This is a genomic window from Brevundimonas sp., from assembly GCF_046295775.1.
Lineage (GTDB): Bacteria > Pseudomonadota > Alphaproteobacteria > Caulobacterales > Caulobacteraceae > Brevundimonas.
Genome location: NZ_JBKBML010000003.1, coordinates 109,647 through 199,725, shown reverse-complemented (window position 1 = coordinate 199,725; position 90,079 = coordinate 109,647). Strand labels below are relative to the sequence as shown.

The following is a 90,079-nucleotide window of genomic DNA, read 5'->3' as shown; positions in this document are numbered from 1 at the left end:
CCGGCCGGCCCCGCGAGCGCCGCGCGGACGCGGACGGTGAGGCGCTGTCGACGGCCCGCGCCCTGACCGCCGCGCTGCCCGGCGCCCTGCTGACCGTCGCCCCGTCCGGCCGCATCCTGGCGCGGGCGGGTGTTGAAGCGGACCTGGCCGGCGACGACCTGATCGCCGCCGCCGCGCCCGACGAGCGCGAGGCCCTGCGCGAGTGGCTGGCCAGTTCGCAGGCGCGGGGCGAGGCCGGCGAGCGCCTGACCCGCCTGGCTGACGGCCGGACCCTGCGCCTGCGCGCCGCGCCGCTGAACGGGCCGAACCTGGCGGTACTGGCGCTCCAGGCTGACGTGGCCGTCGCCGAGCTCGCCGATCTGGCCGCCCAGCGCGACCGGGCCGAGGCCCGCGACGCCGGCAAGAGCCGCTTCCTGGCGCACATGAGCCACGAACTGCGCACGCCGCTGAACGCCGTCGTCGGCTTCTCCGACATCATGCGCCAGCGCCTGTTCGGCCCCCTGCCCGAGCGCTACGCCGAATACGCCGGCTCGATCCACGAGGCCGGCGGACACCTGCTGGACCTGATCAACGACGTTCTGGACGTCTCCAAGATCGAGGCCGACCGCTATGAACTGGCGCTCGAGCCCTTCGACGCCCGCGAGGCGATCGAGGCGGTCGCCGTGCTGATGCGCGGCCAGGCGCGCGACAAGGGCGTCGAGCTGGCGGTGGTCCTGCCGGCCGAACCGCTGAAGGTCATGGCCGACCGCCGCGCGCTCAAGCAGATGGCGCTGAACCTGGTGTCCAACGCGATCAAGTTCACGCCCGCCGGCGGCTCGGTCAGTCTGGCCGCCGAACGGCTGGGCCCGATGCTGGAGGTGACGGTGTCCGACACCGGCGTCGGCATCGCCGCCGAGGACCTGGCCCGCCTGGGCCGCCCCTACGAACAGGCCGGCGGCGCGGACCAGAAGGCGCAAGGCTCGGGCCTGGGCCTGTCGCTGGTGCGCTCGCTCGCCGAACTGCACGGCGGCCGGCTGATGCTGGACAGCACCCTGGGCGAAGGGTCGGCCGCTACGGTCCGCCTGCCGGTGATCGACGAGACGCCGGCTGCGGGAGAACCACCCGGCGGCGCCCAGATCATCCCCTTCGCCCAGAAGGCCTAGCTCAGGCCAGGGCCCGGTCCAGCGCCTTTCTGAACACCGTGGGCAGCGCCGCGCGCGCATCCTCGACCGGCGTCCACAGAAAATCGCCCTCGCCCTCGGCCACATGCACCGTCAGATCCAGCGAGAAGTGCGTGAAGACGTGCTCGATCGATCCCGTCTGACGCCAGTCCGCAGGCGCGGGCGGCTCGGAGGCGGGCGCAGCGCTCCAGTCCGAGGTCGGCAGGCCCAGCATGCCGCCGAGCAAGCCCTTGGCCGGACGGCGCACCAGGGCGACGCGGCCCCTTCCGTCCAGCAGCACATAGGCGTGGCCGAGCCGGCGCGGCCGCTCGGACTTCGGCGTCCTGACCGGGAATTTCTCAGGCGCGCCGGTCGCCAGGCCCTGACAGGCGAAGGCGACGGGGCAGCGTCTGCACAGGGGGGACTTCGGTCGACAGACGGTCGCACCCAGGTCCATCAGAGCCTGAGCCCAGTCGCCCGGTCGCTCGTCCGTCACGAAGCGCCCGGCCAGGCGGCGCAGTTCGGGCCGGGCGGCGGGGATGGGCGTGTCGACCGCGAACAGACGCGCCATGACCCGCTCGACATTGCCGTCCACCACATTGGCGGCCTGCCCGAAGGCGATCGCCGCCACGGCGGCGGCGGTGTAGGCGCCCAGCCCTGGCAGGGCCAGCAGGCTGGCCTCATCGTCGGGAAAGACGCCGTCGTAATCGGCCGCCACCGCTCGGGCGCAGGCCAGCAGATTGCGGGCGCGGGCGTAGTAGCCGAGCCCCGCCCAGGCGGCCATGACCTCGCCGTCCTCGGCCGCCGCCAGATCGCCGACGGTCGGCCAGCGCGTCGTGAAGGCGGCGTAGTAGGGTGCGGCGTGGGCCGTCGTGGTCTGCTGCAGCATCACTTCCGACAGCCAGACGCGATACGGGTCGGGCCGCGCGTCCGAACCCGGCGGGGCGCGCCACGGCAGGCTGCGGGCCTCGCGGTCGTACCAGTCGATCAGGGCGCGGCGAACGGCGACAACATCCATCGCCCGACCATGTAGTGCGCCGCGCGTCCAAGGGATATGGTCCTTCCCATGCGCCGCCCTTTGCCCACGGAAGCTGAAGCCCGCGAGATCCTGGCGCGCCGTCGCACGCGCCCGCCGATGCGGCCGGTGCCGCGCGCGGGCAAGGCCCTGACCGGCCTGATCCGCGAGCTGGATGAAAAGTTCGGGCGCGGCGCCGAGGCGCTGGAGCCGCGCTGGCGCGAGATCGTCGGAGACAGGCTGGCGCGGGTCACGCGGCCCCAGAAGCTGACGCGCGGGCGCGGCGGAGCGGGCGGGACGCTGGAGCTGCGCGTGGCGGGCGCGGCGGCGCTTTTGGTGCAGCATCAGTCCGAGGAGATCCTTTCGCGCGTGAACCTATTTCTGGGGTCGGGCGCGGTGGCGAAACTCAGGATCGCTCAGGGACCGGTGAAGCCGCTGGCCGAACGCGAACGCCCCCGCCCCGCGCGAGCCGCCTCTCCTCCGCCGCTGGACGCCGCCGAGGCGGCGCGGCTTGAGGCGGACCTGGCCGCCGCGCCCGAAGATTTGCGCGGCCCCCTGGCCAAGCTGGCGCGCGCCGTGATGAGCAACCGTCGCGATGACTGAGGCTAAGGCGGGGACGCCGAGCGGCGGCGTGGTCCACGACCTGCCCGATGATCTTCGCCTTGCCCTCATCAGCGAGCCAGCCGCTCTGGAGCGTTGGGAGGACATCACCCCGCTGGCCCGCAACGAATGGATTTGCTGGGTCCAGTCGGTCAAACGGCCCGAGACCCGACGCAAGCACGTCGAGCGAGTGGCGGCCGACCTCAACACCGGCAAGCGCCGCCCCTGCTGCTGGCCCGGCTGCCCGCATCGCGAACGCACGGGACGTTGAGGCCAGGCCGCATTGGATCGGCGCGCTCGCTAGGTCGTCTTTTTCGCCGACACTCGAAGACCGCATTCCACCCATTGCGGGTATTGGCGAATGGGCGATAGTTCGCTTCATGAGAGCACTGGCGGTCATAAGCACCTACCTTAGCGGAACCGTTCTTGCGGCCTGCTCACCGCCTATGATGAACTCTGTTGAAGTCGATACGTCAGGTCCTCCGCATGTGTCCGGTGTTGTTTCGCTGTGCGGACGGGAAACGAAGCTGACCCGACGCGGCGACAGCCTGCGAGCGTCTTTGTCGGTGACGTGTGAGGGGAGCGGGGAGGTTCGGCTGAGCTCGGAAACCGGCTCTGAGGTAACGTGTCCCATTGGCTACGTGACGCCTGGAGCCGAGCAAAAATTCTCGTTTGCTCTGAAGGACAACGAGTGCGTTTGACCAACCCGATATGACATCTGGCAGGTCGCGGTTCATTGTCGCTCGGCTGAAGATCCGCTTTCCGGCAAAGTTCTCACGACAATTCCCGACCCGAGGGGAGATCATCATTAAGGTGGAATCTTCGCGAGAAACCGACCAATCACGAAGCCGCCGATACTGACGGCATAGATGCCTAGAAACACCAGCACGGTCTCTCTAGGCGTCACGCCGATGTAAGCATCAGGGTCAATAGTGATGACCAAAAACAGCAATGTGAAAACAACCGGCAGCATGATCGATAAGGTCATCATCGTTCTTCCGATCCAAAGATAATAGCTGCGCTCGCTCATGTGATGCTGATGATACAGGGCTTTCAAGCTTTTGGAATGGGCGGACCTCTAATGCCGCCCCCCATGCAGAAACAGCCAGCGGCCATTTTTCGGTTCGAAGGCCAATGTCCGCTTAAGGCCTTTAAGCGGAGGACCGCATTCGACCCATAGCGGACGTTGACAGCGACGTGGCTCGATGCTTTCAACAAGCAATGGTCTCATGCAGACTACCCACCCATCGAAGTGCAGCCTGCTGACTTGGAGCAGGCAGAAAAGGATTTGAGCTTTACCTTTCCCGCGAGCTATCGCGGTGCCGTCTTGGCGGTTGGCCTTCCGAGACCCTCAGCCGATTTGTGGGATGCCCTCGATGAACAATCGGACCTGCCGCACTTGGGAGACTTCCTGACGCCGACCGAGATCGTTGAGAGCGTTCAAGGCTGGACGCCCTCTGCCTATCCTGCCGACCTCGTGCCGTTCGCATCCGACAGCGGCGGCAACTTGCTTTCGTTCCGGAGGCGTGATGTCAGCGATGCCGTGTATCTCTGGGATCACGACTTCGGCACGGCCCAGCAGATCGCCCCGTCTTTTGCGGACCTTCTCGAGGCGTATTGCAGTCCTCCGAGTGAGGCTGCCTAGGTCCGCTACCCACCCTTGTCCGACATTCAGAGTGGCCGCTTTCGGCGGCGGCGGCCCAATCCGGGCTTGACCGCTCGGCCGTGGCGCCTTGATTGGGGGATCGGCGACCGGGACGGCCAAAATCCGCCTCACCTGTCGTCAAGAACCGGCGGTGCGATGACTTTCGGGGAATCGCTCGATGATCCGCCTTTAGCGATGGAAGACGACGCATGCGCGCCAAGCTGACCCGATACGCCCAGATGAGCCGCCGCGCGGCGTTGACCGCCGCGGCCCTGGCCGGCATGGCCGTGATGGCCGGATGCAGCGGAAACGCGGGCGGCTCGGCCGAGGGCGACATGGCCCTGGGCGCGGCCGAGGGCGCCAAGGTCACGGTTGTGGAGTACGCCTCGGTGACCTGCGTCCATTGCGCCGCCTGGCACCGCGACACCTGGCCCGAGTTCAAGGCCAAGTATGTCGACACCAATCAGGTCCGGTTCGTCCTGCGCGAGCTGCCGACCCCGCCCGCCGACATCGCCACGGCCGGTTTCATGGTCGCGCGCTGCGCGGGTGACGACCGCTATTTCGACGTTGTCCACCACCTGTTCGACACCCAGGGCGAGCTGTTCGGCGGCGCGCTGCAGCCGCGCGACTGGCTGCTGCGGACCGCCAACGCCGTAGGCATGACCGAAGAGCAGTTCCAGACCTGCCTCGCCGACCCCGAAGGCGTGGCCGCCATGGAGCGCCGCATCCAGGTGGCCCGCGACCAGGGCGTCAGCGGGACGCCCGCCTTCTACGTCAATGGGCAGGTGGTCCAGTCGTCGGGCGGCGAGGGCGCCAGCCTGGCCGATCTGTCGGCCGCCATCGATCCGCTGCTGGCGGACTGACGGCCATGTGGGGGGCGACGATGAATCGACGGGTTTGGAGCGGCTTCGCCGTTGCGGCGGCCCTGATGCTGGCCGCTTGCGGCGGCGGATCGGGCAAGGCGCCGGTCGAGGACGACATGGCCCTGGGGGCGGCCGAGGGCGCCAAGGTGACGGTGATCGAATACGCCTCGGTCACCTGCGGCGCCTGCGCCCAGTGGCATTCCGAAGTCTGGCCCGCCTTCAAGGCCAAATACGTAGACACCAATCAGGTGCGCTTCGTATTCCGCGAATTCCCCACCCCGCCGGCCGAGATTTCCGTCGCTGGCTTCCTGGTCGCCCGTTGCGCCGGCGCGGACCAGTATTTCGACGTGGTGGGCAAGATCATGGACGCCCAGCCAGAGCTGTTCGGCGGCTCCACCCCGCCGCGCGACGTGCTGGCGAGGATCGCGGGCGAGGCCGGGCTGAACGAGCAGCAGTTCACCCAATGCGTGACCAACCCCGAGGCGGTCGCCGCCGCCGAGGCCCGCACCCAGGCCGCGCGCGCCGCGGGCGTCACCGGCACGCCGACCTTCCTGGTCAACGGCCGGCTGGTGCAGGATCGCTCGCTGTCGGGCCTGTCCGAGGCGATCGATCCCTTGCTGGCGGCCAACTAGGTCATGGCGCGGGCCCTTATCCTCGCGTTGGCCCTGATGCTGGCCGCACCGGCGGCGGCCCAGCAGACGCCCTCGGCGCCGCCGGCCGCCCACGCCAACGACAGGGTGCTGGGCCGCGCCGACGCGCCTGTCACCGTGATCGAATACGCCAGCTTCACCTGCCACCTGTGCGCCGACTGGCACCAACTGGTCCTGCCCGAATTCAAGCGGCGCTTCATCGACACGGGGCGGGTCAAGCTGGTGTTCCGCAACCTGCCGACGGCGCCGCCTGAGCTGGCCCTGCCCGCCGCGGCCCTGGCGCGCTGCGCTGCGCCGGAGCGCTTCTTCGACACGGCGGCCGCCCTGTTCCGAGGGCAGGCCGCCTTGTTCAACGGCGGCAGCCAGGACGACTGGTACGCCGCCGCCGTCCAGGCCAGCGGCCGCACCCGCGCCCAGATCGACGCTTGCGTGGCCAGGCCCGAAATCCGCAATCTGATCGAGACCGAGATCGCCCAGGCGACGGCTGCGGGCGTTCACGGCACGCCGGCCTTTTTCGTCAACGGCCGCCAGACCACCGACCGGTCTCTGGGCGGGCTGGAGTTCGCCATCCGCGACGCCGAAGCCGCGGCGGGGCGCTGACGGACGGGCGATGCAGTTCCAGCGCCTCAGGCTCGTCGGATTCAAGTCGTTCGTCGAACCGGCCGAGGTGCAGATCGAGCCGGGACTGACCGGCATTGTCGGCCCGAACGGCTGCGGCAAGTCCAATGTGCTGGAGAGCCTGCGCTGGGTCATGGGCGCCAACTCGGCCAAGGCCATGCGCGGCCAGGGCATGGACGACGTCATCTTCGCCGGCGCCTCGGGCCGCCCGCCGCGCAACCACGCCGAAGTCCAGCTGACCATCGACAATGCGCAGCGCCGCGCGCCCCAGCCCTTCACCGACAGTGCGGTGCTGGAGGTCTCGCGCCGCATCGACCGAGGCCAGGGCTCGACCTATCGGATCAACGGCAAGGAGGTGCGGGCGCGCGATGTGCAACTGCTGTTCGCCGACGCCTCGACCGGCGCGAACTCGCCCGCCCTGGTGCGCCAGGGTCAGATCAGCGAACTGATCGCCGCCAAGCCCCAAAACCGGCGTCGCATCCTTGAGGAAGCCGGCGGCGTCGCCGGCCTGCACACGCGTCGGCACGAGGCCGAGCTGCGCCTCAAGGCGGCCGAGACCAATCTGGAGCGGCTGGACGACATTGGGCGCGAGCTGGAAACGGCGTTGAACCGGCTGAAGCGCGAGGCGCGCCAGGCCGAGAAGTACAAGAAGATCTCGGCCGAGATCCGCGCCTTGCAGGCCGCGCTGCTCTACGTCCGCTGGAACGACGCGCGGGTCGCTGCCGAGGCCGCCGCCGGCGAGCTGCGCGAGGCCGACCGCGCGGTCGCCGAGACGACCACCGCCGCCGCCGCCGCACAGACGGCCGCCCTGACGGCGCAGGAAGGGCTGAAGCCGGCGCGCGAAGAGGATGCGGTCGCCACCGCTCTGCTGAACCGCGCGACCCTAGAACGCGACCGCCTCGACATGGCCGAACAGGCGGCCCGCGCCGAGGTCGAGCGCCTGAAGACCGAGGCCGCCCGCATCGCCGCCGATCAGGAGCGCGAGGGCCGCATGGCCGGCGACGCCCAGCGCGAGCTGGAGCGGTTGGACGGAGAACTGGCGCGCCTCAAGGCTGAAATCGCTGCGGCGCCTCAGCGCGGGCCTGAGCTCGAGACGGCGCTGTCCGCCGCAGAGGCGGCCCGCAAGGCGGCGGACGGAGAAGTTGAGCGAGTCGCCGGAACCCTGGCGGCGGCCGAGGCGCGCGCCAACGCCGAGACCGCGCGCCGCCGCGACGCCGAAGCCCGCCTGTCGCGTGTCCAGGCCCAGCACGATCAGGCGCGGCGTGAGCGCGAGGCCCTGGCTCCGCTCGAGACGCCCGAACTGGAGCCGGCCCGCCAGGCCCTGGAGGCCGCCCAAGCCGAGCTTGCGGCCGCTCGCGAGGCGGTGGAGGCGGCCGAGGCCGCGCGTGGCGACCTGGCCCGCGCCGAACAGGAAGCCCGAACAGAGGCCCGCGCCGCCGAAGACCGCCTGGGTCGGCTTCAGACCGAGGCGCGCGGCCTGGCCCAGCTGCTGGTCTCGGCCAAGCGCGACTATCCGCCGGCTCTGGACAAGGTTGCCGCGTCCAAGGGCTATGAAGCCGCCCTGGCCGCCGCTCTGGGCGACGACCTGGACGCCGCGCTGGACGCCCGCGCCCCGGTCCACTGGGCGGGCGCCCAGGCCGCGCCGCCGACCTGGCCGGCGGACGTCGAGCCGCTGTCGGACCACGTCCACGCCCCCGAGGCCCTGAGGGCGCGCCTGGCCCTGTGCGGCGTCGCCGACCGGGCGCGCGCGGCCGAACTGGCCGCCGACCTGCCCCCCGGCGCCCGCCTGGCGACGCGCGAGGGCGACCTGTACCGCTGGGACGGCTTCGTCAGCCGAGCGGAGGCCCCGCGCCCCGCCGCCGTCCGCCTGGCCCAGCGCACCCGGCTGACCGAACTGGAGGACGAAATCGACCGCGGCAAACCGGCGCTGGAGCAGGCGCAGGGTCGTCAGAAGGCCGCCGCAGAAGCCTTCCGCGCCGCCGAGGAGGCGGTGAAGACCGCCCGCCTCAAACCCTTCGCCGCCGACAAGGCCCTGACCGGCGCGCGCGATCGCGTCGAGGCCCTGAGCCGCGAACAGACCCGCCGGGAAGCCCGCGCCCAGGCCCTGGACGAAACCGTCGCCCGCCTCGGGGTCGAGGTCGACGAGGCCCGCACCGCGCTCGAGGCGGCCCAGAGCGTCGACACGCCGTCCGAAACCCTGATCGAGCTGAAGGGCGAGCTGTCCGCCGCCCGCGCCGGGGCCGACGCCGCGCGCCAGGCCGCCCAGACGGCGCGGTCCCAGCGTGACGAGGAGGCCCGCGATCGCGCCGGCCGTGAGCAGCGCCTGGGCGCCCTGACCCGCGCGCAGGAGGGCTGGACATCGCGCGCCAAGGACAGCGCCCAGCGCGTCGCCGCGCTTGAGAAGGACGCCGACAAGACCGCCGCCCTGCTGGCCCAGGCCCAGGTCGCGCCGCAGGGCTTCGCCGAACAGCGTGGGCGGCTGATGGACTCTCTGCTGGCCGCCGAGGCGCGCAAGCAGGCGGCGTCGGACGCCGTCGCTTTGGCCGAAGCGGCCGCGACCGAGGCCGACCGCGCCGCGCGCGCCTCCGACGCCGCCGCATCCCAGGCGCGCGAGGCCCGCGCCGGCCTGGCCGCCCGCGCCGAGGCGGCGGCCGAGAAGCTGTCGGACGCCGAGACCACGGTGCGCGAAACGGCGCAGATGTCGCCGCAGGAACTGGGTCAGAAGCTGACCGACGACGCCATTGCCCGACCGCCGGACGCGGCGGGCGCCGAAAGCCTGCTGTACGGGCTGGAGCGCGAACGCGAGGCCCTGGGCGCGGTCAATCTGCGCGCCGAGGACGAGGCGGCCGAGTACGGCGAGCGGCTGAACAGCATGAAGTCCGAGCGCATCGACCTGACCCAGGCGATCGCCAAGCTGCGGGACGGCATCGACGAGCTGAACGCCGAGGGCCGAGAGCGGCTGGTCGCCGCCTTCGACATCATCAACGCCAACTTCAAGGCTCTGTTCGAGGCCCTCTTCGGTGGCGGACAGGCCGAGTTGAAGCTGGTCGAGAGCGACGATCCGCTGGAGGCGGGCCTGGAGATCTACGCCTGCCCGCCGGGCAAGCGGCTGTCGGTCATGAGCCTGATGAGCGGCGGCGAGCAGGCGCTGACGGCGGCGGCCCTGATCTTCGGCGTCTTCCTGGCCAATCCTGCGCCCGTCTGCGTGCTGGACGAGGTTGATGCGCCGCTGGACGACGCCAACGTCGACCGCTTCTGCCGCATGCTGGACGAGATGAGAAAGCGCACCGACACCCGCTTCATCGTCATCACCCACAACCCGGTGACCATGAGCCGGATGGACCGCCTGTACGGCGTCACCATGCCCGAACGGGGCATGAGCCAGCTGGTCAGCGTCGATCTCAACCAGGCCGAGACCTTGGTCGCATGATTGCTCTGGCCCTGATTCTGCTGGCCGGCGAGCCGCGCCTCGTGGAGAGCGGCGTCGGCCGTTTCGCTCACTACGCCGATGTGGCCTCCATCGAACGCAAGGGCGATCAGGCCCGCATGCGCGCGCTGCAGGTCGCCGAGACCGGCTTCAGCGTGGGCGAGGTCGTCTACGTCGGCGGCTGGTCGTGGTGGGCATTCGACTGCGCGGCCGAGACCGCCGACCGCCTGGACTTCGCCTCACTGCGCGCCGACGGCGTCGAAGGCCCAGCCACGCCGGACACCGCGCCGCCTTACCCCGCCGCGCCGGGCGGCGACGCGGCCGAGCTGATGGCGCTGGCCTGCGCCACACCCCAGCCAGTCGAGACACTGACGCTGGACCAGGCGATCCGGCGCGGACAGACGGCGCTTTCGGACTAGGGCGTCAACGGCTGGGCGTTTCGCTCCAGATCGAACCGGTCGCGCGGCAGGGCTTCGCGGCATTGGTCGCGCATGAAGGCCAGCATCTGTTCGCGTATCTCGCAGCGCAGATCGAAGGCCGTCGGCGCGTTGCGGGCGCTGGCCAGGCACCGGACCTGGGCGGTGCGTTCGGTGATGTCGGTCACCTGCAGACTCAGCACGTCGCCATCCCACAGCGGATTGGCCTGAACGATGCGTTCAAGCTCGGTGCGCAGCCGGTCCATGGGCGCCTCATAGTCAACGTACAGGAAGACCACGCCGATCAGGCTGGAGTTCTCGCGCGTCCAATTCTGAAACGGCTTCTGGATGAAGTAGGTCAGCGGCAGGATCATGCGCCGCCAGTCCCATAGCTTGACCACCACATAGGTCGAGGTGATCTCCTCGACGCGGCCCCACTCTCCTTCCACGATCACGGCGTCGTCGATGCGGATCGGCTGGGCCGTGGCGATCTGGATGCCGGCGATCATGTTGGTGAAGAAGGGCTGCAGCGCGATGCCGGCGATGATCCCGACGACCCCCGCCGAGGCCAGCAGCGACAGGCCCCACTGACGAACGGCCCCGATGGTCATCAGCGCCAGGCCCAGCGTGATCAGGCCGATGACGATGGCGGCGACACGCTGAAGGATCCGGGCTTGGGTGACGTGCTTGCGCGCCACCAGATTGTCCTCGGTCTCCATGTTGAAGCGGCGCAGATAGACCACCGCCCACATGTCCACGGCGCCGATCAGCATCCAGCCGACGGTCAGGATGAAGGCGAACAGCAGGGTCTGGCGGATGAACAGCGACGGCTCGGGGTGCAGCGGCGACACCGTGACGGCGAGCGCCAGGGCCACGATCATCACCGCGATCCGCACCTTCAGCCGCGCCCGACCCACGACGCCGCGCCAGAACAGGTCTCGCTTGCGCACGATCCAGGTCAGCAGGGCGAAGACGATCTGGTTGGCGGCCCAGCCGATGAAGACGAAGACCGCCACGATGACCGAGATCACCGCCCATTCCGGCAGCCAGTGGAACTGTCGCCACAAGGCGAAGACCTGACGGGTCATGTCTGTCACGAACTCGGGCATGGCCCGTATCTAGAATCGGATGAGCCCGGTGGCCAGTCGAGGCTTTGCGCACCGGTCGGGACGCGGCATGATCGGTCGTTGACGGAGAGCGGACGATCATGCGCCTGGCCACCCTGACGATCCTCGCCGCCCTGACGGCGACAGGCGCATCAGCGCAGGACCGCACCACGCCTGAAGCTCTGTCGGCGCTGCGCGCCTGCCGCGCCGTCGATGGAGACGCCGCGCGCCTGGCCTGTTTCGATCAGGCCGCCCGAGCGCTCGACGAAGGCGAGGCCCGAGGCGACCTCGTGGTGGTGGACCGCAGCGAGATTCAGGACACGCGCCGGGGATTGTTCGGCCTGGACGTGCCGAACGTGCGCCTGCTGGAACGCTTCGGCGGCCAGACGCAAGTCGATGCGATCGAGACGACCCTGGCCCGCGCCTATCAGGCGTCGCGCGGGGAATGGGTGTTCGAACTGGACGACGGCTCGGTCTGGCGGCAGGTCGATACGGAGCGCCTGACCGCGCGCGCCGCCCCCGGCGCGGCGGTGCGGATTCGACGCGCCGCCATGGGCAGCTATTTCATCAACGTAGCCGACGCCCGCGCCCTGCGCGCGCGGCGGGACCGGTGAGGCGGGTTTGAGCCAGGCGGGCGGTGAGGCCGAGGCGCGCCACGCGCTGAGACAGGGCCGCGCGGACGTGGCGCTGGAGTTGATAGGTCAGGCCCTGACGCCGGCCGCGTTGAAGCTGAAGGCGGCGGCCCTGCGGGCGCTGGGACGGGACGACGAGGCTTTGGCGCCTTTGATCAGGGCGCTCGAGATCGAACCGGGCAACGCCGTCACCGGCCACAATCTGGCGGCGGTTCTTGGCGACCTTGGGCGTCATGCGGACGCCGTCACGGCCGCGCGTCAGGCCATCGCCGACGGCGGACAGGCCCCCGAGACGCGTCTGGTGCTCGCCCGAGCCTTGATCGCGACCGGTGATTTCGACGGCGCGCTGTCAGCCCTCGACGCCGCCCTCGCGGCGCGGCCAGACTATGCAGACGCACACCGCGATCGGGCTCAACTGATCTGGATGACAACCGGCGACGCGGACCGCGCCCTGGCGGCTCTGACCGAGATGCGTCCCCTGCCCGCTCATCTGGCCGTAATCGCCGCGCGGATCACGGGCGACATGCAGGGGCCCCAGGCGGGACATCGACGGCTTCTGACCGAAACCAGCGCGCAAGAGCCCATAACGGCGCTGGTGGCGTCGGACTTGGCGGCCGCATTTGATCCCGAGCAAGCCCTGGCCCACGCCCTGACAGCCAGGCGTGCAGCGCCGGACCACCCCATCGTCCTGATGGCCGAGGCGACCGCCCGGCTAGGCCTGGGCCATGCCGCAGAGGCGCTTGCCCTGCTTGAAGCCGCCCTGGCCCACACCCCGCATGACCAGCACGCCTTGGCGCTGCGCCAGACCGCCTTGCGCCTGCAGGCCGGCGAAGACGCCACCCAAGGCTTGGCTCTCGCGCAGGACATCGATACGCCGCAAGGCTGGGCGTCCCGGGAGGCCTTTCTCGCCGATCTGGCTGTGGCGCTGAAGCGGCTGCACGGGTTCCGGGCCGAGCCCTTCGGCCAGTCGATACGCGGCGGCGCGCAGAGCGCCATCGATCCGCGCCACGCCGGCGACCCCGCAATCGACGCCGCGTTCCGCGCCTTCACGCCGCTGATCGACGCCTATGTCGCCCGGATGCGGCCCGACGAACCAATGGGCGCGCGGCGCGCCGGGGGATGGCGGATCATCGGGGCCTGGTCGGTGCTGCTGGCGGCGGGCGGGCGACACATAGATCATGTGCATTCCCAGGGCTGGGTGTCTTCGGCCTTCTATGTCGAGACGCCGGCGCCGGAAGGCGCGCCGCGCGCGGGCTGGCTGCGTCTGGGCAAGCCCGGCGTGCTGACGCGGCCCACGCTGGAGCCCAGCGACTGGATCGAGCCTAAGCCGGGCCGGCTGGCGCTTTTCCCCTCCTATCTTTGGCACGGGACCGAGCCGTTTTCGGGCAAGGGCCGACGGTTGAGCATCGCCTTCGACCTCCAGCCGACGCCGTGAAGGCGCCGACTTCGGAACTAGGCGGCTTCCGGGGGATTTGCATGGCCAGTGCGAGAATTTGCGGCCGCCGCGCGTCTCGGGGGAGACTGACCCAGCGATGAACACCTGGACGCCATACTGCGGCAGTGCGCCAGACCCGGCTGGGATCTGGAGCCGGTGGAACGGCGATCCCGTTCTGCTGATCGGCCTGGCCCTGCTTGGGGCGGCCCTGGCGTTCGGGCTGCGCGGCGTAGGCTGGAAGCGTCAGGCCGCCGCCGCCCTGGCCGTCGTCGCCCTGTTCGTCAGCTTCGTCTCGCCCTTATGCGCGCTCAGCTCGGCGCTGTTCACCGCCCGCACCCTGCATCACCTGTTGCTGATGCTGGTCGCCGCGCCGCTGCTGGCGCTAGCCCTTCCGCGCGTGGCCAAGCCGAGGCTGTGGACGACGGTCCTGTTGCAGACAGCGGTGCTGTGGGCCTGGCATGCGCCGGCGGCCTATGGCTGGGCGCTGTCGAACGACGGGGCCTACTGGCTGATGCAGGCCAGCATTCTGGGCGCGGCCCTGGCCTTCTGGGCCAGCGTGCGCGCGAGCCGCGCGCCGGCGGGCGTCGCCGCGCTCCTGGTGGCCATGGTGCAGATGGGGTTGCTGGGCGCGATCATCACCTTCGCAGTCGATCCGCTCTACGCCCCGCACTTCGCCTCGACACTGGCCTGGAGCCTGACCCCGCTCGAGGATCAGCAAGCAGCCGGCCTGATCATGTGGGCCCCGGCAGCGGCGGCCTATCTGGCGGCGGCGCTGGTCGTGCTCGGACGCATGCTGGGGCCGGACGCGCCGCGGACCCGCACGGCATGATCGACCGTCTTATCGGCAATATTCTGGAGTGGGCCGCAGGGCACCACGACAAGGGCCGCTATTCGCCCATCGGCGTCGCCTTCCACTGGACCATGGCGGTGCTGGTGGTGTTCCAGCTGGTCTGGGGCTGGCGCATGGGTCGGCTGCCGGTCGGCGGCGACAAGCTGGCGGCCTATGACGTGCATATCGGCGTGGGCGTGCTGATGCTGCTCCTGGTGATCGGTCGGCTGTCCTGGCGGCTGCTGGCGCCGCCCAGCATCAACGACGCCGACAAGCCGGGCTGGGAAAGCGTGGCGGCCAGCATCACCCACTATGTCTTCTACATCTGCCTGTTCGGCCTGCCGATCACCGGCTGGTTCATGATCTCGGCGACCGCGCCTCAGCAGGGGCTGACGGTGGCGGGCCTGCTGCCCTGGCCCGTCATTCCCATGGCGGATATGTCAAACCCCGCGCGCTGGCGCGTCGAGGCGGTGGCGGAGTGGATGCATGGCGCGCTGATCGTCAGCCTGCTGCTGCTCATCCCCATCCACGTCGGGGCGGCGGTCAAGCATCACTTCATTGATCGGGACGACGTACTGCACTGGATGCTGCCGGTTGTTCCGCAATTGCCGCGGCGACGGACGAAGTGGCAGCGCCGCTACCGGGCGGTCGAGAAGCGGGCGAAGTCTCTAGCCAGGCGGCTATGGCTTGGATTTCTGCGGCTGACAGGTTTGCGACGGCGGCCCGCATGACGCCGCGCGGATCGTTGCGGCGCCCGCCGGTGCGCCAGCGTTCGATCTGCTCCATCGTATAGGCGCGCGGCTGGCCCGAAATCGCCGGTCCGCCCGGGCCGGCGCCCTGGCCTTGGTCGCCATGACACACTGCGCACGGCTGAATGCCCCGCGACGGATCGCCGCTGAGATAGACCACCGGCGTTGGCAGGGTCGAAGCCGTCGAGGCCGGCGCGGGCCGGCTGGCGTACCAGGCGGCGACGGCCCGACGATCGGCCTGGCTGAGGCCGCGCGCGACGGGCCCCATGACGTCGTCGCCGCGCACGCCCGAGGCGTAGTCCTCCATCTGCTTTTGCAGATAGCCGACATCCAGTCCGGCCAGGCGGGGCGCGGCCACGCCGTCGCCCTGGCCCTCCATGCCGTGGCAGGTGAAGCAGGCGTTGGCCGCCCCGCCGTCGCCGCCGCTCAACGCCACCAGACGGCCGGTCGCCGTCAGCGCCTCGCCCGTCTCATTGGTCATGGGATGGCAGGCCGACAGGCCCGCCACGGCTGCGGTCGAAAGCCAGACGGCGATGATGGGAGAAGCGCGCACGCGGCATCGAACGGGGGCTGACGGTCAAGGTTCCGCCGTTTTCCACGGAACCGCGACGCTTCGGCGGGATTGTCCTGCCTTGAAGGGACAGCCGGGGTGGAATGGACCGTCGATCGCCTGCAACCGCAGTCTGGCCTGCATGGCTCATCGTCGTGGCGACGTTGAGCCTGAGCGCCTGCGCCGAAAAGGACCCGCCGCGCGTCATCAGCGGGGCCGACGCCGCGCGCGGCCTGGTCATCGCCGAGCGCATCGGCTGCGCCGCCTGCCATGAGACGCCTGGGGTCAGTTGGCCCTCGGGCCGGGTCGGCGGAACCCTGGCCGGCTTTGGCGAGCGGCCCATGATCGCCGGCCGCTTCCCCAACCAGCCCGACACTCTGGTTCAGTGGCTGCGCGACGCGCCGTCGCTGGATCCCTCGACCGGAATGCCCGCCCTGCCCCTGACCGAAGCCGAAGCCCGCGACGTCGCGGCCTATCTGTACACGCTGAGATGACCGCACAGACTTCAACTGGATCTTCGGCGCCGCCTGGAATCGCCGGCTGGCCGCCCCCCGCCCTGGACCCCGCCGGCCCCTACGCCGGCGCGATCAACCTGGTCAGCTGGGTGCTGTTCGCCATGGGCGCGATCGTGCTCGTGGTCGTCGTCATCGCGCTGGGCCTTGCCCTGTTCGGTCCGCGCAAATGGCGCGCGCGGCTGGGCGGCGAGAAGATCATCTGGGCCGGCGGCCTGGCCTTTCCGATCGTCGTGCTCAGCGGCCTGCTGCTCTACGGCCTGGCGGTGACATCCAAGGTCGCCTCCGAGCCCCTGCCCGGCGAGATGCGCGTGCGCGTCACCGGCGAGATGTGGTGGTTCCGCGTGGCCTATCTGGACGACCAGGGCCGCGAGGTGATCCAGGACGCCAACGAGATTCATATTCCCGTCGGAGAGCCCGTCGCCTTCGAGCTGGAATCTGCCGATGTGATCCACAGCTTCTGGGTTCCGCGTCTGGGCGGCAAGCTGGACATGATCCCGGGCCGTCGCAATGTGCTGCGCCTCCAGGCCGACCAGCCCGGCGTCTATGGCGGGCAGTGCGCGGAATACTGCGGCGGGCCGCACGCCCTGATGGGCCTGGTGGTCGTGGCCCACGAACCGGCCGATTTCGAAGCTTGGCGCGCGCGCCGGCTGCTGCCCGCCCCGACCGCCGCCCTCGCCTCGCGCGGCGCCCAGGTGTTCGACGCCAACGGCTGCGGCGCCTGCCACACGGTGGCCGGCACGACCTTCAACGGCCTGGCCGGGCCCGACCTGAGCCACGTCGGCGCGCGGCGCACCATCGGCGCCGGCATCATGCCCAATAACCAGGGCACGCTGGCGGGCTGGATCGCCGACAGCCAGGCCATCAAGCCGGGCAACCGCATGCCTTCCTATCCGGTGCTGACCGGCCAGGACCTGCGTGAAGTCACCGCCTATCTGGACAGCCTGAAATGAGTTCGGAGAGCGGCTTCGATCCCAAGCTCTACGATCGTTTTCCGACCGAAGGCCCGCGCCCGCGCGGCGAGAAGAAGGCGCTTGAAGACGTCTGGTGCGGGCCCAAAGGCTGGCAGTGGCTGACGGTCATCAACAACAACTACATCGGCGTCTATTACGTTGGCGCGGCCATGCTGTTCTTCGTGCTGGCCGGGGTGCTGGCCCTGGCCATGCGCACCCAGCTGGCCCTGCCGATGGTCGGCTTCCTGCCGCAGGAGACCTACAACCAGTTCTTCACCATGCACGGCACGGTGATGATGTTCCTGTTCGCCGTTCCGGCCGTCGAGGCGCTGGCGGTAACCATCCTGCCCCAGATGCTGGGGGCCCGAGACCTGCCCTTCCCCCGGCTCAGCGCCTACGCCTTCTGGGCCTATCTGGTGGGCGGCCTGTGCTTCTTCGCCTCGCTGTTCTTCGGCCTGGCGCCAGACGGCGGCTGGTTCATGTATCCGCCGCTGACCAGCATGACCTATTCGCCGGGAATCAACGCCGATTTCTGGCTGCTGGGCATCGGCTTCATCGAAATCTCGGCCATCGCCGGCGCCATCGAGATCATCGTCGGCGTGCTCAAGACCCGCGCGCCCGGCATGACCCTGGACAAGCTGCCGATCTTCGCCTGGGCGTGCCTGATCTTCGCGGTGATGATCATCATCGCCTTCCCATCGGTGATCCTGGCGACCCTGCTGCTGGAGCTGGAGCGCGCGTTCGGCTGGCCCTTCTTCGACCCGATCCTGGGCGGCGATCCGATGCTGTGGCAGCACCTGTTTTGGTTCTTCGGCCACCCCGAGGTCTACATCATCTTCCTGCCGGCGGCCGGCGCCATGTCAACCATCATCCCGGCGCTCGCGAAGACGCCGCTGGTCGGCTACCGCATGGTCGTGCTGGCCATGATCGCCACGGGCTTCATCAGCTTCGGCGTCTGGTCGCACCACATGTTCACGACCGGCATGCCGACCATGTCGATCAGCATCTTCTCCGCCGCCTCCATGGCCGTCAGCATACCGGCGGGGGTGCAGGTCTTCGCCTGGATCGCGACTGTTGCGTCCGGCAAGATGCCCAACAACACCCCCAGTCTGTTCGTCATCGGCGCCCTGATCATCTTCGTCATGGGCGGCCTGACCGGCGTCATGGTCGCCATGGTGCCGTTCGACTGGCAGGCGCACGACAGCTACTTCATCGTCGCCCACCTGCACTACGTTCTGATCGGCGGCATGGTCTTCCCGCTGTTCGCGGCGATCTACTATTGGCTGCCGGCGCTCAGCAGCCGACCGCTCAGCGAACGGATGGGCAAGTGGATCTTCTGGCTGATGTTCATCGGCCACAACGTGACCTTCCTGCCCATGCACCTGACCGGGCTGATGGGGATGCCCAGGCGGGTCTACACCTATCTGCCCGAGCGGGGCTGGGACCTGCCCAACTTCATCTCGTCGGTGGGCTCCTTCATCTTCGGCTTGGCGGTGCTGCTGTGGGTCATCGACATGATCCGCAACTTCCGGCCCTTCGCCGGCAAGGAGGCGGGCAACATCTACGGCGGGCCGGGGCTGGAATGGCTGCGCGGCGGCCTGTTCTCGATCCGCTCGGTGCCGGTCGTGAAGAGCCTGTATCCCCTGTGGGACCAGAAGAACCTGCAGAAGGACGTCGACGCCGGGCGCTACTTCATTCCCGGCACGGTCACGGGCGAGCGCGAGACCCTGGTCACCACCGCCATCAACGCCGAGCCGATCCAGCTGATGCGCCTGCCGCGCCCCAGCGGCTGGCACGTCTGGGCCGCCCTGTTCACCGCCGCCTTCTTCCTGATCCTGGTGATCCAGGCCTACGCCGTCGCGGCCGTCTGCGGCGTGGCGGCCGTCTACTGCATCGTCATGTGGTGCTGGAAACTGGACCGCCCCCACGAGTTCGACATGGCCGACATCGGCGCCGGCGTCATGGTTCCGACCTACGCCAGCGGCACGGCCAGCCACGGCTGGTGGGCCATGTCGATCACCCTGATCGTCGCCGGCATGGTCACGGTGATGACCGCCTTCTCCTACGTCTTCCTGTGGAGCGGCCGGCCTGAGACCTGGGCCCCGCCGCCCGAGATGTTGACGTTGCTGGGCGTGTTGGCGCTGGACGCGCTGGCGGTCTTGCTGCTCTGGACCTCGGTCGGGATGCTGAAGGCCGACTGGCCGCGCAGCCCCATGATCTGGGCCGTCCTGGCCTCGCTGGGTGCGATCGCCGTGGTCGCCGCCTGGGGCCTGGACCTGACGACGTGGCGCGGCACGGGCCTGATGCCGCAGCACTCGGGCCAGGGCGCGACGGTCTACGCCTTCCTGGCCTGGCAGGGGATGTTCGTGCTGACCGCCGCCATCATGGCCCTGTATGCGCCCGCCCGCTGGCTGGCCGGCCACGCCAGCGCCAAGCGCCCGGCCACGGCCGAGCTGATGGCCCTGTTCCTGACCTACGCCGCCGGCCAGAGCGCCTTCGCCGCCCTGCTGACGCGCCTTTTCCCGGGGGGCTGAGGTGCGGCGCTGGATCTGGATGATGAGCGGCTGGATCGTCTGGACGGTCCACTTCGTCGGCATCTACGCCATCGCCAGCATCGGCGAGGTGGTCAGCCGCGCGGCCGACCCGCTGTGGCGCATGATCGGCCTGGGGTTCAGCATCCTGTGCCTGCTGGCGGCCCTGGTCCTGCTGGCGGCGGGCTGGCGCGTGCTGAACCGGCAGCGCGAGGGCGAGACCCGGCGCTTCGGCGATCAGCTGGCCATGCTGGGCGCCGGTCTGGCGGCCGTGGCCATCGTCTGGCAGGCCGCCCCGACCCTGATCGGCTATTGAGCGTTACAGCAGATCACAGCTTGTTACAGGCGCGGGGTTGAAACCTCGGCCTCAGGGTTCCATTGAAGCGCCAACGAAAACGCCCTTCCAGGAGACCGCCCCATGACCGTTCGCGTCGCCATCAATGGTTTCGGCCGCATCGGCCGCCTCGTCCTGCGCTCCATCGTCGAGCACGGCCGTCGCGACATCGAGGTGGTGGCGATCAACGACCTGGGGCCGGTGTCCACCAACGCCCACCTGCTGAAGTACGACTCGGTCCACGGCCGTTTCCCCGGCACGGTCGAGCACGGCGAGGACTGGATCGACGTCGGCCTGGGCAAGATCAAGGTCACCGCCGAGCGCGATCCGGCCAACCTGCCGCACAAGGATCTGAACGTCGACATCGCGTTCGAGTGCACCGGCATCTTCACCTCCAAGGACAAGGCCAGCGCCCACCTGAAGGCCGGCGCCAAGCGCGTCCTGGTCTCGGCGCCCGCCGACGGCGCGGACAAGACCATCGTCTTCAAGGTCAACCACGAAACCCTGACCGCCGACGACATCGTCGTCTCGAACGGCAGCTGCACCACCAACGCCCTGGCGCCCGTCGCAAAGGTGCTGAACGACCTGTTCGGCATCGAGCGCGGCTACATGACCACCATCCACGCCTACACCGGCGACCAGCCGACGCTGGATACGATGCACAAGGATCTGTACCGCGGCCGCGCCGCCGCCTTGTCGATGATCCCGACCTCGACCGGCGCCGCCAAGGCCTTGGGCCTGGTCTTGCCGGAACTGAAGGGCAAGCTGGACGGCTCCTCGATCCGCGTGCCCACGCCCAACGTCTCGTGCGTCGACCTCAAGGTCGTGGCCGGCCGCGAGGTGACGGTCGAAGAGATCAACGCCGCGCTTCAGGCCGCCGCCGACGGCCCGATGAAGGGCGTGCTGGCGGTCACCACCGACCCGGTCGTCTCCATCGACCTGAACCACATCGCCGCCTCCTCCACCGCCGCCCTGCCCCAGACCCAGGTCGTCGACGGCAAGCTGGCTCGCGTCCTCAGCTGGTACGACAACGAGTGGGGCTTCGCGACGCGCATGAGCGACACCGCGCTGGTGATGGCGAAGTTCTTGTAGAATGCTTCTGGCGGGCCGCATATTTGGTCTGCTTGTTCTCGCGGCGGCCGGCCTGGTGGTCGGTCGCCTATACGACGCAGAAGCTGCCCAATGGCTCGCGACTATCTGGCTGCCTCTAAGCTCCGCCGCTGCGCTTTCGCTGGTCTTCATCAATGCTCGGCCCGTGGACCATGCGCGTTCGCGATACGAGTCCCCTCAAATCGCCCTGTCCGGCGGAAGAATTTTCATCGGCGTCGTTGCGGCTACATCGGCCGTCACGGCGTCCTTCTTCCTGCTGAGCGTCGGCATCATGACTCGGTAGACTCCATGACCTTCCGCACCCTCGACGACGCCGGCGACATCTCGGGCCAGACCGCCCTGGTGCGCGTGGACTTCAACGTGCCGATGGAGAGTGGAAAGGTCACCGACGACACCCGCCTGCGCGCGGCCCTGCCGACCATCCAGCGGCTGCGTGACGCTGGCGCCAAGGTGGCGCTTCTGGCGCACTTCGACCGGCCCAAGGGCGAGCGCGTGCCCGCCATGAGCCTGAAGCCTGTCGTGGCCGATCTGGAGACCCTGCTGGGCGCGCCGGTGCGCTTCGCCGACGACTGCGTGGGCGAAGCCGCGAAAACGGCCATCGCCGATCTGGACGCCGGCGGCGTTGTGCTTCTGGAGAACGTGCGTTTCCATAAGGGCGAGGAGAAAAACGACCCCGCCTTCGCGCAGCAGCTGGCCGACCTGGGGGACCTCTACGTCAACGACGCCTTCTCGGCCGCCCACCGCGCCCACGCCTCGACCGAGGGCCTGGCGCGTCTGCTTCCCGCCTATGCCGGCGAGGCCATGCGGCGCGAGCTTGAAGCGCTGGACGTGGCGCTGGGCAATCCGGTCAAGCCGGTGCTGGGCATCGTCGGCGGGGCGAAGGTCTCGACCAAGCTGGACCTGCTGAAGAACTTGGTCGGCCGGCTGGACCGCCTGGCCATCGGCGGCGGCATGGCCAACACCTTCCTGTTCGCGCAAGGCGTCGACATCGGCGGCTCGCTGGCCGAACGCGACATGGCCGACACGGCGCGCGAAATCCTGGCCGAGGCCGAGGCCAAGGGCTGCGAAATCCTGCTGCCGATCGACGTGGTGATCGCCACCGACGTCAAGCCGGGCGTCGGGACCCGCACCGTCCTGACCCGCGAAGAGATCGGCGACGACGAGAAGATCCTCGACGCCGGCCCGCTGACGGTCGAGAAGCTGATCAAGGCCATGGCCCTGTCCAAGACCCTGATCTGGAACGGCCCGCTGGGCGTGTTCGAGGTGCCGCCTTTCGACGCCGCCACCGTCAAGGCCGCCAAGGCCGCCGCGCTTCTGGCCAAGTCTGGCGCCCTGGTCGCCGTGGCGGGCGGCGGAGACACCGTCTCGGCTCTGAACCACGCCGACGTAGTGGACGACATGACCTTCGTCTCCACCGCCGGGGGCGCCTTCCTGGAGTGGATGGAGGGCAAGCCCCTCCCCGGCGTCGAGGCGCTCCAAGGCTGAGCCCAGCCTGTTACATTGCGTGACTTTTCGAGGCGCGCGCGTTAGACAACGGGCAAAATCAAAGGGCTCAGGAGACTACTCATGGCGCGCATCACGCTGCGGCAACTGCTCGATCACGCGGCCGAGGAAGGCTACGGCCTGCCCGCGTACAACATCAACAACATGGAGCAGGGCCTGGCGATCATGGAGGCGGCCGAGGCCGTCAATGCGCCGGTCATCATCCAGGCCTCGCGCGGCGCCCGCAGCTACGCCAACGACATCGTCCTGGCCAAGCTGATCGACGCCCTGGCCGAGCTGTATCCGCACATCCCGGTCTGCATGCACCAGGACCATGGCAACGGCCCGGCGACCTGCGCCACCGCCATCCAGTACGGCTTCACCTCGGTGATGATGGACGGCTCGCTGGAAGAGGACGCCAAGACCCCCGCCAGCTACGAGTACAACGTCGACGTCACCCGCCGCGTCACCCAGATGGCCCACGCCTGCGGCGTCTCGGTCGAGGGCGAACTGGGCGTGCTGGGCTCGCTGGAAACCGGCATGGGCGAGGCCGAGGACGGCCACGGCTTCGAGGGCAAGCTGGATCACTCGGCCCTGCTGACCGACCCCGACCAAGCGGTCGATTTCGTGCGCGCCACCAAGGTCGACGCCCTAGCGATCGCCATGGGCACCAGCCACGGCGCCTACAAGTTCAGCCGCCAGCCCGACGGCGAAGTGCTGGCCATGAACGTGATCGAGGAGATCCACCGCCGCCTGCCCGACACCCACCTGGTGATGCACGGCTCTTCATCCGTGCCGCAGGACCTTCAGGACATCATCAACCAGTACGGCGGCCAGATGCCCCAGACCTGGGGCGTGCCGGTCGAGGAAATCCAGCGCGGCATCAAGCACGGCGTGCGCAAGATCAACATCGACACCGACAACCGCATGGCCATGACCGGCGCGGTGCGCAAACTGCTGGCCGAAAAGCCCGGCGAGTTCGACCCCCGCGCCTGGCTCAAGCCCGCCAAGGAAGCCATGCGCAAGCTTTGCATCGAGCGCTATCAGCAGTTCGGCTGCGAAGGGCAGGCGTCCAAGATCCGGCCACTGTCCACCGCTCAGATGGCCAAGCGCTACGCCTCGGGCGAACTGGATCCCCACTTCGGCAAGGCCACCGCCCAGGCGGCCTAAGATCTGGCCGCCTGATCCCGCTCAGGCGGGGTATCGCCCGGAAAGCTCGAAGCGGACCCGGTCCGCTTCGTCTTCGGCCCAGTGCAGCGCGCGCTCGGCGTCTCGAGCGCGTCGCCGGGCGTCGCGCAGTTCCGCGCGCACATTTTCGATGCGGGAGCGGATCTGATCTTTTTCGGTGTCGGTCTTGCCGTCCTCGCCCAACTCGCGCTGCTTGGCCGCCAGCTTGTCGGCGCGGTCGTTGATCCAGGCGATGGCGCTGTCCAGGTCCGACCGCGCGGACTCCAGCGCGGACTCCGCAGCGTGCAGCCGAAGCCCATCCCGATAGGCGGGCAGGAAGGCGGACTCTTCTTCGGGGCGACACACCCCGTGGTAGCTCTCGCCTCGGCGGCCGGCGTCAAAGCCGCTCTCAAGCCGGCAGTAGCCGCGCAGGCCGTCCTCTCGGGCGGACTGATAAGGAAGCGCTTCGGGCGTGACGCCGTACTTCCCACAAGCCTTGGCGTGGGCGTCGAGCCGCGTCATGGGAAAGCCGCGCAGGCCGTCACGATAGCCCTGACCGCCCCAGTCGCCGGCCAGGCACTGATCCTCGTTCATGCTCGCGCATCCGCCCATCAGCAGCATCGCGCCGGCGCCCAGAAGCAGCGATTTCACCACGTCCCTCCCACAATCCCGCGCGGAGATTGCGCGCCGGGGGTCCCTGGATGCTAGATCATCCTGTGGATGATGAACCTTTGCTGACCGACGATATCTCGGCCCCGAACATCCTTGAAGCCCGCCTCGAAGCCCCGGCCGGGCGGCTGGACAAGGCGCTGGCCGAAATCTTTCCCGACCTGTCGCGGGCTCGTCTTCAGAACCTTCTGGCCTCGGGCGCCGTGACGCGGGACGGGGCTGCCGTTTCCGGCGGCTCCGCCAAGGCCCAGCCCGGCCTGTACACCATCGCCCTGCCCCCGATCGCGCCGGCCCTGCCCGCGCCCCAGGCCATCCCTTTGGTCGTGCTGTACGAAGATGACGACCTGATCGTCGTCGACAAGCCGGCCGGCATGGCCGCGCACCCGGCGCCCGGCACGCCTGACGGCACCTTGGTCAATGCGCTGCTGGCCCACTGCGGCGCCGGGTTGTCGGGCATCGGCGGCGTGGCGCGGCCCGGCATCGTGCATCGGCTGGACAAGGACACCTCCGGCGTCATGGTCGCCGCAAAGTCTGACCGCGCCCACGCCGGCCTCTCCGCCCTGTTCGCGACCCACGACATCGAGCGCACCTACATCGCCTTGACCCGCGGCGCGCCCAGCCCCGAGGCGGGCCGCATCCACACCCGCATCGGCCGCTCGTCGTCGGACCGCAAGAAGATGGCGGTGCTCAAGGCCGGGGGCCGCGAGGCGATCACCGACTACAATGTCCAGCAGGTCTTCGGCCGCCCCGCCAAGCCCGGCGGCGCGCCCATGGCGAGCCGGGTCGCCTGCACCCTGCACACCGGGCGCACACATCAGATCCGCGTGCATCTGGCCTCGGTCGGCGCGCCGATCCTGGGCGACCCGGTCTATGGCTCGGGCAGTCCCGCCCTTCCTGTCCGCGCCGCCATCGGTGAAGCTGGCCTGACGCGCCAGGCGCTGCACGCCGCCGTTCTGGGCTTCGTCCATCCGGTGACGGGCGAGACGCTGCGGTTCGAGACGAACCTGCCCCCCAACATGGCCGATCTGGAGCGCCGCCTGGCTGAGCTCTAGTCCGTTCTCAAAAAGGATGGACCTTGATAAGCAACAGCGACTGTGCTAGTAAATTGCTTAGCTGGACAGAAGGTGACGCGAGACGGCCACAATCTGTGCATCCTGTGACCATTCGCCTCTCGAAATCGGCGAAACCGATCACCAGATGTCCAGTTGAGGGGCGAGGGTCAGGCGCACATTCGGTGGCCGACCGAAACGTCCGCTCATTTCACGGGTCGGAGGGACCAGGGTCTAATGGCTGCCAACACCACGCTCACCATCATGTCGCCTGAACAGGGACTGTCGCGCTATCTGACGGAAATCCGTAAGTTTCCCATGCTGACCAAGGACGAAGAGTTCATGCTGGCCAAGCGCTGGTCTGAACATCAGGACGCCGAGAGCGCCCACCGTCTGGTCACGTCCCACCTGCGCCTCGTGGCCAAGATCGCCATGGGCTATCGCGGCTACGGCCTGCCGATCGGCGAAGTCATTTCCGAGGGCAACGTCGGCCTGATGCAGGCCGTCAAGAAATTCGATCCCGACAAGGGCTTCCGTCTGGCGACCTACGCCATGTGGTGGATCCGCGCCTCGATCCAGGAATACATCCTGCGCAGCTGGTCGCTCGTGAAGATGGGCACCACCGCCGCGCAGAAGAAGCTGTTCTTCAACCTGCGCAAGGCCAAGAGCCAGATCTCGGCCTTCGAGGAAGGCGACCTGCGTCCCGAGCACCTCGCCGCCATCGCCACCAAGCTGGGCGTGTCCGAGGAAGAGGTCACCAACATGAACCGCCGTCTCGGCGGCGACGCCTCGCTGAATGCGCCGCTGCGCGCCGACGGCGAAAGCGAGTGGCAGGACTGGCTGGCCGACGACACCGCCGTCAGCCAGGAGACCGCGCTGGCCGACAGCGAGGAGAAGTCGCTGCGCATGGGCCTGCTTCAGGAAGCGATGGAAGAGCTGACCGATCGCGAGAAGCACATCCTGACCGAACGTCGTCTCAAGGACGATCCGGTCACGCTGGAAGAGCTGGCCGGCCAGTACGGCGTCAGCCGCGAGCGCGTGCGTCAGATCGAGGTCCGCGCCTTCGAAAAGCTTCAGAAGGCCATGCGGGCGGCGGCGGAAGAGCGCAACCTGGTCGACGCCTGACTCGGGCTCGGCCTAGCCGGCCGCCCTCAGATCGGCGGCCGGATCGGCCAAGGCCAGCAGGGCGTTGATGGGCGCGACCAGACCGGCCTTGGTCGGCTGGCCCGCGCTCAGATACCCATCCAGTCCCGCCGCAGCCACCGCCAGACCGGCGTCGCCTGTCTTCTGCGCCAGGCCTTTCAGGGTCTCGGCCTGCTGCTTCACGGCTCGAACCGCCTGGGCCGGATCAGAGTCGAACTGGTTCAGGGCGGCGGCCAGAATCCGCAGCGCCTGGTCCTTGACCGCGCCGGGGCCGGCCTGCATCGCCGAGTTGTCGGCTCGCCGCTTGCGGGGGCCTGCGTATTCGCCGGAATTGAAGCGTCTGCGGTCGGGACCGACATAGCCCACCGCCTCCACCCACGGGCGCGGCTTCAGGGCGACATTCTCCACGCGCCGGAACAGGTCGGCGGCGGCGAACGGCTTTCTCAGAAACTCGTGCACCCCGGAATCGCGCGCGCCACGGATGGTGGAGACGGTCGCCTCGGCCGTCACCATAATGATGGGCATGCGCCGACAGCCCAGGCTGGATCGCCGGATCCGCCGCGCCAGATTCTCGCCGTCCAGACTGGGGCCGGTCCGCTCCATCAGCATCAGGCCCGGCTCGAAGTCGCGCGCCAGGTCGAACGCCCGCGCCTCGTCACCTTCCAGAAGCACTTCGCGCGCGCCGATGTTCTTCATCAGGTCCAGCATCAAGCGCGCCGATGCGGGCGTCGGGTCCACGACGATCACCCGCCGAACGGCGGGCTCGATACGCTGCAGGGTACGGGCGTCAACGGCGAACAAGGACAGCTCCCTAGAGGGCCGCTCACCATGACCGCTCCGGGTTAAGAGCCCGTTGCCCGTCTTCCGGATCCGCCGATCAACCCGCGAACGGATCGCGCATCAATATGGTGTCGTCCCGCTCAGGGCTGGTCGAGAGCAGGGCCACCGGCGCGCCAATCAGCTCCTCGATGCGGCGCACGTATTTGATGGCGTTGGCTGGCAGGTCCTTCCACGACCGCGCGCCTTGGGTGCTCTCGCTCCAGCCCTCGATCGTCTCCCAGATCGGCTCGATGCCTTCCTGTGCCTTCAGCCCCGCCGGCAGGTAATCCAGCGTCTCGTCGCCCAGGCGATAGCCGGTGCAGATCTTCAGTTCGGCGAAACCGTCCAGCACGTCCAGCTTGGTCAGGGCCACGCCCTCGATGCCATTGATGGCAATGGACTGGCGCGCCAGCACCGCGTCGAACCAGCCGCAGCGCCGCGCCCGGCCGGTGACCGTGCCGAACTCGCGGCCCCGCTCGGCGATGCGCTTGCCGTCGTCGTCGAACAGCTCGGTCGGAAACGGCCCCTCGCCGACGCGGGTGGTATAGGCCTTCACGATGCCCAGCACATAGCCGACCGAGCGCGGGCCCAGGCCCGAGCCCGCCGCCGCCTGCCCCGCCACCGTGTTGGACGATGTCACATAGGGATAAGTGCCGTGGTCGACGTCCAGCAGCGTGCCCTGGGCGCCCTCGAACAGGATGCGCTGACCGTCGCGGCGCGCCTTTTCCAGCATCCGCCAGACCGGCTGGGTGGCGAAGCGCAGGATCTTCGGCGCCATGGTCAGCAGTTCGGCCTTCAGCGCCGCCGCATCGACGCCCGCCAGGCCCAGGCCCTTGCGCAGCGCATCGTGGTGGGCCAGCAGCCGCTCGATCTTGGCGTCCAGCGATTCAGGGTCCGCCAGGTCGCCGACGCGGATGGCGCGACGTCCCGCTTTGTCCTCATAAGCCGGACCGATGCCGCGGCCAGTCGTGCCGATCTTGGTCTTTCCGGCCTGGGCCTCGCGCGCCTGGTCCAGATCGCGGTGCAGCGGCAGGATCAGACAGGCGTTGTCCGCCAGGATCAGCACCTCGGGGGTGATCGACACGCCCTGCGCTTCGATCCGCGCGATCTCGTCCAGCAGCGCCCAGGGATCGACCACCACGCCGTTGCCGATGACGGACGGCTTGCCCTGAACCACGCCGCTGGGCAGCAGGCTCAGCTTGTAGACGGTCTCGCCGACCACCAGCGTATGGCCGGCGTTGTGACCGCCCTGGAACCGCACGACCACGTCTGCGCGGTTGGACAGCCAGTCCACGATCTTGCCCTTGCCCTCGTCGCCCCACTGGGCGCCGACCACTGCGACGTTCGCCAAGACCGTTCTCCGCTTAACAAGACTGGAGCGAACATCTGAGCCCGTTCGGACTTCGTCCGCCGGACCGTTTTCGCTCTCGATGCGGGGCCGAGCCTATAGCCGCGGAATCATCCCCTGTCGCGCCCGGCGGCGTAAAACTACGACAGTTCCTCGACGGCGACCGCAAAAACCCAGTCCAGCCACGGCGTGGCGGCCCGCACATCTTCGACCTCGACGGTGCAGCCGCACCACAGCCTCAGGCCCGCCGGTGCATTGCGATGGCTCTCCACGTCGAAGGCCGCGCCCTCGTCCTCCAGCAGCGCCTTCATCCGTCGGACAAAGGCGTGACGCCCCGCCTCGTCCAGCGCGGTCACGCGAGGATCGACGATCTTCAGACAGACCGAGGTCGTGGACCGCGTTTCCGGCCACTCAGCCAGAGGCTCCACCCAGCCCGTCCGCTCGACCCACTCGCCCAGCGCAGCCGCATTGGCGTCGGTGCGCCGGATCAGTTCGTCCAGCCCCCCGACCGATTGCGCCCACTCCAGCCCGTCGATCCAGTCTTCCAGGGTCCAGACCGAGAAGGTGTTGATCATCGAACCGGTCGCCAGCTTGCGGTCGAAGCCCTTGTCGTCCTGCAGCCTCAGAACCTTGGGAATCGGCCACGGCGCGCGGTGCGCGTCCAGCCGCTCGACTGCGCGCGGCGAAAGGGCCACGACGCCGATGCCCGCCTCGCCCCCCAGCGCCTTCTGGAAGCTGAAGGTCACCACATCCAGCCGGTCCCAGGGCAAGGCCATGGCGAAGGCCGCCGAAGTGGCGTCGCAGATGGCGAGCCCCTCGCGGTCCTCGGCGATCCAGTCGGCGTTCGGCACGCGCACGCCCGAGGTCGTCCCGTTCCAAGGAAACACGACATCCTTGGCCGGATCGACCCGGCTCAGATCCGGCAGCGCGCCCCACGGCGCCTCCAGCACCTCGGGCTCGAGGTTCAGATGCTCGCGGATATCGCTGACCCACTGCCAGCCGAAGTTCTCGAAGGCCAGGACCTGCACCGGCCGCGCGCCTAACAGCGACCACAGCGCGGCCTCGACCGCTCCGGTGTCGGAACCCGGCACATAGGCGAGGACGTGGCTGTCCGGCACGCCCAGCACCTGGCGCGTCAGCCTCAGGCCGTGTGCAAACCGCTCCACCACCTCCGGCGCGCGTATGCCTCGGCCCAGCAGCGCGTGCGGCAGGGCCTGCGCCGACCATCCAGGCCGTTTGGCGGTCGGGCCGGACGAAAACCACGGCCGCGACGGCCGTGCGCGGGGCTTGTCCATCCGTCAGCTTCCCGGCGTGTAGGGCCGCTTGGACCGCCACTCCTCGGCGAACCGGATCAGCGCCTCGTCAGGTGTCTCGGGCAGAGTCACCAGCAATCGCGCCTTCAGATCGCCGCGTCGCCCATTCGCAAAGGCGCCACGCCCCTTCAGACGCATCACCTGGCCCGAATTCGCGCCCTTGGGCACCGTCAGCTTGACCCGGCCCTCGGGCGTCTGCACCTCGACCTTGCCGCCCAGCACGGCGTCGGGCACCGACACCGGCACCTCCACGACCAGGTCCGCGCCCTCGCGTCGATACAGCGGATGGGCAGCGATCTTGAGCTCGATCAGAGCGTCGCCCGCCTCGGCGTTGCGGCCCGGCGCGCCCTGCCCCCGCAGGCGGATGACCTGGCCATCTCCCGCGCCCTTGGGAATGATCACGTCCAGCATCCGCCCGTCGGAAAACTGGATGCGGCGCGTGACTCCCAGGATGGAGTCCTCAAGACTGATCTCCAGCGTGGCGCGCACATCCTGACCCCGCGCGGTAAAATCCCGCGCGCCGCGCTGGCGCCCCTGTCCGCCGAACATCCCGAAAAGGTCGTCCAGGTCGATGTTGTCGAAGCTGGCCCGGCCGCCTGGCCCGCCATCTGCGCCCGGGCGCGCCCGACCGCCGCCGAAACCGCCCGTGCCGCCGCCTCCCGCGAAACCGCGGTATTGCTCGCGTCCATCGGCGTCGATCTCGCCGCGGTCGTATTTGGCTCGCTTCTCGGCGTCACCCAGCAGATCGAAGGCGGCGGTAATGCGCTTGAACCGCTCCTCGGCCGCCTTGTCTCCGGGGTTCTTGTCCGGATGCAGGTCCTTGGCCAGCTTGCGAAAGGCCTTCTTGACGTCCTCGGCGCTCGCGCCCTTTGACACGCCGAGTTCCTTGTAGGGGTCTCCCGCCACGTTCGCCTTGCTCCGCTGGAAGTCAGGCCTGTCAGTTAGGCCATGGCGGGCCCGATCGAAAGGGCGCCTAGGCGATCGCGTGCGCCGGCGCGCCCCAGCCGACGCCCTCGACCCACTCCGACACCTCGACGGTGAGCGTCCTATCCGGCCAGGGGTCGGCTGTCTCCAGGCCGCTGTCGCCCACTTCCAGAACAAGCTGCCCGGCGTCGCTCGACAGCATCGCCCGCCAAGGCCCGACATTGCGCGGATCGATTTCGTCCCAGCCGTCATGCCCACCACGCCCCAATCCAGCTTTCGACCAACCGCTCGCCCCGAATAGACTTGGATCATCCTCGGCTCCGGCTCGAACCGCACCGGCGTGTCGAACTCGAACCCCGCCGTCACCGCCGCGCCGATGCCCGGCGCGCTCGCCAGAGTGACCTGCCCCGTGGTCGGCTCAATCTCGACCTGATCCGCAGACAACTCCACGCCGTCGACCGCGACCCGCACGGCGCCCGCCACCGGCTTGGCGATGACGCGAACCACGTCGCCGTAGGCTTTCGTCAACTGGAAGGTCCGGCTTGCGCCGTCGCCGGTCCCGATCCGTTGGTCGGTTGCGCCAGGCGCCGCGCCCGGCGCGCTCGATCGATAGTCCGCGAAATCTCGGAAGCGGAATCCGTGCAGCCGCCCCCGCCGCGCCTCGAAAAAGGCCGTCAGCGCCGCCAGGTCGTCCAGCGACCTCAGACCGGCCCCGATCAGATATCGCCGGCGACCCAGCGCCCACGGCGTGGACCGGCGCTCGAAGCCCGAGGCCAGCGTCACCACCTCGGTGCGCCGCTCCACCCCGCCCGTCGATCCAAACGCCAGCCGCGCCAGCAGCCGCACCTCATGAAACGCCTCGCCCAGGGTCATGTCGTCTCCTCTTGTCTTGTGACGTACCGCCGCCTCGTCCATGCTCGCCCCACGGCCGGGGGTGGCCGGGACAATCGGAGGGCATCCGCGTGCGCGGTGAAATTCTCAGCTACGACGACGTGACCGGCACCGGTCTGATCAGCGGCGACGACGGCGTCCGCTACGGATTCGAGCGCTCGGCCATCCACCCGCCGGGCGTCGCCCGCGTCGGCGTCCGCGCCGATTTCGCGCCGGACGGTTCGCGCGCCACCCAAATCATGATCCTGGCCGGCGCGGTGGGCGGCGAAGAGGCCCCGGTCTCCGACAAGATCGACTGGAAGGGCCTGTTCCTGTCCTTCAAGGGCCGGATCCGCCGCAAGCATTTCTGGATCGGCTGGGCCGTGCTGTTCGTCATCGGCATCGTCCTCAGCTTCATGCCGGCCATCAGCTTCTACGCGGGCCTGATCCTGCTGATCCCGCACTTCGCCATCGGCTTCAAACGCTTCCACGACATGGGCAAGCCCGGCTGGCTGGTCGTCATCCCTTGGGTGCTCATGTACGGCGGCTACGGCCTGATGGCGTCGGCCTTCGGCATGCAGATTCTGACCAACCCGAACGCCGTCTCGACCATGGACCCGGAAACGCTGCTGACTACCGGCGGCTCGGCCTTCGGCCTCATGGCCATCGCCGGCCTCGTCAGCCTGGTCTTCTGGCTCTGGATGGGCATCGGAAACAGCCAGCCCGGCGCCAACAAATACGGCCCCAACCCCAAGGGCGAGTAACCGCTCTCCTAAAGCCGGCGCGCGCCCAAGGCCGTGGCGCGCGCCAGCATCTGGGCGATCTGCGCCTCGGACCTCAGCAGGCTCGGCGCGCCGCCGTCCATTCGGATGTTGACCGTCACGCCCGGCCCCGCCGCCATCGGCTCGACGCTGCCGCCGCTCGCCGGAACCGCCAGAACATGTTCAACACACCCGCTCATCCCCGCGAAGGCGGGATCCAGCCGGCGCCGGACACGCATTGGATCATCTGGACCCCGCCTTCGCGGGGGTGAGCTTAACGAAGGAGCCTATCCCCGCTCGACCGCCCATTCCGGCGCTTCGAACTCCAGCGCGTCCTCGGGCTCGGCCAGGCTCAGCTCGCTGATCGTCTGCCCGCGCACCGACACGCCGGCCGAATGCACCGTCTCGGGATCGCCCGACACCAGATGGTGCCACGCCGCTAGCGTCCGCCCTTCATGCAGCCGGCGATAGGCGCAGGACTTGGGCATCCACTCCAGCGCCTCGATGTTGCCGGGCGTCAGCTTGATGCAGTCCGGCACCTGCGCCTTGCGGTTGGCGTAGTCGGAACAGGCGCAGACCTGCGGATCGAACAGCTTGCAGTGCACCCGCGTCGGGATCACCTCGCCGGTGTCCTCGTCCTCGAACCGCACCACGCAGCACAGGCCGCACCCGTCGCACAGGCTCTCCCATTCGGCGGGGCTCATCTCCGCCAGGGTCTTGGTTTCCCAGAAAGGACGCATGGCGCGGCCCTTAAGCCCAAATGCCCTCGGTGGCGAGCGTCACGCCGCCGAGGCGGGCCGGGCCAGGGCGTGCCTGACGCGCTCCAGCAGGGTTTCAGGCGTGAACGGCTTGACCACATAACCGACGCAGCCCCGGTCGCGCGCCGCCGTCACCGTCGAAATCTCCCGGTCCGCCGTCAGCATCAGGACAGGCGGCATGGTGCGGCCCATCCTCTGCATCCGCTCCAACACGTCCAGCCCGCTCATGCGCGGCATGTGCACGTCCAACAGCACCAGGTCGAACCGGTTGCGGGCCAGCATGTCCAGGGCGTCGCGCCCTGTCCCGGCCGGCGCTACGACATAGCCCGCGCCCGACAGCACCAACCCGATCATTTCGCGGATGATCGGCTCGTCCTCGACGGTCAGAATGGTCCGGCTCACAACGCATACTCCGGGGCCGCGCGGCCCGCTTGAACAACGCGGGACATTTCCCGCAACAGGGTTTCGACATTGATGGGCTTGGCCACATGGCCGTCCATGCCGATCGCATGACATACGGCCATCTGCTCAGGCTGGACGTCGGCGCTCAGCGCAATGATGGGCGCCTGGCCGATCGCGCCCTCCAGCTGTCGTATGGCCCGCGTGGCGTCCATGCCGTCCATCACCGGCATGTGCAGGTCCATCAGGATCAGATCCAGGCCGCCGTCTTTGGCGCGCTGCAGTGCCTCCAGCCCGTCGCTGGCCGTCTCCAGCTCGATCCCCCACGCCGCGCTCATGACGCGGAAGAGCTCGCGGTTGCCGGCGTTGTCGTCTGCCATCAGCACCCTCAGGCCCTCGACATCCAGCGCGCCCGGCACGGCCGGATCGCTCAGGGTCATCGCGGCGTCCGCTTCTTGAGCCGGAACTTCAAACCAGAACACCGACCCTTCGCCCAGCGTGCTGCGCGCGCCGATCGTCCCGCCCATCAGCTCGATCAGCCGCTTGCAGATCGCCAGGCCCAGACCCGTCCCGCCGTGCAGCCGCGTGGTCGAGCTGTCGGCCTGGGTGAAGCGCTCGAACAGCCGTTCGATCTTGGCCGGATCGATCCCTTCGCCGCTGTCGATAACCTCCAGCCGCAACCGTCCACTGGCCCAGCCGCCTTCGATTCGGACCCCGCCCGCCTCGGTGAACTTCACCGCATTGGACAGGAAGTTCAGCAGCACCTGCCCCAGCCGCGCCTCGTCGCCGCACAGAGCCTGCGGCGTTCCGTCTCCCAGCCGCCAGTCCAGCGCCAGGCCCTTGGCCGCCGCCTGGGGCTCGACGATGCTCAGGGCTCTTGCGGCAAGTTCGCGCGGATCGAACGGCGCCGTCTCCAGCTCGATCGCCCCGGCCTCCAGCTTGGAATAATCCAGGATGTCGTTGATCACCGACAGCAGCGCCTGGCTGGACGTGGCGATGCGGTCCGCGAACAGCCGCTCGGTCGGCCCCAGCCCCTCGCGGTCCTTCAGCAGGCCGGAGTAGCCGATCACGCTGGTCAGCGGCGTTCGCAGCTCATGGCTCATATTGGCCAGGAAGTCGCCCTTCGCCCGCGCCGCCGCCTCGGCCGCGTCCCGCGCCTCGGTCAGCGCCTCCTCCAGCGCCTTGGCCGCCGAGATGTCGCGCACGCTGTCCTGAATCTCGATCGGCGCGCCGTTGCGGTCGCGCAAGACGGTCGGCTGCGCCTCCAGCCAGGCCCAGCTTCCGTCCTTGCGCCGCCCGCGATAGCGGATACGCGGCGACAGCGCGCCCGGTTCCGCGGCCAGATGAGCGCGGTAGGCCGCACGCATGACCTCGTGATCATCGGTGTGCACCAGGTCCCAGCTGCGCATCCCGATCAGGTCCTCGGGCGCCCAACCCATGACGCGCGTGATCGCCGGTGACAGATAGCGGAACACTCCGTCCAGATTGAATATGGCTATGACGTCGCTGGCGTGGTCCGCCAGCGTTCTGAACCGCGCCTCGCTGGCCGCCACGATCTCGTGGGCCCGCTCGCGCTCGGTCACGTCCTGGAACACGCCGACCAGCGCAATCAGGACGCCCTGAGCATCGAGCTCCCGCCGACAGCGGGACAGCACGACCCGCTCCTCGCCGTCGGCGCGGATGATCCGCAGTCGGAACTCGCCAGGCTCCTCCCCCTGGATCGCCTGCTCGATCCAGGCCTTCACGCGGGGCTGGTCCTCGGCATGATAGAATCCGACCGCATCGTCATATGACGGATCGAAACTCGCGCGATCCACGCCGTGGATGCGATAGACCTCGTCGGACCAGGCCACCGCTCCGGTCGCGATATCCAGCCGCCAGACGCCCAGCCCGGCCACGCCCTGCGCCAGGTTCAACGTCGCCACCTGGCGCGACAGGGCGGCCTCGCTGTCCTTCAGTCTCTGCTCTGCCTCGGTGGCGTCGGTGATGTCCTGGAAAACGCCGAAGATGACTCTCGGCCGGCCGTTTTCATCGCGCTGCACCCGCGCCCGCGCCCGCGTCAATCTGCGGCCCCCATCATCCAGCCGTCTCAACCGAATGGTGGTCTCATAGCCCTCGCCGGTCTCGGCCGCCCGCGCCAACAGGCCCTGCAGCCGCTCCAGATCCTCTGGCTCGTACTGGGCGTACATGTCCACGTCGGAGGCCTGCGCCGAACCAGGCTCGACCCCGTGGATGCGGACCACCTCGTCCGAAGCCGTCGTCTCGCCCGTCGTCAGATCGACCCGCCAGTGGCCGACGCCCGCGACCTCCTCGGCCAGTTTCAGCAGGGCGATCTGCTCGCGTTGCGCCCGGGTCGAGTCCGCTTGCTGAAACAGGTCCGCCGCCATCTGGCCCAGCATCTTCAGCGTCTCGACCTGCCGCGTTGTCAGCGGCTTGCGCGGCCTGACGTCCATCACACCGATCGCCCCGATCGGACGGTTGTCGCGCCCCACCACCGCCACCCCGGCGAAGAAGCGCAGATAGGGCGGGCCCTTGACCATCACATGATCGCACGTGCGCGGATCGGCCTGGCCGTCCTCCACCATGACCAGCGCGTCCGGCCCCAGGCTGACGATATGGTTCGTCAGCGTCATGTCGCGCGGCAGCTCATCCTGGCCCAGGCCGACGTTGGATCGGAACACCGTCCGCTCGCCGTCGATGATGGAGATCATGGCGTGCGGCAGGCCGAAGATGCTGCACGCCAGATTGGTCAGCCGATCAAAGGGACTGTCCAGCTCCAGCAACTGGGACGCCTTTGTGATCGGAAGCGACGCGCGCGTACTGGCCATGCCCGCAGATCAGCAGACAACCGCCAAATCTTTGTTAAAGCCGCCACTTGCCCAAAGTCGGATGACGCCCGAGGCCGCACCGCCTATATGCCCGCCATGGCCGCCCGTCCCCCCCTCGTCGCTCTCAAGGATGTTCGTCTTCAGGACGGGCCGCGCCCGCTGTTCGACGGTGTCGACATGGCGCTGGAGCCGCGCAGCCGCGCCGCCCTGGTGGGCCGCAACGGAGCCGGCAAGTCGACCCTGATCAAGGTCGTCATGGGCCTGATCGAACCCGACAGCGGCGACCGCTCGGTCCAGGCCGGCGTACGCTTCGCCTATGTGCCCCAGGAGCCGCCGATCACCGGCGACACCCTGCTGGACTACGCCGCCTCCGGCGAGGCCGAGCCCTGGACGGCCGAGGCCTGGCTGACCACCTTCGGCCTGGACCCGGCCAAGTCGACCCAGGGCCTGTCGGGCGGCGAGACCCGCCGCGCGGCGCTCGCCAAGGCCTTCGCCGAAGAGCCCGACCTGCTGCTGCTGGACGAGCCGACCAACCACCTCGACATCTTGGCCATCGAGCTTCTGGAGAAGGAACTGCTGGCCGCCCGTTGCGCCGTGCTGGTCGTCAGCCACGACCGCGCCTTCCTGAACCGCGTCACCGACACGGTGCACTGGCTGGAAGGCCGACGTGTCCGCACCCTGAACAAGGGCTTCGACGCCTTCGACGACTGGTCCGCCAAGGTCATGGACGAAGAGGCCGAGTCGCTGCGTCGCCTGACCAAGAAGATTGAGGCCGAAACCTACACCTTCTACCGCTCCATCACCGCCCAGCGCACCCGCAACGAGGGTCGCGCCCGCGCCCTCATGGCCATGCGCGCCGACCGGGCCGAGCGGGTCCGCGACCTGCCGCGCGAGCTGAACCTGGGCGTCGATTCCGGCGCCCTGTCCGGCAAGCTGGTGGCCGAGGTGAAGGGGGTCGCCAAGCGCTTTGGCGAGCGCACGATCTTCAAGGGCCTGACCACCCGCGTCATGCGTGGCGACCGGCTGGGCATCGTCGGCCCCAACGGCGCGGGCAAGACCACCCTGGTCAAGGTGCTGCTGGGCGAATTGGCGCCGGACGAAGGCTCGGTGCGCCTGGGAGCCAATCTGGAGCCCGTCTATCTGGACCAGTCGCGCGAGGGCCTGCGCTCGGACATGAGTCTGTGGGACGCCCTGACGCCGGGCGGCGGCGACAGCATCCTCGTGCGCGGCCGGTCCATGCACGTGGCCGCCTACGCCAAGGACTTCCTGTTCCAGGAGGCCCAGCTGAAGCAGCCCATCTCGACCCTGTCGGGCGGCGAGCGCAACCGCCTGCTGCTGGCCCGCGCCCTGGCCCAGCCGGCCAATTTGCTGGTGCTCGACGAACCGACCAACGACCTGGACATGGACACGCTCGACAAGCTGGAAGAGCTGCTCGAGAGCTATGACGGCACCCTGATCCTGGTCTCGCACGACCGCGACTTCATCGACCGCCTCGCCACCTCGACCCTGGCCCTCAACGGCCGCGGCGACATCGTGGAGACCCCCGGCGGCTGGACCGACTTCGTGCGGCAGAACCCCGGCTTTCTCAGCAGCGAGTCGCGTGCAGCGAGTGACGAGAAAACCGGGGCGCGTCGGATCGAGAAGGCGGAGCCTTCTGACCGCGCCCCCAGCAAAAAAGCGAAGCTGTCCTACAAGGACGCCCGGCGGCTGGAGGAGGTCGAGGGCCTGATGGAGAGCCTGCCCGACGTCATCGCCCGGCACGATGCGACCCTGGCCGACCCCGACCTCTACGCCCGCGATCCCGCCGCTTTCGACCGCGCCATGAAGGCCGCCGAAAAGGCCCGCGCCGACCTCGAGGCGGCCGAGCTGGAATGGCTCGAGCTGGAAGAGAAGAAGGCCGCTCTGGCGGTGTGATCAGTTGGGGCCGCTTTCCTGTGGACAGCGCAAGCCTCTGATCCGCCCCGGCGAATCGAAACCATCCACCGATGTCCACAGGCTTGCCCACCGCATCGGCTGCGTTTCCGCACAGCGCCGGAGGTTCGGGCGCTTGCGTCATAGCGGCATCTGCGTGAACGTCAACAGGCCGAGGGACACGGCGGCGCGGAAAACCAGGGAGACTTGGAGTTCAAGCGGGTCGGTCCGGCTCTCTGATCAGGACGCTTCCTGAGGTCTTCGGACCGGATGAAGCGACCAGACAGGGCCCAGGCTCCCGAACCGAAGCGCCTCGGCGCCACGTTCACGGAGAACCAGGTCGGGATCGACGGACGGCGCAGGGCTCACGCCCTGCGGAACGCCAGAGACCAGGAGCCGCCAGGATACAGCCGACCGCCATTCGGGTTCGCCCGACCGGCGCCAGGCCAAGGTTCTGACCCTCAACGGCCAAGTCCAACCCGGACTTGGCGAGGGCGCGAGATCAACGGTTCGACCGGGGTCCCGCGCCCTCGCTCAATTCCGGCGCCGCTACATCCGCCTTTAAAGCCGGTTGACCCCAGAGCGAACGCCGGTGTCATCTGCAGGGCAGCCATAGCGAGACACCCATGGGCCGACCGCTCCAGATCGACCTCGCCTTAGTCGCCGCCCTCGCGTTGGCCGGCTCGCCGTCGATGGCCCAGACGGCAGGGAACACTGACGCAGACGCTCCCGGCGACGTCGTTCTGATGGCGCCGTCGGCGCAAGCGGTTTGCAACGGACGCGTGGTCACGCCGCTGTACGCCGAGGTGCTGCCCGCCCGGTTGCAAGGTTCGGGCGCGCGCGGACAACGCATCGAAACCGTCGAGACGACCTTCTCCATCGACCCCGAGGGGCGGCCCTACAACATCGGCGCCCCGTCGTCGGCGCCCGACCCGTCCGGCGGAGTGGTGATCATCGGGCGCCGTGTTTCGCCGGACGACGCCATCCAGGCCAGCCTGGCGGCATGGCGGTTCGACGGTCCCGCGCGCGATTGCCGTCTGGAGGTGCGCTTCACTCCGCAGTCGGCCAGCGCGGCGCCGACCGAAACGCTCCTGGCCTATTACGCGGTGACACGCACGACCGGAACGCCGCGCGACATCGTCGAACGACGCCTGGCCGGCCCCGGATCGAACTGCGTAGGGGAGGCGCGCCGCGCCCGGCCGCAGCGTCTGGTCGCCGTGCCGGATTTCCGCATAGGCTCCACCTTGCCCGGCGGCTATGGCTGGACCGTCCTGCGCTGGGACGTTGACGAAGACGGCCGAAGCCGCAACGTCGAAATCCTGGGCTCGTCGGGGGACGACGCCTTCGACGCCGAGGCTCGCCGCGCCGTTGGCGAAACCCTCCTGCACCCCGGCCCCGCTCTGAAGGGCTGCGTTTACAACTTCTACCGCTACGGGGGGCTGCTGGAGGCGCCCGAGCGGCCGCCCTCGCCCGATGACCCGCTACAGGCCTGCCCCGCAGAGATCGGCGATCGCTACAGGCCCCGGGCCAACCTGACCTTTCCGGAAGTATTCAGGCGCCGCTCCATCGAGGGCTGGGCGGTGATCCGCTTCGACCTCGCCACCTGGGGGCAGGTCGGCAATGCTGCGATCGTGGACGCCCAGCCGGCCTATATCTTCGGACGCGAAGCGCTGGCCATCGTCTCCAGCGGCAGCGCGGATCCAAGCTTTACGCCGGGCGTCCGGTGCACGATTCCCGTGCGTTTCCTCTTGCCTGACGAGACACCCGACGCGCCGTGAACCCTGGTGGCGGCTCGAACGATTCCGACCGAGCCGAAAATGGTCTAAGCCTCGGTCATGTCGTTTGTTTCCCGGCCGATTCCTCGCCGCGGCCTGCTCGCCGGCGCCGCCGCCTTCGGCCTTCTGGCCGGGTGCGGGCGCGGCCAGGCGCCGGTGGACGCCCAAGGGCGGGTGAGGCTCAGGCTGGCGCTCGACGCCGAACCCGGCCTGGCCCAGGCCGGCGTATTCCAGGCCCTGGCCACAGACCTCTATGCACGCCGCAGGCTCAGCATCGAACGGCTGCCTGACGCCACGCCACTGGGCGAGCGCCTGGGCGCATCGAACGCGGAACTGGCCCTGGCGGCCGACGCCGTCGCCATCCTGGATCTCGCCGCCCAGCGCGCCCCGGTCCGCGCCGTCGCGGCCTTCCTCCAGAAGAGCCCGCTGGCCCTGATCGCGCGTGGCCAGCCGGGCCCCGATCTGATTTCGACCTTGCGTGATCGGCCCATCCTGGTCTCGCCCTCGGATGCTCCCCTGGCCTGGCCCTGGCTGCGCGCGCGCTTCGGCCTCGTCGAGACGCAGCGCCAGGCCGCCACGACCGACGCCTTTTTCGACGAGCCCGGCGCGGTGCTTCTGGCCGATGTCCTGACGGCGCCCCAGGCCGTGCTCCAGACGCGTCCGCAGATCCAGTTGCTGGCCGACCAGGGCTACCCGGCCTACGGCGGCGTCCTGGCCGTGCCCGACGCCTTCGCGCGGGACAATGTCCGAGCCCTGCGCGACTTCGTCGCCGAGACCGTCGAGGGCTGGCGCGACTATCTGCAGGATGACCCTGACGCCGCCCACGCCCTGATGCGCCAGGCCGATCCCAGCCTGACCGAACCGGTGCAGATGGCGGCGCGGTCGCGCATGCGCGACCTTGCGCTCGTCGAGGGCGGAGACGCGGCCTTGGTCGGCCTCGGCGCCATGACGGCGGAGCGGTGGCAGGCCGTATCGGAAGCCGCCGTTCAGGCCGGTCTCTTCAGCGCCGCGCCGCCGCCCCGCGCGCTGTTCACCGACGACTACCTGCCCGGCCGGGGCTGATCCGGCGTTAGCGGCGGATTAAGCCGCCTGCGCTAGTATTGAATATCAGCGTTATCTTCTTCGGAGCCGCCGTGCGCCGCATGATCCTCTTCTCCGTGGCCGTCGTGGCGCTCACGACGGCCGCATCGCCCGCCTTGGCGCAGTCCGCCGCGACCGGCGCGAATGGTCTGCGCTACCTGTCGTGGCCCGGCAAGGCGGCGACGGCTGCACCCGCTCCGTCGCCTGCGCCGTCGGCCGCCGCTGAACCCGCTCCACAGCCCGCCGCCGGCCGAACCGTGCGCCCGCCTTCGGCGCGACTGATCGCCCGTCCGCCCATGGCAGAGGTCGCGCGTCCTGGCCTGACGCCCGCCAGCGCCTGGCTTCCGCCGCGCGAGGAGCCGGCGACGGTCTATCCGGCCCCGACCGAAACCGCCTATGCGCCGCCGCCGATGCCCGCGCCCGTCCGCGAGGCGCCGCCGGCCTACGTTCCGCCTCCCCCGCCGACGCCCCTGCCCGCCCCGGTTCCCGAACCCGTACCGGAGATCGTGCGCGAGGCCGCTCGCGTCGAGGCGCCGCCGCAACCGCCGGCCGACCCCGCCTATGACCCCATGGCGCCGCGCCGCGACGCGCCGATCTTCCGTCTGCAACGACCCGATTACGGCGCCGAGCCCGCCGCTCCGCCGCCCGCCGAGCCCGAGACGGCGCACATCCAGCCCGCGCCGCTCCCGCAAGCGGCGCCGCAATCCGCGCCCCAACCCCGTGTGATCGCCGGCGCCGCCGGTCAGGGTTCGCGCTACTATTCCCTGCACCGTCAGGCCGGGCGGCAACCCGATTCCGTGCCCACCCCGCCGCCGGTATATCTTGACGCCCTGCCGGTCCAACTGGACGAGACGCCCTCGTCCGGCGATCTCGCCGCACCGCCCGAGCCGCCGGCCCTGTATCGCGACGCTCAGGGCCGCGTCCGCGCCACGCCCCAGGTCGAGGCGGATCCCATTCCATGAGCCACGACGTCGCCGAGGCGGCCGCCAACATGGCCACCCGCCTGCCCGAGCTGATCGAACTCGCCCGCGAGCCGTCCAGCGAGAAGCGCCGCGCTCTACTGCGCGAACTGACCGAACATTTCTTCGGCGCGCCCGAACGCAGCGCCGCCGAGACCGCGCTCTACGGTGAAATCCTGGGACAGCTGGCCTCCGAGATGGAGACCGCCGTGCGCGCGGAACTGGCCCGTCGCTTCGCCGACGCCCTGGAGGCCCCGCCCTATCTGATCCGCACGCTGTCCCAGGACGATGCGGCTGTCGCTCAGTCGGTTCTGCGGGCCTCGCCCGTGCTGACCGACGAAGATCTGATCGAGGTCGTGCGCCGACGTTCTCAAATGCACATCCGCGCCGTCTCCCAGCGCGAGGTTGTGTCCGAAGCCGTATCCGACGCCATCGTCCAACATGGTGACGACGAGACGCTGGATGTGCTGCTGCGCAATGACGGCGCCCGCCTGTCGCGCGACGCCTCGGAGCAGGCCGTCGAGCGCGCCCTGGCCAATCCGAAGCTGCATGAGGCGACCGTCGCCCGGAAAGCCCTCCCGGCCGACCTCCTCAACGAGATGTATTTCGTGGTCGAGCAGCGGTTACGCCTGCAGATCCTGGAGCAGAACGCGCGCCTGGATCCCATCCTGCTGGAAAGCGCCCTGGCGGCGGGGCGCAACCGCGTCGCCACCGGCGACGGCGTGCTTCCGGCGGACTACGCCGAATGCTCCGCCTATGTCGAAGAACTCCGCGCCGCCAGTCAGCTAACCCCGCAGATGCTGGCGCGCTTCCTGCGCTCGGGCAGCCGCACCTCTTTCTACATCGCCCTGTCGCAGCTGGCGGACATCGATTTCCACACGGCCCGCCAGATCGTGGAGCGGCGCGAGCTCGACGCCCTGGCCGTCGTCTGCAAGGCCGCGGACCTGGATCGCGCGCTGTTCCTGACCTACGCCGTCGCCCTTCTGAACGACGAGGGCGACGCCATGGCGAAGGCGCACGTCTATGCCCGAATGTATGCAGAGCTGCAGCGCGAGGCGGCGCTCCGCACTCTGCGCTTCTGGCGTCTGCGTCGGGCGGCCTGATCCGGACACGAAAACGCCCGCCCTCCGCAAGGAAGGCGGGCGTTCTCCGATCTGAAGCCAGATCCTACTTCTTGGCGCGGGTCGCGCGGGCGGGTTTGCGGCCGCCCTGGCCCAGCCCCATCTGCTTGGCCAGTTCGGAGCGCGCCTTGGCGTAGTTCGGCGCGACCATCGGATAGTCCTTGGGCAGACCCCACTTGGCCCGATACTCTTCCGGGCTCATGTCGTACTTGGTGCGCAGGTGGCGCTTCAGCGACTTGAACTTGCGGCCGTCCTCCAGGCAGATCAGGAAGTCGGGGCTGATCGACTTGCGGATCGAGACCGCCGGCTCCTGGGGCTCGGGCTCGGGCTCGGGGGCGCCGCCCGCTACCTGCGACAGAGCGGTATGGATGCTGGCGATCAGCGACGGCAGCACCGTGGCGTCCACGGTGTTGTTGCCGACATAGGCGGACACGATGTCGGCCGTCATTTCCAGCAGTTGGGGTTGTTGTTCTTCCATGACCAGCCGCCTTTGACCTTGATTTGCGTTAAGCACGACTGATCGCCCCCGATCAGCCTTCGTCTCGGCTCATAAGAGTGTTTCCCGACGAAAGCAATGCGACGGAAATATCAGTTTAGCGGCGAGCCGGATTTCATCGACCGAAGTTTTCGGCCAGCGCCATCATCGCAGCGCGCTCAGGCGCCGAATATTCGTCGATCGCCTCATCCTCGCCTTCGCGTATCGCGCGAAGCAGCGCGGGCGTTAGCGCAGAGGATAGCGACCAGTTCCAGTAACGCAGGACCGTCTGGGCGCGGTCGACCGCCAACATTTCATAGGTGATCTGCGTCCGCTCCCAAGCGGGATGCACCTCACCGCTCTCCAGCGTCTCGGGTCGGCGCATCGAGCGCCACAGGTTCTCCAGATCGACCCGCGACAGTCCGGTGGCCTTGCACAGGATGGCGACAGGCTCGCCGCCGGGATCGCCCAGGATCTTGGCCCCGGTCAACGGCTTGACCCCGGCCAGATATGCGATCTCGGAGGCCACGGCGCGGCCCAGACCGTCCTTCTCGGCGGCGGCGATCGCGTGTTCCAGCGAGCCATAGGGGCTCTTGGCGATAGCGGCGCGGTTGCGCTGGCGCCGCTCGATGAACTGCAGCGCCTTGCGCGCCACCGGGTCCTGCCACTGTTCCTGGGCGGCCATGGCGAAGACGTCTTCGGCCACCTCCTGCATGACTTCGCGCGATACGGCGAAGCGTTGCAGAATGGTCTTGCGGTCTTCAGGCCCGCACCACCAGAACATGACGTAGGCGCCCGACGGCCTCAGCTCGGGCCGGCGTAGCAGATGCCTGCACAGGTCCGGCGACTGACGGCTCAGGCTGACGACGCCTTCCAGCCCGACCTGCGACAGGCGCGCATTGCCGTTCTTCAGCACAGCCTCGATGACCGCATCCTCGCCGAAGCTCATCAGGGTCTCGGTCACGACCTCCGACAGGCCGCGCCGCTGTGCGATCATGATCCGGTGCTCTTCGCTGGCGTCCCGCGCGCAGGCGGTCAGGTCGGCGTCGGTCAGGGAGGCGCACTGCTCAATCAGGTGACGCGCCACTGCGGGATCGTCTCGCAGCAGCAGACGGGTCAGCGTATTGGGCACTTCGCTGAGCGGCGCCAGGCGCTGGGCCACTCGCTCGCGCTCCTTGGGCGAGGCCGCGCGCAGCATCTCGACCAGCAGGTCGCCCGTGACCGACCGCTCAAAGGCGTTGATCCGACTGGCAGGCAGCGACACCACATCGGCCAGACGCTTGAGCAGCGCCCGGCGAGCGCGAAACGCGATCTGAGGTTCGGCAGGAATTTCAGCGGGCTCGGCCATCACGGACACGCTAGCCGCGAGCGGTTAACCCATGGTGAGGACGCTTAAAGCCCCTCGAACAGAGCCGTCGACAGATAGCGTTCGGCGAAGCTGGGGATGATGGCCACGATGGTCTTGCCGGAGTTTTCGTCGAGCGCCGCCTGGCGGAAGGCGGCGACCAGGGCCGCGCCGGACGAGATGCCGACCGGAATCCCCTCCACCCGCGCGACCTTGCGCGCCATCTCGAAGGCATCCTCGTTGGAGACCTGTTCGACGCCGTCGATCACCTGGCGGTCGACGATGGAGGGCACGAAGCCCGCGCCGATGCCCTGGATCTTATGCGGCCCAGGCTCGCCGCCGGACAGCACAGGCGAGGCGGTCGGCTCGACCGCGATCATCCGCACCGAAGGTTTCTTGGCCTTCAGGGCGTGGCCGACGCCGGTGATAGTGCCGCCGGTCCCGACGCCGGCGATGACGATGTCGACCGCGCCGGCCGTGTCGTTCCAGATCTCCTCGGCCGTCGTGACCTCGTGGATGGCGGGATTGGCCAGATTGTCGAACTGGGCCGGACTGACGGCGCCCGGCGTCTTCTCCAGCAGTTCCGCGGCGCGGGCGATTGCGCCCTTCATCCCCTTCTCGGCCGGCGTCAGCTCAAGCTCGGCGCCCAGCAGGGCCAGCATCTTGCGCCTCTCCATCGACATGCTCTCGGGCATGCACAGGATCAGCCGATAGCCCCTGGCGGCGGCGACGAAGGCCAGGGCGATCCCGGTGTTTCCACTGGTGGGCTCGATCAGCACGCTGCCGGGACCGATCCTGCCCGCCTGCTCCAGCGCCTCGATCATGGCGACCCCGATCCGGTCCTTGACCGAGGCAATCGGATTGAAGAACTCCAGCTTGGCCAGCACGCGGGCCTTGGGCTTCATCTCGGCCGACAGGCGCGGCAGGCCGACGATCGGCGTGTCGCCGATGGTGTCGATGATCGAGTCATAGACCTTGCCGCGACCGGACTTGCGGTGGCGGCTGGCGTCGTAGGAAGCGTCGGACATGGGGAGATCTCCGGGGGCTGGGCCTGCAAGAGATAGGCGTCCGCCAGCGATCGCAAGGGGTGCGGCGCCCCCAGACGCCGAAATCGCGCAAGGGCCGCGGCCAACCATCCCCCGCGCATAGCCGATGTTCGGTTCAGTCCTAACCACCCGTTAACCACGATGGACGACTTCTGGGTCTCAGTATCGGGGCCGTTCATTTGCGCAATCTCGTCGCCGCCGTCGAAGCGATCGATCCGCTGGTCGTGACCGGCAAGGTCGCGGGCGTGTCGGGTCTGCTGATCGAATCCCGCGGCGGGCTCAGCCGGCTGGCGGTCGGGGCGCGGGCCGAGATCGTGCGCGGGCGCGGCCTGACGCCCCTGCCGGCAGAGGTGGTGGGTTTCCGCGCCTCCACCGCCCTGCTGATGCCCTTCGGCCCGGTCGAGGGCGTGGCGCCGGGCGCCGACATCCGCATCATCGACAGCGCCGCCAGCGTGCGCCCGACCACCGCCTGGCTGGGCCGCATCATCGACGCCTTCGGAAACCCCATCGACGGCAAGGGCCCTCTGCCCCAGGGCCCGGTCCCCTATCCGCTGCGCGCACCCCCGCCCCCGGCCCATGCGCGCGGCCGCGTCGGCGAGCGGCTGGATCTGGGCGTGCGCTCGATGGACGTCTTCACCACCACCTGCCGGGGCCAGCGCCTGGGCATCTTCGCCGGCTCGGGCGTCGGCAAGTCGGTCCTGCTGTCCATGCTGGCGCGTCAGGCGACCTGCGACGTGGTGGTGGTCGGCTTGATCGGCGAACGCGGTCGCGAGGTGCGCGAGTTCATCGAGGAGACCCTGGGCGAAGAGGGTCTGGCCCGCGCCATCGTCGTGGTCGCCACCTCCGACGAACCGGCGCTGAAGCGGCGTCAGGCGGCCTATATGACCCTGGCCATATCCGAGTTCCTGCGCGACCAGGACCTGGAGGTCCTGTGCCTTATGGACTCCGTCACCCGATTCGCCATGGCCCAGCGCGAGATCGGCCTGGCGGCGGGCGAACCGCCGACGACCAAGGGCTATACGCCCACCGTCTTCTCCGAACTGCCCAAGCTGCTGGAGCGCGCCGGCCCCGGCCCGGTGCGCGCCGACGGCACCACGGCGGGGCCGATCACCGCCCTGTTCACGGTGCTGGTGGACGGCGGCGACCATGACGAGCCGATCGCCGACGCGGTCCGAGGCATTCTGGACGGCCACATCGTCATGGACCGCAAGATCGCCGAGCGCGGCCGCTTCCCGGCCATCGACGTGCTGAAGTCCGTCAGCCGCACCCTGCCCGCCTGCCAGCTGCCCGAGGAGCGCGAGCTGAACAAGCGCGCCCGTCAGTGCCTGTCGGCCTACGCCAATATGGAAGAGCTGATCCGCATCGGCGCCTATCGGGCCGGCGCAGACCCCATCGTCGACCGCGCCATCGCCCTGAACCCGGCGCTCGAGGCGTTTCTGGGCCAGGACAAGGACGACGTCACCCGGCTTTCAGATTCCTTTAGTCGTCTGCAGGCCATTCTAGACCAGGGCATGATCAGGGAGTGATGAAATGACCGCTTGGGCGCAATCCCTGATCCGCATCTCCAGCTATGAGGTCGAGACGCTGCAGAAGCGCCTGGCCGAGGTGAACCTGCGCAAGGCCGAGGCTGAGATGCGCGTCGCCGTTCTGGACGCCGAGGCCGAGGGCGAGCGCGGCCGCGCCGCCGCCGACCCGACCGCCGCCATGATGCTGAACGCCTATCTGTCGGGCTGGAAGACGCGCCGCTCGGACGCCGAGACCGAGGTCGCCGTCGTCTCCGCCGAAGAAGACGGCGCCCGCGACGCCCTGACCGCCGCCTTCGAGGAACTCAAGAAGTTCGAGCACGTCGCCGAAACGACGCGCCTGAACACGCTGATCGCCCAGCAGAAGCGCGAAACCGCCGTCTTCGACGACATGGCCCTGCGCCGCCGCGCGCTCTAGACGCTCGGCTTCAGACTAGGGCCCGCGCCGCCTCCAGGTCGGCCGGGTTGTCCACCGACAGCGGGGCCTGATCGATGACGGCCGCCCAGATGGACAGGCCCGTCTCCAGCGCCCGCAGCTGCTCCAGCTTCTCGCGCCGCTCCAGCGGCGACGGCGGCGCGGCGCAGAACCGCTCCAGAGCCGCGCGGCGATAGCCGTATATGCCCACGTGCCGCCAGACCGGTCCGTCGCCATACAGGGTCGAGCGGGTGAAATAGAGCGCCCGTCCAGAAACCGCCTTCTCGCCCAGGGCCACGACCGCCTTGACCACATCGGGATTGGCCCGGTCTGAAACGTCCGCCTCGGCCGCCACCAGTGTCGCGATGTCGCACTGGCCCTCGCGCGCCAGCAGATCGGCGCACGCCAGCGAAAGGTCGGGCGCGGCGAAAGGCATGTCTCCCTGCAGATTGATGACCGCGTCATGCTCTCCGTCGGGGTCCACGGCCATCAGAGCGGCCAGCACCCGGTCTGAGCCGCTGGGCAGGGCCGGATCGGTCAGCACCGCCCGCCCGCCCGCGGCCTGGACCACGTCGACGATCTCGGGATCGCCCGCCGCAACGACCGCCGGCAGGCCCGAGGCCGAGGCCTGCTCCCAGGCGCGCACGATCATGGGCTTGCCGCCGATGTCGGCCAGGGGCTTGCCCGGCAGCCGGGTCGCCCCCATGCGAGCAGGTATCATTATCAGAGGATTCATCGGCTTGGCGGCGCCCTGCGACGCCCGGAGCGTTCCGGGCCGGTTGCGAAGGCGGCGCTAGCGTGTCAGAGACGCCCACGCAAGGACACGCCCCCTGGGCGCGGCTCACCGCCGTGCGCGTCAGGGGCTCTAGAGACGGGATGCGACGACGCGAATGAGCGGCGATCTGAAGTGGAACAAGATTTTCGGCGCCGCGCTGGGCACGGCCTTCGCCATCCTGGTGATCAAGGAAGCGTCGGGCGCCATTTATCACACCGAAGCCCCTGAAAAGATGGGCTACTTTGTGGACGCGCCGGAAGAAGCCGCCGCCGGTCCGGCCGAGTTGGCGCCGGACTGGGGCACGGTCATACCGACCGCCGACCTCGCCGCCGGCCAGGCCGCCTTCGCACGCTGCCAGGCCTGCCACACGATCAACCAGGGCGGCGCCGATGGAATCGGTCCGAATCTGTGGGCCGTCATGGGCGGCGCCGTCATGCACCGTCCGGGCTTCGCCTATTCGGACGCCATGGCCGCGCACAAGGCCGAGGCGCCGATCTGGGGATGGGACGAGATGGACCAGTTCCTGACCGCTCCGGCCCGTTATATTCCCGGCACCAAGATGTCGTTCGCCGGCATCCGCGACACCAACACCCGCATCAACCTGCTGGCCTGGCTGCATGAGCAGGGCTCGCAGGGCTACGCCATCCCCGCCCCCGATCCGTCGCGCCAGCCGGGCACCGAGGGCGCGCCGGCCGCCGAGGGTGAAGCCCCCGTCGCCGAAGGCACCGAAGGCCAGACCGTCGCTCCGGACGGAGCCACCCCCGACACGGGCGTCGCCGCCCAGCCGGGCGAGCAGGCCACCCCGGTCGCCCCTCCGGCCGCGACCAGCACCCCGCCGGCCGCCACGGCCAGCGCGCCGACGGCCCGCTGATCCCAAACAGTTGAGTTATGCAAAAGGCGGCCTTCGGGCCGCCTTATCTGGGACCTAGATCGACAGGCGTCGGAATATCGCCGGCTCGAAGCCGTCGGCGACATAGGCCGCCGCGACCTCGGCCAGGGGCTGGATCAGCACTTCGCCCGCGCGGCCGCTGGCGTGGATTACGCGGTCGGCGTCGATCATCACGCCGCTGTGTCCGCCCCAGGGATCGAGGTCAGACTTGAGCCAGACCACCAGATCGCCGCGCGCTGGGGTCTCGACGGCACGTCCAAGCTGCGCCTGCTCACTGGCCCAGCGGGGCGCCGCCAGGCCGCAGGCCATCAGGGCCTGTTGCACCAGACCGCTGCAGTCCGTCCCCGCCGCCGTGCGGCCGCCCAGGCTGTGCGGCGCGCCTACGAAGGCTTCGGCCACCGCCGCCAGGTCCGGCTCGAACACCCCGATCGGCGCCAGGGCCTCGACAGCGACCCAGCCCAGTCCGGCCAGGCGCGCACGGTCGCCCACGGCTTCTTCCACCCGTACCAGAGCGTTCATGAACAGAGGCGCGCCCTGCGCTGTCTCGCCTGCAGACGCCGGGTGAACCGGCGCTGTCAGGGCGCGCACCCGATGGGTCGGCGACGATGCGCCGGGCCTCAGGGCGCCCAGGTCGACCCAGCCGACGACGCCGCTGCGGCGCGCCCGGCCCCAGGCGCGGCCCTTAGCCTCGTCCAGCACGTCGAAGACCTCGCCGGCCAGCAGTTCATCGATTCGCCGGGCGTCCGCGCCTGAGCCATTCCAGATCGAGACCGCCGGACCGGCGCCGTGCCGCGCGCTGGTCTGTGCATAGCGATCGGCGCGCACCAATCCCTCCAGCCGAAGCTCGGCCAGGTCGGGTCGCGCTAGGCGCGCTCCGGGATCAATCAGGGCGAGGACGTCGGTCAATCGGCGGCTCGATCGGTTGAACAATCGTTCTAGGCCGCGAAGCCGAAGCGGACGTTAATGTGCGGAAGCGAACGCGGAAATGTGATGGAAGGCGGCGCGGATCCCTTGCGCCTCGCCGCCCTCGGGCCAGCCCGGGCGAGCGCGCGGGTTCCAGGCGAAGATGTCCAGATGCGCCCATAATCCGGTGGTCGGCGCGAACCTCTGCAGGAATAGCGCCGCCGTCACCGACCCGGCTTGCGCCCAGGCGGCTGGGTCATTCCTGAGGTCGGCGATCTCGGCCTCCAGCGCGGCACGATAGCCGGCGTGCAAAGGCATCCTCCACAGCGGATCGCGCACCGCCCGCCCCGCCGCGAGAAGGCCCTCCGCCAGTGCCTCGTCGTCGGTGTAGAGCGGCGGCAGCTCCGGTCCCAGGGCGATGCGCGCCGCGCCCGTCAGGGTGGCGAAGTCCAGTGTCAGGTCCGGCGCGTGCTCGCCCGCCCGCGTCAGAACATCCGCCAGGATCAACCGCCCCTCGGCATCGGTATTGCCCACCTCGACCGTCAGGCCCTGTCGCGTCGCGAGCACGTCACCGGGCCGGAAGGCGTCGGCCGACACGGCGTTCTCGACGGCCGCGACCAGCACCACCAGCCGCACGGGGAGATCGGCCTGAAGGATCAGGCGAGCCAGGGCCAGGGCGTGGGCCGCCCCGCCCATGTCCTTCTTCATGTTGCGCATGCCGGCGGCGGGCTTCAGGTCCAGACCGCCCGTGTCGAACACCACGCCCTTGCCGACCAGGGCGATCAGCGGACGGTCCGTCTGGTCCAGCTTCCAGCCCAGTTCGATGACGCGCGGCGCCCGATGCGGCGCGGCGGCGCGGCCCACGGCGTGCACGGCCGGGTAGTTGGCTTCGAGCAGGGCCTCCCCCTCGGTGACGGTCAGGTCCGCGTCGTGCGCCTCGGCGATCTCGCGTGCGATCGTCTCGATCTGCAACGGCCCCATGTCGGCGGCCGGGGTGTCGACCATCTCGCGGCACAGGGCGCAGGCGGCGACAATGCGGCGGCAGGCCTCAAGGTCGACGCCCTCGGCCACGGCCAGACGGGCGCGCCCGCGCTGGGGCCGCGCCTTGTAGCGGTCGAACAGATACGTCCCCAGCCCCCAGGCCACGGCCGACATCTCGGCCGCCTCGCCCTCGACGCCTTCAAGCCGCCAGTCGCCGGCGGGCAGACGCGCCGCCAGACCGCGCACGCTTAGCGGGTCGAACGCCTCGCCAGTCCCGAACCAGGCCTCGGCCGGATGCCCTTGAGCGTCCGGCACGATCAGCAGCTGCCCCGTCTTGCCGGTGAAGTCGTGCGCCTCCGCCCAGGGCGACGCGGGCGCCGCGCCGGCCGCCAGCAGCCGAATGGGACGCGCCGAAGCGTCGGCTGCGATCAGGACATCTGGACGTGCGGTCATGCGGGCGGCTCCAGCCGTTAACCAAAGTTTGACGCCGAGGTCTGAGTCTGTGCGCGATCAGCCTTGGACCCACTCCATGTCGCGCACCGCCCTCGCCCTCGCAACCTCCGCCCTTTTGCTGTCGGCTGCGCCGACCCTGGCGCAGACGCAGGGACCGGTTCCGAACTCCGCTCAGCCGCGCGTCGCCGCCGACGCCCAGACCCGCGCCACCTATGACCGCGCCGACCCGCTTTCGCGGTCGATCTTCTGGGCGCAGCAGAACGAGATCGACCCGACCGATCCTGTCGCGGGCGTCAAGCTGTCGCAGGCGCTGCGCGAGATGGGCCGCAACGATCAGGCCGCAGAGACCGCCCAAGCCGTGCTGGTGGTCCAGCCGAACAATGTGGAGGCCATGCTGGAGGCCGGGCGCGCTCATATCGCCCGCGGCCACGCCTTCTACGGCATCGGGGCCTTGGAACGCGCGCGAGATCAGGCGCCGAGCGACTGGCGGCCCCTGTCGCTGCTCGGCACGGCCTACCAGCAGGTGCGCCGCCACGAGGACGCCCAGGGCGCCTGGCGTCACGCCCTGGCCCTGTCGCCCGACAATCCCGACGTGCTCGCCAACATGGCCATGCCGCTGATGGCCGAGGGTCGCGCCGCCGAGGCCGAACCATTGCTGCGCCGCGCAGCCGCCCAGCCGGGGGTCAAGCTTCAGGTGAAGCTGAACCTGGCCATGGCCCTGGGTCTGCAAGGCAAGATGGGCGAGGCCGAGCAGATCCTGCGTCGCGAACTGCCGCCCGAATCGGCGGACCGCAACCTCGACTGGCTGCGCGCCGCCTCGGCCGAGCCGGGCGCGGCGGGCCGCACCTGGTCTTCGCTGCAAGGCGGCTGACCTTTTCGACAGGCTCGCATGAGCCTATCTTCCTTCCATGATCGACGAGCTCTACAGCGCGCGCATCCTGTCGCTGGCGGCGAATCTGCCGCACGCGGGCCGTCTGCCTGCGCCCGAGGGCACGGGCGAGCGCGTGGCCAAGCTGTGCGGCTCGCGCGCGATCGTCGACGTTGTGCTGGACGATCAGGGCCGCATCGCCGCCTTCGCCCAGGACGTGAAGACCTGCGCGCTGGGCCAGGCCGCGGCCGGCGTTCTGGGTCAGTCCGTGATCGGCGCCACCGCGCAGGAGGTCCGCGACGCCCGCGACGCCATGTCCGCCATGCTGAAGTCCGGCAGCGACGGCCCCGAGGGTCGGTTCGAGGGTCTGCGTGCGCTAAGGCAGGTCGCCGACTATCCCGCCCGCCACGCCTCGACCCTGGTGGCGGTGGAGGCGACGCTGGACGCCGTGGAGCAGGCCCTGCTCAAGCATCATAGCGACACGCGAACTGGTCTCGCCGGCGCGGCTTGAAGTCCAATCGGTTGATCGCCCTGGCGTGACGGGGGATAAGCCGGGCGAACCTCAACGAGCCCCCGGCGAAGGGACGAATGTCTCTCTATGAACGCGGCGTGCGCGGGGCCCATCGGGCCTACAAGCTCACGCTGTCCCCCCTGATCGGCCAGCAGTGCCGCTTCCTGCCGACCTGCTCGGACTATGGACGCGAGGCGCTTCTGACCCACGGTCCGGTGCGGGGCGGCTGGCTGACCGTGCGCCGACTGTGCAAATGCCATCCTTTCGGCGGTTCGGGCTACGATCCCGTTCCGGCGGCGCCGCCAAGCGCTGAACTCGGCGACAGACCTGAAGCAGACTGACGATGATCGATCTCAAATTCCCCGACGGCGCCGTTCGACAGTTCCCGCCCTCGGCCACCGGCCGCGACGTGGCCGCCTCCATCTCGCCCTCGCTGGCCAAGCGCGCGGCCCTGGTCGAGATCAACGGCCAGCAGTGGGACATGGACCGTCCGCTGGAGAGCGGCGGCGACTTCAAGCTGATCATGCGCGACGACCCCGACGCGCTGGAGACCATCCGCCACGACGCCGCCCACGTGCTGGCGCAAGCCGTGCAGGAGCTGTTCCCCGGCACCCAGGTCACCATCGGCCCGGCCATCGAGGACGGCTTCTATTACGATTTCCACCGCGCCGAGCCCTTCTCGACCGACGACTTCGCCGCCATCGAGAAGCGCATGGCCGAGATCGTCGATCGCGACGAAAAGCTGGTGCGCCAGGTCTGGGACCGCGACGAGGCCATCGCCCTGTTCGAATCCAAGGGCGAGACCTTCAAGGCCGAGCTGATCCGCGACCTGCCCGCCGACGAGACGATCACCACCTACGCCACGGGCGGCTGGGTCGACCTGTGCCGGGGGCCGCATTTCCCCTCGACCAAGTTCGTGGGCAAGGCCTTCAAACTGACCAAGCTGGCCGGGGCCTACTGGCGCGGGGACGCCAAGCGCGAGCAGCTGCAGCGCATCTACGCCACGGCCTGGGCCAACCAGGCCGACCTCGACGCCTATCTGAAGCGCATCGAGGAGGCCGAAAAGCGCGACCACCGCAAGATCGGCCGCTCGATGGAGCTCTTCCACATGCAGGAAGAGGGCCGCGGCATGGTCTTCTGGCATCCCAAGGGCTGGGTGCTGTGGCAGGTCATCGAGGCCTATATGCGCCGCCGCCTGGACAAGGCCGGCTATGTCGAGGTCAAGACGCCCCAGGTCCTGGACCGCAAGTTCTGGGAGGCCTCGGGCCACTGGGAGAAGTACCGCCCCAACATGTTCGTCTGCGAGACGGTCGAGGGCGAAGAGCTCAGCCTCAAGCCGATGAACTGCCCGGGCCACGTGCAGATCTTCGACCAGGGCCAGCGCTCGTATCGCGAACTACCGCTGCGCATGGCCGAGTTCGGCGCCTGCCACCGCTATGAGCCGTCGGGTTCGCTGCACGGCCTGATGCGCGTGCGCGGCTTCACCCAGGACGACGCCCACATCTTCTGCCGCGAGGACCAGATCGTGGAGGAGACGCGCGCCTTCATCGAACTGGCCCGCTCGGTCCACGCCGACCTGGGCATGGAGACGGCCTACATCAGCCTGGGCACCCGCCCCGAAATCCGCGCCGGTTCGGACGAGTTCTGGGACAAGGCCGAGGCCCAGATGGCCGAGGCCGCCCGCGCGGCCGGCTCGGAGCCCGTGGTCACCGAGGGCGACGGCGCCTTCTACGCGCCCAAGCTGGACTTCATCGTCAAGGACGCCATCGGCCGTGAATGGACCTGCGGCACCATCCAGCTGGACTATGTCCTGCCCGAGCGTCTGAACGCGGAATACATCGGCGAGGACGGCGGCAAGCACCGGCCGGTCATGCTGCACCGGGCCATTCTGGGCAGCTTCGAGCGGTTCATCGGCATCATGATCGAGAACTACGCCGGGGCCTTCCCGCTGTGGCTGGCCCCGACGCAAGCCGTGGTGGCGACCATCACCTCGGACGCCGACGCCTACGCCCAGGACGTGGTCGCGCGGTTCAAGGCGGCGGGGCTGCGGGTCGAGAGCGATCTGCGCAACGAGAAGATCAACTACAAGGTCCGCGAACACTCGGTCGGCAAGACGCCGGTCATCGCCGTCGTCGGCCGCAAGGAGGCCGAAGAGGGCAAGGTCGCCCTGCGCCGCCTGGGTTCGCAGGCTCAAGAAATCCTGACGATCGAAGAGGCCATCCGCGTCCTGACCGAAGAAGCGACCCCGCCCGATCTGAAGCGGGGCTGATCCGTCCGGCCGGACGTCAGGCGCGCGCGGCGCGGCTGGCGTCCAGGCCCATGGCGCGCGCCGCCGCATCGGCGATGTGCTCGGCGTTCAGGCCGGCTGCGGCATACATGAGCTCGGGCTTGTCGTGGTCCTGGAACACGTCCGGCAGATGCAGGGTGCGGACCTTCAGGCCCGCGTCCAGCGCGCCCTTTTCCGCCAGCAGTTGCAGCACGAAGGCGCCGAAGCCGCCCATGGCGCCTTCCTCGACCGTGATCAGGGCCTCGTGCTCGCGCGCCAGGCGCAGGATCATGTCGGAGTCCAGCGGCTTGGCGAAGCGGGCGTCGGCGACGGTGGCGGACACGCCGCGCGCGGCCAGCAGTTCGGCGGCCTTCAGCGATTCCTGCAGTCGCGTGCCCAGGCTCAGGATGGCGACGGACGTGCCCTCGCGCACGATCCGGCCGCGGCCGATCTCGAGCGGGGCGGCCAGTTCGGGAATCTCGACCCCGACGCCATCGCCGCGCGGATAACGGAAGGCGGAGGGCCGGTCGTCGATCTCCAGGCTGGTGGCGATCATGGCGGCCAGGTCCGCCTCGTCGGCGGCGGCCATCAGCACCATGCCCGGCAGGGCGCCCATGTAGCCGATGTCGAAACTGCCCGCGTGGGTGGCCCCGTCGGCGCCGACCAGGCCGGCCCGATCCATGGCGAAGCGCACGGGCAGCGACTGGATGGCCACGTCGTGCACCACCTGGTCGTAGCCGCGTTGAAGGAAGGTCGAATAGATGGCGCACATGGGCTTCATGCCGTCTGCGGCCAGGCCGGCGGCGAAGGTCACGGCGTGCTGTTCGGCGATACCGACGTCAAAGGTGCGCTCGGGGAAGGCCTGGCCGAACAGGTCGATGCCCGTGCCGCCCGGCATGGCCGCGGTGATGGCGATGATCGAGGGATCGCGCTGAGCGTGCTTGATCAGCTCGGTGCCGAACACCTTGGTGTAGCTGGGTGCGTTGGACTTGGCCTTGGCCTGCTGGCCTGAGACCACGTCGAACTTGACCACGCCGTGATACTTGTCGGCCGAGCTTTCGGCTGGGGCGTAGCCCTTGCCCTTCTGGGTCACGACGTGGACCAGCACCGGACGGTCGGTGATGTCGCGCGCATTCTCCAGGATGGGGACCAGGGTCTCCATGTCGTGGCCGTCGATCGGCCCGACGTAGTAGAAGCCCAGTTCCTCGAAGAAGGTGCCGCCGGTGACCATGCCCCGGGCGTATTCCTCGGCCTTCTTGGCGGCGTTGCGGAAGGGGCGCGGCATGTGCTCGGCCACCTTCTTCCCGAAGCGGCGGAAGTTCTGATAGGCGCCGCCCGACACCAGGCCCGCCAGATAGGCGCTCATCCCGCCGACGGGCGGCGCAATGGACATGTCGTTGTCGTTCAGGATGACGGTCAACTGGCCGGTGGTCTCGGCCGCGTTGTTCATCGCCTCATAGGCCATGCCGGCCGACATCGAGCCGTCGCCGATCACCGCCACGACGCGGTTGTCCTGGCCCTTGGCGTCGCGCGCTGCGGCGAAGCCCAGCGCCGCCGAGATCGAGGTCGAGGCGTGGGCCGCGCCGAACGGGTCGTATTCGCTCTCCGAGCGCTTGGTGAAGCCCGACAGGCCCCCGCCCTGGCGCAGGGTGCGGATGCGGTCGCGGCGCCCGGTCAGGATCTTGTGCGGATAGCATTGATGCCCGACGTCCCAAATGAGGATGTCCTTGGGCGTCTCGAACACATGGTGCAGGGCGACGGTCAGCTCGACCACGCCCAGCGCCGAGCCCAGGTGGCCGCCGGTCACCGACACGGCGTCGATCACCTCGGCGCGCACTTCGCTGGCCAGTTGCGCCAGCTGCTCGGTCGAGAAGCCGCGCGTGTCGGCGGGATAGGTGACGGTGTCGAGAAGCGGAGTATCGAGCATCAGAGTGTTCTAGCCATTCACGGCTCGACAGGCGAGCGGGGATGCGAGGGCGGCATTCCTAGCCCCGGCGCTTGCTCAGCACGTAGTCGACGCTGGCCTTCAGGATTTCGCCGTCATGGCCGAACAGGTCCAGGTGGCTGCGGGCCTGGTCGGCCAGGTGCGCGACCCTGTGTCGCGCCTGATCGACGCCGAGCAGGGTGACGAAGTTGGTCTTGCCGCGCTCGGCGTCCTTGCCGCCGCCCTTCTTGCCCATGACCGCCTCGTCGCCTTCGACGTCCAGCAGGTCGTCGACAATCTGATAGGCCAGGCCGACGTCATGGGCGAAGCTGATCAGGGCGTGCCGCTGGGCGTTGGTGGCGTCGGCGACGATCAGCGGAATCTCGAAAGCGTAGGCGAACAGGGCGCCGGTCTTGAGACGCTGCATCCGGGCGACCCCGCCCAGGTCATCGCGCACGCCGATCAGATCGATCATCTGGCCGCCGGCCATGCCGCGCGCGCCCGACGCCAGCGACAGCCGCGCCGCCAGTTCGCAACGCACGGCGGGATCCTCGTGCGTGTCCTCGTGCAGGATGATGTCGAATGCGGCGGTCTGCAGCGCATCACCCGCCAGCACGGCCGTGGCCTCATCATAGGCGCGGTGCAGCGTCGGCCGGCCGCGACGGATGTCGTCGTCGTCCATGCAGGGCAGGTCGTCGTGGACCAGCGAATAGGCGTGGACGCATTCTAGGGCGCAGGCGGCGCGCAGCACGGCGCGCTCGTCCAGTTCGAACAGGCGCGCGGCCTCCAGGGCGAAGAAAGGCCGCAGGCGTTTGCCGGGACCCAGCGCCGCATAGCGCATGGCTTCGGTCAGGCGCGCTTCAGGTCCGTCGGCGCGGGGCAGCAGTTCATCGAGCGCGACCGTGACCAGGTCGGCGGTCTCGGTGACGCGGTCGATCACCGCCTGTTCAGGCGAGTTGGCGGCCAAGACGGTCAAAACAGCCTCCCGCCGACAACGGCGTCGCGATCGACCCCGACCAGAACCACTTCGCCGTCCGCGTCTGGAAAACCCAGCGTCAGCACTTCGCTCATCACCGGCCCGATCTGGCGCGGCGGGAAGTTCACGACCGCGGCCACCAGCCGGCCGTCCAGCTGGTCGGGGGTGTAGTGTCTGGTGATCTGGGCCGAGGATTTCTTGACGCCGATCTCGGGTCCGAAATCGATCTGAAGCTTGAAGGCGGGCTTTCGCGCCTCGGGGAAGGGCTCGGCCTTCACCACGCGGCCGATGCGGATGTCGACCTTCTGAAAATCGTCGAAGCGGATGACCGGCGCCGTCATCAGCCGAAGTCCGCCGGCTCGACGCCGCGCGCGGCGCCGTCGGGGCCGACGACGATCTTCTCGACCCGCAGCTGGGCGGCCTTGAGCCGCGCCTCGCAATGCGCCTTTAGCCGCGCGCCCTCTTCATACAGGGCGATGGATTCCTCCAGCGGCGCCTGGCCGGATTCCAGCCGCGACACGATGGTCTCCAGCCGCGCCAGGGCGGCCTCGAAGCTGAGGGTGTCGTCGATGGTCTGGGGTGCGGCGTCGGTCATGGCCGGCAACCTAGAAGGGCCGGCCTGACGCGGCAACCGGCAAGGCGGATCAGGCCTGCATGGTCCAGCCCTCGACGCCCATGGCGGCCTGTTTGACGGCCTCGGAGCGCGTGGGGTGGGGGTGGCAGGTGCGGGCGATGTCCTCGGACGAGCCGCCGAAGGCCATGGTGATGCAGGCCTCGCCGATCATCTCGCCGGCCTGGGGCCCGAAGATGTGCACGCCCAGCACGCGGTCGGTGGCGGCGTCGGCCAGCACCTTCACGAAGCCGTCGGTCTCGTGGTTGATCTTGGCGCGGCTGTTGGCGGCGAAGGGGAACTTGCCCTTCTTGTACTGGACGCCGGCCTCTTTCAGCTGGTCCTCGGTCTTGCCGACCCAGGCGACTTCCGGGGCGGTGTAGACGACGCTGGGGACCAGGTCGTAGTCGACGTGGCCGGCCTTGCCCGCGATCAGCTCGATCACGGCCACGGCGTCTTCCTCGGCCTTGTGGGCCAGCATGGGGCCGTACGTCACGTCGCCGATGACCCAGACGCCCTCGGCCGAGGTCTTGAAGTGGTCGTTGGCGATGAAGCCGCGCTTGTCGGTCTCGATCCCGACCGTCTCCAGGCCCAGGTCGGCGGTGTAGGGACGCCGGCCGATGGCGACCAGGACCACGTCGCCCTTCAGAGTCTCGGCCGCGCCGCCGGCCGAGGGCTCGACGGTCAGTTCGACGCCGTCCTTGACCGACTTGGCGGCGGTGACTTTCGAGCCGAGCTTGAACGTCATGCCCTGTTTGGTCAGGCCGCGCTGGAAGGCCGTGGCGACCTCGGAATCCATGCCCGGCGTGATCCGGTCCAGGAACTCGACCACCGTCACCTGAGCGCCGAGACGACGCCAGACCGAGCCCAGCTCGAGCCCGATGATGCCGGCGCCGACGACGATCAGATGCTTGGGCACAGACGACAGGGCCAGAGCGCCGGTCGAATCGATCACCTTGCCCGCCTCGAAGGCGACGCCCGGCAGCGGCGTGGGCTCGGAGCCCGTGGCGATGACGATGTGTTTGGCGTCCAGCACGGTCTTGCCGGCGTCGCCGTCCACTTCGACCTTGCCCTTGCCGGCGATGCGGCCGCGGCCCTTGATCCAGTCGACCTTGTTCTTCTTGAACAGGAATTCGATGCCCTTGGTCAGGCCCGCGACGCTGTCATCCTTGGCCTTGTGCATCTGGCCCAGGTTCAGCTTGGGCTTCACCTCGATGCCGATGCCGGCGAACTCCGAGTTGGCCAGGTCATAGAGCTCGGACGCGTGCAGCAGGGCCTTGGACGGCATGCAGCCGACGTTGAGGCAGGTGCCGCCCAGCGTGCCGCGCATCTCGACGCAGGCCGCCTTGAGGCCTAGCTGGCCCGCGCGGATCGCGGCGTTATAGCCGCCCGGCCCGCCGCCGATGATGACCACGTCGTAGGAAGCGGATTGTGCGTCGGCCATGGGGTCCTCTGGATCGGGCGCGGGGAAGGCGGCGGATGCTAGCGATCGACCCCGAGGGGTCAACCGCGCGCAAAGTCGAGTTACAGATTCAGCAGGGCGGGGTCGCCGCCCTGGGCCGCGATGTTGACGGTGATGGCTTTTTCCGCCGCATAGCGGATCAGGCTGTTGGGACCGCCCGCCTTCGGTCCGGTGCCCGACAGGCCCTCGCCGCCGAACGGCTGGACGCCGACCACCGCGCCGGTGATCGAGCGGTTGACGTAGACGTTGCCGGCCGGAACCAGGCGCGTCACCTCTTCGGCGAAGGCCTCGATGCGGCTGTGCACGCCCAGCGTCAGGCCGAAGCCGCGCGCCGCCAGCTTGCCCGCCACCGTCTTCAGGTTGTCGGGGTCGTAGCGATAGATGTGCAGGACGGGGCCGAACACCTCCCGCTCCAGGAAGTCCGGGGTCGGGATCTCGGCGATAACGGGCGCAAAGTAGTCGCCCTGCCCGGCCCCCGCATTGGCGCTGGGGGCCAGTTCGGCGCGGGCGATGACGGTGGCCTCCTGCTCCAGGCGGGCCAGGTGCCGATCGAGCGATTCACGCGACTCCGCGTCGATAACCGGCCCGATGTCGGTGGCCGGGTCGGACGGGTCGCCCACAACCTGGGCCGCCAGCGCGCCTTTCAGTCCGGCGATCAGCTCCTCGGCCGAATCCTTGGGCACATAGAGGATGCGGAGCGCCGAGCAGCGCTGGCCAGCCGACCCGAAGGCCGAGGCGATGACGTCGTCCAGCACCTGTTCGCGCAGGGCCGTGGTGTCCACGAACATGCCGTTCAGGCCGCCGGTCTCGGCGATGAAGGGGATGATGGCGCCGGGGCGAGCCGCGATGGACTTGTTGATGGCCCAGGCCGTGTCGGTGCCGCCGGTGAAGGCGACGCCGTCGATGCCCGGATGGCTGACCAGCTTGGCGCCGACCGTGTCGCCGCGTCCGGGCGTCAGGGCCAGCAGATCGGCCTTCAGACCCGCCTTGTGGAACAGGCGCACCGCCTCGGCGGCGACCAGCGGCGTCTGTTCGGCCGGCTTGGCCAGCACCGCGTTGCCGGCGGCCAGCGCGGCCGCGACCTGGCCGGTGAAGATCGCCAGGGGGAAGTTCCACGGGCTGATGCAGGCGAACACGCCACGGCCGTGCAGCATCAGCTGGTTGGTCTCGCCGACCGGGCCGGTCAGCGTCTCAAGCCCGGCGAACTGCGTCTCGGCCAGCAGGGCGTAGTAGCGGCAGAAGTCGGCGGCCTCGCGCACCTCGGCGACGCCGTCGTTCAGCGTCTTGCCCGCCTCGCGGCTGAGCAGGGCGACGAAGCGGTCCATCTCGCCTTCCAGGGCGTCGGCCATGGCGCGCAGAACGGCCGCGCGCGCCGCGCCGCCTGAGCGGTCCCAGGCGATCTGCGCCTTGGAGGCCAGTTCGACCGCACGGTCGATGTCGGCGGCCGAGGCCTCGGAAACATGGCCCAGCACGCTGCCGCGATCGGCGGGGTTGGTGACGTCCTGCGCGTTCTCGCCGGCCAGCAGCACGCCGCCGACGATGGGGCCGGAGTTAATCTTCTCGCGGTCGATCAGGTCCAGGGCGACGGCGTGCCGATCGCGTTCAGCGGCCTGCGAATAGTCGCGGCCGAGGGAGTTCAGGCGGTTTCCATACATGTGCTGAGGGACCGGGATCTTGGGGTGAGGGCCGGGCGCGGCTTCCACCACGGCGATGGGGTCAAAGGCGACGGCTGAGGCAGGCACACGCTCGTCCAGCAGGGCGTGCACGAAGGAGGAGTTGGCGCCGTTCTCCAGCAGGCGGCGCACCAGATAGGGCAGCAGCTCTTCATGGCCGCCGACGGGGGCGTAGGCGCGCACGACAACGCGCTGGCCCTTCCAGGCCTCTAGGGCAGCGTCGTACAGGGGCTCGCCCATGCCGTGCAGGCGCTGGAACTCGACATCGACTTCCGCCTCCGTCGCCATGCGGTGCACGGCGGCCAGAGACACGGCGTTGTGGGTGGCGAACTGGCCGTAAAGATGCGGCGCGGCGTCCAGCATGATGCGGGCGCACACTAGATAGTTTAGATCCGTCGCGGCCTTGGTGGTGTAGACTGGATAGTCTGGACGTCCGGCCACCTGGGCGCGCTTGATCTCGGTGTCCCAGTAGGCGCCCTTGACCAGGCGGACCATCAGGCGGCGCTTGGACGAACGGGCCAGTTCGGCCAGGCGGCAGATCACATCGGGCGCACGCTTCTGATAGGCCTGGACGGCCAGGCCTAGGCCCTTCCAGTCGCCCAGCTCCGGCTCACGCGCCAGCCGCTCCAGCAGCTTGAGCGAAAGGGCCAGACGGTCGGCCTCTTCGGCGTCCATGCAGAAGTTGATGTCATAGCCGGCGGCGATGATCGCCAGGCGCTTGATGCGGGGATACAGTTCCTCCCACACCCGATCCTCGTGCACCGCCTCATAGCGCGGCGACAGGGCCGACAGCTTGACCGACACGCCGTGCCCGGTCTGGGGACCGCGCATGTCCGGCCGGTCCTTGCGGGCCTTGCCGACAGCGTGGATCGAGTCGGCGTAGATGCGCTCATACCGCTCGGCGTCGGCGGCGGTGCGCGCGCCCTCGCCCAGCATGTCGAAACTGCACAGCCAGCCATTGCGGTTGGCCCGCTTCAGGGCGCCGCCGATGGTGCGGCCCAGCACGAACTGTTCGCCCATCATGCGAACGGCGGCGGCCACGGCCTGGCGGATCACCGGCTCGCCGATGCGGCCGGCCACGCGCTTGAGGAAGCCGGGCAGGTCGCGCTTGGCGTCCTCGTCCACGTCCACCAGCTTGCCGGTCAGCATCAGGCCCCAGGTCGAGGCGTTGACGAACAGGCTTTCGGACTGGCCCAGGTGCTTGGCCCAGTCGGCCGAGCCGATCTTCTCGGCGATCAGGCGATCGCGGGTGTCTTCGTCCGGCGTGCGCAGCAGGGCCTCGGCCAGACACATCAGCGCCAGCCCCTCGCGGGTGCCCAACGAAAACTCCTGCAGAAAGCTCTCGACCACCCCCTGGCGGTCGGCGCCCTTGCGCGCACGCTCGACCAGATCGACGGCGTCCTCGACGACGGCGGCGCGCTGTTCGGGGGTCAGCGGCGTGCGCGACAGCAGATCGCAGACGGCCTCGCGTTCGTCGCGGAATTTGTGGCGATCCAGCTGATCCCAGTGAGCCAGGTCAGAGGGCCTGAAGTCCGACGGCGACATCGCGTTTCTCATGCTGTTGCTGAGCGCCCTATAGGGCTGACCGAACCGAATGTCCGTCGTATGATAACCGCAGCACTCGAAGATCGTTCGGCGAAAACCTGAAATGACCATGCAGATTCTGGACGCCGTGGACCGCCGCCTGCTGCGGGTGCTTCAGGTGGAGGGGCGCATATCCAATGCGGAGCTGGCCAAGCGCTGCAATCTGTCGCCGGCCGCCTGTTTCGAGCGGGTGCGGCGGCTGCGCGAACGCCGGGTCATCACCGGATACGCCGCCCTGATCGATCCCACGATGGCGGGGCGCGGCCTGCTGATCTTCGTGGAGGTGCTGCTGGACCGGACCACCGGTGACGTGTTCGAGGCCTTCGCCGCCGCCGTGCGCGCCCAGCCCGAAGTGCTGGAGTGCCACATGGTCGCCGGCGGCTTCGACTATCTGATCAAGGCCCGCGTCGGCGACATGGACGCCTATCGCGTCTTCCTGGGCGACGTCCTGGTCAAGATGCCCGGCGTGCGCGAGACCCGCACCTACGCCGTGCTGGAAGAGGTGAAGTCCACGACCGTGCTGCCCTTGTAAGACCTTCGGCGCTCCTATCGCGAGCCGAGCGTAGCCCCTAACCATGTCTCGCCATCGTCATTCTAAGGCGCTAGAGCTTGTCGCCCCGCGAACGGCTGGAAGGCCCGTCCGACTGCATGCGTATCGTACTGGCCACCGACGCCTGGGAGCCCCAGGTCAACGGCGTCGTCCGCACCCTGACCCGCACCGTGGCCGAGTGCCGCGCCATGGGTCATGAGGTCGAGGTCATCGAACCCAGCCAGTTCAAGACCATCCCCTGCCCCACCTATCCGGAAATCCGGCTGGCCCTGGGCGCCGAGGAAGAGATCCGCGAGCGGCTGCGCGCCTTCGAGCCCGAGGCGGTGCATATCGCCACCGAAGGACCAATCGGCATCGCCACGCGGCGCATCTGCGTGGAGTGGAAGCTGCCGTTCACGACCAGCTATCACACCAAATTCCCCGAATATGTCTCGGCCCGTTTCCCGATCCCGGTGCAGGTCGGCTACGCCTACATGAAGTGGTTCCACAAGCCGTCGGGCCGGCTGATGGTGGCGACGCCGACGCTGCGCGACGAGCTGGTCGAACATGGCTTCAAGAACGTCTCGCCTTGGTCGCGCGGGGTGGACACCGAGCTGTTCCGCCCGGACCTGGAGCCCATCTACGCCGAGATGGGCGGCGCCGACTGGCCGCGACCGTTCTTCCTCAACGTCGGCCGAGTGGCGGTCGAGAAGAACATCGAGGCCTTCCTCGAAACCGACCTGCCGGGCACCAAGATCATCGTCGGGGACGGCCCGGCGCGCGCCGATCTTCAGGCCAAATATCCCGAGGCCAAGTTCCTGGGCGCCAAGTTCGGCGAGGATCTGGCGCGGTGCTTCGCCGACGCCGACGTCTTCGTCTTCCCCAGCTGGACCGACACCTTTGGCCTGGTGATCCTGGAGGCCATGGGCACGGGCACGCCGGTCGCCGCCTATCCGGCGCACGGGCCCATCGACATCATTCCGGGCTCGAACGCCGGCGCCATCGACGACGACCTGAAGACTGCCTGCCTGGATGCGCTGAAGTGCGACCGGGCGGACGTCCGCGCCTATGCGGAGAAGTTCAGCTGGCGCGCTTCGGCCGAGCAGTTCGTTGAGAATCTTCAGCCCTATCCCGAACCCGAGCGGGGCCGCTTCTGGCGCCGGCTGCGGCGCATCGCGCGGCTGAGACGGAAAGCGGCGGCTTAACGCCCACCGCTCATCCCGGCGGACGCCGGGACCCCAGTAAGAGCCGCGAAGGCGCCCGCCAATCCCAAGTCTCGTCCTTAGCCAAAGGACTGGGTCCCGGCGTCCGCCGGGATGACCGGGTGAGGATGTCTTCCCCCTCGCCGCTCAATCCGGCACAAGCCCCCGATGCCTGACGACTCACGCCCGCACGACCCGCTCGCCCCCGCGCGAGAGGTGCTGACGCGCGTCTGGGGCCATGCGGATTTTCGCGGCCTCCAGGCCCAGGTGGTCAACGAGGCCCTGGCCGGGCGCGACGTCATGGCCGTACTGCCGACCGGCGGCGGCAAGTCGGTCTGCTATCAGATCCCGGCCATGCTGCGCCCCGGCGTCGGCCTGGTTGTGTCGCCCCTGATCGCCCTGATGACCGACCAGGTGGAAGCGCTGAAGCAGCAGGGCGTGGCCGCCGCCCGGCTGGATTCCGGCGTGTCGATGGACGACCGCTCGGCCATCTGGCGCGCCGCGCGGGCGGGCGAGTTGGACCTGCTTTACGTCTCGCCCGAAGGCCTGGCCCAGCCGCACATGATCGACCGGCTGCACGACATCGACCTGTCGCTGATCGCCATCGACGAGGCGCACTGCGTCTCGCAATGGGGTCACGACTTCCGCCCCGACTACCGCACTTTGGGACGCCTGGCCGAGCTGTTCCCCGGCGTGCCCCGCATCGCCGTCACCGCCACCGCCGACGTCCGCACGCGCGAGGACATCGTCGCCTCCCTGAGGCTGGGCGAGGCCCGCGTCTTCGTCGACAGCTTCGCGCGTCCGAACCTGCAGCTGGCGGTCGAGCGCAAGGAAAGCGCCTCGCGCGCCAAGACCGATCAGAAGGTCATCGACCTGGTGCGCGAGCGTCGCGGCAAGTCCGGCGTTGTCTATTGCGGCAGCCGCGACGGCTGCGAACGCGTGGCCCAGGCGCTGCGCGACGCCGGGACCAACGCCATCGCCTATCACGCCGGCATGGACGCCAAGGAACGCGACCGGCGGCTGGAGCGGTTCCTGGCCGAGGACGGGGCGGTGATGGTGGCGACCATCGCGTTCGGCATGGGGGTCGACAAGCCGGACGTGCGCTTCGTCATCCACGCCGATCCGCCGGGCAGCCTGGAGGCCTATTGGCAGGAGATCGGCCGTGCGGGCCGCGATGGCGAGCCGGCCGAGGGCATCACCCTGTACGGCCCCTCCGACATCGCCTGGAGCCTGCGCCGCATGGAAGGCCGGCCCATGGCCGAAGAGATCAAGGCGGTGCAGACCCGCAAGGTGCGCCAGCTGTTCGCCATGCTGGACGGCGCGGCCTGTCGCCCCCAGGCGGTGCGGCGCTATTTCGGAGAGACGGACGCCGAACCGTGCGGCGTGTGCGACATCTGCGGCGACCCGCCCCGCATCTATGACGCCCTGGTCCCGGCCCAGAAGGCGCTGGCGGCGGTGCAGCGGCTGGGCGAGCGGTTCGGCCGCGGCCGGGTGGTCGACCACCTGACCGGCCGCACCAAGGACGTTCAGCCGTGGGAGACGGCCCTGTCGACCTGGTCTATCGGCGCGGACCTGTCGATCACGGCCTGGCGCGACGTCATCGATCACCTGATGTTCGAAGGCCTGCTGGTCGAGGATCCCAACGAGGGCAAGCCGCTGATCCGGCTGGGTGATCCCGAGGCGGTGCGCGCCGTCTATCGCGGCGAGACGCCGGTTCAGGTGCGCGAACCCGTGATCCGCTCGGCCGTCGAGCGCCCGCGCCGCAACGCCGGCCGCAACCTGGCGGTCGAGGCGCTGGATGCGGACGTGCGCGCCCGCTTCGATCAGCTGCGCGCCTGGCGCCGCGACCGGGCGGCCGAACAGCACGTTCCGCCCTATGTCATCTTCCAGGACAAGACCCTGGTCGAGATCGCCATCGCCGAGCCCCGCAGCCTGGACGCCCTGGCCCGCATCTCCGGCGTCGGCGCCGGCAAGCTGGACCGCTACGGCAAGGGCGTGCTGGATGTGCTGGCGTCGGGCTGAGCTGCGGCGCGCGCCAGGACGAGGGGATCGTCGCCCAGGCCCGGCGCGATTTGAACCGGCCAGCGACAGGCCAGCGAGACGGCGTCGCGCATTTCAGTAACCGGCTTTCGGTCACCCTTCATGTAGGCCTCGATGTCTTTTCGGATGTCCGCGAGCGAGGGTTCGGCGGCGAAGTTCGCCACGCTCGCTCGGCCGTCGCACCGGTATTCGTCCAGGAAATAGGCGTCGGCGCCGTCGAGAAAATCCCGGCGCACGCTGAGCCAGAATCCGCGCGGCGGCGCGTCGGGCGCCGTCGGCGAGAACACGCCGACCTTCAGACCTTCCAGGCCAGGGAAAAGCGGTCCCGGGCGATCGAACAGGGTGACGCGCCCGCCGTCGACGGGGAATGTCGCGATTTCCTGGACCCCAGGCTCGGCGCGCAGTGCGTCCAAGGAAGCCGCCAGCATGGCGTCGCGCTCGGTGCCGTATGCCGAAGCGTCGCGGCGTGCGGCGTGCGCGGCCATGGCGACCTGGCTGGCGAACCCGCCGATGGGCGCAGGCGCCGGACGTGGCACCGGACCCATGACGGCCAGGGCCTGGTCCGGCTCTAAGGCGTCCAAGTGTATCTGCGCCCGCATGACACGCGCGTGCCAGGAGGGTTCGCCCTCGCCGCAAAGGCTGATGATGCGCTCGCTTGCGGCGGCGGCGCCCGCCTGATCGCCGACGGACATTCGTAGCGCGGCGTCGCTCCACAGCGGTCCGACAGCCGCGCAATCGCTGACCGAAGCCGGATCGACGCTGGCGGGTCGGACCATTTCCAGCCTCACGGCGGCCGCCGCAGGCAGCAGGTCAATATAGGCCGCCGGCGAGCCGCAGATCGAACCGCCTAGGGCCGGCACGCCGCCCAGCACCGTGAGGCCGCACAGGTCCAGGCGCGCCGCGTCATGATCGCTGATGCCCGGATCGCTGATCTGGACATTGATCAGGCTTCCAGGTCGGCCGTTCACGCCGGGCTGATAGACCGGCATGGTTCGTACCTGCGTCACTCCAGCCGTGGCCCGGAGCGCCTCCGCACCCAAAGGATCAAGCTCGACGCCGCGGAGACCATGCCGCATCAGGAACGACAGGGCGTACTGAGCTTGTCGATCTCCGGCGTCGCTGCGTTCACGCAGGTTCTCTACCGGCTCGCTGAGGGCCATCTTCAAGGGCGCATTGCGCTGGATCGGATCGACCGTCGTCGCGCAGCCGACAACCAAAAATGAAGATGCGCAGACCAAGGCCAGCCCTAGGATGGACACAAGGCGAGACGTCATCGGCATTTCCCCCGCCCTCCCCCTGAGGACTTCAGCCTGGATTATCTCGGATTCGTGGTGGTTTCACCTGTTTCGTGAAGCGGTTACAGCATGGCTCGAAGTAGGAGCCGCCATGCCTGAACTGCCCGAAGTCGAGACCGTGCGTCGGGGGCTGGAGCCCGTGCTGGCCGGCGCGCGGATGACGCGGGTGCGGATCAATCGGCCCGACCTTCGCTTTCCGTTTCCCGAGCGGTTCGTCGAGCGGCTGGAGGGGGCGATCGTCGAGCGGATCGAGCGCCGGGCCAAGTATCTGCTGATGCCCCTGTCGACCGGCGAGACCTGGATCACCCACCTGGGCATGACGGGCCGCTTCACCCTGGACGGGACTCAGCTGGGCGAGTTCGAGGAGCCCGCGCCCATCGCCGGTAAGCACGAGCATTTCAGCGCCTGCGCCACGCGCGACGGCGTGACCACGCGGATCGGTTTCGCCGACGCCCGCCGGTTCGGCTTCATGGGCCTGATCGCGACAGAGGCCGTGGAGGCCCATCCCTGGTTCGCCGCCCTGGGCCCCGAGCCGCTGGGCAACGGCTTTTCGGGCGCGCATCTGGCCGAGGCGTTCAAGGGCAAGAGCCAGAACATCAAGGTCAGCCTGCTGGATCAGAGAATCGTGGCGGGGCTGGGCAACATCTACGTCTGCGAGGCCCTGTATCGCGCACGCATTTCGCCCTTGATCGCGGCCGGCAAGATCACGCGGCCCCGGCTGGAGCGGCTGGCGGTGGAAGTGGTGGCCGTGCTGCGCGACGCCATCGAAGCGGGGGGCTCTACCCTGCGCGACTTCGCCAACGCCGACGGCGGCCAGGGCTATTTCCAGCATCGCTTCGACGTCTATGGCCGCGAGGGCCAACCGTGCCGGGGTGACGGCTGTACGGGCGTGGTCAAGCGCATCGTCCAGGGCGGCCGCTCGACCTTCTACTGCCCCAGCTGCCAGAAGCGCTGAGCCGTCACGTCCTCAAGGTGTGGCCTTCCTGTTCGCGCAGCCAATTGTGCGCCTTGGTCGCCGCGATGGCGCCGTGGCCCATGGCGACGGTGATCTGATCCAGCCCCTCGACCACGTCGCCAGCCGCCCACAGACCCTCCACGCCCGCGCCGAACGGGCTCTCGGGCGCCAGACAGTCGCCCTGCCCCTGCGGCGCGCCCAGACGCACGGCGAGTTCGCTGCGCGGCCGCAGACCCAGCGCCGGATACAGAGTGTCGACCGTGACCACCTGCCCGCCTTCCAGATGCACCACCATGCGGTCGGAGTGGGGCTCCAGTCGATCCAGCGCGCCCTGCAGCACCCGGACGCCGGCGGCCTTCAGCTGGGCCGTCTCGTCGGCCGTCAGCTCCGACCAGTTCAGCGGCATCAGCGTGACGTTCGAGGTGAACTGGCGCAGGAAAAGCGCCTCGGCCGCGCCGTTGCTGTCGCAGCCGATGACGCCCATGACGCGGTCGGTGCCCTCGTAGCCGTCGCAGATGGGGCAGTATCGCAGGACGCCGTCGGCGATGGCGCGCTGGTGCACCTCGGCCGGCAGATCGACCTCGTTCATGTCCACCCCAGTCGCCACGATCACCGCCCGCGCCGTCCAAGAGTCCTGGGCGGCGTTCAGGATGAAGCCGTCGGGGCGGCGCGCGATGTCGTCGATGCGCGCCTCGATGATCTCGGCGCCGACCTCGGTCGCCTGGCGCTGCATCAGATTGACCAGGGCGCGGCCGGAGATCCCGTCGGGAAAGCCCGGCACATTGTGGGCCATGGGTCCGCGCAGCGCGCGACTGGTCCCGTCGTGCAGCACCACCACCCGCCGGTGATAGCGCGCCAGATACAGCGCCGCCGTCAGCCCCGCCGGGCCCGCGCCCACGATCGCCACATCCGCAGTCTGCATCGCACGCCTCCGGTCGGCCGAACGAGGGGGAAGCTAAGCGGTTCCGTATGTCAAACAGTACGGACTCGATGTATTATTTGTTTGACACCGTGTCGGCGATCTGCGACATCGAAGCCATCAACGGAGATCGTCATGTCGTTTCGTGAAAAGCACCTGTGGATCAGCCTCATCGCCGCTTTCGGCGTCTGGGGCGCATACTTCTGGCACTTGGGCTCACAAGTCGCGGACGGCGCCCTGGCGCGCACGGACTTCGCCGCGCACATGGGCGGCGTGTTCGCCCTGTGCCTGATCGGCGTGGTGCTGCTGGAGATCGTGCTGACCTTAATCGCTCAGGCCACGACATCCAGGATCGACAAGACCCGGCGCGACGAGCGCGAGATCGCCGCGGCCCTGAAGGGCAGCCACGTGGCGCTGATGGCCCTGATCGCCCTGGTCGTCAGCCTGGCGATCCTGGTCTATTTCGCCGGCCTGGTCGGCGGCAATCTTGTCGACGGGCGCGGCGCCTACACCACCGACGTCAACGCCATGGTGCTGCTGGCCAATGTCCTGATCGCCTGCGTCGTCATCGCCGAGGCCCTGAGGGCCGGGGTGACGCTGGGTATGCTGCGAGGGCTGCGCTGATGGGCAAGGGGCCCCCGCCGATCGAGAACCGCATCCGCGAACTGCGCTTCCACGCCTCGGAGATGACCCAGGCCCAGCTGGCCGAACGCATCGGCGTGACCCGCCAGACCGTGGTGGCGATGGAACAGAACAAATACTCGCCCAGCCTGGAGGCCGCCTTTCGCATCGCCCAGGTCTTCGGCGTGGAGATCACCGAGGTGTTCCAGTGGCGCGGCTGAGCGGCTAGACCGGCTCCACACAGCTGAGGAGCCCGCCATGGCCGACACTTACGACAATCTGCTGATCGAGCGTCACGCCGACGGCTATGCGGTGGTCACCCTGAACCGGCCCGAGGCGCTGAATGCGTTGAACTCGGCCCTGTTCAAGGATCTGGCGGACTTCCTGGACGCCGTCGAGCACGACGACGCGGTGCGCTGCCTGATCCTGACCGGCTCGGGCGAAAAGGCCTTCGCCGCCGGCGCCGACATCAAGGAGATGGCGGACCAGACCTACGCCCAGATGTATACGGGCGACTATTTCGCCCTGGGCCACGACCGGATCACCCGGTTCAGGAAGCCGATCATCGCCGCGGTCAACGGCTTTGCGCTGGGCGGCGGCTGCGAGCTGGCCATGCTGTGCGACTTCATTATCGCCAGTGAAAAGGCGAAGTTCGGCCAGCCCGAGATCAACCTGGGCGTGGCGCCCGGCATCGGCGGCTCGCAGCGGCTGACCCGGCTGGTGGGAAAGTCAAAGGCCATGGACATGGTCCTGACGGCCCGCATGATGGACGCCACCGAGGCCGAACGCGCGGGCCTGGCCAGCCGCATCTTCCCGCACGACGCCCTGCTGGACGAAGCCCGCAAGATCGCCGCCCGCATCGCGGCCCAAAGCCCCCTGGCCGTCATGGCCAACAAGGAAATGGTCAACGCCGCGCTGGAGACGACCCTGACCCAGGGCGTCCAGTTCGAACGCCGCCTGTTCCACAGCCTGTTCGCCTTTGAGGACCAGAAGGAAGGCATGGCGGCGTTCGTGGAGAAGCGGAAGCCGAGCTTTACGGGGCGGTAGGAGTCAGGCCGCGCGCGGCTTGCAACGCAGGGGCGAAGCGGCTGATGCTCCCGTAGCTACGCACGGGGGCGGGATACGGGCATGATTACAGAGAACCAGAACCAGGTGCTCAAAGCCTATGCCCGAAGGGTCCGGCAAGAACGGCGCGCGCACCCGGCAGCCACCGAACCCGGCTTGGCCCCCGCCTTTCACCAAATGCTGGTGGAACTCTTGCCGCATCTTCCGGCCGCACCGAATGACATCGTGCCGCTGGCTGAATTCATCAATGCCGGGGTTGGTCGACCGGACATTGCGCTTAAGCGCCCAGGCGAGCAGGCCCGAGCCTTTATAGAGTTGAAGGCGCTCGACAAGCCAACCGACGGCCGCCGCTGGACCACCGCGCATGACCGGCGTCAGTTCGGCCGATTCTGTGAGCTGCCTATCTGGCTCACAAGCAACTTTCATGGTCTTCGGCTTTATGAACGCGACGAAGATCAGGGAAACGCCGATCTAGTTCCAGAGGCCGCGCTTGACCCCAATCGAGACGAGGCGGCGGCCGACAGGCTGATCGACGCCCACGATCCGACTGCCGCCCTCAACCTTTTGGAACGCCTGGCCCAGTCCGACCCGCCCCAGGCCAAGGACGCCGAGCATCTGGCCGAGCTTCTCGCGCATTCGGCCAAGCTCGTGCGCGGCATCGTGCGCGATCGGCTGGCGGAACTGGCGGCGGACGGGGTGACCGGCACTCCGCTCCATCAGGTGCGACAAGAGTTCCGCGACGTCCTCTATTCCCACCCCCGAGGCTGGGGGCTACTCTTCCACTGATTTTGACGATCTGTTTTCCAGCGCCTTCGCCCAGACCCTGGCCTTCGGTCTGTTGCTGGTGCGCGAGGCCACGGGCGGCAAGCGCCTGGACGACAACGCCTACAAGGAAATGCCCGACGAGCATCCGTTGATGCGGACAGCCCTGCGCGTCCTCAGCCTGCCGGAAGTCGCCGCCGACGTCGGCATCGGCTTCCAGGTCATGCTCCAGACAGTCAACGGCTTCGACCCCGACATCCTGGCGATCCGCAAGGACGGCTCCGACCCCATCCTCTACTTCTACGAGTTCTTCCTCGAAACCTTCGATCCGGCGGCCCGAGAGCGATACGGCGTCTACTATACCCCGGTCGAGGTAGTGCGGTTCATGGTCGGCGCGCTCGACCGGGCGCTGAAGCAGGACTTGAAGACCAAAGGCATCGCCGATCCGGCTGTGCATATCCTGGACCCCGCGACGGGCACCGGCACCTTCCTGCTGGGCGTCGCGGATCGGTTGCGGCGAGAGGTCAGCGAGACGGACGGACCAGGCCAGGCCCCGGCCGCCCTGCGGGGACTGGCGTCGCGCATGTATGGGTTTGAGCTGCTGATCGGCCCCTATGCGGTCGCCCATTATCGCCTGCACCACGCCCTGGCGCGCGACAAGGACGGCAAGATCGATCCGACGTTCAGGCTGCCGCGCCTGGGCGTCTATCTGACCGACACTCTTGCGGAACCGAACGCGGCGGCGCCAGCCGGGGCGTTGGGCTTCGTCTCCGAAGGCATTCAGGACGAGCGGGCTGAGTCGAACCGCATCAAGACCCAGCAGCCGATCCTCGCCATCATCGGCAATCCGCCCTATCGGCGGCTGGAGGTCGGCGAGAACGAAAGCCTCGTCGGTCGGTGGATGGACGGGGTCTGGGACGACCTGAAGAAACCCGTGCGCGACGCGGGCTGGGGCAATCAGCTGAACACCTTCCCGGAACTGTCCGTCGCCTTCTGGCGCTGGGCCCTTTGGAAGCTGTTCGAGGCCAACAACGCGCCGAAGAAGGGCGTGGTCGCCTACATCTCCAACCGCAAATATCTGACGGGCAAGCCCTACGCCGGCCTTCGCAAGATGCTTCGCGAGCGGTTTGACCGGATCGAGATCTACGACTTGCGCGGCGACGGCAGAGCTGGCGCGAGGGCTGGTATCGAGGGCGACGGGAACGTCTTTAACATCCTCACCGGGGTAGCCATCACCGTCGCGATTGCAGATGGATCGAAGGCGGAAGGAGATTTGGCGCGCATCGACTATGTCGATGCGTGGGAGCAAGGGCGGGCGTCTCGCGGTTCGAAGCTCGCCTGGATGTTGGAGGGGGAACCTGCGGGCGCACTGTCCGGCGCGGTGGAGGTTGATCGGGGTCTGCTTGACGACATGCGCCCTGTGCCGTTCCTGAACGGATCGCTGATCTCGATCTTCGAGGCCTTTGAGTTTGGCTCGTCGGGTGTGGAGACGACTCGAGACCATTTGGCCTACGGATTCTCGCCAGATGATCTCGAACAGAAGATCGTTCATTTCGACACTCTTATCGGTGCCACAGCCGAAGCAGAGTATGCCACCTCGCGTAAGGGCGCTTTTGCGACAGCTCACGGCAAAGGGTGGAACCCACACGCGGTACGCTTTGCCTCCTATCGTCCATTTGACAACCGCCCCGTTTATAACCAGCCCGGGTTTGTCGATTGGCCATGGCCAAAACTTCAGAGAGCTTGGGGCGCTATAAACGCTGGGCTCTTCGCGATGCCTTTCGGCACTTCGATGGGTCCGGCTGTCTGGTGCCACGGCCTCATCCCCGATCGCCACGCCTTCCGCGGTAGCTACGGCGGCTACGCCTTCCCCCTCTATGACCGCCGCCCCGGCCATGGCCCTCACAACCTGAAACCCGAGCTCGTGGCCGCCCTGTCCGACGCCTACGGCTCGGAGGTCACGCCCGAGGCGATGTTCGACGCAATCCTCGCCCTGTTGTCGGCCACCTCCTACACGACCCGCTTCGCCGAGGACCTGGAAGACGTGTTCCCCCACATCCCCTTCCCGGCCAACCGCGCCGTGTTCGACGCCGCCGCCTCCGTGGGCGCGGAAATCCGTGCGGTCCAGACCTTCGCCCGCCCGCCCGCCGAGGCCTTCACCAAGGGGGTCGCCCTGGCGCAGACCGCGCCGAGCGGCAAGCTGCGCCCCATCGACCCCCGCGACCTAGACGGCGCCGCCCTGACTCTCTGCGAGGACGGCTCGGGCCTGATCTCGCCCATCCCGCGCGAGGCGTGGGATTTCGCCGTCAGCGGCTATCGCGTCGTGCCGCGCTGGTTGGCGGCGCGGGCAGGCCTCGACGCCACCGCGCCCGATTTCATCCCCCAGCTTCGCGATCTTGTGGGTCGTGTCGGAGAGCTTATTGACCTGAACCTCCGCGCCGATAGCCTGTTGATCCAGACCCTGGACGATCCCCTGAGTCGCGACAGCCTCGGCTTCGCCTTGGCGGACGCCGCTGCAGAGACCACGACACCCGACGATGAGTGACCAGTTCAGCCTGTTTGGCGAAGGCGGCGACCGCCTTCAGGCCCCGGTGCCCAAGCCGGTGGACCATGAGGCCCGCGCCCGCGCCAAGCTGACCCGCGTGCTGGAACAGGCCCGCGCCGCTGACCGCATGCCTTGGGACGACCGGAACGTGCGAATGTGGCAAACCGTGTTTCCTCAAATGGCGCGGTGGCTTCCCGACGAGGAAGCCGAGCAGATGACGCGGGCCTTCCAGCATGAGATCGCACGCTTGAAGGCCGCATAGGCTTGGCGTCCTGCCCGGCGGGCGGCGTGAGAACCAGACTCTGCGTTGACCCTCGCGGCGTCATCCGCTATAGGCCCGCCCTCTTGAGATTTCCGCGCCGTGGACGGGTGTCTGCGGCGTTTTCGTTCGAAGGTTTTATCGATGGCTAACAACGCTGGCGCCCGCAAGGCGATCCGCAAGATCGAAGCGCGGACCGAAGTGAACAAGGCCCGCCGCACGCGCGTGCGGACCTTCCTCCGCAAGTTCCAGGAAGCGGTGACCGGCGGCGACGCCGAGGCCGCCAAGTCCGCCTTCATCACGGCCCAGTCCGAGCTGATGCGCGCCGTGTCCAAGGGCGTGGTTCACAAGAACACCGGCTCGCGCAAGGTGAGCCGTCTGGCCGCCCAGCTGAAGAAGATGTCGGCTGCCTAAGACGGGGCGACCAACCTTCGCGCGTCAGGGGTTTTCACACCCCCGTCATACGAAAATCGAGTGATTACAACGGCGAGGAAGCGCGAGCTCCCTCGCCGTTTTGCGTGTCCGCCGCAAGTGCGACAGCCGTCATCAACCGCTACGATTGTGGCGAAACCGTCATTTTCCTAGACGGGATCGACCCTTAGCGGAGTCAAACGATTTAAGTGCGAATCGGGAGTCGAATCAGCGTTGATTCTCGAGGCGCGCGGCGTAAGTTTTGCCTCTCAACGCCCTTCCGACCCGGCGGTCTCCGCCGGGAATGAAGACGGTGCGACGCCGTTATGATCGCGCCGGGTTGGAGCTGTCTGTTCGAGAGTACGACCCCGCCTGCAAAGCCACCGGCTTCGCGGGACAGGAGAGATCGTCCCGAACGCACGGCCTCCGAAGGGCGCGGTTCGGTTGGTTTTTCTTTCTGCGGCGGGGCAGTCGGCGATGGTGGGGGCGGTCAGAATGGCGAGCGGCATGACGGATCCGGAACATATCTGGACCGAGGCGGCGGGACGGCTGAAGACCGAGATCGGCGACGGTCCGTTCAGCTCCTACATCGCGCCCTCGGCCGTACGTCCGGACAACCAGGGCAATCTGGTCCTGGTGACGCCGACCGCCTATGCCCGCGACTGGGTACGCAAGAACGCGCTGCGCCGCATGAACGAGCTGTGGCTGGGCCTGGATGGCCTGAACCGTCGCCTGGAGGTGCGCTGCCGCGCGGAGATGGGCTCGGTCCCGCCGCTGGCTTCGCGCTCGACCCCGGCGCCCGCCGCCAACAGCAATGTCGTGTCCGGCCCTCAGCCGACCGTGGCCCCGGTCGCCGACGGCGCCCGCGCCGTTCGCGCCGCCGGCCTGCAGGACCGCCTGACGTTCGACAGCTTCGTCGAGGGTCAGGGCAACGCCTTCGCCCTGGCCATCGCGCGCCAGACCGCAGCCTGGGCCGACGGCCATTTCAACCCGATCTTCTTCTGCGGCCCCTATGGCTACGGCAAGACGCACCTGCTGAACGCCATCGCCTGGGAGGCGCAGCGCCTTCGCCCCGACGCCAAGGTGGTCTATCTGACCGCCGAACGCTTCCTGTCGACCTTCATGCGCGCCATGCAGGACCGGTCGATGGCCGCGTTCAAGGACAGCCTGCGCTCGGCCGACATGCTGCTCTTGGACGACGTGCAGTTCGTCGGCGGCAAGACCTCGACCCAGGAAGAGCTGCTGTCGACCCTGACCGCCCTGATCGAGGACGGCAAACGCATCGTTCTGTCGGCCGACAAGCCGCCGATGGCCCTGAGCGAGATCGAGCCGCGCCTGCGCAGCCACCTGTCGGCGGGCCTGACCTGCCCGGTGGAGGCCGCCGACCGCTCGCTGAAGATCGCCGTGGCCGAGAACCGCCTGCGCGCCCTGGCCGGCTTGGGCGTGATCCAGGGCGAGGCCCGTCCCGAGGTGCTGCAGCACCTGGTGGACCGCACCCCTGGCTCGATGCGCGAGCTTGAGGGCGCGGTGAACACCCTGGCCGCCGCCGCCGGCGCGCGCCTGTCGGGCCTGTCGCTGGACGAGGCGCAGTCGCTCCTGGGCTCGGCGCTCCGCAGCGGCCCGGAACGCCGCATCACCGTGGACGAGATCCAGAAAACGGTGGCCGACCATTTCAGCCTGAAACAGGCCGATCTGCTGAGCGAGCGCCGCACCCGCGCCATCGCCCGCCCGCGCCAGATCGCCATGTATCTGTGCAAGCAGAACACCACCCGCTCTTATCCCGACATCGGCCGCCGCTTCGGCGGACGCGATCACACGACCGTCCTGCACGGCGTGCGCAAGATCGAGGAGCTGATGGCGTCCGACGAGCAGATCGTGCGCGACGTCGAGACGCTGACGCGCAAACTGCGGGGCTGAGGGCCTTACACAGGCGGGGACAAGCTGTGGACGCCGTTTCGGCTTTCTTGCCCTCCCCGCCTGATCCGCTAGTGTCCAGGCCCATCTAGTCGCGGCGACGCTTGAGTCGCCGACCCGGGCGAAGACGACATGCAACTGACCATCGAACGATCCGCACTGCTCAAGGCCCTGGGCCACGTCCAGAGCGTCGTCGAACGCCGAAACACCATTCCGATCCTGTCCAACGTGCTGCTGTCGGCCGGGCGCGACCGCCTGGCCTTCGCCGCCACCGACCTGGACATGGAGATCGTCGACGAGGCCGAGGCCCAGGTGAACGTCGAGGGCCAGATCACGGCCCCCGCCCACACCCTGTACGAGATCGTGCGCAAACTGCCGGACGGCGCCGAGGTCAGCCTGACCTATTCGGGCGACGACCCGCGCCTGGTGGTGTCGGCGGGCCGCTCCAAGTTCAACCTGCCGGTTCTGCCGGCCGGCGACTTCCCCGTCATGTCGACCGACACGGCCGGCGTGCGCTTCGCCCTGCCCAAGGAAGATCTGGCGCGGCTGATCGACAAGACCCGCTTCGCCGTCTCGACCGAAGAGACGCGCTACTATCTGAACGGCCTGTACCTGCACACCGTGGCCGAACAAGGCATTCCCCTGCTGCGCGCGGTGGCGACCGACGGCCACCGCCTGGCCCTGGCCGAGACCCCGGCGCCGGACGGCGCGGCGGGCGGCCCCGGCGTCATCGTGCCCCGCAAGACCATCGACCAGGTGCGCAAGCTGCTGGACGACGGCTCGGGTCCGGTCGAGATCCAGGTCAGCCCCCAGAAGATCCGCTTCGAGTTCGGCCAGGCCAGCCTGACGTCCAAGGTCATTGACGGCGCCTTCCCCGACTATCTGCGCGTCATCCCGCGCGGCAACGACAAGCAGGCCGACATCGACAACTCGGTCTTCGCCTCGGCGGTCGACCGCGTAGCCACCATCTCGGCCGAAAAGAGCCGCTCGGTGAAGCTGGCGTTCGACAACGACCGGGTGAAGCTGACCGTGCGCAACATGGAAGCCGGCCAGGCTGAGGAGGAGGTCGAGATCGGCTATTCCGAAGAGCCGTTCGAGATCGGCTTCAACGCCCGCTATCTGCTGGACGTCGCCGGCCAGATCACCGGCGAGACCGCCCTGTTCAAGTTCGCCGATCCCGCCAGCCCGACCCTGGTCCTGGATCCAGGCGACCCGGGCGTGCAGTACGTGCTGATGCCGCTGCGGGTGTGACGATAGTGTCCGATCAGGACGCGTTCGCCGCCTGGACGACCAGCACATTCGAATACAGCCTGGTCATTCTGCTGGCGATGGCGGCAGCCGCGTTCGTTCTGGCAATAAGCGCATTGCAGCCCTTGGTGTTCGGCCTGTTGAGCGGTCTTTGCGCACTCGTAGCGGCCTATGCAGCGACGGGCCTGGTCAGGCCCCGACGGGTTTCGCTTTACGCCGACAAGCTGGAGATCAGGCCGGTCGTCGGACGGACCAGACACCACCTTCGCCACGAGATTGTCGATGTCCGCGAAGTGATCACCGCGCCTCACGTCGCCTTGCTGGTAAAGTTGAAGACCGCCGAGGGTCGCACCGAACGGATCACGGTCGATCATCGGCTGGCTCTGGTGGACATCTCCATCCGGCAGGACGGACGCACCGTCGGCATGCTGGCCTCCACGCGAGGACGGCTGCTGACCGACTGGGCTGGTCTGCCGCCGGTGTTGTGACGGCTTGAGTCTAACCTCCCTCACCCTCACCGACTTTCGGTCCTATCGAACCGCCCGGCTGGAGACAGCCGGCGGGGCGGTGGTGCTGCATGGGCCGAACGGGGCGGGCAAGACCAATCTGCTCGAGGCGGTCAGCCTGCTGACGCCCGGCAAGGGCCTGCGTGGGGCGACGGCCGCCGAGATGGGGCGCAGAGAGCCTGGCGAGGCGTCGGGCCGGGCCTGGGCCGTGGCGGCGACGCTGCAAGGCCCCGAGGATGAAACCAAGCTGGGCACCGGCGTGCAGTCGGCCGGCGCGGCCCGGCGCATCGTGCGGATCGACGGAGAGACGGCGCCGCCGGGCCGGATGCTGGACCATCTGCGGCCGATCTGGGCCACGCCCGAGCAGGATCGGCTGTTTTCAGACGCCCGGGCGGCGCGCCTGCGCTTCTTCGACCGTCTGGTGTTCGCCGCCCTGCCCGACCATGCGGCGACGGTGGCGGCCTATGAGAAGGCCTTGAGGGAGCGGCTGCGGCTGCTGACCGACGAGGGACGGCCGGCCGATCCGTTGTGGCTGGATGCGCTGGAGGCGCGGCTGGCCGAGACGGGCGCACGTGCCGCGGTGGCGCGGGCCCTGGCGCTGGGCGCATTGCAGGGCGGCATCGACGCGCGCGGCGACCGCCCCTTCCCGCAAGCGGACCTGGGACTTCAGGGCGAGGCGGAACAGATGGCGCTGGAGGGCGCGGACGAGGCCGACATTCTGGGCCGGATCGGCGAGGGCCTGGCGCGCAGCCGGGCGCGTGACGCGGCGGCCGGACGATCGCTCTATGGCCCTCACCGTTCGGACCTGACCGCCCTTCATCGCGAGAAAAACCGGCCGGCGGCCGAGGGGTCGTCGGGCGAGCAGAAGGCGCTGGTGCTGAACCTGATCCTGGCCCAGGTCGGGCGGCTGGCGGGCCAGGCGGCGCCGCCGGTGCTGCTGCTGGACGAGGCGCCCGCGCATCTGGATGCAGCGCGGCGGGCGGCCCTGTTCGACGAGATCGAGGCCTTGGGCCTTCAGGCCTTCATGACCGGCACGGAGGCCGGCCTGTTCGAGGCGCTGCAAGGCCGCGCGCAGTTCGTGCGGGTCGAGGGCGGAACGCTGGAATAGCGCCCCGCCCCTCGCCGGAGGCTTATTCGGGACGGACGCGCTTCTTGCGGAACGAGGGGTTCAGCGTCTGCTTGCGCAAGCGGATCGATTTGGGCGTGACCTCGACCAGTTCGTCTTCCTCGATGTAGGCGATGGCCTGTTCCAGGCTCATCTTGCGCGGCGGGGTCAGGCGCACGGCCTCGTCCTTGCCCGAGGCGCGGACGTTGGTCAGCTGCTTGCCCTTGATCGGGTTGACGTCCAGGTCGTCCCACCGCGCGTTCTCGCCGATGATCATGCCCTGGTAGGTCTTTTCGCCCGCGCCGACGAACATGATGCCGCGGTCCTCGAGATTCCACAGGGCGAAGGCCGCCGTGTCGCCGTCCGAGTTGGAGATCAGCACGCCCTTCAGACGGCCGGCGATCTCGCCCTTGTAGGGTTCATAGTGGCTGAAGACGCGGTTCAGCACGCCCGAGCCGCGCGTGTCCGTCAGGAACTCGCCCTGATAGCCGATCAGCGAGCGCGAGGGCGCCTTCAGGCTGATGCGGGTCTTGCCGGCGCCCGAGGGGCCCATGTCGGTCATCTCGGCCTTGCGGGCCGACAGCTTCTCGATGACGACGCCCGAGAACTCGTCGTCGACGTCGATCATGACGTCCTCGATCGGCTCCAGCTTCTCGCCGTTCTCGCCGGTCTGGAACACCACGCGCGGACGCGAGATCGAGACCTCGAAGCCTTCGCGGCGCATGTTCTCGATCAGCACGCCCAGCTGCAGTTCGCCGCGACCGGCGACCTCATAGGCGTCGCCGCCCTCGGTGGTGGTGACGCGGATGGCGACGTTGGCTTCGGCTTCCTTCAGCAGGCGGTCGCGGATGACGCGCGACTGGACCTTGTCGCCTTCGCGACCGGCCAGGGGGCTGTCGTTGACCGAGACGGTCATGGAGATGGTCGGCGGATCGATCGGCTGCGCGGGCAGAGCGTCGGTGACTTCCATGGCGCACAGGGTGTCGGCCACGGTCGCCTTGGACATGCCGGCGATGGCGACGATGTCGCCCGCTTCCGAACCCTCATCCAGGGCCTGACGCTTCAGGCCGCGGAAAGCCAGAACCTTGGTGATGCGTCCGCGTTCGATTTCCTTGCCTTCGCGGTCCAGGGCGTGGATCGCCATGCCGGGAACGGCCTTGCCGCTCTCGATGCGGCCGGTCAGGATCCGGCCCAGGAAGGGGTCGGACTCGATCAGCACGTTCAGCATCTGGAACGGCTTGTCCTTGTTGTCCTGCACCTTGGGCGGCGGGACGTGGTCGACAATCAGGTCGAACAGAGGGGCCAGATTGTCGTTGGGTTGGTTCAGGTCCAACGTCGCCCAGCCGTTTCGGCCCGAGGCGTAGATGTGCGGGAAGTCCAGCTGCTCGTCGGTCGCGCCGATGGCGGCGAACAGGTCGAAGGTCTCGTTGTGCACGCGGTCCGGATCGGCGTGGGCGCGGTCGACCTTGTTGATGCACAGGATCGGACGCAGGCCCATCTTCAGGGCCTTGGTCAGCACGAACTTGGTCTGGGGCATGACGCCCTCTTCGGCGTCGACCAGGATGACGCAGCCGTCCACCATGCCCAGGATGCGCTCGACCTCGCCGCCGAAGTCGGCGTGGCCCGGCGTGTCGATGATGTTGATGCGCGTCTCGCCCGCCTTGCCGTTCCAGAGCACGGAGGTGCACTTGGCCAGGATGGTGATGCCGCGCTCCTTCTCCTGGTCGTTGGAGTCCATGGCGCGCTCGGTCGTCGCCTCATTGGCTCGGAAGACGCCGGACTGGGCCAGAAGCTGATCCACCAGGGTGGTCTTGCCGTGGTCGACGTGGGCGATGATGGCGACGTTGCGAAGGTTCATTTCGGGCTCGGGCGGACTGTGTTCGGCCACGGAAGGTCCGGGCCGCTGCAAGATGCGGTGTCGGGGAGAAGCGGCGCCTCTTACAGGCATGCGTCCCGAAAGGCCAGACCGGGGGTCCGCGCCGAGGCTTCAGGTGTGGCAGAGGAGCCTCAGACTGGGTGCGTCGGCTCGGGCTTGACCTCGGCCGGCGCGGGCTCTGGCGTCGAGGGGACGTCGGGCAGAGGGATGAACTCCAGATCGTCCTCGGTCGGCAGTTTCATGCGCCCGGCCTTCCAGTCGGCCTTGGCGGCGTCGATGCGTGCCTGGCTGGAGGCGACGAAGTTCCACCAGATCAGCCGCTGGCCCACCGGCTCGCCGCCCAGGGCCATGACGCTGGCGTCGGTCGAGGCGCGCACGGTCGGCTGGGCGTCGGGCTCCAGCACGATCAGCTGGCCGGGATGGAAGGTGCGGTCGCCGACCTCGACCTGGCCGCGGGCGACGAACAGGGCCCGTTCGGAATAGCCGCCGGCGCCGCGGCCGGGCGGCGGGGCGGTCTTGACCCCGGCCTTCATCTCCCAGTGGACGTAGAAGAGCGGTGACTGCACGGCCACGCCGGCCGAGGCGCCATAGGCCTCTCCTGCCACCAGCCGCGCGAACAGGCCGTTGTTCTCATAGGCCGGCAGATCGGCCTCGGCGTGGTGGTCAAACGACGGGTCCAAATCCTCCGCCTCGTCGGGCAGGGCGATCCAGGCCTGCATGCCGTGCATAGGGCCGCCCTGGCTCTTCTTCAGCGGGTCGGTGCGCTCGGAATGCACGATGCCCTTGCCGGCCGTCATCCAGTTGACCTCGCCCGGGCGGATCGGCTGGGTGTAGCCCAGGCTGTCGCGGTGCATGATCTCGCCCTCGAACAGATAGGTCAGAGTCGACAGGCCGATGTGCGGGTGCGGCCGCACATTGATGGCGTCCGAGCCTGGGGCGAACTCGGCCGGTCCCATCTGGTCCAGGAAGATGAAGGGGCCGACCGTGCGCCGCGCATGGAACGGCAGGACGCGCCCGACCTCAAAACCACCCAGGTCCTTGCGGCGGGCGTCGATCACCATCTCGATCATGAAACTGTCCTCAGTCCAGCGCCAGGCTGGCGATGATAGCCGGTTCGGGGTCCGCTGTCCTCAAGGCGCCCTCGGCGGTGAAGGCGCTCCACTGGGAGCGGGCCACGAACACCAGACGGCCCTCGACGATCTGGCCATTCGTCGGCTGATCGATCTGGGGCAGGTTGGCGGCCAGGGTCTGAACCGCGTCGATGCGGCCGCCCTGGGCGTCGAGCGTCAGACGCAGGACGCGTTGCGGCGCGGCCCCGTTCTGAAGCGCGTACAGCGACCGGCCCTCGACGATCAGGCCGTCGATCCCGATCAGATTGGCGTCGTCGGGGGCCGCCATCCGATAGGGCGCGCCGCCGTCCAGGGGCGCGCGCCACAGGCCCGACGAATAGTCCGCCACGATCAAGGCCCGGCCGTCCGGGGCCATCACCATCCCCTGGGGCGAACCCAGTAGTCCGGCCTCCATGAAGGGCGTCAGCACCGACCCTCCCGGCTCCAGCCGCAGGATGTCGCCCGCCAGGCCGTCGGCGACGAAGACGGCTCCGTCCGGCGCCAGCAGAATGTCGCCTGGCCCGCGCGTGCGCTCGGAAGACGGCAAGGGATGGCGCGCCGCGACGCAGCCGTCGGCCAGGTCGATCGCCAGCAGCATGGAGGCCGCGTCAGGCGAAGCCCCGGAAGCAACGGCGGGCGGAGCCGCCGAGGCCACGAGCCAAAGGCGGTCGGACGCGGCGTCGATCGCCATGCCGAGCGCGCCCAACGACAGGGGCTCCGCCAGGAAAGGCCCCGTCTCTCCCGATCCGCCGGGCAGGACGACGATCGCGCGCCCCGCCACCTGCGACACCAGCCATCGCTCGCGCTTGGCGTCATAGGCCACGGCTTCCGACAAGCCCGATCCCGAAACCGTGGCCAGGGTGTCGAGGCGGTCGGCGCCGACCGGCCGACGATTGGCCTGAAACATCGCCTGGATCGGCTCGAACCCTTCCAGGTCACGCAGCGGCGCCAGGGCGGGGTCGGACGCCGGATCAAAGGCCACGCCCATGCGAGCCAGGCGGCCCAGCAGGTCAAGCGCCCCGGACATGTCGCCCAAGGCCGCAGCGACGCGCGCGCGCAAAAGGGTGACGCCCGCGTGATTGGGGACGCGCCCGGCGGCCTCGGTCAAAAGCTCGGACGCCCGGTCCAGATCGTCGGCGGTCAGAGCCTTCGCCGCTTCCGTACGAAGCCGCCTGAACGCAGCCACATCGGCCTCCGGCTGGGCGGCGAGATCCTGTCGGGCCTGCGCGGGCGAGCCGCCGAGAACGGCGGCAGCAACGGCAAAGGCCAGCAAAGTCCTCATTCGACCCTCGAATACGGCAAAGCTTATTCTTGTCGCCGCCGGTCGGGGAAGTCGAGTCTCAGGTCACATGCGGGCTGACCAGGCCCAGCGGCAGGGCGGTGACGTCCTTCACGCCGCGGGTGACGATGTGGCTCTCGCAGTCCGAGACGATGCCCAGGCTGAGCAGCTTTTCACGCAGGAAACGGTCGAAGGCGTGCATGTCGGAGGTGATGATCCGCAGCACATAATCCTCGCGTCCGGTGATGGTGGCGCACTGGACGACCTCGGGCCAGGCCGAGACCGCGCTTTCGAAGGCGTCCAGGTTGTCGGTCGACGGCAGGCTCAGCTTGACAATGGCGTAGACCTCGAAATCCAGGCCCAGCTTTGCGGCGTCCAGCAAGGTGACGCGCTTGCGGATGAGGCCGGAATCCTCCAGCCTCTTGATCCTGCGCCAGCACGGCGAGGCCGACAGGCCCACCCGATCCGCCACCTCGGCCACCGACAGGCCCGCGTCCTGTTGCAGAATATCGAGAATGCGGGCGTCGATGGGATCCAAGGCGTCGGCCACGGCGTTTCTCCGTTTATCGTTATGGCGCAATAAAATACCCGAGAACGGCGAGTTGCAAGGCGTTTTTGAGCGAGCCTCTCGCTTCGGCCCGTGCTAAATGCGGGATTGAGGAAACGCGGTCGGATCAACCAGACGGCAGGATGCATGACTGACACCCAAAAGGCCCGCAACTCGGTCCCGCTCTCGCTGCGCGTGCCCGAACCGCCCGGACGGCCCGGCGACGCGCCGGACTTCAGCCACCTGAAACTGGACCCCGCCGGAGCGGTCGACCGGCCCGAGCCGACGGCCAAGGCCGAGGCGATGCGCGATCACGCCTTCCGCCTGGTGCGGGTGCTGGACGACGAGGGCCGCGCGGTCGGACCGTGGGATCCGCGCCTGGACCCCGAGACCCTGCGCCGCGGGCTGAAGGCCATGGTCCTGACCCGCGCCTTCGACGATCGGATGCATCGCGCCCACCGTCAGGGCAAGACCAGTTTCTACATGAAGTGCACCGGCGAAGAGGCCATCGCGGTCGCCCAGGGCATGGTGCTGGGCCGCGAGGACATGGGCTTTCCCACCTATCGCCAGCAAGGGCTTCTGATCGCGCGCGGCTATCCGCTCGTCGACATGATGAACCAGATCTATTCCAACGCGGCGGACCCGATCAAAGGCCGCCAGCTGCCGATCATGTATTCGTCCAAGGACTACGGCTTCTTCACGATCTCGGGCAATCTGGGCACCCAGTATCCGCAGGCCGTGGGCTGGGCCATGGCCAGCGCCTACAAAGGCGACGACAAGCTGGCCATCACCTGGATCGGCGACGGGTCGACGGCCGAGAGCGACTTCCACTCGGCCCTGACCTTCGCCGCCGTCTATCGGGCGCCGGTGATCCTGAACATCGTCAACAACCAGTGGGCCATCAGCTCCTTCCAGGGCATCGCCGGCGGGATGGAGACGACCTTCGCGTCGAAGGGCCTGGGCTACGGCCTGCCGTCGCTGCGGGTGGACGGCAACGACTTCCTGGCCGTCTGGGCCGCGACCCGCTGGGCCGAGGAGCGCGCGCGCGCGAACCTGGGCGCCACGCTGATCGAACTGTTCACCTATCGCGGCGCGCCGCACTCGACCTCGGACGACCCCAGCCGCTATCGCCCCGGCGACGAGCATGAAAAATGGCCGCTGGGCGACCCGCTGGCGCGGCTGAAGCAACATCTGATCGCGCTGGGCGAATGGTCCGACGAACAGCATGAAGCCGCCGAGAAGGACGCAGCCGACCAGGTGCGCGCCGCCGGCAAGGAGTCCGAAGCCATCGGCACGCTCGGCCAGTCGCGCCCCAGCGTGAAGACGATGTTCGAAGAGGTGTTCGCCACCGAGGACTGGCGCCTGGTCGAACAGCGCCGCGAAGTGGGGGTCTGATCATGAGCGAGCAAACCACCTTCACCGAATCCGACCGCACCGACGGCGTCGAGCCCGACATGGTCGATCAGAACAACGCGCCCAAGTCCGAGGCTCCGGCCTCGGGCGTCCAGCCCATGAACATGATCCAGGCCCTGAACTCGGCCCTGGACGCCAAGATGAGCGAGGACCCGTCGGTCCTCAGCTTCGGCGAGGACGCGGGCTATTTCGGCGGCGTCTTCCGCGTCACCGACCACCTGCAGAAGAAGCACGGCCTGACCCGCAGCTTCGACGCCCCGATCTCGGAGACGGGCATCGTCGGCGCCGCCATCGGCATGGGCGCCTATGGCCTGCGCCCGGTCGTGGAGATCCAGTTCGCCGACTACATCTACCCCGCCTACGACCAGATCGTGTCGGAGGCGGCCAAGCTGCGCTATCGCTCGGGCGGGATGTTCACCAGCCCCATCACTATACGCAGCCCCTACGGCGGCGGCATCTTCGGCGGCCAGACGCACAGCCAGAGCCCCGAAAGCCTGTTCACCCACATCGCCGGCCTGAAGGTGGTGATCCCGTCCAACCCCTATGACGCCAAGGGTCTGTTGACCGCGGCGATCGAGGACGATGATCCGGTCATCTTCTTCGAGCCCAAGCGCCTGTACAACGGCCCCTTCGACGGCTGGCACGAGAAGCCGGTGTCGCCGTGGAAGGCTCAGGAGCTGGCGCAGGTCCCGACCGGCAAGTTCGTCGAGCCGCTGGGCAAGGCCCGCGTCATGCGCGAGGGCAATGACGTCACCATCCTGGCCTATGGCACGATGGTGTGGGTTTCGCTGGCGGGCGCCGAGCACGCGGGCGTGGACGCCGAGGTCATCGACCTGCGCTCGCTCGTGCCGCTGGACATCGAGGCCATCGAGGCCAGCGTGAAGAAGACCGGCCGCTGCGTCATCGTGCACGAGGCGCCGCGCACCTCGGGCTTCGGCGCCGAGCTGTCGGCCCTGGTCCAGGAGCGCTGCTTCTATCACCTGGAGGCGCCGATCGCGCGCGTGACCGGCTGGGACACCCCCTATCCGCACGCCTTCGAGTGGGAATATTTCCCGGGCCCGCAGCGGGTCGCAGACGCGCTGAAGTCCGTCATGTCGGGAGGCCGCTGAGATGGGTCGTTTCGTCTTCAAGCTGCCCGACGTGGGCGAAGGCACCGCCGAGGCCGAACTGGTCGGCTGGCACGTCAAGGTCGGGGACATGGTCGAGGAAGACCAGATCGTCGCCGACGTCATGACGGACAAGGCCACGGTCGAGATCACCGCCCCGGTGTCGGGCAAGGTCACCGCCCTGCATGGCGAGGTCGGCGGAATGCTGCCCGTGCGGGGTCCGCTGGTCGAGTTCGAGGTCGAGGGCGCCGGCAATGCGTCGGCGGACGAACCCGCTCCCGCGCCCAAGGTCGAGGCCGCCCCCGCTCCGGTCGAGGCGCCGAAAGCCGCACCGTCGCCGGCCCAGCCCGCGCCGGGCGCCAACCACGTCTTCAAACTGCCCGACGTGGGTGAAGGCACCGCCGAGGCCGAGCTGGTCGGCTGGCGCGTCAAGGTCGGCGACGCGGTCGAGGAAGACCAGATCCTGGCCGAGATCATGACCGACAAGGCGACGGTGGAGATCACCTCGCCCGTGTCCGGCACCGTCGTCGCCCTGCACGGCGAGGCCGGCCAGCAGCTGCCCGTCGGCGGCCCCCTGGTCAGCTTCCAGGTCGAGGGCAAGGGCAACATCGCACCTGCCCCCCTCTCCCTCGAGGGGAGAGGGGCCGGGGGTGAGGGTGGTCGCACCGCCGTGGCCGCCGAGGCACCGGAGACTCCTCCTGCCTCCAAACGTCCTGCCCACACCCCCACCCAACCCTCCCCCCTCGAGGGGGAGGGCTCTCGGAAACTGTCGGATCGCAACCAGCGCCCCCTCGCCTCGCCCGCCGTGCGCCAGCGCGCGCGCGACCTGGGCGTCGAGCTGCAGTTCGTCCCCGGCTCCGGTCCTGCCGGCCGCATCGAGCACGGCGACCTGGACGCCTATGTCTCGGGCGGTGGTCGCGGCGTCTCGACCGGCAAATCGTCGGCCTCGACCTACGCCAAGGCGGACGGCACGACCGAGGTCCGCATCATCGGCCTGCGCCGCAAGATCGCGGAGAAGATGGCCGAGAGCGTGCGCCGCATCCCGCACATCACCTATGTCGAGGAGATCGACGTGACGGCGCTGGAGGAGCTCCGCGCGCATCTGAATGCGACGAAGGCCAAGGACCAGCCCAAGCTGAACGTCCTGCCCTTCATCGCCCGCGCCATCGTCGTGGCCCTGCGCGACCAGCCGCAGATCAACAGC

84 protein-coding genes and 2 pseudogenes (1 of these 86 running past the window's edge) are annotated in these 90,079 nt (G+C 68.9%); 54 read left to right on the top strand and 32 right to left on the bottom strand.

Annotation, left to right across the window (positions count from 1 at the left end; translation table 11 throughout):
• On the top strand, nt 1-1,142 hold a 1,142-nt coding region (locus ACK4I0_RS03630), incomplete at its 5' end, for a sensor histidine kinase (RefSeq protein WP_409608087.1).
• 1 nt (nt 1,143) lies between these two features.
• On the opposite strand, the gene mutY is transcribed toward ACK4I0_RS03630, so the two are convergent.
• Nucleotides 1,144-2,157, bottom strand: a complete 1,014-nt coding sequence (gene mutY / locus ACK4I0_RS03625) for an A/G-specific adenine glycosylase (protein WP_409608085.1) — start codon at nt 2,155-2,157, stop codon at nt 1,144-1,146.
• 48 nt (nt 2,158-2,205) lie between these two features.
• Between mutY and ACK4I0_RS03620 the strand changes: the two genes are divergently transcribed.
• The gene (locus ACK4I0_RS03620; RefSeq protein WP_409608083.1) at nt 2,206-2,757 is read left to right on the top strand and encodes a DUF721 domain-containing protein; all 552 of its coding nucleotides are present in this window, start codon (nt 2,206-2,208) and stop codon (nt 2,755-2,757) included.
• Nucleotides 2,750-3,025, top strand: a complete 276-nt coding sequence (locus ACK4I0_RS03615) for a YdeI/OmpD-associated family protein (protein WP_409608081.1) — start codon at nt 2,750-2,752, stop codon at nt 3,023-3,025. The genes ACK4I0_RS03620 and ACK4I0_RS03615 overlap by 8 nt, the downstream gene beginning before the upstream one ends.
• Nucleotides 3,026-3,562: 537 nt before the next feature.
• Here the strand turns inward: ACK4I0_RS03615 and ACK4I0_RS03610 are convergent.
• Nucleotides 3,563-3,784, bottom strand: coding sequence for a hypothetical protein (locus tag ACK4I0_RS03610; RefSeq protein WP_409608079.1), 222 nt, complete (start codon nt 3,782-3,784; stop codon nt 3,563-3,565).
• Between the two features lie 156 nt (nt 3,785-3,940).
• On the opposite strand from ACK4I0_RS03610, the gene ACK4I0_RS03605 reads away from it, so the two are divergent.
• The 6 genes from ACK4I0_RS03605 to ACK4I0_RS03580 all read left to right on the top strand — a co-directional run bounded on the left by ACK4I0_RS03605 (nt 3,941) and on the right by ACK4I0_RS03580 (nt 10,376).
• The gene (locus ACK4I0_RS03605; RefSeq protein WP_409608077.1) at nt 3,941-4,399 is read left to right on the top strand and encodes an SMI1/KNR4 family protein; all 459 of its coding nucleotides are present in this window, start codon (nt 3,941-3,943) and stop codon (nt 4,397-4,399) included.
• 209 nt (nt 4,400-4,608) lie between these two features.
• Nucleotides 4,609-5,262: a DsbA family protein gene (locus ACK4I0_RS03600; RefSeq protein WP_409608075.1), complete on the top strand. Its 654-nt coding sequence runs from the start codon at nt 4,609-4,611 to the stop codon at nt 5,260-5,262.
• 20 nt (nt 5,263-5,282) lie between these two features.
• Nucleotides 5,283-5,894, top strand: coding sequence for a thioredoxin domain-containing protein (locus ACK4I0_RS03595; protein WP_409608073.1), 612 nt, complete (start codon nt 5,283-5,285; stop codon nt 5,892-5,894).
• Nucleotides 5,895-5,897: 3 nt separating this feature from the next.
• Nucleotides 5,898-6,512, top strand: a complete 615-nt coding sequence (locus ACK4I0_RS03590; protein ID WP_409608071.1) for a thioredoxin domain-containing protein — start codon at nt 5,898-5,900, stop codon at nt 6,510-6,512.
• A gap of 10 nt (nt 6,513-6,522) precedes the next feature.
• Nucleotides 6,523-9,960 (top strand): chromosome segregation protein SMC, encoded by a 3,438-nt coding sequence (gene smc, locus ACK4I0_RS03585; RefSeq protein ID WP_409608069.1) that lies wholly within the window; start codon nt 6,523-6,525, stop codon nt 9,958-9,960.
• Nucleotides 9,957-10,376, top strand: a complete 420-nt coding sequence (locus ACK4I0_RS03580) for a hypothetical protein (protein WP_409608067.1) — start codon at nt 9,957-9,959, stop codon at nt 10,374-10,376. Before smc ends, ACK4I0_RS03580 begins: the two co-directional genes overlap by 4 nt.
• Here the strand turns inward: ACK4I0_RS03580 and ACK4I0_RS03575 are convergent.
• Nucleotides 10,373-11,482, bottom strand: coding sequence for a mechanosensitive ion channel family protein (locus ACK4I0_RS03575; protein WP_409608065.1), 1,110 nt, complete (start codon nt 11,480-11,482; stop codon nt 10,373-10,375). The genes ACK4I0_RS03580 and ACK4I0_RS03575 overlap by 4 nt on opposite strands.
• Before the next feature lie 98 nt (nt 11,483-11,580).
• Here ACK4I0_RS03575 and ACK4I0_RS03570 point away from each other — a divergent pair, with 98 nt between their 5' ends.
• The 4 genes from ACK4I0_RS03570 to ACK4I0_RS03555 all read left to right on the top strand — a co-directional run bounded on the left by ACK4I0_RS03570 (nt 11,581) and on the right by ACK4I0_RS03555 (nt 15,106).
• Nucleotides 11,581-12,093 carry a hypothetical protein gene (locus tag ACK4I0_RS03570; protein ID WP_409608063.1) on the top strand — a complete coding sequence of 171 codons (513 nt, stop codon included), beginning with the start codon at nt 11,581-11,583 and terminating at the stop codon, nt 12,091-12,093.
• A gap of 7 nt (nt 12,094-12,100) precedes the next feature.
• The gene (locus ACK4I0_RS03565) at nt 12,101-13,546 is read left to right on the top strand and encodes a putative 2OG-Fe(II) oxygenase (RefSeq protein WP_409608061.1); all 1,446 of its coding nucleotides are present in this window, start codon (nt 12,101-12,103) and stop codon (nt 13,544-13,546) included.
• A gap of 97 nt (nt 13,547-13,643) precedes the next feature.
• Entirely contained in the window at nt 13,644-14,375 is a 732-nt protein-coding gene (locus tag ACK4I0_RS03560) for a cytochrome c oxidase assembly protein (RefSeq protein ID WP_409608059.1), read from the top strand.
• Nucleotides 14,372-15,106: a cytochrome b gene (locus ACK4I0_RS03555; RefSeq protein ID WP_409608057.1), complete on the top strand. Its 735-nt coding sequence runs from the start codon at nt 14,372-14,374 to the stop codon at nt 15,104-15,106. Before ACK4I0_RS03560 ends, ACK4I0_RS03555 begins: the two co-directional genes overlap by 4 nt.
• Here the strand turns inward: ACK4I0_RS03555 and ACK4I0_RS03550 are convergent.
• Nucleotides 15,099-15,605, bottom strand: a pseudogene (locus ACK4I0_RS03550) (c-type cytochrome); the annotation flags it as partial. The gene ACK4I0_RS03555 and the pseudogene ACK4I0_RS03550 sit on opposite strands and share 8 nt — an antisense overlap.
• Nucleotides 15,606-15,778: 173 nt before the next feature.
• Between ACK4I0_RS03550 and ACK4I0_RS03545 the strand changes: the two are divergent.
• The 8 genes from ACK4I0_RS03545 (at nt 15,779) to fba (ending at nt 23,766) form a co-directional block, all read left to right on the top strand.
• Nucleotides 15,779-16,168: a c-type cytochrome gene (locus ACK4I0_RS03545; RefSeq protein ID WP_409608055.1), complete on the top strand. Its 390-nt coding sequence runs from the start codon at nt 15,779-15,781 to the stop codon at nt 16,166-16,168.
• Nucleotides 16,165-17,139: a cytochrome c oxidase subunit II gene (coxB, locus tag ACK4I0_RS03540; RefSeq protein ID WP_409608053.1), complete on the top strand. Its 975-nt coding sequence runs from the start codon at nt 16,165-16,167 to the stop codon at nt 17,137-17,139. Before ACK4I0_RS03545 ends, coxB begins: the two co-directional genes overlap by 4 nt.
• Nucleotides 17,136-19,673 carry a cbb3-type cytochrome c oxidase subunit I gene (locus ACK4I0_RS03535; RefSeq protein WP_409608051.1) on the top strand — a complete coding sequence of 846 codons (2,538 nt, stop codon included), beginning with the start codon at nt 17,136-17,138 and terminating at the stop codon, nt 19,671-19,673. The genes coxB and ACK4I0_RS03535 overlap by 4 nt, the downstream gene beginning before the upstream one ends.
• A gap of 1 nt (nt 19,674) precedes the next feature.
• Entirely contained in the window at nt 19,675-19,986 is a 312-nt protein-coding gene (locus ACK4I0_RS03530; RefSeq protein WP_409608049.1) for a hypothetical protein, read from the top strand.
• A 102-nt stretch (nt 19,987-20,088) separates the two neighbouring features.
• Nucleotides 20,089-21,096 carry a type I glyceraldehyde-3-phosphate dehydrogenase gene (gene gap / locus ACK4I0_RS03525; RefSeq protein ID WP_409608047.1) on the top strand — a complete coding sequence of 336 codons (1,008 nt, stop codon included), beginning with the start codon at nt 20,089-20,091 and terminating at the stop codon, nt 21,094-21,096.
• 1 nt (nt 21,097) lies between these two features.
• Nucleotides 21,098-21,397, top strand: a complete 300-nt coding sequence (locus ACK4I0_RS03520; protein WP_409608045.1) for a hypothetical protein — start codon at nt 21,098-21,100, stop codon at nt 21,395-21,397.
• Nucleotides 21,398-21,402: 5 nt separating this feature from the next.
• A complete protein-coding gene (locus ACK4I0_RS03515) occupies nt 21,403-22,599 on the top strand; it encodes a phosphoglycerate kinase (RefSeq protein ID WP_409608043.1) in 1,197 nt (398 codons plus the stop codon).
• A gap of 81 nt (nt 22,600-22,680) precedes the next feature.
• Entirely contained in the window at nt 22,681-23,766 is a 1,086-nt protein-coding gene (fba, locus tag ACK4I0_RS03510; protein ID WP_409608041.1) for a class II fructose-bisphosphate aldolase, read from the top strand.
• Between the two features lie 21 nt (nt 23,767-23,787).
• Here the strand turns inward: fba and ACK4I0_RS03505 are convergent, their stop codons facing one another.
• The gene (locus ACK4I0_RS03505; protein ID WP_409608039.1) at nt 23,788-24,414 is read right to left on the bottom strand and encodes a DUF2799 domain-containing protein; all 627 of its coding nucleotides are present in this window, start codon (nt 24,412-24,414) and stop codon (nt 23,788-23,790) included.
• 50 nt (nt 24,415-24,464) lie between these two features.
• Here ACK4I0_RS03505 and ACK4I0_RS03500 point away from each other — a divergent pair, with 50 nt between their 5' ends.
• Together ACK4I0_RS03500 and rpoH are read left to right on the top strand one after the other, a co-directional pair.
• Complete coding sequence (locus tag ACK4I0_RS03500; RefSeq protein ID WP_409608037.1) at nt 24,465-25,484, top strand: RluA family pseudouridine synthase; 1,020 nt, start codon at nt 24,465-24,467, stop codon at nt 25,482-25,484.
• Between the two features lie 234 nt (nt 25,485-25,718).
• On the top strand, nt 25,719-26,606 hold the full coding sequence (rpoH, locus tag ACK4I0_RS03495) for an RNA polymerase sigma factor RpoH (protein ID WP_409608035.1): 888 nt from the start codon (nt 25,719-25,721) through the stop codon (nt 26,604-26,606).
• Nucleotides 26,607-26,618: 12 nt separating this feature from the next.
• On the opposite strand, the gene ACK4I0_RS03490 is transcribed toward rpoH, so the two are convergent.
• From ACK4I0_RS03490 to ACK4I0_RS03470, 5 genes and pseudogenes are all read right to left on the bottom strand, one after another.
• Complete coding sequence (locus tag ACK4I0_RS03490; RefSeq protein WP_409608033.1) at nt 26,619-27,425, bottom strand: PleD family two-component system response regulator; 807 nt, start codon at nt 27,423-27,425, stop codon at nt 26,619-26,621.
• Nucleotides 27,426-27,501: 76 nt separating this feature from the next.
• Nucleotides 27,502-28,794 (bottom strand): adenylosuccinate synthase, encoded by a 1,293-nt coding sequence (locus ACK4I0_RS03485; protein WP_409608031.1) that lies wholly within the window; start codon nt 28,792-28,794, stop codon nt 27,502-27,504.
• Nucleotides 28,795-28,931: 137 nt separating this feature from the next.
• A complete protein-coding gene (locus ACK4I0_RS03480) occupies nt 28,932-30,086 on the bottom strand; it encodes a phosphoserine transaminase (protein WP_409608029.1) in 1,155 nt (384 codons plus the stop codon).
• A 3-nt stretch (nt 30,087-30,089) separates the two neighbouring features.
• Complete coding sequence (locus ACK4I0_RS03475) at nt 30,090-31,010, bottom strand: DnaJ C-terminal domain-containing protein (protein WP_409608099.1); 921 nt, start codon at nt 31,008-31,010, stop codon at nt 30,090-30,092.
• 336 nt (nt 31,011-31,346) lie between these two features.
• Nucleotides 31,347-31,901, bottom strand: a pseudogene (locus tag ACK4I0_RS03470) (TIGR02217 family protein); the annotation flags it as partial.
• Between the two features lie 89 nt (nt 31,902-31,990).
• Here ACK4I0_RS03470 and ACK4I0_RS03465 point away from each other — a divergent pair.
• Nucleotides 31,991-32,662, top strand: a complete 672-nt coding sequence (locus ACK4I0_RS03465; RefSeq protein WP_409608027.1) for a DUF805 domain-containing protein — start codon at nt 31,991-31,993, stop codon at nt 32,660-32,662.
• 8 nt (nt 32,663-32,670) lie between these two features.
• Here the strand turns inward: ACK4I0_RS03465 and ACK4I0_RS03460 are convergent, their stop codons facing one another.
• The 4 genes from ACK4I0_RS03460 to ACK4I0_RS03445 are packed head-to-tail and all read right to left on the bottom strand — an operon-like array spanning nt 32,671 to nt 36,644.
• Nucleotides 32,671-32,898 carry a hypothetical protein gene (locus ACK4I0_RS03460; RefSeq protein WP_409608025.1) on the bottom strand — a complete coding sequence of 76 codons (228 nt, stop codon included), beginning with the start codon at nt 32,896-32,898 and terminating at the stop codon, nt 32,671-32,673.
• Between the two features lie 48 nt (nt 32,899-32,946).
• The gene (locus ACK4I0_RS03455; protein WP_409608023.1) at nt 32,947-33,399 is read right to left on the bottom strand and encodes a YcgN family cysteine cluster protein; all 453 of its coding nucleotides are present in this window, start codon (nt 33,397-33,399) and stop codon (nt 32,947-32,949) included.
• A gap of 39 nt (nt 33,400-33,438) precedes the next feature.
• Nucleotides 33,439-33,819 (bottom strand): response regulator transcription factor, encoded by a 381-nt coding sequence (locus ACK4I0_RS03450; RefSeq protein ID WP_409608021.1) that lies wholly within the window; start codon nt 33,817-33,819, stop codon nt 33,439-33,441.
• Nucleotides 33,816-36,644: a PAS domain-containing protein gene (locus tag ACK4I0_RS03445; RefSeq protein WP_409608019.1), complete on the bottom strand. Its 2,829-nt coding sequence runs from the start codon at nt 36,642-36,644 to the stop codon at nt 33,816-33,818. Before ACK4I0_RS03445 ends, ACK4I0_RS03450 begins: the two co-directional genes overlap by 4 nt.
• A gap of 87 nt (nt 36,645-36,731) precedes the next feature.
• Between ACK4I0_RS03445 and ACK4I0_RS03440 the strand changes: the two genes are divergently transcribed.
• The 5 genes from ACK4I0_RS03440 to ACK4I0_RS03420 all read left to right on the top strand — a co-directional run bounded on the left by ACK4I0_RS03440 (nt 36,732) and on the right by ACK4I0_RS03420 (nt 43,472).
• Nucleotides 36,732-38,558 carry an ABC-F family ATP-binding cassette domain-containing protein gene (locus ACK4I0_RS03440; protein ID WP_409608017.1) on the top strand — a complete coding sequence of 609 codons (1,827 nt, stop codon included), beginning with the start codon at nt 36,732-36,734 and terminating at the stop codon, nt 38,556-38,558.
• A 623-nt stretch (nt 38,559-39,181) separates the two neighbouring features.
• A complete protein-coding gene (locus ACK4I0_RS03435; RefSeq protein WP_409608015.1) occupies nt 39,182-40,333 on the top strand; it encodes an energy transducer TonB in 1,152 nt (383 codons plus the stop codon).
• A gap of 57 nt (nt 40,334-40,390) precedes the next feature.
• Nucleotides 40,391-41,392: an ABC transporter substrate-binding protein gene (locus ACK4I0_RS03430; protein ID WP_409608013.1), complete on the top strand. Its 1,002-nt coding sequence runs from the start codon at nt 40,391-40,393 to the stop codon at nt 41,390-41,392.
• 71 nt (nt 41,393-41,463) lie between these two features.
• On the top strand, nt 41,464-42,372 hold the full coding sequence (locus tag ACK4I0_RS03425; RefSeq protein WP_409608011.1) for a hypothetical protein: 909 nt from the start codon (nt 41,464-41,466) through the stop codon (nt 42,370-42,372).
• Nucleotides 42,369-43,472 (top strand): DUF2336 domain-containing protein, encoded by a 1,104-nt coding sequence (locus ACK4I0_RS03420; RefSeq protein ID WP_409608009.1) that lies wholly within the window; start codon nt 42,369-42,371, stop codon nt 43,470-43,472. The genes ACK4I0_RS03425 and ACK4I0_RS03420 overlap by 4 nt, the downstream gene beginning before the upstream one ends.
• A 64-nt stretch (nt 43,473-43,536) precedes the next feature.
• On the opposite strand, the gene ACK4I0_RS03415 is transcribed toward ACK4I0_RS03420, so the two are convergent.
• From ACK4I0_RS03415 to cysK, 3 genes are all read right to left on the bottom strand, one after another.
• Complete coding sequence (locus ACK4I0_RS03415) at nt 43,537-43,968, bottom strand: MucR family transcriptional regulator (protein ID WP_409608007.1); 432 nt, start codon at nt 43,966-43,968, stop codon at nt 43,537-43,539.
• Between the two features lie 133 nt (nt 43,969-44,101).
• Entirely contained in the window at nt 44,102-45,313 is a 1,212-nt protein-coding gene (locus ACK4I0_RS03410) for a DUF2336 domain-containing protein (protein ID WP_409608005.1), read from the bottom strand.
• 44 nt (nt 45,314-45,357) lie between these two features.
• Complete coding sequence (gene cysK, locus ACK4I0_RS03405; protein ID WP_409608003.1) at nt 45,358-46,338, bottom strand: cysteine synthase A; 981 nt, start codon at nt 46,336-46,338, stop codon at nt 45,358-45,360.
• A gap of 197 nt (nt 46,339-46,535) precedes the next feature.
• Here cysK and fliI point away from each other — a divergent pair, with 197 nt between their 5' ends.
• Nucleotides 46,536-47,882, top strand: a complete 1,347-nt coding sequence (gene fliI, locus ACK4I0_RS03400; protein WP_409608001.1) for a flagellar protein export ATPase FliI — start codon at nt 46,536-46,538, stop codon at nt 47,880-47,882.
• Between the two features lie 4 nt (nt 47,883-47,886).
• Nucleotides 47,887-48,297, top strand: a complete 411-nt coding sequence (locus ACK4I0_RS03395) for a flagellar FliJ family protein (protein WP_409607999.1) — start codon at nt 47,887-47,889, stop codon at nt 48,295-48,297.
• 10 nt (nt 48,298-48,307) lie between these two features.
• Here ACK4I0_RS03395 and ACK4I0_RS03390 read toward each other — a convergent pair whose 3' ends face one another.
• The gene (locus tag ACK4I0_RS03390) at nt 48,308-49,030 is read right to left on the bottom strand and encodes a 3-deoxy-manno-octulosonate cytidylyltransferase (RefSeq protein WP_409607997.1); all 723 of its coding nucleotides are present in this window, start codon (nt 49,028-49,030) and stop codon (nt 48,308-48,310) included.
• A 154-nt stretch (nt 49,031-49,184) separates the two neighbouring features.
• Here ACK4I0_RS03390 and ACK4I0_RS03385 point away from each other — a divergent pair, with 154 nt between their 5' ends.
• A complete protein-coding gene (locus tag ACK4I0_RS03385) occupies nt 49,185-49,940 on the top strand; it encodes a c-type cytochrome (RefSeq protein WP_409607995.1) in 756 nt (251 codons plus the stop codon).
• Nucleotides 49,941-49,994: 54 nt separating this feature from the next.
• Here the strand turns inward: ACK4I0_RS03385 and ACK4I0_RS03380 are convergent, their stop codons facing one another.
• Nucleotides 49,995-50,864: a C40 family peptidase gene (locus tag ACK4I0_RS03380; protein ID WP_409607993.1), complete on the bottom strand. Its 870-nt coding sequence runs from the start codon at nt 50,862-50,864 to the stop codon at nt 49,995-49,997.
• 54 nt (nt 50,865-50,918) lie between these two features.
• Entirely contained in the window at nt 50,919-52,295 is a 1,377-nt protein-coding gene (locus ACK4I0_RS03375) for a leucyl aminopeptidase family protein (RefSeq protein ID WP_409607991.1), read from the bottom strand.
• 76 nt (nt 52,296-52,371) lie between these two features.
• On the opposite strand from ACK4I0_RS03375, the gene ACK4I0_RS03370 reads away from it, so the two are divergent.
• The 4 genes from ACK4I0_RS03370 to thrS all read left to right on the top strand — a co-directional run bounded on the left by ACK4I0_RS03370 (nt 52,372) and on the right by thrS (nt 55,943).
• Complete coding sequence (locus ACK4I0_RS03370) at nt 52,372-53,166, top strand: tetratricopeptide repeat protein (protein WP_409607989.1); 795 nt, start codon at nt 52,372-52,374, stop codon at nt 53,164-53,166.
• A 37-nt stretch (nt 53,167-53,203) separates the two neighbouring features.
• The gene (locus ACK4I0_RS03365) at nt 53,204-53,674 is read left to right on the top strand and encodes an iron-sulfur cluster assembly scaffold protein (protein ID WP_409607987.1); all 471 of its coding nucleotides are present in this window, start codon (nt 53,204-53,206) and stop codon (nt 53,672-53,674) included.
• A gap of 77 nt (nt 53,675-53,751) precedes the next feature.
• On the top strand, nt 53,752-54,015 hold the full coding sequence (gene yidD / locus ACK4I0_RS03360; protein ID WP_409607985.1) for a membrane protein insertion efficiency factor YidD: 264 nt from the start codon (nt 53,752-53,754) through the stop codon (nt 54,013-54,015).
• 2 nt (nt 54,016-54,017) lie between these two features.
• The gene (gene thrS / locus ACK4I0_RS03355; RefSeq protein WP_409607983.1) at nt 54,018-55,943 is read left to right on the top strand and encodes a threonine--tRNA ligase; all 1,926 of its coding nucleotides are present in this window, start codon (nt 54,018-54,020) and stop codon (nt 55,941-55,943) included.
• 16 nt (nt 55,944-55,959) lie between these two features.
• On the opposite strand, the gene dxs is transcribed toward thrS, so the two are convergent.
• From dxs to putA, 6 genes are all read right to left on the bottom strand, one after another.
• A complete protein-coding gene (gene dxs / locus ACK4I0_RS03350) occupies nt 55,960-57,870 on the bottom strand; it encodes a 1-deoxy-D-xylulose-5-phosphate synthase (protein ID WP_409608097.1) in 1,911 nt (636 codons plus the stop codon).
• A 55-nt stretch (nt 57,871-57,925) separates the two neighbouring features.
• Nucleotides 57,926-58,840 (bottom strand): polyprenyl synthetase family protein, encoded by a 915-nt coding sequence (locus tag ACK4I0_RS03345; RefSeq protein ID WP_409607981.1) that lies wholly within the window; start codon nt 58,838-58,840, stop codon nt 57,926-57,928.
• Entirely contained in the window at nt 58,837-59,181 is a 345-nt protein-coding gene (locus ACK4I0_RS03340; protein ID WP_409607979.1) for a tRNA-binding protein, read from the bottom strand. The genes ACK4I0_RS03345 and ACK4I0_RS03340 overlap by 4 nt, the downstream gene beginning before the upstream one ends.
• The gene (locus ACK4I0_RS03335) at nt 59,181-59,435 is read right to left on the bottom strand and encodes an exodeoxyribonuclease VII small subunit (protein WP_135065915.1); all 255 of its coding nucleotides are present in this window, start codon (nt 59,433-59,435) and stop codon (nt 59,181-59,183) included. The genes ACK4I0_RS03340 and ACK4I0_RS03335 overlap by 1 nt, the downstream gene beginning before the upstream one ends.
• Before the next feature lie 49 nt (nt 59,436-59,484).
• On the bottom strand, nt 59,485-60,894 hold the full coding sequence (lpdA, locus tag ACK4I0_RS03330; RefSeq protein WP_409607977.1) for a dihydrolipoyl dehydrogenase: 1,410 nt from the start codon (nt 60,892-60,894) through the stop codon (nt 59,485-59,487).
• An 80-nt stretch (nt 60,895-60,974) separates the two neighbouring features.
• Complete coding sequence (gene putA, locus ACK4I0_RS03325; RefSeq protein ID WP_409607975.1) at nt 60,975-64,130, bottom strand: bifunctional proline dehydrogenase/L-glutamate gamma-semialdehyde dehydrogenase PutA; 3,156 nt, start codon at nt 64,128-64,130, stop codon at nt 60,975-60,977.
• A gap of 103 nt (nt 64,131-64,233) precedes the next feature.
• Between putA and ACK4I0_RS03320 the strand changes: the two genes are divergently transcribed.
• From ACK4I0_RS03320 to recQ, 3 genes are all read left to right on the top strand, one after another.
• Complete coding sequence (locus tag ACK4I0_RS03320) at nt 64,234-64,701, top strand: Lrp/AsnC ligand binding domain-containing protein (protein WP_409607973.1); 468 nt, start codon at nt 64,234-64,236, stop codon at nt 64,699-64,701.
• Nucleotides 64,702-64,817: 116 nt separating this feature from the next.
• The gene (locus ACK4I0_RS03315) at nt 64,818-65,903 is read left to right on the top strand and encodes a glycosyltransferase family 4 protein (protein WP_409608095.1); all 1,086 of its coding nucleotides are present in this window, start codon (nt 64,818-64,820) and stop codon (nt 65,901-65,903) included.
• Nucleotides 65,904-66,068: 165 nt separating this feature from the next.
• Entirely contained in the window at nt 66,069-67,922 is a 1,854-nt protein-coding gene (gene recQ / locus ACK4I0_RS03310) for a DNA helicase RecQ (RefSeq protein ID WP_409607971.1), read from the top strand.
• Here the strand turns inward: recQ and ACK4I0_RS03305 are convergent.
• On the bottom strand, nt 67,883-69,214 hold the full coding sequence (locus ACK4I0_RS03305; protein ID WP_409607969.1) for a hypothetical protein: 1,332 nt from the start codon (nt 69,212-69,214) through the stop codon (nt 67,883-67,885). The genes recQ and ACK4I0_RS03305 overlap by 40 nt on opposite strands.
• Nucleotides 69,215-69,326: 112 nt before the next feature.
• Between ACK4I0_RS03305 and mutM the strand changes: the two genes are divergently transcribed.
• Complete coding sequence (gene mutM, locus ACK4I0_RS03300; RefSeq protein WP_409607967.1) at nt 69,327-70,190, top strand: bifunctional DNA-formamidopyrimidine glycosylase/DNA-(apurinic or apyrimidinic site) lyase; 864 nt, start codon at nt 69,327-69,329, stop codon at nt 70,188-70,190.
• A 4-nt stretch (nt 70,191-70,194) separates the two neighbouring features.
• On the opposite strand, the gene ACK4I0_RS03295 is transcribed toward mutM, so the two are convergent.
• The gene (locus ACK4I0_RS03295; RefSeq protein WP_409607965.1) at nt 70,195-71,112 is read right to left on the bottom strand and encodes an NAD(P)/FAD-dependent oxidoreductase; all 918 of its coding nucleotides are present in this window, start codon (nt 71,110-71,112) and stop codon (nt 70,195-70,197) included.
• 132 nt (nt 71,113-71,244) lie between these two features.
• Between ACK4I0_RS03295 and ACK4I0_RS03290 the strand changes: the two genes are divergently transcribed.
• The 11 genes from ACK4I0_RS03290 to recF all read left to right on the top strand — a co-directional run bounded on the left by ACK4I0_RS03290 (nt 71,245) and on the right by recF (nt 81,548).
• Nucleotides 71,245-71,733, top strand: coding sequence for a hypothetical protein (locus ACK4I0_RS03290; RefSeq protein ID WP_409607963.1), 489 nt, complete (start codon nt 71,245-71,247; stop codon nt 71,731-71,733).
• Nucleotides 71,733-71,951 carry a helix-turn-helix transcriptional regulator gene (locus ACK4I0_RS03285; protein ID WP_409607961.1) on the top strand — a complete coding sequence of 73 codons (219 nt, stop codon included), beginning with the start codon at nt 71,733-71,735 and terminating at the stop codon, nt 71,949-71,951. The genes ACK4I0_RS03290 and ACK4I0_RS03285 overlap by 1 nt, the downstream gene beginning before the upstream one ends.
• 37 nt (nt 71,952-71,988) lie before the next feature.
• Nucleotides 71,989-72,777 carry an enoyl-CoA hydratase-related protein gene (locus ACK4I0_RS03280; RefSeq protein WP_409607959.1) on the top strand — a complete coding sequence of 263 codons (789 nt, stop codon included), beginning with the start codon at nt 71,989-71,991 and terminating at the stop codon, nt 72,775-72,777.
• An 81-nt stretch (nt 72,778-72,858) separates the two neighbouring features.
• On the top strand, nt 72,859-73,581 hold the full coding sequence (locus ACK4I0_RS03275) for a hypothetical protein (RefSeq protein ID WP_409607957.1): 723 nt from the start codon (nt 72,859-72,861) through the stop codon (nt 73,579-73,581).
• Nucleotides 73,582-73,639: 58 nt separating this feature from the next.
• Nucleotides 73,640-76,102, top strand: a complete 2,463-nt coding sequence (locus ACK4I0_RS03270) for a type ISP restriction/modification enzyme (RefSeq protein ID WP_409607955.1) — start codon at nt 73,640-73,642, stop codon at nt 76,100-76,102.
• Nucleotides 76,095-76,364, top strand: coding sequence for a hypothetical protein (locus tag ACK4I0_RS03265; protein WP_409607953.1), 270 nt, complete (start codon nt 76,095-76,097; stop codon nt 76,362-76,364). The genes ACK4I0_RS03270 and ACK4I0_RS03265 overlap by 8 nt, the downstream gene beginning before the upstream one ends.
• A 141-nt stretch (nt 76,365-76,505) precedes the next feature.
• The gene (gene rpsT, locus ACK4I0_RS03260) at nt 76,506-76,775 is read left to right on the top strand and encodes a 30S ribosomal protein S20 (RefSeq protein ID WP_409607951.1); all 270 of its coding nucleotides are present in this window, start codon (nt 76,506-76,508) and stop codon (nt 76,773-76,775) included.
• A 504-nt stretch (nt 76,776-77,279) separates the two neighbouring features.
• A complete protein-coding gene (dnaA, locus tag ACK4I0_RS03255) occupies nt 77,280-78,689 on the top strand; it encodes a chromosomal replication initiator protein DnaA (RefSeq protein ID WP_409607949.1) in 1,410 nt (469 codons plus the stop codon).
• 129 nt (nt 78,690-78,818) lie between these two features.
• On the top strand, nt 78,819-79,937 hold the full coding sequence (gene dnaN, locus ACK4I0_RS03250) for a DNA polymerase III subunit beta (RefSeq protein WP_409607947.1): 1,119 nt from the start codon (nt 78,819-78,821) through the stop codon (nt 79,935-79,937).
• Between the two features lie 5 nt (nt 79,938-79,942).
• Nucleotides 79,943-80,422: a hypothetical protein gene (locus ACK4I0_RS03245; protein WP_409607945.1), complete on the top strand. Its 480-nt coding sequence runs from the start codon at nt 79,943-79,945 to the stop codon at nt 80,420-80,422.
• Between the two features lie 4 nt (nt 80,423-80,426).
• Nucleotides 80,427-81,548 carry a DNA replication/repair protein RecF gene (recF, locus tag ACK4I0_RS03240; RefSeq protein WP_409607943.1) on the top strand — a complete coding sequence of 374 codons (1,122 nt, stop codon included), beginning with the start codon at nt 80,427-80,429 and terminating at the stop codon, nt 81,546-81,548.
• A 22-nt stretch (nt 81,549-81,570) separates the two neighbouring features.
• Here the strand turns inward: recF and typA are convergent, their stop codons facing one another.
• The 4 genes from typA to ACK4I0_RS03220 form a co-directional block, all read right to left on the bottom strand.
• The gene (typA, locus tag ACK4I0_RS03235) at nt 81,571-83,403 is read right to left on the bottom strand and encodes a translational GTPase TypA (protein ID WP_409607941.1); all 1,833 of its coding nucleotides are present in this window, start codon (nt 83,401-83,403) and stop codon (nt 81,571-81,573) included.
• A gap of 149 nt (nt 83,404-83,552) precedes the next feature.
• Entirely contained in the window at nt 83,553-84,491 is a 939-nt protein-coding gene (locus tag ACK4I0_RS03230) for a pirin family protein (RefSeq protein ID WP_409607939.1), read from the bottom strand.
• A gap of 10 nt (nt 84,492-84,501) precedes the next feature.
• Complete coding sequence (locus tag ACK4I0_RS03225; RefSeq protein ID WP_409607937.1) at nt 84,502-85,812, bottom strand: hypothetical protein; 1,311 nt, start codon at nt 85,810-85,812, stop codon at nt 84,502-84,504.
• Nucleotides 85,813-85,870: 58 nt separating this feature from the next.
• Nucleotides 85,871-86,359: an Lrp/AsnC family transcriptional regulator gene (locus ACK4I0_RS03220; protein WP_409607935.1), complete on the bottom strand. Its 489-nt coding sequence runs from the start codon at nt 86,357-86,359 to the stop codon at nt 85,871-85,873.
• 144 nt (nt 86,360-86,503) lie between these two features.
• On the opposite strand from ACK4I0_RS03220, the gene ACK4I0_RS03215 reads away from it, so the two are divergent.
• The 3 genes in view from ACK4I0_RS03215 to ACK4I0_RS03205 are tightly spaced (at most 59 nt apart) and all read left to right on the top strand, a layout consistent with a single transcriptional unit that may run on beyond the window.
• Nucleotides 86,504-87,751 (top strand): thiamine pyrophosphate-dependent enzyme, encoded by a 1,248-nt coding sequence (locus tag ACK4I0_RS03215; protein ID WP_409607933.1) that lies wholly within the window; start codon nt 86,504-86,506, stop codon nt 87,749-87,751.
• A 59-nt stretch (nt 87,752-87,810) separates the two neighbouring features.
• Nucleotides 87,811-88,878, top strand: coding sequence for an alpha-ketoacid dehydrogenase subunit beta (locus ACK4I0_RS03210; protein ID WP_409608093.1), 1,068 nt, complete (start codon nt 87,811-87,813; stop codon nt 88,876-88,878).
• A gap of 1 nt (nt 88,879) precedes the next feature.
• On the top strand, nt 88,880-90,079 hold the 5' portion of the coding sequence (locus ACK4I0_RS03205) for a 2-oxo acid dehydrogenase subunit E2 (RefSeq protein WP_409607931.1). The gene runs 459 nt beyond the window's last position; the window shows 1,200 of its 1,659 coding nt (coding positions 1-1,200); the start codon lies at nt 88,880-88,882; its stop codon lies beyond the right edge, outside the window.

Coding starts and splice junctions, on each gene's coding strand:
- mutY (WP_409608085.1), bottom strand. CDS start 2,157: ATGGATGTTGTCGCCGTTCGCCGCGCCCTGATCGACTGGTACGACCGC.
- ACK4I0_RS03620 (WP_409608083.1), top strand. CDS start 2,206: ATGCGCCGCCCTTTGCCCACGGAAGCTGAAGCCCGCGAGATCCTGGCG.
- ACK4I0_RS03615 (WP_409608081.1), top strand. CDS start 2,750: ATGACTGAGGCTAAGGCGGGGACGCCGAGCGGCGGCGTGGTCCACGAC.
- ACK4I0_RS03610 (WP_409608079.1), bottom strand. CDS start 3,784: ATGAGCGAGCGCAGCTATTATCTTTGGATCGGAAGAACGATGATGACC.
- ACK4I0_RS03600 (WP_409608075.1), top strand. CDS start 4,609: ATGCGCGCCAAGCTGACCCGATACGCCCAGATGAGCCGCCGCGCGGCG.
- ACK4I0_RS03595 (WP_409608073.1), top strand. CDS start 5,283: ATGAATCGACGGGTTTGGAGCGGCTTCGCCGTTGCGGCGGCCCTGATG.
- ACK4I0_RS03590 (WP_409608071.1), top strand. CDS start 5,898: ATGGCGCGGGCCCTTATCCTCGCGTTGGCCCTGATGCTGGCCGCACCG.
- smc (WP_409608069.1), top strand. CDS start 6,523: ATGCAGTTCCAGCGCCTCAGGCTCGTCGGATTCAAGTCGTTCGTCGAA.
- ACK4I0_RS03580 (WP_409608067.1), top strand. CDS start 9,957: ATGATTGCTCTGGCCCTGATTCTGCTGGCCGGCGAGCCGCGCCTCGTG.
- ACK4I0_RS03575 (WP_409608065.1), bottom strand. CDS start 11,482: ATGCCCGAGTTCGTGACAGACATGACCCGTCAGGTCTTCGCCTTGTGG.
- ACK4I0_RS03570 (WP_409608063.1), top strand. CDS start 11,581: ATGCGCCTGGCCACCCTGACGATCCTCGCCGCCCTGACGGCGACAGGC.
- ACK4I0_RS03560 (WP_409608059.1), top strand. CDS start 13,644: ATGAACACCTGGACGCCATACTGCGGCAGTGCGCCAGACCCGGCTGGG.
- ACK4I0_RS03555 (WP_409608057.1), top strand. CDS start 14,372: ATGATCGACCGTCTTATCGGCAATATTCTGGAGTGGGCCGCAGGGCAC.
- ACK4I0_RS03545 (WP_409608055.1), top strand. CDS start 15,779: ATGGACCGTCGATCGCCTGCAACCGCAGTCTGGCCTGCATGGCTCATC.
- coxB (WP_409608053.1), top strand. CDS start 16,165: ATGACCGCACAGACTTCAACTGGATCTTCGGCGCCGCCTGGAATCGCC.
- ACK4I0_RS03535 (WP_409608051.1), top strand. CDS start 17,136: ATGAGTTCGGAGAGCGGCTTCGATCCCAAGCTCTACGATCGTTTTCCG.
- gap (WP_409608047.1), top strand. CDS start 20,089: ATGACCGTTCGCGTCGCCATCAATGGTTTCGGCCGCATCGGCCGCCTC.
- ACK4I0_RS03520 (WP_409608045.1), top strand. CDS start 21,098: ATGCTTCTGGCGGGCCGCATATTTGGTCTGCTTGTTCTCGCGGCGGCC.
- ACK4I0_RS03515 (WP_409608043.1), top strand. CDS start 21,403: ATGACCTTCCGCACCCTCGACGACGCCGGCGACATCTCGGGCCAGACC.
- fba (WP_409608041.1), top strand. CDS start 22,681: ATGGCGCGCATCACGCTGCGGCAACTGCTCGATCACGCGGCCGAGGAA.
- ACK4I0_RS03500 (WP_409608037.1), top strand. CDS start 24,465: ATGCTAGATCATCCTGTGGATGATGAACCTTTGCTGACCGACGATATC.
- rpoH (WP_409608035.1), top strand. CDS start 25,719: ATGGCTGCCAACACCACGCTCACCATCATGTCGCCTGAACAGGGACTG.
- ACK4I0_RS03480 (WP_409608029.1), bottom strand. CDS start 30,086: ATGGACAAGCCCCGCGCACGGCCGTCGCGGCCGTGGTTTTCGTCCGGC.
- ACK4I0_RS03460 (WP_409608025.1), bottom strand. CDS start 32,898: ATGCGTGTCCGGCGCCGGCTGGATCCCGCCTTCGCGGGGATGAGCGGG.
- ACK4I0_RS03455 (WP_409608023.1), bottom strand. CDS start 33,399: ATGCGTCCTTTCTGGGAAACCAAGACCCTGGCGGAGATGAGCCCCGCC.
- ACK4I0_RS03445 (WP_409608019.1), bottom strand. CDS start 36,644: ATGGCCAGTACGCGCGCGTCGCTTCCGATCACAAAGGCGTCCCAGTTG.
- ACK4I0_RS03440 (WP_409608017.1), top strand. CDS start 36,732: ATGCCCGCCATGGCCGCCCGTCCCCCCCTCGTCGCTCTCAAGGATGTT.
- ACK4I0_RS03435 (WP_409608015.1), top strand. CDS start 39,182: ATGGGCCGACCGCTCCAGATCGACCTCGCCTTAGTCGCCGCCCTCGCG.
- ACK4I0_RS03430 (WP_409608013.1), top strand. CDS start 40,391: ATGTCGTTTGTTTCCCGGCCGATTCCTCGCCGCGGCCTGCTCGCCGGC.
- ACK4I0_RS03420 (WP_409608009.1), top strand. CDS start 42,369: ATGAGCCACGACGTCGCCGAGGCGGCCGCCAACATGGCCACCCGCCTG.
- ACK4I0_RS03415 (WP_409608007.1), bottom strand. CDS start 43,968: ATGGAAGAACAACAACCCCAACTGCTGGAAATGACGGCCGACATCGTG.
- ACK4I0_RS03410 (WP_409608005.1), bottom strand. CDS start 45,313: ATGGCCGAGCCCGCTGAAATTCCTGCCGAACCTCAGATCGCGTTTCGC.
- cysK (WP_409608003.1), bottom strand. CDS start 46,338: ATGTCCGACGCTTCCTACGACGCCAGCCGCCACCGCAAGTCCGGTCGC.
- ACK4I0_RS03395 (WP_409607999.1), top strand. CDS start 47,887: ATGACCGCTTGGGCGCAATCCCTGATCCGCATCTCCAGCTATGAGGTC.
- ACK4I0_RS03390 (WP_409607997.1), bottom strand. CDS start 49,030: ATGAATCCTCTGATAATGATACCTGCTCGCATGGGGGCGACCCGGCTG.
- ACK4I0_RS03385 (WP_409607995.1), top strand. CDS start 49,185: ATGAGCGGCGATCTGAAGTGGAACAAGATTTTCGGCGCCGCGCTGGGC.
- ACK4I0_RS03375 (WP_409607991.1), bottom strand. CDS start 52,295: ATGACCGCACGTCCAGATGTCCTGATCGCAGCCGACGCTTCGGCGCGT.
- ACK4I0_RS03370 (WP_409607989.1), top strand. CDS start 52,372: ATGTCGCGCACCGCCCTCGCCCTCGCAACCTCCGCCCTTTTGCTGTCG.
- ACK4I0_RS03365 (WP_409607987.1), top strand. CDS start 53,204: ATGATCGACGAGCTCTACAGCGCGCGCATCCTGTCGCTGGCGGCGAAT.
- yidD (WP_409607985.1), top strand. CDS start 53,752: ATGTCTCTCTATGAACGCGGCGTGCGCGGGGCCCATCGGGCCTACAAG.
- thrS (WP_409607983.1), top strand. CDS start 54,018: ATGATCGATCTCAAATTCCCCGACGGCGCCGTTCGACAGTTCCCGCCC.
- ACK4I0_RS03340 (WP_409607979.1), bottom strand. CDS start 59,181: ATGACGGCGCCGGTCATCCGCTTCGACGATTTTCAGAAGGTCGACATC.
- ACK4I0_RS03335 (WP_135065915.1), bottom strand. CDS start 59,435: ATGACCGACGCCGCACCCCAGACCATCGACGACACCCTCAGCTTCGAG.
- lpdA (WP_409607977.1), bottom strand. CDS start 60,894: ATGGCCGACGCACAATCCGCTTCCTACGACGTGGTCATCATCGGCGGC.
- putA (WP_409607975.1), bottom strand. CDS start 64,130: ATGTCGCCGTCGGACTTCAGGCCCTCTGACCTGGCTCACTGGGATCAG.
- ACK4I0_RS03320 (WP_409607973.1), top strand. CDS start 64,234: ATGACCATGCAGATTCTGGACGCCGTGGACCGCCGCCTGCTGCGGGTG.
- ACK4I0_RS03315 (WP_409608095.1), top strand. CDS start 64,818: ATGCGTATCGTACTGGCCACCGACGCCTGGGAGCCCCAGGTCAACGGC.
- recQ (WP_409607971.1), top strand. CDS start 66,069: ATGCCTGACGACTCACGCCCGCACGACCCGCTCGCCCCCGCGCGAGAG.
- ACK4I0_RS03305 (WP_409607969.1), bottom strand. CDS start 69,214: ATGACGTCTCGCCTTGTGTCCATCCTAGGGCTGGCCTTGGTCTGCGCA.
- mutM (WP_409607967.1), top strand. CDS start 69,327: ATGCCTGAACTGCCCGAAGTCGAGACCGTGCGTCGGGGGCTGGAGCCC.
- ACK4I0_RS03295 (WP_409607965.1), bottom strand. CDS start 71,112: ATGCAGACTGCGGATGTGGCGATCGTGGGCGCGGGCCCGGCGGGGCTG.
- ACK4I0_RS03290 (WP_409607963.1), top strand. CDS start 71,245: ATGTCGTTTCGTGAAAAGCACCTGTGGATCAGCCTCATCGCCGCTTTC.
- ACK4I0_RS03285 (WP_409607961.1), top strand. CDS start 71,733: ATGGGCAAGGGGCCCCCGCCGATCGAGAACCGCATCCGCGAACTGCGC.
- ACK4I0_RS03280 (WP_409607959.1), top strand. CDS start 71,989: ATGGCCGACACTTACGACAATCTGCTGATCGAGCGTCACGCCGACGGC.
- ACK4I0_RS03275 (WP_409607957.1), top strand. CDS start 72,859: ATGATTACAGAGAACCAGAACCAGGTGCTCAAAGCCTATGCCCGAAGG.
- ACK4I0_RS03265 (WP_409607953.1), top strand. CDS start 76,095: ATGAGTGACCAGTTCAGCCTGTTTGGCGAAGGCGGCGACCGCCTTCAG.
- rpsT (WP_409607951.1), top strand. CDS start 76,506: ATGGCTAACAACGCTGGCGCCCGCAAGGCGATCCGCAAGATCGAAGCG.
- dnaA (WP_409607949.1), top strand. CDS start 77,280: ATGACGGATCCGGAACATATCTGGACCGAGGCGGCGGGACGGCTGAAG.
- dnaN (WP_409607947.1), top strand. CDS start 78,819: ATGCAACTGACCATCGAACGATCCGCACTGCTCAAGGCCCTGGGCCAC.
- typA (WP_409607941.1), bottom strand. CDS start 83,403: ATGAACCTTCGCAACGTCGCCATCATCGCCCACGTCGACCACGGCAAG.
- ACK4I0_RS03230 (WP_409607939.1), bottom strand. CDS start 84,491: ATGATCGAGATGGTGATCGACGCCCGCCGCAAGGACCTGGGTGGTTTT.
- ACK4I0_RS03225 (WP_409607937.1), bottom strand. CDS start 85,812: ATGAGGACTTTGCTGGCCTTTGCCGTTGCTGCCGCCGTTCTCGGCGGC.
- ACK4I0_RS03215 (WP_409607933.1), top strand. CDS start 86,504: ATGACTGACACCCAAAAGGCCCGCAACTCGGTCCCGCTCTCGCTGCGC.
- ACK4I0_RS03210 (WP_409608093.1), top strand. CDS start 87,811: ATGGTCGATCAGAACAACGCGCCCAAGTCCGAGGCTCCGGCCTCGGGC.